The organism is Prosthecobacter sp. SYSU 5D2, assembly GCF_039655865.1.
GTDB lineage: Bacteria > Verrucomicrobiota > Verrucomicrobiia > Verrucomicrobiales > Verrucomicrobiaceae > Prosthecobacter.
This window is the reverse complement of sequence record NZ_JBBYXL010000013.1, coordinates 56157-170535: the sequence shown is the minus strand read 5'-3', so window position 1 is coordinate 170535 and position 114379 is coordinate 56157. Positions and strand designations below refer to the sequence as shown.

Annotated in this window: 100 protein-coding genes and 1 pseudogene (1 of these 101 running past the window's edge); 48 read left to right on the top strand and 53 right to left on the bottom strand. The window is 59.6% G+C overall.

All coding sequences use genetic code 11. The features are described 5' to 3' along the window. The first annotated feature begins 258 nt into the window (after positions 1–258). The 6 genes from WJU23_RS20835 to WJU23_RS20810 all read left to right on the top strand — a co-directional run bounded on the left by WJU23_RS20835 (position 259) and on the right by WJU23_RS20810 (position 5973). Positions 259–726: a hypothetical protein gene (locus tag WJU23_RS20835; RefSeq protein WP_346334554.1), complete on the top strand. Its 468-nt coding sequence runs from the start codon at positions 259–261 to the stop codon at positions 724–726. Positions 727–748: 22 nt separating this feature from the next. Then, complete coding sequence (locus WJU23_RS20830) at positions 749–1267, top strand: exonuclease domain-containing protein (protein WP_346334553.1); 519 nt, start codon at positions 749–751, stop codon at positions 1265–1267. Positions 1268–1284: 17 nt separating this feature from the next. Continuing rightward, positions 1285–1947, top strand: a complete 663-nt coding sequence (locus tag WJU23_RS20825) for a class I SAM-dependent methyltransferase (RefSeq protein ID WP_346334552.1) — start codon at positions 1285–1287, stop codon at positions 1945–1947. Positions 1948–2237: 290 nt separating this feature from the next. Continuing rightward, positions 2238–2777 (top strand): hypothetical protein, encoded by a 540-nt coding sequence (locus tag WJU23_RS20820; RefSeq protein WP_346334551.1) that lies wholly within the window; start codon positions 2238–2240, stop codon positions 2775–2777. A 149-nt stretch (positions 2778–2926) separates the two neighbouring features. Beyond that, positions 2927–3793, top strand: coding sequence for a LamG domain-containing protein (locus WJU23_RS20815; protein ID WP_346334550.1), 867 nt, complete (start codon positions 2927–2929; stop codon positions 3791–3793). A 164-nt stretch (positions 3794–3957) separates the two neighbouring features. Beyond that, a complete protein-coding gene (locus WJU23_RS20810; protein WP_346334549.1) occupies positions 3958–5973 on the top strand; it encodes a VCBS repeat-containing protein in 2016 nt (671 codons plus the stop codon). Positions 5974–6253: 280 nt separating this feature from the next. Here the strand turns inward: WJU23_RS20810 and WJU23_RS20805 are convergent, their stop codons facing one another. The 4 genes from WJU23_RS20805 to WJU23_RS20790 form a co-directional block, all read right to left on the bottom strand. Next, positions 6254–7744 (bottom strand): sulfatase, encoded by a 1491-nt coding sequence (locus WJU23_RS20805; protein WP_346334548.1) that lies wholly within the window; start codon positions 7742–7744, stop codon positions 6254–6256. Positions 7745–7830: 86 nt separating this feature from the next. Further along, complete coding sequence (locus WJU23_RS20800; protein WP_346334547.1) at positions 7831–9840, bottom strand: helicase C-terminal domain-containing protein; 2010 nt, start codon at positions 9838–9840, stop codon at positions 7831–7833. A 105-nt stretch (positions 9841–9945) separates the two neighbouring features. Further along, positions 9946–10953: a M23 family metallopeptidase gene (locus tag WJU23_RS20795; protein WP_346334546.1), complete on the bottom strand. Its 1008-nt coding sequence runs from the start codon at positions 10951–10953 to the stop codon at positions 9946–9948. A gap of 82 nt (positions 10954–11035) precedes the next feature. Continuing rightward, the gene (locus WJU23_RS20790; RefSeq protein WP_346334545.1) at positions 11036–12025 is read right to left on the bottom strand and encodes a malate dehydrogenase; all 990 of its coding nucleotides are present in this window, start codon (positions 12023–12025) and stop codon (positions 11036–11038) included. A gap of 240 nt (positions 12026–12265) precedes the next feature. Here WJU23_RS20790 and WJU23_RS20785 point away from each other — a divergent pair, with 240 nt between their 5' ends. From WJU23_RS20785 to WJU23_RS20770, 4 genes are all read left to right on the top strand, one after another. Further along, positions 12266–13174, top strand: coding sequence for a hypothetical protein (locus tag WJU23_RS20785; RefSeq protein ID WP_346334544.1), 909 nt, complete (start codon positions 12266–12268; stop codon positions 13172–13174). Between the two features lie 324 nt (positions 13175–13498). After that, complete coding sequence (locus WJU23_RS20780; protein ID WP_346334543.1) at positions 13499–13801, top strand: hypothetical protein; 303 nt, start codon at positions 13499–13501, stop codon at positions 13799–13801. 357 nt (positions 13802–14158) lie between these two features. After that, positions 14159–15175 (top strand): hypothetical protein, encoded by a 1017-nt coding sequence (locus tag WJU23_RS20775; RefSeq protein WP_346334542.1) that lies wholly within the window; start codon positions 14159–14161, stop codon positions 15173–15175. Between the two features lie 94 nt (positions 15176–15269). Continuing rightward, positions 15270–15887: a HEAT repeat domain-containing protein gene (locus tag WJU23_RS20770; protein WP_346334541.1), complete on the top strand. Its 618-nt coding sequence runs from the start codon at positions 15270–15272 to the stop codon at positions 15885–15887. A gap of 68 nt (positions 15888–15955) precedes the next feature. Here WJU23_RS20770 and WJU23_RS20765 read toward each other — a convergent pair whose 3' ends face one another. Beyond that, positions 15956–16864: an AraC family transcriptional regulator gene (locus WJU23_RS20765; RefSeq protein ID WP_346334540.1), complete on the bottom strand. Its 909-nt coding sequence runs from the start codon at positions 16862–16864 to the stop codon at positions 15956–15958. Positions 16865–16878: 14 nt separating this feature from the next. Here WJU23_RS20765 and WJU23_RS20760 point away from each other — a divergent pair, with 14 nt between their 5' ends. Next, positions 16879–17574 carry an orotidine 5'-phosphate decarboxylase / HUMPS family protein gene (locus WJU23_RS20760; protein ID WP_346334539.1) on the top strand — a complete coding sequence of 232 codons (696 nt, stop codon included), beginning with the start codon at positions 16879–16881 and terminating at the stop codon, positions 17572–17574. Positions 17575–17642: 68 nt separating this feature from the next. Further along, positions 17643–18530, top strand: coding sequence for a sugar phosphate isomerase/epimerase family protein (locus WJU23_RS20755; protein ID WP_346334538.1), 888 nt, complete (start codon positions 17643–17645; stop codon positions 18528–18530). 266 nt (positions 18531–18796) lie between these two features. Here WJU23_RS20755 and WJU23_RS20750 read toward each other — a convergent pair whose 3' ends face one another. The 4 genes from WJU23_RS20750 to WJU23_RS20735 form a co-directional block, all read right to left on the bottom strand. Beyond that, entirely contained in the window at positions 18797–20218 is a 1422-nt protein-coding gene (locus WJU23_RS20750; RefSeq protein ID WP_346334537.1) for an alkaline phosphatase D family protein, read from the bottom strand. A gap of 246 nt (positions 20219–20464) precedes the next feature. Next, positions 20465–22090, bottom strand: coding sequence for a hypothetical protein (locus tag WJU23_RS20745; protein WP_346334536.1), 1626 nt, complete (start codon positions 22088–22090; stop codon positions 20465–20467). After that, positions 22087–22761 (bottom strand): DapH/DapD/GlmU-related protein, encoded by a 675-nt coding sequence (locus WJU23_RS20740; RefSeq protein ID WP_346334535.1) that lies wholly within the window; start codon positions 22759–22761, stop codon positions 22087–22089. The genes WJU23_RS20745 and WJU23_RS20740 overlap by 4 nt, the downstream gene beginning before the upstream one ends. Then, positions 22745–24283: a hypothetical protein gene (locus tag WJU23_RS20735; protein ID WP_346334534.1), complete on the bottom strand. Its 1539-nt coding sequence runs from the start codon at positions 24281–24283 to the stop codon at positions 22745–22747. Before WJU23_RS20735 ends, WJU23_RS20740 begins: the two co-directional genes overlap by 17 nt. A gap of 141 nt (positions 24284–24424) precedes the next feature. On the opposite strand from WJU23_RS20735, the gene WJU23_RS20730 reads away from it, so the two are divergent. Continuing rightward, complete coding sequence (locus WJU23_RS20730; protein ID WP_346334533.1) at positions 24425–25669, top strand: MFS transporter; 1245 nt, start codon at positions 24425–24427, stop codon at positions 25667–25669. Positions 25670–25676: 7 nt separating this feature from the next. Here the strand turns inward: WJU23_RS20730 and WJU23_RS20725 are convergent, their stop codons facing one another. From WJU23_RS20725 to WJU23_RS20705, 5 genes are read right to left on the bottom strand one after another with little or no spacing between them, the layout of a single operon-like run. Next, on the bottom strand, positions 25677–26684 hold the full coding sequence (locus tag WJU23_RS20725; RefSeq protein ID WP_346334532.1) for a D-2-hydroxyacid dehydrogenase: 1008 nt from the start codon (positions 26682–26684) through the stop codon (positions 25677–25679). Between the two features lie 3 nt (positions 26685–26687). Further along, positions 26688–27908 (bottom strand): mandelate racemase/muconate lactonizing enzyme family protein, encoded by a 1221-nt coding sequence (locus tag WJU23_RS20720; RefSeq protein ID WP_346334531.1) that lies wholly within the window; start codon positions 27906–27908, stop codon positions 26688–26690. A gap of 12 nt (positions 27909–27920) precedes the next feature. Next, complete coding sequence (locus WJU23_RS20715; RefSeq protein ID WP_346334530.1) at positions 27921–28757, bottom strand: alpha/beta fold hydrolase; 837 nt, start codon at positions 28755–28757, stop codon at positions 27921–27923. Further along, a complete protein-coding gene (locus tag WJU23_RS20710; protein WP_346334529.1) occupies positions 28754–29692 on the bottom strand; it encodes a dihydrodipicolinate synthase family protein in 939 nt (312 codons plus the stop codon). The genes WJU23_RS20715 and WJU23_RS20710 overlap by 4 nt, the downstream gene beginning before the upstream one ends. Positions 29693–29719: 27 nt before the next feature. After that, positions 29720–31057 (bottom strand): MFS transporter, encoded by a 1338-nt coding sequence (locus WJU23_RS20705; RefSeq protein ID WP_346334528.1) that lies wholly within the window; start codon positions 31055–31057, stop codon positions 29720–29722. Positions 31058–31254: 197 nt separating this feature from the next. Between WJU23_RS20705 and WJU23_RS20700 the strand changes: the two genes are divergently transcribed. The 3 genes from WJU23_RS20700 to WJU23_RS20690 all read left to right on the top strand — a co-directional run bounded on the left by WJU23_RS20700 (position 31255) and on the right by WJU23_RS20690 (position 37184). Continuing rightward, positions 31255–32898 carry a right-handed parallel beta-helix repeat-containing protein gene (locus WJU23_RS20700; RefSeq protein ID WP_346334527.1) on the top strand — a complete coding sequence of 548 codons (1644 nt, stop codon included), beginning with the start codon at positions 31255–31257 and terminating at the stop codon, positions 32896–32898. A gap of 97 nt (positions 32899–32995) precedes the next feature. After that, complete coding sequence (locus WJU23_RS20695; RefSeq protein ID WP_346334526.1) at positions 32996–35797, top strand: DUF1553 domain-containing protein; 2802 nt, start codon at positions 32996–32998, stop codon at positions 35795–35797. Positions 35798–35801: 4 nt separating this feature from the next. Then, complete coding sequence (locus WJU23_RS20690) at positions 35802–37184, top strand: DUF1501 domain-containing protein (RefSeq protein WP_346334525.1); 1383 nt, start codon at positions 35802–35804, stop codon at positions 37182–37184. Positions 37185–37200: 16 nt separating this feature from the next. Here the strand turns inward: WJU23_RS20690 and WJU23_RS20685 are convergent, their stop codons facing one another. From WJU23_RS20685 to WJU23_RS20670, 4 genes are all read right to left on the bottom strand, one after another. Beyond that, entirely contained in the window at positions 37201–38487 is a 1287-nt protein-coding gene (locus tag WJU23_RS20685) for a polysaccharide pyruvyl transferase family protein (protein ID WP_346334524.1), read from the bottom strand. A 126-nt stretch (positions 38488–38613) separates the two neighbouring features. After that, complete coding sequence (gene rlmN / locus WJU23_RS20680; protein ID WP_346334523.1) at positions 38614–39750, bottom strand: 23S rRNA (adenine(2503)-C(2))-methyltransferase RlmN; 1137 nt, start codon at positions 39748–39750, stop codon at positions 38614–38616. Positions 39751–39778: 28 nt separating this feature from the next. Next, positions 39779–40384 carry a hypothetical protein gene (locus WJU23_RS20675; RefSeq protein ID WP_346334522.1) on the bottom strand — a complete coding sequence of 202 codons (606 nt, stop codon included), beginning with the start codon at positions 40382–40384 and terminating at the stop codon, positions 39779–39781. Between the two features lie 101 nt (positions 40385–40485). Continuing rightward, positions 40486–41148, bottom strand: coding sequence for a DUF4412 domain-containing protein (locus tag WJU23_RS20670; RefSeq protein ID WP_346334521.1), 663 nt, complete (start codon positions 41146–41148; stop codon positions 40486–40488). A 198-nt stretch (positions 41149–41346) separates the two neighbouring features. Between WJU23_RS20670 and WJU23_RS20665 the strand changes: the two genes are divergently transcribed. Both WJU23_RS20665 and WJU23_RS20660 read left to right on the top strand, forming a co-directional pair. Then, entirely contained in the window at positions 41347–42990 is a 1644-nt protein-coding gene (locus WJU23_RS20665; RefSeq protein WP_346334520.1) for a sulfatase-like hydrolase/transferase, read from the top strand. Positions 42991–43000: 10 nt separating this feature from the next. Further along, on the top strand, positions 43001–44569 hold the full coding sequence (locus WJU23_RS20660; RefSeq protein WP_346334519.1) for a sulfatase: 1569 nt from the start codon (positions 43001–43003) through the stop codon (positions 44567–44569). Between the two features lie 7 nt (positions 44570–44576). Here the strand turns inward: WJU23_RS20660 and WJU23_RS20655 are convergent, their stop codons facing one another. The 3 genes from WJU23_RS20655 to WJU23_RS20645 form a co-directional block, all read right to left on the bottom strand. Continuing rightward, positions 44577–45671 (bottom strand): S8 family peptidase, encoded by a 1095-nt coding sequence (locus tag WJU23_RS20655; protein ID WP_346334518.1) that lies wholly within the window; start codon positions 45669–45671, stop codon positions 44577–44579. Beyond that, positions 45602–46507: a hypothetical protein gene (locus tag WJU23_RS20650; protein WP_346334517.1), complete on the bottom strand. Its 906-nt coding sequence runs from the start codon at positions 46505–46507 to the stop codon at positions 45602–45604. Before WJU23_RS20650 ends, WJU23_RS20655 begins: the two co-directional genes overlap by 70 nt. Before the next feature lie 166 nt (positions 46508–46673). After that, complete coding sequence (locus WJU23_RS20645; RefSeq protein WP_346334516.1) at positions 46674–50078, bottom strand: PVC-type heme-binding CxxCH protein; 3405 nt, start codon at positions 50076–50078, stop codon at positions 46674–46676. Positions 50079–50241: 163 nt separating this feature from the next. Here WJU23_RS20645 and WJU23_RS20640 point away from each other — a divergent pair, with 163 nt between their 5' ends. Beyond that, positions 50242–50706, top strand: coding sequence for an EVE domain-containing protein (locus WJU23_RS20640; RefSeq protein WP_346334515.1), 465 nt, complete (start codon positions 50242–50244; stop codon positions 50704–50706). 45 nt (positions 50707–50751) lie between these two features. Here the strand turns inward: WJU23_RS20640 and WJU23_RS20635 are convergent, their stop codons facing one another. From WJU23_RS20635 to WJU23_RS20615, 5 genes are all read right to left on the bottom strand, one after another. Then, on the bottom strand, positions 50752–51339 hold the full coding sequence (locus WJU23_RS20635) for a hypothetical protein (RefSeq protein WP_346334514.1): 588 nt from the start codon (positions 51337–51339) through the stop codon (positions 50752–50754). Positions 51340–51371: 32 nt separating this feature from the next. Then, entirely contained in the window at positions 51372–52841 is a 1470-nt protein-coding gene (locus tag WJU23_RS20630; protein WP_346334513.1) for a sulfatase, read from the bottom strand. An 81-nt stretch (positions 52842–52922) separates the two neighbouring features. Next, positions 52923–53588: an SDR family oxidoreductase gene (locus WJU23_RS20625; protein ID WP_346334512.1), complete on the bottom strand. Its 666-nt coding sequence runs from the start codon at positions 53586–53588 to the stop codon at positions 52923–52925. A gap of 51 nt (positions 53589–53639) precedes the next feature. Then, the gene (locus WJU23_RS20620; RefSeq protein WP_346334511.1) at positions 53640–55073 is read right to left on the bottom strand and encodes a S41 family peptidase; all 1434 of its coding nucleotides are present in this window, start codon (positions 55071–55073) and stop codon (positions 53640–53642) included. Positions 55074–55159: 86 nt separating this feature from the next. Beyond that, positions 55160–56581, bottom strand: a complete 1422-nt coding sequence (locus WJU23_RS20615) for a protein kinase (protein ID WP_346334510.1) — start codon at positions 56579–56581, stop codon at positions 55160–55162. A gap of 153 nt (positions 56582–56734) precedes the next feature. Between WJU23_RS20615 and WJU23_RS20610 the strand changes: the two genes are divergently transcribed. The 6 genes and pseudogenes from WJU23_RS20610 (at position 56735) to WJU23_RS20585 (ending at position 62795) form a co-directional block, all read left to right on the top strand. Beyond that, complete coding sequence (locus WJU23_RS20610) at positions 56735–58000, top strand: sulfite oxidase (protein ID WP_346334509.1); 1266 nt, start codon at positions 56735–56737, stop codon at positions 57998–58000. Positions 58001–58005: 5 nt separating this feature from the next. Then, entirely contained in the window at positions 58006–58440 is a 435-nt protein-coding gene (locus WJU23_RS20605) for a hypothetical protein (RefSeq protein ID WP_346334508.1), read from the top strand. A 14-nt stretch (positions 58441–58454) separates the two neighbouring features. Continuing rightward, positions 58455–58721 carry a Precorrin-3B methylase gene (locus WJU23_RS20600; protein WP_346334507.1) on the top strand — a complete coding sequence of 89 codons (267 nt, stop codon included), beginning with the start codon at positions 58455–58457 and terminating at the stop codon, positions 58719–58721. After that, positions 58718–60655 (top strand): annotated as a pseudogene (locus tag WJU23_RS20595) (YHYH protein); the annotation flags it as partial. The gene WJU23_RS20600 and the pseudogene WJU23_RS20595, both read left to right, overlap by 4 nt. Continuing rightward, the gene (locus tag WJU23_RS20590; RefSeq protein ID WP_346334595.1) at positions 60653–61375 is read left to right on the top strand and encodes a hypothetical protein; all 723 of its coding nucleotides are present in this window, start codon (positions 60653–60655) and stop codon (positions 61373–61375) included. The pseudogene WJU23_RS20595 and the gene WJU23_RS20590, both read left to right, overlap by 3 nt. Positions 61376–61382: 7 nt before the next feature. Beyond that, positions 61383–62795, top strand: coding sequence for a sulfatase (locus WJU23_RS20585; protein WP_346334506.1), 1413 nt, complete (start codon positions 61383–61385; stop codon positions 62793–62795). A gap of 3 nt (positions 62796–62798) precedes the next feature. Here the strand turns inward: WJU23_RS20585 and WJU23_RS20580 are convergent, their stop codons facing one another. Then, positions 62799–64322 carry a sulfatase-like hydrolase/transferase gene (locus tag WJU23_RS20580; RefSeq protein WP_346334505.1) on the bottom strand — a complete coding sequence of 508 codons (1524 nt, stop codon included), beginning with the start codon at positions 64320–64322 and terminating at the stop codon, positions 62799–62801. 102 nt (positions 64323–64424) lie between these two features. Between WJU23_RS20580 and pdxA the strand changes: the two genes are divergently transcribed. Beyond that, complete coding sequence (gene pdxA, locus WJU23_RS20575) at positions 64425–65420, top strand: 4-hydroxythreonine-4-phosphate dehydrogenase PdxA (RefSeq protein WP_346334504.1); 996 nt, start codon at positions 64425–64427, stop codon at positions 65418–65420. A 10-nt stretch (positions 65421–65430) separates the two neighbouring features. Here the strand turns inward: pdxA and rlmB are convergent, their stop codons facing one another. Both rlmB and WJU23_RS20565 read right to left on the bottom strand, forming a co-directional pair. After that, positions 65431–66003, bottom strand: a complete 573-nt coding sequence (rlmB, locus tag WJU23_RS20570) for a 23S rRNA (guanosine(2251)-2'-O)-methyltransferase RlmB (protein WP_346334503.1) — start codon at positions 66001–66003, stop codon at positions 65431–65433. Between the two features lie 58 nt (positions 66004–66061). Further along, a complete protein-coding gene (locus WJU23_RS20565; RefSeq protein WP_346334502.1) occupies positions 66062–66466 on the bottom strand; it encodes a Dabb family protein in 405 nt (134 codons plus the stop codon). Between the two features lie 23 nt (positions 66467–66489). On the opposite strand from WJU23_RS20565, the gene WJU23_RS20560 reads away from it, so the two are divergent. From WJU23_RS20560 to WJU23_RS20540, 5 genes are all read left to right on the top strand, one after another. Beyond that, positions 66490–67980, top strand: coding sequence for a PQQ-binding-like beta-propeller repeat protein (locus WJU23_RS20560; RefSeq protein WP_346334501.1), 1491 nt, complete (start codon positions 66490–66492; stop codon positions 67978–67980). 200 nt (positions 67981–68180) lie between these two features. Next, positions 68181–68918, top strand: coding sequence for a hypothetical protein (locus tag WJU23_RS20555; protein ID WP_346334500.1), 738 nt, complete (start codon positions 68181–68183; stop codon positions 68916–68918). Positions 68919–68980: 62 nt separating this feature from the next. Beyond that, on the top strand, positions 68981–69577 hold the full coding sequence (gene msrB / locus WJU23_RS20550) for a peptide-methionine (R)-S-oxide reductase MsrB (RefSeq protein WP_346334499.1): 597 nt from the start codon (positions 68981–68983) through the stop codon (positions 69575–69577). A 56-nt stretch (positions 69578–69633) separates the two neighbouring features. Continuing rightward, the gene (locus WJU23_RS20545) at positions 69634–70263 is read left to right on the top strand and encodes a hypothetical protein (protein WP_346334498.1); all 630 of its coding nucleotides are present in this window, start codon (positions 69634–69636) and stop codon (positions 70261–70263) included. Positions 70264–70302: 39 nt separating this feature from the next. Then, positions 70303–72669 carry a ComEC/Rec2 family competence protein gene (locus tag WJU23_RS20540; protein WP_346334497.1) on the top strand — a complete coding sequence of 789 codons (2367 nt, stop codon included), beginning with the start codon at positions 70303–70305 and terminating at the stop codon, positions 72667–72669. 16 nt (positions 72670–72685) lie between these two features. Here WJU23_RS20540 and WJU23_RS20535 read toward each other — a convergent pair whose 3' ends face one another. After that, positions 72686–74134 (bottom strand): pectate lyase, encoded by a 1449-nt coding sequence (locus tag WJU23_RS20535; RefSeq protein ID WP_346334496.1) that lies wholly within the window; start codon positions 74132–74134, stop codon positions 72686–72688. A gap of 125 nt (positions 74135–74259) precedes the next feature. Between WJU23_RS20535 and WJU23_RS20530 the strand changes: the two genes are divergently transcribed. Together WJU23_RS20530 and WJU23_RS20525 are read left to right on the top strand one after the other, a co-directional pair. Continuing rightward, on the top strand, positions 74260–74853 hold the full coding sequence (locus WJU23_RS20530; RefSeq protein WP_346334495.1) for an AAA family ATPase: 594 nt from the start codon (positions 74260–74262) through the stop codon (positions 74851–74853). Positions 74854–74879: 26 nt separating this feature from the next. After that, entirely contained in the window at positions 74880–75878 is a 999-nt protein-coding gene (locus WJU23_RS20525) for a hypothetical protein (protein WP_346334494.1), read from the top strand. 119 nt (positions 75879–75997) lie between these two features. On the opposite strand, the gene WJU23_RS20520 is transcribed toward WJU23_RS20525, so the two are convergent. Next, the gene (locus tag WJU23_RS20520; protein WP_346334493.1) at positions 75998–77320 is read right to left on the bottom strand and encodes a Gfo/Idh/MocA family oxidoreductase; all 1323 of its coding nucleotides are present in this window, start codon (positions 77318–77320) and stop codon (positions 75998–76000) included. Positions 77321–77483: 163 nt separating this feature from the next. Between WJU23_RS20520 and WJU23_RS20515 the strand changes: the two genes are divergently transcribed. The 4 genes from WJU23_RS20515 to WJU23_RS20500 all read left to right on the top strand — a co-directional run bounded on the left by WJU23_RS20515 (position 77484) and on the right by WJU23_RS20500 (position 80844). Continuing rightward, positions 77484–77606 (top strand): hypothetical protein, encoded by a 123-nt coding sequence (locus WJU23_RS20515; protein WP_346334492.1) that lies wholly within the window; start codon positions 77484–77486, stop codon positions 77604–77606. Positions 77607–77623: 17 nt separating this feature from the next. Then, positions 77624–80008: a cytochrome-c oxidase, cbb3-type subunit I gene (gene ccoN / locus WJU23_RS20510; protein ID WP_346334491.1), complete on the top strand. Its 2385-nt coding sequence runs from the start codon at positions 77624–77626 to the stop codon at positions 80006–80008. Positions 80009–80028: 20 nt separating this feature from the next. After that, a complete protein-coding gene (locus tag WJU23_RS20505; RefSeq protein WP_346334490.1) occupies positions 80029–80184 on the top strand; it encodes a hypothetical protein in 156 nt (51 codons plus the stop codon). Positions 80185–80247: 63 nt separating this feature from the next. After that, on the top strand, positions 80248–80844 hold the full coding sequence (locus WJU23_RS20500; protein WP_346334489.1) for a cbb3-type cytochrome c oxidase N-terminal domain-containing protein: 597 nt from the start codon (positions 80248–80250) through the stop codon (positions 80842–80844). A gap of 33 nt (positions 80845–80877) precedes the next feature. Here the strand turns inward: WJU23_RS20500 and WJU23_RS20495 are convergent, their stop codons facing one another. Both WJU23_RS20495 and WJU23_RS20490 read right to left on the bottom strand, forming a co-directional pair. Then, positions 80878–81171: a type II toxin-antitoxin system RelE/ParE family toxin gene (locus WJU23_RS20495; RefSeq protein ID WP_346334488.1), complete on the bottom strand. Its 294-nt coding sequence runs from the start codon at positions 81169–81171 to the stop codon at positions 80878–80880. Beyond that, positions 81168–81401: an addiction module protein gene (locus tag WJU23_RS20490; RefSeq protein ID WP_346334487.1), complete on the bottom strand. Its 234-nt coding sequence runs from the start codon at positions 81399–81401 to the stop codon at positions 81168–81170. Before WJU23_RS20490 ends, WJU23_RS20495 begins: the two co-directional genes overlap by 4 nt. Before the next feature lie 106 nt (positions 81402–81507). Here WJU23_RS20490 and ccoG point away from each other — a divergent pair, with 106 nt between their 5' ends. Together ccoG and WJU23_RS20480 are read left to right on the top strand one after the other, a co-directional pair. After that, positions 81508–82929, top strand: a complete 1422-nt coding sequence (ccoG, locus tag WJU23_RS20485) for a cytochrome c oxidase accessory protein CcoG (protein ID WP_346334486.1) — start codon at positions 81508–81510, stop codon at positions 82927–82929. Between the two features lie 191 nt (positions 82930–83120). Then, complete coding sequence (locus WJU23_RS20480) at positions 83121–83819, top strand: sulfite exporter TauE/SafE family protein (protein WP_346334485.1); 699 nt, start codon at positions 83121–83123, stop codon at positions 83817–83819. Positions 83820–83821: 2 nt separating this feature from the next. Here the strand turns inward: WJU23_RS20480 and mfd are convergent, their stop codons facing one another. Continuing rightward, the gene (gene mfd, locus WJU23_RS20475) at positions 83822–87100 is read right to left on the bottom strand and encodes a transcription-repair coupling factor (protein WP_346334484.1); all 3279 of its coding nucleotides are present in this window, start codon (positions 87098–87100) and stop codon (positions 83822–83824) included. A 231-nt stretch (positions 87101–87331) separates the two neighbouring features. On the opposite strand from mfd, the gene WJU23_RS20470 reads away from it, so the two are divergent. Together WJU23_RS20470 and WJU23_RS20465 are read left to right on the top strand one after the other, a co-directional pair. Further along, positions 87332–87673 carry a DUF4282 domain-containing protein gene (locus WJU23_RS20470; protein WP_346334483.1) on the top strand — a complete coding sequence of 114 codons (342 nt, stop codon included), beginning with the start codon at positions 87332–87334 and terminating at the stop codon, positions 87671–87673. Positions 87674–87924: 251 nt separating this feature from the next. Beyond that, on the top strand, positions 87925–89028 hold the full coding sequence (locus WJU23_RS20465) for a DNA alkylation repair protein (RefSeq protein ID WP_346334594.1): 1104 nt from the start codon (positions 87925–87927) through the stop codon (positions 89026–89028). 105 nt (positions 89029–89133) lie between these two features. Here the strand turns inward: WJU23_RS20465 and WJU23_RS20460 are convergent, their stop codons facing one another. Next, positions 89134–89961 carry a PHB depolymerase family esterase gene (locus WJU23_RS20460; protein ID WP_346334482.1) on the bottom strand — a complete coding sequence of 276 codons (828 nt, stop codon included), beginning with the start codon at positions 89959–89961 and terminating at the stop codon, positions 89134–89136. Positions 89962–90081: 120 nt separating this feature from the next. Here WJU23_RS20460 and lysA point away from each other — a divergent pair, with 120 nt between their 5' ends. Next, the gene (lysA, locus tag WJU23_RS20455) at positions 90082–91374 is read left to right on the top strand and encodes a diaminopimelate decarboxylase (protein WP_346334481.1); all 1293 of its coding nucleotides are present in this window, start codon (positions 90082–90084) and stop codon (positions 91372–91374) included. Between the two features lie 22 nt (positions 91375–91396). Here lysA and WJU23_RS20450 read toward each other — a convergent pair whose 3' ends face one another. Next, complete coding sequence (locus WJU23_RS20450) at positions 91397–92359, bottom strand: hypothetical protein (RefSeq protein ID WP_346334480.1); 963 nt, start codon at positions 92357–92359, stop codon at positions 91397–91399. Positions 92360–92461: 102 nt separating this feature from the next. Here WJU23_RS20450 and WJU23_RS20445 point away from each other — a divergent pair, with 102 nt between their 5' ends. Next, positions 92462–94048, top strand: a complete 1587-nt coding sequence (locus tag WJU23_RS20445) for an NAD(P)/FAD-dependent oxidoreductase (RefSeq protein WP_346334479.1) — start codon at positions 92462–92464, stop codon at positions 94046–94048. A gap of 200 nt (positions 94049–94248) precedes the next feature. Here the strand turns inward: WJU23_RS20445 and WJU23_RS20440 are convergent, their stop codons facing one another. The 12 genes from WJU23_RS20440 to WJU23_RS20385 form a co-directional block, all read right to left on the bottom strand. Further along, complete coding sequence (locus WJU23_RS20440; RefSeq protein ID WP_346334478.1) at positions 94249–94893, bottom strand: hypothetical protein; 645 nt, start codon at positions 94891–94893, stop codon at positions 94249–94251. A 66-nt stretch (positions 94894–94959) separates the two neighbouring features. Next, on the bottom strand, positions 94960–95334 hold the full coding sequence (locus WJU23_RS20435) for a hypothetical protein (RefSeq protein WP_346334477.1): 375 nt from the start codon (positions 95332–95334) through the stop codon (positions 94960–94962). Next, the gene (locus WJU23_RS20430; RefSeq protein ID WP_346334476.1) at positions 95331–95624 is read right to left on the bottom strand and encodes a hypothetical protein; all 294 of its coding nucleotides are present in this window, start codon (positions 95622–95624) and stop codon (positions 95331–95333) included. Before WJU23_RS20430 ends, WJU23_RS20435 begins: the two co-directional genes overlap by 4 nt. After that, positions 95621–96217 (bottom strand): RNA polymerase sigma factor, encoded by a 597-nt coding sequence (locus WJU23_RS20425; protein WP_346334475.1) that lies wholly within the window; start codon positions 96215–96217, stop codon positions 95621–95623. Before WJU23_RS20425 ends, WJU23_RS20430 begins: the two co-directional genes overlap by 4 nt. Before the next feature lie 75 nt (positions 96218–96292). Beyond that, positions 96293–97291 (bottom strand): kelch repeat-containing protein, encoded by a 999-nt coding sequence (locus tag WJU23_RS20420; RefSeq protein ID WP_346334474.1) that lies wholly within the window; start codon positions 97289–97291, stop codon positions 96293–96295. After that, the gene (locus WJU23_RS20415; protein WP_346334473.1) at positions 97227–97808 is read right to left on the bottom strand and encodes a hypothetical protein; all 582 of its coding nucleotides are present in this window, start codon (positions 97806–97808) and stop codon (positions 97227–97229) included. The genes WJU23_RS20420 and WJU23_RS20415 overlap by 65 nt, the downstream gene beginning before the upstream one ends. Positions 97809–97845: 37 nt before the next feature. Further along, positions 97846–98952, bottom strand: coding sequence for an HD domain-containing protein (locus WJU23_RS20410; protein WP_346334472.1), 1107 nt, complete (start codon positions 98950–98952; stop codon positions 97846–97848). Between the two features lie 120 nt (positions 98953–99072). Beyond that, on the bottom strand, positions 99073–100404 hold the full coding sequence (locus tag WJU23_RS20405) for a membrane dipeptidase (RefSeq protein ID WP_346334471.1): 1332 nt from the start codon (positions 100402–100404) through the stop codon (positions 99073–99075). An 84-nt stretch (positions 100405–100488) separates the two neighbouring features. Next, entirely contained in the window at positions 100489–101826 is a 1338-nt protein-coding gene (locus tag WJU23_RS20400) for a DUF1501 domain-containing protein (RefSeq protein WP_346334470.1), read from the bottom strand. Between the two features lie 136 nt (positions 101827–101962). Then, entirely contained in the window at positions 101963–102346 is a 384-nt protein-coding gene (locus WJU23_RS20395; protein ID WP_346334469.1) for a hypothetical protein, read from the bottom strand. 6 nt (positions 102347–102352) lie between these two features. After that, positions 102353–104782 (bottom strand): PSD1 and planctomycete cytochrome C domain-containing protein, encoded by a 2430-nt coding sequence (locus tag WJU23_RS20390; RefSeq protein ID WP_346334468.1) that lies wholly within the window; start codon positions 104780–104782, stop codon positions 102353–102355. After that, entirely contained in the window at positions 104782–105474 is a 693-nt protein-coding gene (locus WJU23_RS20385) for a GntR family transcriptional regulator (RefSeq protein ID WP_346334467.1), read from the bottom strand. The genes WJU23_RS20390 and WJU23_RS20385 overlap by 1 nt, the downstream gene beginning before the upstream one ends. 195 nt (positions 105475–105669) lie before the next feature. Between WJU23_RS20385 and WJU23_RS20380 the strand changes: the two genes are divergently transcribed. After that, positions 105670–106707 carry a hypothetical protein gene (locus tag WJU23_RS20380; protein ID WP_346334466.1) on the top strand — a complete coding sequence of 346 codons (1038 nt, stop codon included), beginning with the start codon at positions 105670–105672 and terminating at the stop codon, positions 106705–106707. 14 nt (positions 106708–106721) lie between these two features. Next, complete coding sequence (locus tag WJU23_RS20375; RefSeq protein ID WP_346334465.1) at positions 106722–107000, top strand: hypothetical protein; 279 nt, start codon at positions 106722–106724, stop codon at positions 106998–107000. Here WJU23_RS20375 and WJU23_RS20370 read toward each other — a convergent pair. Beyond that, positions 106992–107789, bottom strand: coding sequence for a tRNA threonylcarbamoyladenosine dehydratase (locus tag WJU23_RS20370; RefSeq protein WP_346334464.1), 798 nt, complete (start codon positions 107787–107789; stop codon positions 106992–106994). The genes WJU23_RS20375 and WJU23_RS20370 overlap by 9 nt on opposite strands. A gap of 102 nt (positions 107790–107891) precedes the next feature. On the opposite strand from WJU23_RS20370, the gene WJU23_RS20365 reads away from it, so the two are divergent. Beyond that, on the top strand, positions 107892–108680 hold the full coding sequence (locus tag WJU23_RS20365; RefSeq protein WP_346334463.1) for an MBL fold metallo-hydrolase: 789 nt from the start codon (positions 107892–107894) through the stop codon (positions 108678–108680). Between the two features lie 14 nt (positions 108681–108694). Beyond that, positions 108695–110296 carry a TIGR03790 family protein gene (locus tag WJU23_RS20360; protein WP_346334462.1) on the top strand — a complete coding sequence of 534 codons (1602 nt, stop codon included), beginning with the start codon at positions 108695–108697 and terminating at the stop codon, positions 110294–110296. Here WJU23_RS20360 and WJU23_RS20355 read toward each other — a convergent pair. Further along, complete coding sequence (locus WJU23_RS20355; protein ID WP_346334461.1) at positions 110284–111048, bottom strand: nucleotidyltransferase domain-containing protein; 765 nt, start codon at positions 111046–111048, stop codon at positions 110284–110286. The two genes, WJU23_RS20360 and WJU23_RS20355, sit on opposite strands and share 13 nt — an antisense overlap. A 19-nt stretch (positions 111049–111067) precedes the next feature. Further along, positions 111068–111994 carry a nucleotidyltransferase domain-containing protein gene (locus tag WJU23_RS20350; RefSeq protein ID WP_346334460.1) on the bottom strand — a complete coding sequence of 309 codons (927 nt, stop codon included), beginning with the start codon at positions 111992–111994 and terminating at the stop codon, positions 111068–111070. Positions 111995–112128: 134 nt separating this feature from the next. Between WJU23_RS20350 and WJU23_RS20345 the strand changes: the two genes are divergently transcribed. Then, the gene (locus tag WJU23_RS20345) at positions 112129–112524 is read left to right on the top strand and encodes a RidA family protein (protein WP_346334593.1); all 396 of its coding nucleotides are present in this window, start codon (positions 112129–112131) and stop codon (positions 112522–112524) included. Between the two features lie 6 nt (positions 112525–112530). Here WJU23_RS20345 and WJU23_RS20340 read toward each other — a convergent pair whose 3' ends face one another. Next, positions 112531–113748, bottom strand: coding sequence for an alpha/beta hydrolase fold domain-containing protein (locus tag WJU23_RS20340; protein WP_346334459.1), 1218 nt, complete (start codon positions 113746–113748; stop codon positions 112531–112533). A gap of 39 nt (positions 113749–113787) precedes the next feature. Then, positions 113788–114379: the 3' portion of an SDR family oxidoreductase gene (locus WJU23_RS20335; protein ID WP_346334458.1), read on the bottom strand. 182 nt of this gene lie beyond the right edge of the window; the window shows 592 of its 774 coding nt (coding positions 183–774); its start codon lies beyond the right edge, outside the window; its stop codon occupies positions 113788–113790.

Genomic DNA, 114379 nt, shown 5'->3' with positions numbered 1-114379 from the left:
GGTTTTTGAAGGCTCATTCGAAGGTCCCCCGACCATTCTGGATGCGAACTTGATCGGCACTTCAGGCCGATGGACTCGTCTTCGGTTGCAGACGAATGCCGGATATAGAGAAATTAGCTTTGTTGAGGTCAGTCTGGTGATGGAGGACACCACAAGCCGTTAGCAAGTGCATCTCTGACTTCCACCTGTAACAGGGTGGAGGGTTGTATCCCATTATATCCGACTTGAAAGCTACCGTAAAGTCCTCGTAAAAGCATAATGACAGAAATCCTCCCCAGCAAACGAAGGCTTTGGTTATGCCTGTCCATCTCCGCCATACTTTTGGTCAGCGGCTACGCCTATCACATACATTATGTCTCAAAAGACGGCGTGATGGGTCGCGACCGTCTCATCAGTTATATCTTGTTTGTGGTTCCGACATCTGTTCAAATTTTGGAATATCAGCGTGAGGGTGGCCCATTCGAATCCTCGCAGGCGTGGCTGCTGCGATTTCCGTTAGGCGAGTCGCGCCCTTGGGAGTCTTCGCCGCACTTTCACGAATGCGAGCCAGGACCCAATCATGATTCGGATTATTTGGCCATCCGCGAGATGGTCCACGAGGAGTTCCCGAAAATGGAGGGGCAGTTTCAACAGCCTAGAATTTGGCGTGGGGGACTCAAGGGTAACTGTTATATCGCGTCGAGTGATGATGGGGCGGTGACATTTGTCTATTATTTCATGACCTAATATTTTACTTAATCACAAAACAATGAGCTATATCATGGTGGATATCGAATCGGACGGGCCTATTCCGGGAGACTACTCGATGGTCTGTTTCGGGGCGGTGGTCGTGGAGCCGGGGCTGGAGAGGACGTTTTACGGTCAGTTGAAACCGATCTCTGAAAAGTATGTGCCGGAGGCTCTGGCAGTGAGCGGATTCAGCCGGGAGCAGGTGCTAGGGTTTGATGAACCGCAGGAGGTGATGAGCCGTTTTGCAGACTGGCTGGCGGAGGTCTCAAAAGACCGGCTGATGTTTGTCTCTGACAACAACGGGTTCGACTGGCAGTTCATCAATTGGTACTTCCACCATTTCACCGGCAGGAACCCTTTCGGCTTTTCGTCAACGAATCTGGGCAGCCTGTACAAGGGGCTGGTGAAGGACACTTTCCAAACCTTCAAGCACCTGCGCAAGACCCGCCACACGCATCATCCTGTGGACGATGCCAAGGGCAATGCGGAAGCTCTTTTGACGATGAAGGAGGAGATGGGGCTGAAGATTAAACTTTGATTTTCACGAGAGATCTCATGACACCCCGCCAGACTGCCGAGACTTACGACAAGATTGCTTCTTTTTGGAGCGGGGAGGAGTTTAACCGGGCCAATGGGATCGCGCAGCATCGAAGGGCGTTGCATTTTGTGACAATGGGCAAGGAGGGGAGCTCGAGACAGGCGCTGGACGTTGGGTGTGGGAGCAGCGGGAGGATGGTGGAGCTGCTGCTGGCGGAGGGGTTTGAGGTGGAGGGGATGGATGTCTCGGCGGAGATGCTGCGGCTGGCGCGGGCGCGGCATCCGGGGGTGACTTTTCATTTGGCGGACATCTGCACCTGGGAGTTGCCGCAGCGGTATGATTTCATTTCGGCCTGGGACAGCCTCTGGCATGCGCCGCTGGCGGAGCATGAGGGCATTCTGCACAAGCTGTGCGGCGGCTTGAATCCGGGTGGGGTGCTGATCTTCACCAGCGGTGGGCTGGATGCATCGGAGGAGCGGTGCCATGAGCTGATGGGCGAGCCGGTCTATCATGCGACGCTGGGCCTGCCCCGGATACTGGAGCTTGTTGCCGGTGCGGGCTGTGTTTGCAGGCATCTGGAGTATGACCAGCATCCGGAGCTGCATGTGTATTTGATTGTGCAGAAATCCGGGGGAGAGGGAGATGGCCCCGCAAACCGACTGGCAGCCGCCCACGCCTAGACCGCTGGGGTGGATGGGGCTGACGGATGAGGAGATTAGGGATCACGCGCAAGGCTGGGTTGGTTAGGCTGGGAAGAGGGTCGAATGTGGCCCGCACTGTCCCAGTGCGGAAGGCTGCTGCGAAGCCCCAGATTTCCATGCTATCCAGGTCGTCGTCGAAGGTCTTTTGATTTCTCTGCGTTTGCGACCCATCGGTCCCGCACAAGGGTCTGTGCGGACCACTTCTAACGCCTCGCTTTTGGGCACTCATCAGGTTTGCCAAGCGCCGGGTAATCTGCTTCAATGCGGGAATGAAACTTCTCCTCGTCATCATCGCTTTACTTGGCATTTGGGTGCATGGGGCGGGGGCAGGGGAGTCCGCCCTGACGACGACCTTTCAGCCTCTGGACGGGCTGGGGTCCGGGCATATCGTCATAACGGCGGTTACTTGTCATGACTGGTATGCACACAGCGGACCGGCGACGGCGGTCGGGCTTATTTCGGCGGTGAATGTGCCGCCGACGAACAACCGCAAAGAGGCTACCGAAGACCTGAACCTGGCTTCGATGTGCGGCGTGCGATTTCTTGCTAGCGATCTTGGAGATCCGCAGGCTCCGTTGGAGCTGACGATGGAGGTGACCCGGTTTGCGATTCCTGCGAGGGTTGACCATCCGAAGGAGTACGTCATTCGCGCCTGCCTGGAGTGCCTGAGGCGTTGCCTGCCAGAGAAGCTGCGCCAAACCCCGGTGACGGTGCAGGCGGCGGAGGAAAACCGGGGCTGGATGGGGGAAATCGTGCGTGAGTTCAATGCCCATGACCGTAGCAGGGTGTTTTTCAATCCAAGGCAATGAAGGGGACAAGGCTACGCCTCCAAACCGTCTCTCCCACGCTCCTGTGCTGTCACGGCGGTGCATCCTAATGTGACTTCTTGCCCCCGGGATTAAAGAAACCGCGATTTCCAAATGTATTCTGGGATCACTCACCGCACAACCACCGCACCATGAGACCTGTTTTCCTTCTTTGCCTCGCTGCCGGACTTCTGCCTGTCTGTTCCTCTTCCCAGGACCTCAGTGCGCTGCGCTCGGCGCTGACATTCCACGCGCCGTTTGAAGAGGGGCTGGACGCTTCATTCTCCCGGGGAGAAAAGACGGCCTATGTCAAAAAGGGCAAGGAAACGGTGCCGGCTGCGCTGAATGAGGAGGTGAAAATCGCCCAGGGGGAGGGGAAGTTTGGCCATGCGCTGTGGTTCCCCAAAAAAGGGGTGACGCGTCCGCTGTACAAGGGGGCGGAGGTGCTGAACTACAATGCACAAAGCTGGAGCACGAGTGTCTCCGTGTGGCTGAGGCTGGACCCGGACAAGGACCTGGAGCCGGGGTACTGCGACCCGGTGCAGATCGTGGGCGATGATGGCAAAAAGGGTTTCATTTTCCTGGAGTGGTCCAAGGATGAAACGCCGCGCTTTTTCCGCTATGCCATGCGCCCGCTGGTTGAGATCTGGAACCCCACGAATGTGCTGTGGGATGAGATCCCTGCGGACAAACGGCCCATGGTGCAACTGGACCGGACCCAGGTGCCATTTTCACGCGAGGCGTGGACCCACGTGGTTTTCACGGTGGAAAACGTCAATGACAAGACCCGCGCGCCCGCAGGCCGGCTGTACATGAATGGTGAGCTGAAAGGCAGCATTGAAAACTGGGACCTGACCTTTGGCTGGGACTCGACGCAAGTGGCGCTGGTGCTGGGGGCGGCGTATGTGGGGTACCTGGATGATCTGGCTGTTTTCAACCGTGCTCTGACGGCCGCCGAGGTCAAACAACTGGGTGCCCTGAAAACCGGTGTCCGCGAGCTTTATCCTGCCCAGGAGTGAGCCTCTTTCCGTCACAACCGGTCTGGACTGGCCCTGTGCCTTGACAGTCCCAAGTCAAACATCGTCAACCACCCAGCAAGAATCCGCAGCGGCAAATGATTGTGCGGGAAATGAATCCCTGCATGCTGTCGTTGGAACCCTGCCTTTTTCCCAACCGACCGACCATGAAGCCTTCCCATCTCTGCCTCCTTGCGCTCTCTGCGCTCCTGAGCGGCCCTGCTGCCGCCAGCGATACTTTGACCCCGCTGAAGTATAACAATCCCGGTCTCGTCGTGGACCTGGGCGTCGGTCTGTGGGCCTGGCCTCTGCCCATGGACTATGATGGCGATGGTGACCTGGACCTGGTGGTGAACTGCCCGGACAAGCCCTCCAATGGCATTTACTTTTTTGAGAACGCGACGGGCGACACGGCCAAGAACAAGATGCCCGTCTTCAAGCCCGGCGTGCGCATCAGCAAAGGCGCGCAGAATGTCCAGGTCAGTTATGTGGATGGCAAGCCGGTGGTCACCAGCCCCGGCATGGTGCATCCGGATTTCCTCAAGACGGGCATTGATAACGAGGTCAAGCTGGGCCCGGACAAGAACATCCACATGAACAAAGTCCGCGCCAACATGTGGCGCATCGTGGACTTTGATGGCGACGGCAACAATGACCTCATCGTCGGTGTGGGCGACTGGACCGAATACGTCTGGGACAATGCCTATGATGAAAACGGCCGCTGGATGAACGGCCCTCTGCGCGGTTATGTGTATGTGCTGCGCAACACCGGCAGCAATGACAAGCCGAAGTATGACAAGCCCAAAAAGGTGATGGCCATGGACCGCCCTGTGGAGACGTACGGCTGGCCTTCCCCTAACTTTGCCGACTTTGACGGCGATGGTGACCTGGATCTGCTCTGTGGTGAATTTCTGGACGGTTTTACCTACTTCGAAAACGTCGGCACCCGCACCAAGCCCAAGTATGCGTTTGTGAAGCGTGTAATGGCCGATACCGGCAAGTATCTGACCATGGACCTGGAGATGATCACCCCCACGGCCATTGACTGGGACAAGGACGGCGACCTGGACCTGATCGTCGGTGATGAAGACGGCCGCGTGGCCTTCGTGGAAAACACCGGCAAATTTGACAACAAAGTGCCGGTCTTCAAAGAGCCCGTTTATTTCAAGCAGGAAGCGGCGGACATCAAATTCGGAGCGCTGGCCACTCCGGTGGGTTTTGACTGGGATGGCGATGGCGACATGGACATCATCTGCGGCAACACTGCCGGCTATGTGGCCTTCATTGAGAACCTGAGCGGCAAAGGTGTGGAAGCTCCCAAGTGGGCCGCTCCCGTGCTTCTCGAAGCCGCAGGCAAAGCGATCCGCCCCATGGCCGGTCCTAACGGCTCCATCCAGGGCCCCTGCGAAGCCAAGTGGGGCTACACCACCCAGACCGTGGCCGACTGGGACGGCGACGGTCTGCCGGATTTGATCCTCAACTCCATTCTCGGCAAGGTGGTCTGGTATAAAAACACCGGCACCCGTGCCAAGCCCAAGCTGGCCGCTGCGAAGCCCGTGCAGGTGGAGTGGAAAGGCGCGCAGCCCGTGCTCGCGTATGGCTGGCTGCGTCCAGAGGGCAAAAATCTGCTCACCCAATGGCGCACCACCCCGGTGGCAGTGGACTGGAACAAGGATGGTCTTATGGACCTCGTCATGCTGGACCAGGAAGGGTATCTGGCTTTCTTTGAGCGCAGCAAAGGCAAGGACGGAAAACTCCTCCTCCAGCATCCGAAGCGCGTCTTTTTTGCTGACAAGGATGCGAAGAAGCCTGGCATCGTGAATGAAGCCCTGGCCCACTTGAAAGTACGCAATCCCGTGGACATGACACCGGGTGTGCCCCTGCGCCTGAATTCCGGCATCGCCGGCAAAAGCGGCCGCCGCAAGATCTGCATCATGGACTGGGACGGCGATGGCAAGCTGGACATCCTGCTGAACTCTGCCAACGCCAACTTCATCCGCCAGACCTCCGATGCCGAAGGCCAGTGGTTCTTCAGCGATGAAGGCCTGCTCTCCGATGCCAACATCGAAGGCCACGACGTCAGCCCCACCACCGTGGACTTTAACAACGACGGCATGCCAGACTTCCTGGGCGGCGCCGAAGACGGCCGTCTCTATTACATGCGCAATCCGAAGGCGAAGTGAGGTGCTTTTTGTTAGGCGTTGGCGAAGTCGCGGAGCGTCCTGGAGTGCGGCGGAGAGAGGCAAGACGCAAGTCTCTTGCCTCGGCACCGCCGCTTTCCTGGGGGCCTGAGAGGTGCTTAAATGCCAAAGAAGCTTGAAGGGCCTTGGCCGAACGTGGACCTTTTGTTGCGCGACCTGTTAGGCTATCAGGCACCTTCGAAGAAGAGCGGTGATGCGCTTGATCGCTTGCACCGCACTCCACGACGCTTCGCGACTAAAGCACCTGCTGGGCTCAGCCGACTCACCTTGGACCGGGCGCATTGACTTTGGCGGCGTTGCGGTCCCAACCGGCGGGGGTGCCGCGATAGGACTGATCGCGGCCTTTGAATAGCTGGTTGCCGGTTTCGCGATCAAAGGAGTCCTTGGAGAGATCCGCAGGCACGCTGTCACCGGTCTGTTCGGTCCATTCATCCAGCAGTTTGGCCAGGCGGGCTTTGACGGTGGCGTAGTCGGCATTGTCGGCCAGGTTGGACATCTGGTCGGCATCTGCGGCGGTGCGATACAGCTCCATGCCAGGACGTGGGGCGAGGAAGACATCGGCCTGCGGAGGGGTGAGTTTGCCAGCAGCGCGGGCGGCTTTCAATTGCTCGTAGGATGGGGATCTGACGGAGTCGGCCGGGCCCTGCCAGGGCTCCTGGGGGCGGTTGTTGCGGATGAGGAGGAAGCCCTCGGAGCGCACGGAGCGACCATGGGCGGCGTAGTCATGCCAGTTGTGCTCGGAGAAGGCATGCTTGCGCACCTCCGCCTCCGGCTGGGCCAGGATGGGGGCAAAGCTGACGCCCTGCATGGTCGGGGCGATTTCCACCTGGGCCAGGTCCAGCATCGTCGGAGCTACGTCAATGGCGCTGACCAGGCTCTGGCTGGGGGTGCCCGGTTTGCCAATGCCTGCGGGCCAGTGGGCGATGAAGGGGGTCTTCATGCCGGAGTCATGCAGGCGGGTCTTGGCACGCGGGAATGCCATGCCATTGTCCGCCATCATCAGCAGGAGGGTGTTTTCCAGGGCACCTTGCTTCTCAAGCTCGGCCACCACCTGGCCGACGAAATAATCCAGCCGGGTGATCTCGTTGTAATAGGAGGCCAGGTCCTGGCGGGTCTCGCCATCATCCACCAGGAAGGGCGGCACGATGACCTTGGCCGGATCGTGCTTGGGGCCATAAAGATCTTCCTTCCAGTCCTTGTCCGCATCCCAGGCACGGTGGGCATCCAGGGAGGCGAACCAGAAGAAGAAGGGTTTGTCCTTGGGCCGTTCCTGCACGGTTTTCACCCAGGTGGCATGACCGCCTTTGTTGCCCGGGGCGTTGCCGCCGTCCACGAGGTCAAAGGGCTCCGGCTGGGGCTTTTCACCCTCGGCAGGCTTGTCTGCGGTCATGTGATGTTTGCCAACCAGGGCCGTGTAATAACCGGCGTCCTTCAGCAACCGGGGGAACCAGGGCAGGTGGGCGGCGATCGGCAGGTGAAGCTCGGACGCACGGCCGTTGTTATGCGGATAGCGCCCCGTGATGATGCTGGAGCGGCTGGGGCTGCAACTGCTGGCCGTCAGATACGCCTCATCAAAGCGCCGGCCATTGGCAGCCAGTTTGTCGAGGTTCGGCGTGCGCGCGGCGGTGTTGCCATAGCAGCCGATGTCATTCCAACTGACGTCATCGGCGATGATGAAGATCATGTTAGGCCGGTCGGCGGCGCTAACAAGAGATGTGGTGAGGAGAGTGAGTGATAAAAGAAGGCGTAGCATGGACTGAGGGTTGGACTACCCAGGAAACGCAAGCCAGAGCTGTTTTATCAGGTATTTAACTGCATTTGACCTCCCCCGACGGGACATCACCCCACGATTTCTGTCGGGCAATCCGGCAGGCTGGCCATGAAGGCGCGGCCGTAGGGTTTGGTGAGGATTCGGTTGTCCAGGATGACGACCATGCCTTTGTCGCTCTGGGTACGGATGAGGCGGCCGACGCCCTGGCGGAGCTTGAGGATGGCCTCGGGGACGCTGTATTCGCTGAAGCTGTTGAGGCCCTGTTCCTCCAGGTATTCCATGCGGGAGGCAGTGACGGGATGATCCGGCACGGCAAAGGGGAGGCGGGTGATGATGACGTTGCTGAGGGCTTCGCCGGGGACGTCCACGCCCGTCCAGAAGCTGTCGGTGCCGAAGAGGATGCTGTGGGTGTCCTTTTTGAATTCGTGCAGCATCTGGTGGCGCGGCATGCCGCGACCCTGAACGAGCAGACGCCAGCCGTGGTCCAGGCAGAAGTCTTCCATACGATCCGCAAGGGCGGTCATCTGGCTGTAGCTAGTGAACAGGACAAAGGCACGGCCTTTGGACAGGCCCAAAAAGTATTCGATCTGCTCCACCATCGCATCCTGATATTCGGGCCGGCCCGGTTCAGGCATGCGCTTGACCAGGTAGAGCTTCATTTGCTTTTTGAAATCGAACGGGCTCTCGATGGTCTCCGCCTGGGCTTTGTAGGCGCCGACGCGGTTGCGGAAGTATTTGAGCTTCACATCATCGCCCACACCAAGGGTGGCACTGGTGAAAACGCAGGCTTTGGTGCCGGTGAAGAAGATGCTTTCCAGCTTGGGGGCGACATCAATGGGGGCGCTGTGAAAGGAGACGACCTTGTTGTCGCCGCCGCTGCGCTCGGCCCAATAGACGTGGCCTTCCTCGCTCTGATCCAGAAAGGCGCTGATGGCCACACGCAGGTTGGCGAGGCGCTTGGCGATGTCCAGCAGCTCCAGTTTCTGGCCCTCACTCTTGGCGGCATCCCCGGATTTTTGGGCGATGCGGGCGACGCGCTGGAGGGGGAGGGAAAGAGTATCTTCGGTTAGGCCAGGTTCGCGGATGCGGAACTCCTTGCCATAAGGACCGGTAAATTTGCAGGCGTTCTCGGCAGTGCGGAAGAAGCTTTCCACCATGCCGATGGACTGGGATACTTCGCGAATGCCGTCCTGCTCGCCGAGGGACTGGAAGAAGCCTTTGCGGGTCTTGGGATTGTAAAGGCGGCCCAGTTCAAAGCGGATGTTGGATTCGCTGACGTGGATGCCGAAGGCCTTGGCGGCGATGTTTTCGATGGTGTGGGCCTCATCCAGAATGACAAAGTCGCGCGGGAAGATGAAGTTGGTGTCATCGGCAAGCGGACCTTCATCGGCAGAGGCCAGCAGGGTGAAAAACAGGGTGTGGTTGAGCACCAGCACATCCGCATCGGCCATGCGGCGGCGGACGTCCTGATAGACGCAGCCGCTACCGGGCGGGCAGCGGCGCGGGGTGCAGGCGTGGGGCTCGCTACAGACGAGGGACCAGACGCGGGCGCCGGGGGTGAAGTCCATCTCGCTCAGGGTGGCGGAGGGATTGTCACGAAAGAAGTCCTCGATGAGCTGCAGCTCGGCCGTCTCGCTGCTGCTGAAGAGGTCGCCACTGTGGGAGTAGGCGTTCTTCAGGCGGGTGGGGCAGAGGTAGTTGCTGCGGCCTTTGAGAAGCTCGGCATGGAAGGGCCCGACGATCTTTTTGACGATTGGGATGTCCTTGTGGATGAGCTGCTCCTGGAGGTTAATCGTGTGGGTGCAGATGATGGCCTTGCGTCCCTGCTCCAGGGCGTATTCGACGGCGGGGACGAGGTAGGCCAGGGACTTGCCGACGCCGGTGGCCGCCTCCACGACGAGGGGTTTGTTTTTCTCCAGGGCCCCGGCCACAAGCTGGGCCATGCGCTGCTGCTGGGGACGGTATTCAAACTGGGGGGACTGGGCCAGTTTTCCTTCCGTGGAAAAGGCCAGGTGCATCCGCTCTGCGAGCGAGGGGCCGCCGAGAGTACCTTCGGAGGCCTCGAGAATGCTGATCATGTGCACATCATGCCGGGACTGTGCGGCGGTGCAAGCGAGGACGTGGGGGAAGGAGGCCGGCAGAGCGCCAAACCACCCGCCATCCCGCGAGCGGGACGCAGGCGGCTACAGGCCAATGAGGAGCTTGGCGAACTGGAGGCCGCTGACGGTGATCTGGCCGCTGTTGCTGACGAGGCCGCGGGTGTTGTAATAATGGGGGATGGGGTCTTCCTTCACCCAGGAGACGACCGGCTGCGAGACGGGCTGGCTTGCGGGGCTGACGCTGATGGGCAGGCCCCAGCGGGTGCAGCGGATCTTCCACGCGCTGATGGCGGAATCCGGCACGGAGGCGATGTCGCGAAGCCAGGGGTAACGGGTGATGAAATCCATCTTGGCGGTGGCCGGGACGGTAAGCTCAAACCAGGCTTCGCTTTGGCGGATGAATTCAGAGAGGGTGATGGCCGGGTTCTTCGCATGGGCCAGGTATAGGGCCTGGAGGTCAAGGCCCAGGAGGTTCATGCCGTTGTAGATGCCGTGATGGTTAGGCGTGCGGAAGCCGGAGGCAAACCAGGTTTCAAACTCCGGGTTGAGCAGCATGTTTAGCTCCACGTGCAGGTGGGCGCGGCGCTGGTCAATGCCGCTGCCGGTGAAGCCCATGCGACCCAGGACGGAGGCATGGGTGACCTGGTCACCTACGGCGACTGTGGCAGAGGCCAGATGGGCGTAGAGAGAATAAAAAGCACCGTCCGGGAGATCATGCCGCACCACGATGTAACGGCCATAATTGCTCAGCCCGGCGGACGGGGTGACATGGACAACCGTGCCGGGAAGGATGGGGTGGATGTCATCCAGGGGATTGCCTTTGGCATCGCGCTGGGTGGGTTTGATGTCCATGCCCTCATGAAAGCGCGCATAGGCGATGCGCGGTCCCACACGGCGGGCATCGCGGACGAAGCCAAACTGGCCGCCTTCCCAGGGGGTGGATTTGACGCCTTCGAAGTCCCGGTCAACGAACTGGAAGTAACCGGCACCGTCATTGACCAGCAGGGCGCCATTGTCTGTGGGCAAGCGCAGATCCAGGCCGCAGGCCGTGGTGATGGCAGCGAGAAAGAGGAGGATAAAAAAACGTGGCATCGCCCCCAGTTAACGGAGGAAACGATGCCACGCAAACAAAGGAGGCGCGGCAGACCGGATCGCTGGTATGCATAATGCAAGATCAGATCAAACCCAGCTCGGTCACGGCGGCGCGCTCTTCCTTGAGCTCATCTTCCGTGGCCTTGATCTTGCCCTGGCTGAATTCATTCACCGGCACGCCCTGGACGATCTCCCACTTGCTGCCGTCGGTACGGATGGGGAAGGAGAACATAAGGCCTTTTTCGATGCCATAGCTGCCGTCGGAGCAGACGGCCACGCTGGTCCAGTCGCCTTCCGCAGTCGGGCGGGTGAGGCTGTAAACGGTGTCGCAGGCGGCATTCGCGGCGGAGGCGGCGGAGGATGAGCCACGGGCCTTGATGATGGCGGCACCGCGCTGCTGGACGGTGCTGATGAAATCGCCCTTCAGCCAGTCGTGGTCGCTGATGACGTCGGTGGCGGGCTGGCCGTTGATTTTGGCGTTGTAGAAGTCCGGGTATTGGGTGGCGCTGTGATTGCCCCAGATGGCCAGGTTGGAGACGGCGGTGCTGTGAACGCCGGCCTTGGCGGCGAGCTGGCTCTTGGCGCGGTTTTCATCCAGGCGGGTCATGGCAAACCAGCGGTCCGCAGGCACGCCCTTGGCATTGTTCATGGCGATCAGGCAGTTCGTGTTGCAGGGATTGCCCACGACGAGGACACGGACGTCGCTGGCGGCGTTTTTCTCGATGGCCTTGCCCTGGCCGGTGAAGATTTTGCCGTTGATGTTGAGGAGGTCTTTGCGCTCCATGCCGGCCTTGCGCGGGACGGAGCCGACGAGGATGCCCCAGTTGACGCCTTTGAAGCCTTCATCCAGGTCCGCCGTCGGGGTGATGCTGTTGAGGAGGGGGAAGGCGCAATCGTCGAGCTCCATGCAGACGCCGCTGAGGGCACCGAGGGCGGGTTCGATCTCAATGAGTCGGAGATTAACCGGCTGGTCAGGGCCAAAAAGAGCACCGGAGGCGATGCGGAAGAGGAGGGAATAACCGATCTGCCCGGCGGCACCGGTGACTGCGACTGTGATGGGGGCTTTGCTCATGGTATGGAAGAGAGATCATTCGCAGCGGATGCCTTGGGGCAAGGGGAAAAATAAACAGGTTGGCGCGCCTAACCAAAAGCCTGGCAAGATGACCTACGGTGTTAAAGTACAAACTCACAGGAAAGCATTATGCACGAGTTAAAAATACAGCTTAATTTCCATTTGACTTTGTCTGTACAATGTCACAACATCGTCACACTGTTTGGTTCCCGCCTTGCAGCTCCCCCGCACCACACCCACATGAAAAAAACGTATATCCTTGGAGCGCTTGCTCTTACCGCCCTTTCCATCGCTCCCCAGAGCTTCGGCCAAACAGTCATCCCAGGCTCCGTGTCTAAAGTGACTTTCAAATTCAACCTCTCTGCCACGGGCGACCTGCCTGCTGAATTTGCAGGAGTGGTCGGCACCCTTAAAGGCAAAGACGCAGCTGGTGAACTTGTCAATCCTAAGACGACCGTCCGCTCTAACACCTACACCGTTGTTGATGGTGATACTTCAACCACGACCCTTGAAATCGGTGAAAAATTCGTCGCCCGTCGTTTTGGCAACAAAGAATTCCTTCAGCAGCTGACGGAAGAAACCGGCGAAGGTCTGCCATTGATCACAGACATCAAAGGCTGGTCGATCGTCAAGGTTCAGTCCACCTCTGGCACTCTCCCTGAACTGAGCATCTCCGGAGACGACTATTTCCTGGTGAAAAAAGGCGTGGCCCCAATCTCCCTGGCTGGCTACATCATCACAGACAGCGCTGAAGATTACACCATCAGTGCTGCGAAGGCCAAAATCGTTACTGAAACCGTCACCGCTGGTGAGCCTCCAGTCGCCACGGTATCTTCCACAGGCACCTACTCTGAGCTCTACAAAATGTTTGGCGACGTCACGCTGAACCTTGATGGCCAGGTTTTTAACATGAGTGGTGTTCTCTCCGGCGGCCAGAAGCTGGGCAAACTCAAGGGTTCTTCCACCCCGAACGTGCTTCTTTCCACGGCAACCAAACTGACCTCCCTCGCTGGAACAGGTGTGGACAACAACTTCGGTGAGCCAGTCATCGTCGGGATCGTTGAAGGTTCCGCCACGATGAGCGCTGGTGTTGCTACAGACGTGGCTTCCTACTACCCAGTTGAGGAAGAAGAAGAAGTCGTCGAATAAGCGATGGGCTTCATTCCATGGAGTGAATTAACCGTTTGATCTATTGAATCGCCATCTGCTTCACTGCAGGTGGCGATTTTTTTATATGATGAGAAACGCTTTGATCCAGTTTTCATGAACAAATTCCCCAAGTTTTTGCTGGCCGTTGTCCTTTTGGCCGCGGTCATGTGTGCAGCCTTTTTCATGGCCGGAGGGCCTGAAAAAAAGGCCCTTCCCGCCCCGGTGGCGAAATCCACGACTTTTGTCAAACCTGCAAACGTTGCTCCAGCAGCAGCACCTCAAGTCACCCCGACGGTTGCGACTGAAGCAAACTCGCCTGCAGTAATGGCCGAAGATCCCGACCAGCCCAATGCACAAATCATCGCTACCATTGATGATGCGGCCGTCTTGTACAGTCCTGAAGGGCTGCCGAAAATTCAGCCATATCTTTTGCACAGCGATCCCGAAGTCAGAGCCGCTGCCATTGATGGCATGGTCAATCTGGGGGAGGCTGGCGGAGCCGCCCTGTTGAGAGCGGCTGCAAACCTTGCGCCATCGGCCGAAGAAGCTGCGGCCATGCGGGAAGCAGCTGCCTTTTTGGATCTGCCACCGGGGCGGCTGCCGAAGCGGGTGGCTCCTTCGAATTAAAATCAGGCTGTGAGCACAGCATACAGCCACAAATTTTCATTCAATGTAGAGATCAGGACTGGGCCGAGCACTTCGGGGAACCGTCTAAAACAAGATTGTGCGAAAAAGATTAAAGCTTCGCTCCTGTGGTTTTCAAGGCCATCGCATGCGAGATCCGACCTGGGAGGTCCGTTTTTGCTGCGTATCAATTTAGGAGGGCTGTGGATTACGGAATGCCGGATAAGTTGATTCCTGGAGGAATCCAGGATTTTTTATCGTAATGAACGATTTTTAAAATTAGATTGACATATTTTCGTTTCGTCACAACATCGTCACACTGTTCGGTTCCCGCCTTGCAGTTCCCGCACCACACTCCATATGAAAAAATCGCACACTCTTAGAGCTTTGATGCTCCTCTCCCTTCCCATTGCCTCACAAGCATTTGGCCAGGCTCCACCGCCACCTCCTGGAACGGTCTCTAAGGTCGCTTTCAGCCTGACGATCACGGACGAAGCTCCTGGTACCGTCGCCAAAGACCCTGAGACAGGCAAGCCTCTCAAAAAAGGCACCGAAGGCGCAGGTCCTGCTTTCAGTAACGAGTACGATTCTTTCAAAGGCAAAAAGAAAGTTGCCTTTGTGGACGAATACATCGCCAAGTCTGCCAAACGCAAATATTCCATCAAGGAATTCCTGACAGATCTGAAGAAGATCGGCGTCATCACTGACATCAAAGGCTGGTCTTTGGTAAAAGTGACTGAAACTGGCTACAGCGAACAGACCAAGTCTGTTGATGAAACTCCGGAGCCAACAGAAGAAGTTCCGAACCCAGAAGTGGTGATCACGGATTACCCTGCGGGTACCTACACGTACGAAGACGATGATGGCTTCTTCCTGGTGAACAAAAGCGTTACCAACCCGATTGATGTCTCTGATTACATCAATGCCTATACTTGGTATGAATATGGCGTTTATCTGACGGATGAATATGTGGAATCCACCCCCTATTCCAGCGAAGGTACAATTACAGGCACAGAATGGGCCATGACGACCTACATGTATAACTACACTTGGAGGTCAGATGCTTATTTCCGCATTACCCTCGATCAGGAAATTCCTGCGGAAGGCGAAGATCCATCCTATACAATTGAGGAAAGCATCCGCATGTATGGCGGCCTGGGAACAGGTGGTTCTAAGTCTGGCCTCCTCAAGGACAAGGAAACGGGTGTTTATCTCCCTCTCGCCGAGAAGGCAACAGGCCTCTCCGGCAGATATCGTTATGAAGATAACTCTGACGAAGACAGCGACATCTATGCCTTCGTTGAAGGTGGATTCTCCATCAGCGCGGGTGCAGTTCAGGCTGATGTCCTGAAGTTCTTCCCAGCTGAAGTTGACTAATCTCAACTGAAGTTAAGTTCATTCAAATTCGTGATGGCCATCTGCCCGTTATAGGCAGGTGGCCATCTCACTTATTAGTAAGCAAGCCCCAAAAATGTCTTCAAAAATCATCCTTTTGACCACCCTCGTCGCCACCATTGGTGTCGGCCTGTTCTTTTTCGTGATCGCAGGGCCTGATGCTGCGGTCACAGCACCCAAGGAAATTAAAGCGAAGACGCCAAAAACGGCTGCGGTGGCTGGCTACGGCCAAAGTAGCAATGGGAGCGCTTCCAACCCCGTTGAATTTTCTCCACTTTCAAATTCAGCCCCCGCTAGCTCCACGCAACCGGCTGCGGAAATGACCAGCAACGAGATCATCATGGAAACGATTGATGATGCGGCCGTCAGTTACGATGCCAAAGAACTGCCAAAAATTCAACCCTTCCTGCTGCATCCAGACCGGGAAGTTCGTAAAGCCGCCCTTGATGGCATGGTTATGTTAGGAGATGCCGCTGCGGCACCCTTGCTTCGGAGCGCCGCGAAACTGGCTCCCAGCCCGGAAGAGGCTGCTGCCATGAATGAAGCGGCTGCGTATGTCGAGCTGCCTCCAGGCTCACTTATTGGAGCGAAGTCAGCCGGTCCCAATGGTGGCAATCGTGCTGCTGGATCTGTTCGGCGCCCTCCTCCGGGTCCCTATAGACCAGGCATACGTCAGCCAAACCAGGCCCAATGAGTTTTGGTAAGCTAGTGAATGAAAGGTTCTTCCCGCTCCTCTTATGTGGGGACGGTAGCGCCTTGTTTCTAGGGCTGGCTGACCCTTTGCGCAAGCAGGTGTGATGCCCCGTTCATCGTTGAGTGTGGCATCAGCCGCTGCTGCTGGCGGTAGCAGCTCGGAGTCTGGCCAGTACGTTTACGGAAGTGCTGAGTGAAGGCGCTTTGATCGGGAAAACCGCAGGCGGTGGCGATCTCTGAGACGGATGCGGCGGTGGATTCGAGCAAGCGGGCGGCGGCGAGGACGCGGGTTTTAAGAAGAAATTCCTGAGGGGTGATGCCAAAGGCGGCCTGGAAGTGGCGCTGGAGCTGGCGGAGGGACTGGCCGCAGGCGGTGGCGACCTGCTCGATGAGCAGGGGTTTGGAGTAATCTCGCCGGATGAGCTCGACGGCCTGGGCGACGGTCTGAAAGACGGGGAGGCGGCGCTCGGATTCATCTGGGCGGCGGAGGAGGCCCATAACGCCTTGAATCTCGCCATTTTTGTCATGAATGGGGAGTTTGGTGACGAGGAACCAGTCGGGCATGCCCTGGCGGTCCCACCAGAGCTCGATGCGCTCGATGCTGGCGGCCTTGCCCTGGAGGAGCTGGTCGTCGTCATTCACATAAGCCTGGGCCATGCTGCCGGGGTTGAGGTCGAAGTCGGTCATGCCGAGGATGTCGGATTCATCCTGCATGGAATAACGCTGGCGGAGGCCCTGGCTGGTGAACATGAGGTGGCCCTGGCGATCTTTGGCGAAGAAATGGACGCCGGGGATGTGATCGAAGAGCCGGTGGAAAAGGGAGCCGGGGGCGAGTGTGCTGAGCCAGCGGGTGCGCTGTTGCTGCCAGCGGCGGATGACGGCGGGGGGCCGCTGCCGCAGCGGACGCGGTTTGAGGAGTGTCGCATTTCGCATCATCTTTGTCGTGACGATGATGGGAGGATTTGTGTAGAAATGCAACTCCGCTACTCACCATGAAACCGATTGTCCAGATCTCGCTCGACCTAACCAACATTGATGAAGCGCTGGAAACAGCGGCGCTGGCCATGAGGGCGGGGGTGGACTGGCTGGAGGCGGGAACGCCGCTGATCCTGGCAGAGGGGCTGCACGGCGTGAGGGCGCTGAGGAAGGCTTTTCCGCAGGTGCCGATCGTGGCGGATCTGAAAACGATGGACGGCGGCTACCTGGAGGCGGAGATGATGGCCAAGGCGGGTGCCACGCATGTGGTGGTGATGGCGCGGGCGCACGCGGAGACGATCAAGTGCGTGGTGAAGGCGGGCGCGGACTTTGGCTGCCAGGTGATGGGGGACAACATGGTGTGCCCGGACATGGTGGAGGGGGCGCGGTTTCTGGAGGACCTGGGCTGTGACTATGTAATCCACCACATCGGCTATGATGAACGGCGGGGTATCGCGGCGGCGGGCCACCGGATGCCGAGCCCGATGGACCAGCTGCGGGAGGTGGTGCAGGCGGTGAAGATCCCGGTGCAGGCGGTGGGCGGGCTGACGCTGGAGCAGGCCATCCAGTGCCCTCAATATGGCGCGCCGCTGGTCGTGCTGGGGGCGCCGCTGACCATTGATGCGGATGCTTTTAAAACGGCCGATGGTGACCTGGAAGCGTCACTGAGGATGATCTGTGAAGCGGTTCATGCCCAGGAGGTGAAAAGGTAGGCTGACGCCAGCCTGTACGGCCTGCTGCCACTGGAAAACATTTTTTGGCCACGCTGATTTTACCTCTTATGCCCAAGCTCGCCGCCTTTCCCAAAGCCTTCATGCAGGCGCTCTGCAAAGAAGGAACCATGACTGTGTCTGAATGGATCGCCCTGGCCTCCAAGCTCGATGTCCAGGGGCTGGAGTGGTATGCAGGATTTCTGGAGATGGCGGATGAAAACAACTGGCTGCGTTTTCGCCAAGAAGCAGAGGATACGGGCAAGGTGATTCCGATGATGTGCTGCTCACCCGACTTCACGCACCCGGAGGCGGCCTTCCGGGAAAGGGAGATCGCCAAGCAGAAGCGGTGGATTGACATGACGCAGACGCTGGGCGGCAGCTACTGCCGCGTGCTGAGCGGCCAGCGGCGGCCGGAGCTGAGCGTGGATGAAGGGGTGAAGCTGGCGGCGGATTCCATCCATGCCTGCCTGCCTTATGCGCAGGAGCGCGGCATCACGCTGATCATCGAAAACCATTATAAAGATGACTTTTGGGACTACCCGGAGTTTGCGCAGAAGATGGATGTTTTCTGCCAGCTTGTGGGTGCGATTGAGCACCCGAACTTTGGGGTGAACTATGACCCGAGCAATACGTATCTGGCCGGGGAAGACCCCATCGAGCTGCTGAAAAGGGTGTCACATCGCGTGGTGACGATGCATGCCAGCGACCGGTATCTGGCGGAGGGAACGATTGAAGATCTGCGCCGTGAAGAAGGTGGAGCGCAGGGCTATGCCAAGCGGCTCCGACATGGGGAGATCGGCAAAGGGCTGAATGATTATGATGCCATTTTCACTGAGCTGAAAAGCCAGGGATTCGATGGCTGGATCAGCATTGAAGACGGGGTGGACGGCATGGACCAGCTTGCCCGCAGTGTGGACTTTCTGAAAAGGAAGATCGCCCTGCACTGGGGGCCGTAAAACGCCGGGGCCCGAGGTGCGATGAAGAAAATATCGTCCGGCAGGGCTGGATGGTCCGTGGCCTGCGAATACTTGGTGACAGTTAAACCTAACCAATAATTCGTATGAAAACAAAAATGAACCGTCCTCGTGAATCCGGCGCACTCGGCTGGGTTTTTCTCTGGCTGATTGGCATTCCGGTACCTTTGCTCATTATCTTTTTTCTCCTCCGTGGCTGCACGTAATGTTAGGCCGCCATGGGCTGATGAAAGGGGGAGTGTGGAAACTTAGCGCAAGGGGAACTCCACCCGTACGGGGGTTTTTCCGTCCACGTTTTCACACTCCCAGTTAACCCAAAGCCTGTCGTCATCCCCGGCTTTGAGCCAGGCAAAGTTTCGGCAGCGGAGATACCGGTCAACGGCCCGGACGGGCGTGCTCATTTTAGCCACGACCGCCTGACCGCGAATACTGTGCTCGTCATCATTGCTGATGGCCTTAAGCCCTTCCCATTGAAGCACGCCGGGCTCAGGATGAAGGATGGCAGAAGAGATGATCTGGGCGATTTCCGCCGGGAAATCGGTGCGTTCCAAAAAGCCGATTGCACCGACGTGAACATCACCAGAGAGGAGGGTGATGCGCTGGTAGCCTTTTTCTTTCGCACCATACTTCAAGACTCCGAAGAGGTGCGAGATGAGGCGGTCACGCTCCCATTCATGAGTCTTGTGGCTCCAATGATCACGAAGATCATCCTCACCTCCATGCTCACCAGGCAATGAAGATACCCAGTGGGCGAAGCGGCGATAGACGACGGGCACTGGGGAAACCAGGAGAAGGGATTTGCTGTTATCCTGGCTGTTTCCGAGCCATTTGATCACTTGGTCCCATTGCCGCCTGTCCATGACCTGGTCCACGGTGCGATGAGAGCGGTTGTCCAGGACAAGGAGGTGGAAAGGGCCGAACTGAAGTCCCATGGAATAATGACGGGGCTGGTCTGAGCCTGAATCAAGAAGGGAGCGGCACGTATTTTTGCCACGTATCTGATAGACTTCAAAGGCCTGCCGGGCAGCGTCAAACGCCTCTTTGTAATAAGGAATGTTTTTGTCAGCGGTCTGATAGGAACCCCAGCCGTCAAAAATGTCATGGTCATCCCACATCATGATGCTGGGGATGCTGGCCATCATGCGTACCATGGGTGTGTGAGGATAGTCCTTGCCATCATGGGTGATCCGGACCCACGCGAGAAGGTAATGGTCAAAGTAGCTCTCCATGAACTCCTTCACGGTGGGCTGGCTTTTGGGCTTTTCCCCTGGCTTCAGCCACTTGATAAGACGGGCAAAGCTGCCTTCCTTACGCGCAAGATCATCACAATAAAGCTGATCTCCTCCCATCAGAAGCAGGCTGAAAGGCTCTTTTTTATGGCCCTCTTCCATGCGCTTCCACATGGCCAGGGGATCTCGGTCGCGGAGGGAGTTTGGATCCGTGAAGCCGTTGCAGGAGCAAAAGGCGATGCGGGGTTGCTTAACCGGGGTGGGCAGACCCGGAAGAAAGAAGGACCATTCGCTGTCTCCGCAAACATTTTTGAGCTGCTTGCCCTCGCGCTCGACTGTGTATGAAACAGTTTTTTCCTGAGGATCTTGAAATGCCGGAAGTGCAATCTCCCCTCTCCAGACACGGCTGCTATCATGCAGGGAGAAGGTAATTTCCTTCATCTTTACACGTTGTCCATCAACCACCCAAACTGGAGCTTTTCCACGTGGTAGGCGGATGATGACAGTATAAAAGGACTGCTGCTTCTCGCTGTCCCATTCATAACCAAGCACTGGGCCAATAAGGATGTCATGTTTCGGCATAATAATCAGGCGGATTCAGCCATGATTTCCTTATTAAGCTAAGTGCCAGGAGGAAACCAAGACAAATATGGAGAGAACTCACCTGAATATCACCTGCATTCATTTTTATGGTCCTTTGCCAGGCGTAAGGTAAAGCGCACTGAACCGGATGTCGGTATTGCGCGTGCCTTCGAAAATGACATGGATGCACACTCGCTCGGGCAGCCCCGTGGCTTTCGCTTTGCCTTTCCACAAAACCGGAGTTTGAAAGCCGCTCTTGGTGACGATGGCGGCGTCTTTGCCAGAGTATCCAGGGAGCGGTCGTTCCTGAGCATCGAGCAGTTCGATCTTCAAAGAAGCTTCCGCACCGAGGCCATCGGCATTGACATGGAAGCGCGGTGACGTGTCTTTTTTGACGTCAATGGCTTTGGTGATGAACTCACTGGTGACCTGGGGAATCTGATAGTCGCCGGGGCCTTCGCCCACTTTCTCCACGACAAGATCACCGAAGCGGTCGCGCGGAAGGACGGCGATGCCGACTCCGCCGCGTGGAGGTTCCTGCTCCCAATGACGGGGATCCCAGGCTCCGTAATAGACAAAGGTTTCATCACCGATGTTCTCAAACCCCTGGCCCTGCAGAAGGCCGCCCTGGTCCCACTCGCCGTCCTTGCCGTGCTCCAGAAAGAGCCATTCATAGGCGGGCTCACGGAAATGGACGCCGTCATTGCTGACGACAAAACCGAGGTCAATGGTGACGTCTTTCCATTCCTTGGCCCCATGCCACACGCCGGAAATGCCGAGCAGGATGTTGCCCCGGTTCCACACGCTGATGCCTTCGTGGGTCTGCTCGCCTTCGCGGCTGCGGCCTTTGCCTAACAAGGTGTTCTGCGCGGTCCGGGTGAACGCCAGGGTGCTGGTCTGGGACCAGTTAAAGAAATCCGGGGAGCGGTAGGCGCGTGCCACACGGCCGTGATAAGGACGCGGGGCATCCATGGAATTTTGGCCGGAGGCGTAAAACATGCCGTCCCATTTGTACAGGCCGCCTGAAGGTTCAAAATGGATGCCGGGAAGGATGAGGTCCTTCTTCAGCATCTCTGACTTTTCGGGTTTTATCTCCCGCTCGCTCTTCCAGGTGAGCCCGTCCGCGCTGACAAAGGGCATGAGGGTGCCCAACCGGGTGTTGTGGCGGAAGTAAACGTGGGAGGAAATTTTATAGCGCCGTGCAGGATCCGGATCTTCGGGATCCAGGAGGACCTTGATATTGACGAAACCAAAGGGGCCTGGCTCGGTGAGGATGAGATTGTTGTTTTTGTTGCCCGCGTATTCGACGAGGCCGAGATTGGGCTTCATCCAGTTGATACCGTCGTCGCTTTCCGCATAGGCGGCCCGCCAGCGGTTGGAGGCGACTTTGTTTTCCTTGTCATCATCAAAGGCGACATACCAAAGGCGGTATTTGTCCTTCTCGCGGATGATGGAGCCGTAAAACTGGACACCTTTGGCATCGGGCGTTCCCGGTGCGCCACGGGTGAGCACGGGATTGCGCGGATGCTTTTTAGGAGACCGCATCTCCATGCGCAGGTTTTGGGCATGGGGAATGGAGACGTTGTCAAAAGCAAAGAGGGTTGTGACCTGGGTTTCGTCAAACAGCTCTTCCGCAGGGGCCAGGGGGGCGGCGAGGGCGAAGGCAGCCAGGACGGCTCCAAAGGCCCGGCCTTTGCTTTTTGCAGGGGGGAGTTTGGGGGATGGTTTCATGAGTTGGGCAGGGTTTCGTTTTTCCAGGTATCATCCTGGCGGGCTCCGAAGAGGTCGGTTTGCGGAAGGAGAAGTTCGGGCAGGTTTTCCCGGGCCATGGTTGGTGGCAGGGGCTGGTGGCGGGCGGGGACGCCGAGGGCGAGCGTGTAAGGAGGCACGTCCTTGTTCACGACGGAGCCGGCCCCGATGAAGGAGCCGCGCCCGATGGTGACACCGGGGCAGATGGTGACGCCGCCGCCGATGGTGACGTGATCCTCAATGATGGCACCCTGAACGGGGGCGGCCCGGCGCATGGGCAGGCGGTCATTGAGGAAGGTGGTGCCAGGACCGATGAAGACCATGTTGCCAATGACGGTGGTGCTGGGCAGGTACACGTGCGCCATGATCTTCACGCCATGGCCGATGCGGAGGCGGCCTTCGAGCGTGCATTTGTGATGCACCACGCAGCGGTGGCCGATGCTGACCTCCGCGCGGATGAGCACCTGATGGCCGCACTGGAAACGGTGGCCGATGGTGGTGTCCGCATAGAGGATGGAGCCTGAGCGGATGATGGCGTAATCGCCGATGCGGGTGGGCTCGGAGTACCCTGGATAACGGTAGCCGAGCACCACGCCGGGATCTATCTGCGCGTGGGCTCCGATTTCGTGGAAGGAGTCAGTTGGATTTTCCATGATTGGCAAAGCGGCTGAGGGTTTCGATGCCCTGGATGGCGAGGACGTCGCCGGCGGGTTTGGCATAGGGGGCGCGGAAGCGGCTGTAGCGGTAGTGGGCACTCATGTATTCGCCATGGTCGGGATCGGTGTTGGGGCCGTCGGTGAGGTAGCCATAGGAGACGTTGGTATAACCACAAGGAATGGTGATGGGCAGGGGCGACCCGGCACGCATCTGGCGGCCGATGCCCTGGAAGGGTTCAAAGGGCAGGCCGACAATGCCGACATCGCCCAGGCGCAGGACGTAAATCTCCACTTCGAGATGCTTTGCCACCGTATCGGCCTGGCCTTTCTGATGCATGTCCAGCGCCCAGCGGCTCCAGGGCAGGACGCCTTCGATGAGCTTGCCCCGGTAGAGAGGGGACAGCTCGCGGGGGAAGTTTAAACCGGCACAGGCGAGGGTGTCTTCATCGCCTGCGAATGCGCGTTTGATGAAGCCTTCCATCTCTTCGATTTCCGCCTTCAGCTTTTCGACGGAGGGCAGGGGGGCGAGGGGGATCTTGACTTTTTCAACGGCGTAATCAAAACCGTCGCGGGCGGAGGGCTGTAACTTGTCCAGCGCCTGGATGTAGCTTTCGGCGAGCATGTTGCCGTATTTTTTGGACAGCTCCACGCTGCCGCGAAACATGCCCTTCGAATTGACATCGCCCGCACAGCCCTGAAGGAAGCTCATGGGAACAGGGCTGGCGGGGGAGAGATGGCTGCCGACGACCTCGCAGGCGACCTGGGGCCAGTCACCAAAGACGACGGGTTTTTCCGGGTGATAGCAGGTGCATGGGTGGCCGGTGAACTGGACGAGGGAGGTGACGGGCTGGCCCTGCTCATTCTTCAAAACGATGATGGGGGCCTGACGGTCAATGTCGCCATTGAAATCCACGCCCATGAGGTCGCGGTCCTCTTCGCGCATGAGGTAGCTGCTGCCATCGGCGCGGCGGCCCTTGCGGTTATACGTGATGCGGCCTTCGCTGCCCTCGGCCCACCAGACGGTGACGGGCTGGAGCAGATCCGGGAGGCGCTTGGCATGGCTGCGCAGTTTATCCAGCAGCTCCTGGCCGGTGGGCAGAAGCTCGGGTACAGGCAGTTTGTCCACCGGGGTGGACAAGTTGTCGTAGGCCTCCAGCTGGTTGCTGGCCATCTTCATGTCGGTGTGATTGTGGGAGACGAAGATCAGCACGTTGGACACCGGCAGATTCAAATCCTCAGCGATGACGCGGCGGAACATGGCGCTGACGTTTACAGCCTTGGGGGAATTGAAATGCGTGGTGATGAGGCACAGGCGGCTGTCGCCATGCTCCAGCAGGGTGACGGTGGAATTGAGCGGACCGGCCACGTTCATGACGACGGCGCCCGTCTTGCCCACGGTGGCACCGCCAGCCTTTGGGGTGACACCGAATTCGAGTGCGGCGGCGCGCAGCCGGGGCTTTTGCACCGGTTCTGCTGCGGTGACTGACCATGCGAAGAGGACCGGGGCAGCCAGGCTCAAGAGCCTGATGCCTGGGATGGCTGAGAATAAATGTTTCATTGTTGGTTATGCTTTAAAAATGCTGCAATGATGTTTTTATTTGCTTTATGATGCTTTCCAATTAATCCAGGAAGGCAGCCACGCAGATGCTGGCTTTTTATTATGTCTGCCTCCGCTCCTCCGATGAATGATGCTGACAATGCCCGGCCGCTTCCAGGCGCCTGGCTGGTGGTGGGGCTTCTCTGGCTGGCGGGATGCCTGAACTACCTGGACCGTGTGATGCTGAACACGATGCGGGATTCCATCAAGCAGGCGGTCTCCATGGGAGATGACGGTTTTGGCGGACTGACGACGGGTTTCCTCATTGTCTATGGTCTGCTGAGCCCGCTGGGGGGCTGGTGTGCGGACCGTTTTGGGCGCAGCCGTGTCATTCTGTTCAGCCTGGGTGGCTGGTCGGCGGTGACCTGGGCCACGGTTTATGTGCAGACTTATGAGCAACTGCTGGCCACACGGAGTTTGCTGGGCATCTGCCAGGTGTGCTACATTCCGGCGGCTCTGGCGCTCATTTCGGACTACCATCGTGGCAGTACACGCTCGCTGGCCACGGGCATTCACATGACCGGGGTGTATGCAGGCATGGCGCTGGCCGGTATGGGGGGCTGGATGGCGGACCATCACGGCTGGGCCTCGGGCTTCTGGGTGTTTGGCAGCTTTGGAGTGGCCCTGGCCATCGTGCTGAGCTTTTTCCTGCGGGATGTGCCGCATGCCAGCCAGGCCAATGCGGGCCAGCCGCCCGTTGACGTTTTTGAAACGCTGAAGACGCTGGCTGGCAGCGGTAACATGTGGATCATCACCCTGCACTGGGGCTTGCTGGGCTTTGCCGGCTGGGCGTTCATCACCTGGATGCCGAGTTATCTGCGTGAGCAGTTTGACCTGTCGCAGACCGAAGCCGGATTCACTGCGTCGGTCTATACGCAGGTGGCAGCCCTGGCGGGCGTGCTCATTGGAGGAGCCTGGGCGGACCGGTGGAGCCGCACGCAGATCCGTGGCCGCTTGTGGGTGCCGATGATTGCGCTGACACTGGCATCGCCCTTTGTCTTCCTGAGTGCGCATACAGATACCCTGGTGGTGGTCAGCGTCTGCCTGATTGCCTTCGGTTTTGCACGAGGGTGCTCGGATGCCAACATGATGCCCATTCTCTGCCAGGTGGCGGCCCCGCAGCACCGGGCCACGGGTTACGGCGTATTGAATTTCTTCGGCTGCCTCATTGGCGGCGTGGCCGCCTACCTTGGCGGCTGGCTGAAGGAGAGGGATGTGGACCTGAGCTATCTGCTCATGGGATCGGCCATCGGCGTGCTGCTGAGCGGCCTGCTGCTGGCCGTCGTCAAACCGGCACGCCGAGATTGAGGGCGGTTCAGGCCAGGTCTGCTGTGGCGATCTCATTCCAAAGCGGCCCTCCGTTGATAAAGTGGGTGACGTTGTGCTCCACGATCTCGCTCATGCGGCCCAGAAAGTGTGGGCTTTTGTCCGTGCCTGAGATGTGGGGTGTCATGATGACATTGGGCAGGTGCCAGAGAGCATGCTCCGGCGGCATGGGATAATAATAATGGGTGTCCAGCGCCGCCCCGGCGATCCATTTTTCAGTCAGGGCACGCAGCAGGGCCTGTTCCTGGACGAGGGGACCCCGGGCAGGATTGAGGAGATAGGCTTCAGGCTTCATGGCCCGCAGTTCAGGCTCACCGATGAGGCCGGTATTGGCGGCATTGAGAGGCATGGCCAGCACCAGGAAATCCAGGCCGCTGAGAAACTCCGTCTCCTGCCCTTGGGTGAACACCCGGTCCGGCAGCAGCCCTTCAGGATCGCCGGTGCCTTTGACGGCGTAGGAGTCATCACGCGGACCGATGCCCTTGCGCACCATGACGTGAATGTTCAAACCCAGCGTTTTCGCCAGCCGCGCCGTTTCCCGACCGATGCCGCCATACCCCCAGATGCCCAAAGTGCGGCCACGGATCTCGGTGCAGAAACGTTCGCCGCGATCCCACATGCCCTGGTCCTGGTTGCGAATCATGCCTCGAAGATCCCGCGCCAGATTCACCAGCATGGCGATGCTCCATTCAGCGATGGCCGTGTCGTAAACGCCCCGCGCATTGCAGGCGCGGGCGGCGCGCTGGGGCAGGTTCAGGGGCATCAACTGGGTGAAACCCACCGATGAAATCTGCACCAACTTCAGCGACTGCATCTCGGTATGATTGGTGGGCGGCAGTTTGCAGACGAGGATGTCCGCATCAGCGATGACTTCCGTGGGAAAAGGCTCAGCAAAATCGCCATCGGACCGCCTCATGATGACTTCGGTATCCGGCAGGGCTTCCAGCCTTTGCTGGACCCCGGGCAGGAGGGGGATGGTGATGACGATTTTGGGCATGGCTCAGTCCACAAGGATTTTACCGGGCACGCTGTTGAACTCGCCGCTGCCGGGCACAAAGGGGTAACGGTTCTTGATCTCATCTGTCAGCACGAGGCCAAGGCCTGGCTTCTCAGGCGGCAGCACGTCGCCGTTGTCAAAACGGAAGTCTTCACCGGCGATGTCCAGGTGCATGCCGCCGAGGGCGGGCAGCACTTCGCAAATGACCGTATTGGCGCAGGCAAAGGCGCAGTGGATGTTTTGCATTAGCGCTCCTCCGGCCCCAGCGGCGTGGGTGGCGATCTTGCGGCCCCGGCTGTCCATCATGGCGGCGACACGCATGAATTCGCTGAGCCCGCCCGTCCAGGCGGCATCTGGCTGGCCGATGTCAAAGGCATCCCGCTCGGCGAAGACCTGCCATTCATACATGGCCGTCAGGCACTCACCCCCGGCAATGGGGACGGTGGTACCTTTGCAGAGCTCGGCATAACCCCAGGGGTCCGTGTAGTGCAGGGGCTCCTCAAAGAAGAACAGATTATAGGGCTCCACGGCCTTCATCACGGCAGCGGCTGTTTCCAGGTTCCACTTGGTGGGCGCGGGATTGTTGCCCATGTGGCCGTCCAGCATCAGGCGCACATCCTTGCCCACGTGCATGCGGGCAAAGGCCAGCTTGGTGCTTTCAAACTCCGCCGCTTCTTCGGCCGTCGTGGTGGCAAACCAGCCCTTCTCGGCGGAGAAGGATCCGGTGCCCAGCTTGATGCCGTGGAAACCGAGGCTTTGATAGAAGTCCAGCTTGCCGGCCAGTTCATCGAACGGGTAATTGCTAGGGCCGCCGGAAGCGTAGCAGGGAAGCCGTTCATGGTGGCCTTTGCCGCCTAACAATTGATACACAGGAACGCCATGCATCTTGCCGCGCAGGTCCCATAGGGCGGCTTCGATGGCATTGATCACCGCCACGCCCAGGCCCACGCGGCACCAGTAGTTGCCGCTGCGGTACATGCGCTGCCATAGCTCCTCCACATCCTCCGGTGACTGGCCGATGAGGATGGGGGCAAAGAAGTCCACGATGACCGGGACGGATTCCGGGAAGAAATAACCTGCGTAGGTTTCACCCACACCCGTGACACCCGCATCGGTGTGGATCTCTACAAAGGCCGCGCTGCGCCGGGGGCGGCAGGCGAGGATGTAGGGATCCTTGCTGTAGGGACCGGTGAGAAGAACGGTTTTGACTTCGGTGATGCGCATGGGAGGGCGGGGTTATTTGGAAGCAGGCAGGTCGAATTTCTTGCGCAGCCAGGCAGCGCCCAACTCTGCATAACCGGCAGGGACGGTGTGGCCGCGAGGTTCGGCAATGACATGCAGATCCACGGCTGCGGGGCTTTTTGTCTCCAATGTGGTTTGGGTAACCGCGCGGGCAAAACGGACGACGGACTCGGTACTCACCCGGTCATCACGGTCTCCGATCACCAGCCACAGGGATCTGCCGGCCAGGATGGAAGCATTTTTTTCGAGGGAAAGCTTTTGCACCAGCGGCAGGTCTTCAGCCCCTTTGAACTCGGTGATCCTGGCCAGGTCTGCGAGAGGCGCAAAGGCCAGCACATGTTTTACCCGGGCATCTGCGATGGCAAAGTGGGTGGCGATGAATCCGCCCCGTGAGGTGCCAGAGGCGGCGATTCGTTCCGGATCGGCGATGTCTTCTTTAATAAGGTGGTCCAGTACGGCGCTGAGCCTGCCGGTGACTTCCGCAACGAAGTCCTCGCCTTTGTCGCAGCGCCTGCGCCAGCCAGTGAGGCCTTTTTCATCGGGCCGGGCATCCTGTCCATGACAGGGCAGGTCCACGGAAACGCACACCACACCCTCATTGGCGAGAAACTGGCCTGCCTGGCGGAAGTACTTGGAGGACAGGGTTTCATCCTGGTCGCCAGACAGGATGAAGAGGAGCGGTGCAGGTTCGGCCAGACGTTTCGGCCACAGGGCGAACCTCACGCCATCTGCCGTTGTGAGGGATTCACCGGAGGCAGGCAGGGGCGGAGTGTCCGCAGCCTGCGCCGAGGTGAAAAACGTCATCCCAAGGGCTAACAAAATGTATTTCATGATAAAGCAGGCCGGGGCATCCAGCGGGGATGCTTGGTTTGCAGGTCGTTCACATAGCGCTGATACACCTCTTCAGTGATGCCCGCGTAAGGGGGAAGCAGACGCAGGGGAAAGGCATCGTCGTGAAGGCGGCAGAACATCTTGTCGAAGGCTCCGTCCATGTGGGCGCTGTCCGCCACGGAGCTGCGCAGGTCTGCAGCGATGATGTCGAGTTCATCGTGCATGGCATTCAGCAATTCAAAATTTCCCTGATGGCCCGCCTGGTAGTAGGCCTGGCCTAACTCCAGATTCGTGGAGGCAAAGGAGATCAAAAATCCGCATTCGCCCATCGTGCTGGCTTTGGCAAAACCGCCCTCGGTGATGAAATGCTGAAGCTGAGGCGCGTCCTGCATCAGGCTGCTGAGGCGGGCTTCATCGGCGGTGCTGTTTTTCGTGGCGACCAGATTCGGGTATTGCTCCGAGAGAGCGCCGTATTCCTTGCCGGTGACGATACGGCCCGTGCGCATGAGGTTGTAGTGCAGAAACTCGCAGTCGGGAAAACGCCCGCAGGTTTCGCGAAAGAAGGTGGCCATTTCGGAATCCCGAAGTGTGCCCCAGCTTGGCAGGCTTAGCTGAAACCGGCGGGCACCCATGTCGCGTGCACGTTCGATGCGGCCGATGACCGTGGGCAGTGAAAGGCTGATCAGGCCGACCATGCCCTGCACATCGTCAGCGGCGGTCTCTTCGAGGAAAATGGGAGTGATTTCATCAAACTGGGCATCGGTGATGGCATACCCTTCACCGGCCGTGCCAAAGATGTAAACATCCCGGATGCCCTGGGCGATGAGGTGCCTGACGGAGCGGCGGAAGATGTCCTCGGCGAAGCTGTCATCCTCACGCCAGGGCAGGCAGCAAGTGGCAAGAACGCAGGGACGGTAACGTTTGGAGGTGCTCATTCCGGGAGGGCAGGATTGCTGGTGGAATTAACGGTCTGATCCCGGTGTGATTCTGTTCTTTTCTCCTGGTTTCAATACGTGACCAGATTGCCTGGCGGCGAGCACCAGGGCGGAGGTGACGGCGGAGGATGCGGCGAGCATAAACATGCCCGCTGCGTAGCCAGTCGTATTTTCCTTCAGCCAGCCCATGGCATAGGGGCCGGCAAAGCTGCCCAGGTTGCCAATGGAATTGATCAGGCCGATGGCGGCCGCATTAGCCGTGCCGGCCAGGAAGCTCGTGGCATACGCCCAGAAGCTGGGGGTATAACCGGTCAGCCCGATGACGCCCAGGCAAAGGCACACCAGAGCCAGCGGCAGATGATGCTGCAAAAGCGCAGCCCCTGCCAGTCCCACGCTGCCCATCATCAACAGCGCCACTGTGTGCCAGCGTCGCTCGTTCATCCGGTCGGAGGACCAGCCTGCCATCAGCTTGGCCACCACTCCCAAGGAGTAGGGGAGGGAGACTAAAAGGGAAACCGTCCAGTTGGAATATCCGGACACGGCTTTCATCATGGTGGGCAGCCAGTAGCCCAGCCCGTTGGAGGCCATCAGGCCAAAAAAATACGCGGTGGAAAACAGCAGTACCTGCGGATCTCGCAGAGCCTGGATGATGGACTGGGCGCGGTGCGCGCCTGCCTGCACTTTGATAAGGCGCTCTTTTTCCAGTTCCGCCACCAGCCAGGCTTTTTCATCCTCCGGCAGCCATTTGGCATGCTCCGGTTTTTCGGTGAGAAAAAACCAGGACGTGATGCCCAGGACTATCGCGGGCATGCCCTCCAGAATAAACAGCCAGCGCCAGCCCTCCAGGCCGAACCAGCGGATCTCCAGCAGAGCGCCGGAGACCGGGCCGCCGATGACCATGGCCAGGGAGATGGCCGACATGAAAAGCGCCACGGCTTTGGCACGGTCCTTCATCCGGAACCAGTGGCCCAGATAGACAATCATTGCGGGAAAGAAACCTGCCTCCGCTGCTCCAATCAGGAAGCGCAGCCAGTAAAACTCCTGCTCGGTATTGATGAAGCCCATGGCCATGGCCAGTGCGCCCCAACTGAGCATGATGCGGCAGACCAGCTTGCGCACGCCCCAGCGGGAGGCGATGACCGCACCTGGCACTTCCAGGAGAAAGTAGCCGACGAAAAAAATGCCCGCGCCAAAGCCATAGGTGGCTGCGGTGAAACCCAGGTCGACCGTCATTTCCAGCGCCGCGTAACTGACGTTCACCCGGTCCAGATAGGCGACAATGTAGAGCAGAATGAGGTAGGGCATCAGTCTCCACATGACCCGCCGCTGAGCCCGGACACCGACGTCTGGATTGTGGGGAGGCATAGGGCTGGAGGAGAATAAGAAGCAGGTGGTATAACGGAACGAGAGCACTGTCATTCCTGCCTAGCAATGGTTTCATTATGGGACCAGGTATGCCCGCTCTTGGCTGAAAGGTGGTGCCCGGCATTTATTATGCATTGTCGCATTTCGCTTATTCTTTGTCGTGGTGTTCGGTCTGCGGTTTCCGTTAGACTCTCACCATGAAGTCATTCTATGCCCTCCTCTTTTGTCTCGGTCTTACTGCCATGGCCTCGGCTGATGATGCCGCCAGGATCGCCGCCCTGCTGGAGGCTGCGGCCAAGGAGGGCGGCGTCGTGACCATCCCACCGGGAGATTACCACCTGGATGGAGCGACTCCGCTTCCCCTGTCCTCAAACACCATCGTCTCGGCCTATGGTGCGCGGTTTCACCTGCCGGAAAAGCTGGAGGACAAAGTCCGCCTCGTTCTCTTTGCCGGTCAGGACCTGGCGCATTTCACCTGGATGGGGGGAGAGTTCATCGGCCATGTTTTTGATCCTGCCCGAAAGGAAAATACTTGGGAGCCGAGCGTCAACACCAAGGCCATCGAGATCACCACCACGGAGGGTGGCCGCACGCATGACATTCTTTTCCGCGATGTGAGATCCAGCGGCGTCGCCGGGGCGGTCATCGGCGTGCATGGCTTCACCGAAAAAGGCCGTGACGGCAAGGTCATCACCCAGGCCGAGCGGGTGGTGCTGGAAAGCTGCACGCTCCTGCGCAGCGGCAAGTTCATGTGGGACTACGGCTACCTGTGGCAGATCGTCACCTGGCCGGATGCCTATGAACCCTGGGAGGTGGAGCGCGCGAAGACTTACTTCCGCATGGATCTGACCTATGAAAAGGCGGTTATGCAAGATGGCGATGACAAGGTGCGCTTCGACAACCGGACCAAACCCATCCCCGTGAGCCAGACGGACGAGCCAAAAGAGGCTCTCAGTTTTCTCACGCCGGAACTGCCCCAAAACATCACGCAGGGACGGCAATACTTTGTGGTGGAGTCTAACGAAGAGTACATCAAAATTTCTGAAACGCCCGGCGGGCCACCTTTGAAATTCCAGGGCTCAGGTGAAGGAACCAGCTTCGCGTACAACCTCTCCGCCTGTTATCTGAACTGGGCACCCATCGGCGCAGGGCCGGGCAAGGGCGCCTTTGACATCACGGGCAGCAAGGATGTGCGGGTGATTGGCTGCCAGGTCAGTGCACTGGGCGATACCATGCACATCCAGGGCTGTACGAACATCGTCTTTGCCAGCAACCAGATCCTCGGCTCGCGCATGGGGGCGTTCTTTCTGGCGGAGTTTTGCCAGAACGCCACCATCACGGGCAACCTCATTGACGGCACCAATGGCTCGCGAGTGATGAGCGTGGAGAAGTCTTGCACGGATGTCACCATCACCGGCAATACCTTCCGCAATGGCGGGCGCGGAAGCTGGATCAACCAGCCGAAAAACTTCATTCTTCAGGGCAATGTCTTCGTGAACAACACCACGAAAAACGAGGACAACAAGCGTCGGGGCCGCATCGCTTATCAGACCGGAAAGCCCGTGGCCTTTCCTGAACTCTACTTCACCATCTATGAAGAAGGGGCCGGCTACGGACCTGTGATTGTCCGGGATAATGTCTTCTCTCTCGGCGAATCTGCACCGGAAAATGCGGTTACTTTTGCCCCCAATGGCCGTGACCTCCAGATGACCGGCAATGTCTTCCAAAACCGTCTCGCCACCATCGTGGTGGACCCCTCCTGTCAGAATCTGAAGATCGGTGACAACCAGGGAGCCGAGGTGAAGACTGCGCCCGTGCATTTTAATCATGGCCGACGGTAGTAGAAAACGTTAGGTTTCCAGGCCCTTCCGGAAAGAAACTGCGCCTGCAGCCCGATCTTTTCTGTCAAAGATTGCCTGTTTCCAGCATTCTATATCCGTGCGCTGCCTTTCCTCCATCTCGCTTCTCCTTGCCCTGGTGGCTGCTGATTCAGCGGTCGCAGACGGGGTGGCTTTTTTTGAGGGGAAGGTGAGGCCGTTGCTGGTGAAGCACTGCTACGAATGCCATTCGCAGGAAACCGGAAAACAAAAGGGCGGCCTGCTCCTGGACCGCAAGGAGGGCTGGGAGAAAGGAGGCGATGCAGGCCCTGCCCTGGTGGTGGGGCAGCCGGCCAAGAGCCTGCTGATGCATAGCGTGCGCTATGAGGACGAGGACCTGCAGATGCCGCCGAAGTCGAAACTGTCGCCGGAAGAGATCCGCGTGCTGGAGCAGTGGATCTCGATGGGCGCGCCTGACCCACGGGTGGAGTCGCTCGCGGAGGCGCAGCCGACGAAGACCATTGATTTCGAGGCAGCGCGGCAGACCTGGGCCTATCGCCCTTTGCAAAAAGGTTCTTTGCCCGCAGTGAAGGACAAGGCGTGGCCACGCAATGACCTCGACACGTTTGTTTTGGCAGAGCTGGAAACGAAGGGGCTGAAACCTGCGCCGGATGCAGACATGCGCAGTTTGAAGCGCCGGTTAAGCTACGACCTCACCGGCTTGCCACCGGCGGAGGCGGACCTGGAACCGCGCGACTATGAGGCCTATGTGGACCGTCTTTTGCAAAGCCCCGCCTTTGGTGAAAAATGGGGGCGGCATTGGCTGGACCTGGCACGCTACGCAGATTCTAACGGCGGGGACCGGAACTACACTTTTTATCAGGCCTGGCGTTACCGGAACTACGTTATCGACAGCTTCAATCGCGACCGGTCCTACTATGACTTCATCCGCGAGCAGATTGCGGGTGATCTGATGCCATCACAAAATGATGCGCAGCGCCGCGAGCGCATGATCGCTTCCACCTTCCTCGCCTTGGGACCGAAGATGCTGACGGAACGCGACAAGGAGAAGCTGCATCTCGATACCGTGGACGAGCAGCTTGATACCATCGGCAAATCCATGCTCGGGCTTTCGATCGGCTGTGCCCGCTGCCATGATCACAAATTTGATCCCATCTCTCAGAACGACTATTACGCTCTCGCCGGCTTTCTGCGCAGCACGGAGATTGTCATGGGCACTCGCAACGGCTGTGTAAATGTGGCGAGCTGGGTGGAGCAGCCATTGCCCAAGGCAGGACCGGAGTTTGCCGAGCTGAAGCAAAAGGTGGAGCGGCTGGAACTCGCGATGCGGCTCAAGGTGGAGCGTGATTTCATGGAAACAGTCGCGGGTAAGAAGTCGCTGACAAAGCTTCCGCTCGCGGGCATCCTCTATGATGAGACGAGCGCCGAACTCGTCGGAGACTGGAAGGAATCCAAACTCTCCAAGTATCGCTTTGGAGACTTCTATATTCACGATGACAGGAAGGACAAAGGCGTGAAGAAGGCGGTCTTTCGTGGCGCCTTGCCAGAGACCGGTATCTACGAGGTCCGCATCGCCCATCCGGCCAAGGAGAACTGTGACACGCAGGTGCCGATCACGGTTGAGGCGTTTGACGGCGTTCACGAAGTCGTTTTAGACCAGACCAGGAAGCCGAGCATTGGCGGTTTGTTTGAGCCCATTGGCCGCTTTCATTTTGAGAAAGGCGGGCGCGTGAACGTCATCATCGGCACGATAGGGACGAAGGGTTATGTCATCGTGGATGCGGTGCAGTTCATCTCGGAAAAGGACATCGAGCGTGAATCCATGGCCCTGGCGATGGTCAACGGCAGCGCCACGGGCGATCCGCTGCTCACCATGAGCAGCGCCTCCCTGTCGAAGGAGCTGAAGAAGCAAATTGACGAGCTCAAGGATGCCGATCTGGCCATGGCACCGCGTGACTCCGCCGATGCGGGGGATCTGAACCTGCGTGTGCGCGGGGAGGCGAACCAGCTCGGGCCGAAAGTGCCGCGCAATTTCCTCAGCGTGCTGCATCGCGGACCTGCGCCCCAGATCGCCGAGGGGTCCAGCGGACGTCTGCAACTTGCCGAATGGATGGTGAGCGAAGAGAACGTCCTGCTGGACCGCGTGATCGTGAACCGTCTCTGGGCCAAGCTTTTCGGGCAGGGAATCGTCAGCACGGTGGATAACTTTGGCGTGCAAGGCGAGAAGCCCACACACCCGGCGCTGCTGGATCACCTGGCGGCGAAGTTCAGGGCCAGCGGCGGGTCCGTCAAAACGCTGATCCGGGAGATGGTGCTGAGCCGCACTTATCAGCTCGCCGCCGAGGGCAGATCAGAACGGGTGGAGCGGGATCCCGAAAACAAACTCTTTGCCCGGCATGCCTACCGCCGCCTCACGGCTGAAGAAATCCGCGACAGCCTGCTGCAACTCACCGGCGAGTTGAAAACCGGGCAGGCCGGTCCCACGGCGCTGACATATGGCGAGGATCTCGATGATCTGATGAAACTGGACACGATCACGGACCGCAGCGTTTACCTGCCGGTGGCCCGCAACAATCTCGCACCAGATCTGGAGATCTTCGATGCGGCGAATCCGGAGATGACTTCCGGTGATCGTCCCTTGACCACCGTGCCCACGCAGGCGCTGTATTTGCTAAACAGTTCGTTCATCCAAAAACAGGCCGCCACTCTCGCGCAACATGCCTATGCGCAGGCGGATGCCGTAATGTGGTTGCATCAGACCATCCTTGGCCGTGCGCCCAGTGACGCCGCCGCGAAACGTGCCCAGGCTTTCATTGACCAGAGCGGCACGGACCGTGAGCAGGCCCTCGCGGATCTCGCGCATGTGCTGCTCGCCTCCACAGAGTTTCTTTTCCTTGAATGATGTCATGAATCCTTCTTCGCCGCTCATCTCACGCCGTCACGTTTTGCAATCCGCTGCTTGCGGATTCGGTGCGCTCGCGCTCAATGGCATCTCGACGGCGGCAAATCTGCCGCTTGGGCTGCATCACGCACCCCGCGCCAAGCGGGTGATCTTTCTCTTCATGCAGGGCGGGCCGTCGCAGGTGGACACCTTTGATTACAAGCCGAAGCTCCAGGAGCTGGATGGCAAGAAACTGCCCTTCGCCCCTGCGAAGAACCTGGATCCCTCCTCGGCGAGCCAGGCGAAGCTGCTTGGATCGCCGTGGAAGTTCAAGCAGCATGGCGAAGCGGGCCTGTGGGGCAGTGAGCTGTTTCCTGAAGTATCGAAGCGGCTCGATGACATCTGCGTCATCAAATCCATGCAGAGCAAAGGCCAGTCCCATGGCCAGGCGGTGTGCATGATCCACACGGGCGCGGATAATTTTGTGCGTCCGTCCATCGGCTCCTGGATCAGCTACGGCCTCGGCACGGAGAATGCCGACCTGCCAGCCTTTGTCAGCATCAGCCCGCCGGCCACTCATGGCGGTCCGCGCAATTACGGCTCCGCGTTCCTGCCTGCTGCGCATCAAGGTACTACTGTGGGCCGTAGTGGAAAGCTCGGCAAAGAGGCCACCTTCCGCTTCCTGGATGCCGGGGGTGATGCCGCCGGGCAAATGCGTAAAATGGATCTGCTGCAGGAGATGAACCGTGAACACTTCGAGCATACGCGCCATGCCCCGGTGGAGGGCATGATCCAGAGCATGGAGCTGGCCTTCCGCATGCAGCGGGAGGCTCCCCGCGTCATGGACATTGAGGACGAGCCCGCCCACATCAAGGCGCTTTACGGCATCGGCGACACTGTGACGGACAATTACGGCCGCCAGTGCCTGCTCGCGCGCCGTTTTGCCGAAGCGGGGGTGCGCTATATCCAGGTCAGCACGCCGAACGTTTGGGACCAGCACTCTGAACTCGTCAAAGGCCACACGAAGAACGCGGCGGCAGTGGACCGTCCCATCGCGGGTCTGCTGGCGGATTTGAAACAACGCGGCATGCTGGAAGACACCCTGGTGGTCTGGGGCGGCGAGTTCGGCCGGACCCCGATTGTTCAGGGTGCCAACGGCCGCGATCATAACCCGCAGGGCTTCACCATGTGGCTCGCCGGTGGCGGCGTGAAAGCCGGCTTCGCGTATGGAGAGACGGACGACTTCGGCTACTACGCCGTGAAAGACAAAGTCCACATGCACGATCTGCATGCGACCATCCTGCACCTCCTCGGCATTGATCACCTGAAGCTGACCTATCGTTATGCCGGCAGAGACTTCCGCCTCACTGATGTCTATGGCGAGGTGGTTACTGGGATTTTTGCGTAAGCCTTGTTGAGGCTCCTCACACAGCGCCACCGGCGGCATTGCGCAGGATGGCCATCGTCTCGCGCTGGCGCTGCTGCACAAACTCCCGTGCCTTGGCTGCTTTGGCCTTGGCTGCTGCGGGATCTTTTGCCATGGCCAGGGCGGTGGAGGCAACGCGCGCCAGCTCTTCCGGCTTGTCCAGATCAAAGAGCCAGTCACCGAGGCCGATGTCCTGCCACATGAAGCCCTTGGTGGTCTGCTCAACAAACCGGCAGACAATGGCGGGAATGCTATTGCCGATGGCCATGATGGGGCTGTGCATCTCATTACTTACCAGCCCGGCGGAGCGCACATAGGTGCTGATGGCCTCATTCGTCAGCCAGAAGTTCTCGCGCCACACCACCTTCGCTTTCACATCCTCCGGTAGCGGATCCACCAGCAGTTCCTTGCCCGTCTCCATCTGGGTGGAGTCTTCCGGGCAGACGAGGATTTTCATGCCTGTCTCGCGCACAATGGCGATGATGGCATCGCGCAACGGCGCGTGGTCATGCTCCTTCATCTCCTCATTGCGAAGATGCTTGATCTCGTTGAACTCATAGTTAGGCTTCGCCTTCCAATAGGGCGCATTGCGCAGGTTCGGCAGGAAGCACATGAACCGGCCCTCCTCCAGCCCGTGCTTTTTCATGAAAGCCAGCGCGGAGTCGTCATCGCGCACATCGGCTGCGAAAGCTCCATCCGGTCCAAACTCGATCACGGGTGCCTTGACTCTTGCGTCCTTCACGACTTGCAGGGATTTGCCATCCCGCAGGAAGACGAAACTTGCCCCATCCAGCAGCTCCTTGCAGTATTCGTCCAGGCCGTTGTTGCGCATGATCTTCAGCCCTGGATCTCCTGCCGCTGCCATCGTGATGCCATAGACGCCATAAGGCTTGCTTGTCTCCGCCTTCCACGCGGCCACGTCACGATGCGCGGTCAGGTAAGGACCGGAGCCATGAAGCAGGAAGTCATTTTCAAAAGCCTCCTCTTTGGTGCGCACGATGCGCAGCTTGGGGAAGCGCTTCTGCAGCATTTCCTCCACGCCGTTGCGCACATCCATCGGCCACAGGGTCACTTCTGCCTCGGGAATGTGTTTTTCAATCAAGGCCAGCACACCCGGCGTGTGCCCAATGTCCCCAATGTTCACCGTCTGCCAGGATGACCGTAGCACGATGCGGGGCGGCTTGGGACTTGTGGCAAACAGGTTTGAGAACAAGGCTGACGCCGTGACAGCCGCTGAAGTCTGGCTGATGAACTGGCGGCGTCTGAGGGCAGAAGAAACGTGCATGATGGGAGTCAAAAGCCGTTCCTCCACCGCGTCAATCAGGGGATGTTTGATGGACGGTAATATGATGGCACCTGGGGGTTGGGTGGGCCAAACGCAATGGCTGAGAATTATTCCCGCAGGTGATCCTCAAGCACCGGCACCAATGGTGATGCGCTTCTCGGGAATGGGTGTCTCGATGATGCCGTCGGCGGTTTCCTGGCGGAGCCGGAGCTGGCCGCAGGCGGCGGCGATGTCGTGGCCCTTTTCTCGCCGGAGGGTGGCTTTGACACCGGCATTCAGAAGGACATCGCGGAACGCATCCTGGACTTCTTCGGTGGGGCGGACCCACTGGAGACCTTCGACGGTGTTGTAGGGGATCAGATTGACCTTGGCATCCAGGCCTTTGGCGCGTTTGGCCAGACGGTGGGCCTGGTCGAGTCCGTCGTTCACGCCCTGAATGAGGATGTATTCAAAAGTGATGTGCTGCTTGCGCCTGGAGCGCCAGTAGGACAGAGCTTCGAAAAGCTCATCCAGATTATGCTTTTTGTTAACCGGCATGATCTTGTCACGCACTTCGTCACTGGCACCGTGGAGGGAGATAGCCAGGCGGATTTGCAAGGGGAAGTCGGCCAGCTTTTTGATCTGTGGGGCGAGCCCGCTGGTGCTGACGGTCATGTGCCGGGCACCGATGCCGATGCCCCATTCGGAGTTCAGGATCTCGATGGCCTTGGTGACGTTGCTGTAGTTCGCCAGTGGCTCGCCCATGCCCATGAAGACCAGGTTATCCATGCGCTCACCGCTGTAGGCTTCCACCTGGACGATTTGCTCCACGATCTCTGCCGCTGTCAGGTTACGGGCGAAGCCGGCGAGGCCGCTGGCGCAGAATTTGCAATCGTAAGCGCAGCCCACCTGGCTGGAAACGCAGAGGGTATGCCGGTCCGATGCCTCGCCATACAGCGCCGGATTGGCGGGGATGAGCACGGTTTCCACAAAACGGCCGTCGTGCAGCTTCAGCAAAAACTTGCGGGTGGTGTCCTTGGAGCCGGTGACTGTATTGATGGTCATCGTGCGGGTGACGTAGCGCTCGGCCAGGGTCTGGCGCAGGCCTTTGGAGAGGTTTGACATCGCCTCAATGCTGACGGCCCGTTTGGCAAAGGTCCAGTCAATGACCTGCTTGGCACGGAAGGCGGGCTCGCCCATTTCGGTCATGAAGGCGGTGATCTCGGGCGGGGTCAGACCGAGCAGGGACGGGAGAACAGCAGGTTTGGGGGCGATGTCAGTCAAAGCAGAAAAGGCGGTCAAACCGGGCGGATCAGGCCAGGAAAGCATCCTGCAGCACGATCTGCCCGTCCCGCCGGGTGTAGCGGGCACGCCAGGAGGCATCTATCGCCGAAACAGCGCTCAAAACAACCTTGTTCTCTGCCATGGTCTGCTTGCGGAACTGGCGGCCAGATGCTTCCAGGCGCGGCAGCTCCGCCCAGCTCGTGATGTCGAGCCCGGCGATCACCGTCCCCGGCGGCAGCGGTGCCGGGTCCATGCACCAGGCGGGGGGGATCATCTGCAAAAGGTGGGTGTAGTGGCTGGCGCGGAGTTCGGCGGTCCAGAAATCACGCAGGGCAGGCAGGTGCAGCATGGCATGCCAGAGCGGCGAAGTCACCGAGGTCAGCGGCCCGTCACTGTGCAGGGTGCTCTGTTCGAAAGTGATCTCAAACGCCTCTGGCAACTCGTGGGAGATGGGCTCCTGCGGCATCCATTCGTTTAAAAAGGCGGTTATAGTCTCGCTGAACCGGCCTTTGCGGTGGCGGGCTTGCAGCATCGCCATGGCTGCCAGCCAGCGGGAGCATTCATAGCCGAACGGGCGCAAATCTTTCCAGGCGGGATGGTCGTCTGGAAGGCGTTGGGTGGCGGGGGCGGACATTCACTGTCATAATCTCAGGCGGGCTGTCTGCCAATAAAAAGGAGCAGGGCACGAATGCCGCTGCTCCGGGGAAATTGGAGATATTTTCCGCTGTGCCTGGATTACTGGCCAGGCATCACAGGCATTTTCATTTCCTGGTAACCTTCGGGCAGGGCAAAGGCGGAGGCATCTACGGGCTCTTGCTTGGCGGAAACCAGCTCCGAGACGCTGGACTTGCCCATGACGGTCATGTCAGCCTTGATGACCATGCCGGGGAAATCGCTGGCCTGGGGGGAAAGGGCGGCGGCGGGGTTGCCCATGGCCTTCATCATTTTATCCTGGGCGGCATTCAGCTCTTCATAGCCGGGGAAATCCTTGGCCACCCAGAATTTGCCGGAACCGATCTGGCCAGTCCAGGTGAAGATTTCACACTCATATTCGCCCACTTTTTCTTTCTGCCCGGTGGCCACAGGTTTGGCGGCGGGTTTGTCAGTATTGCCGCCCAGGGCACCGCTGGCCATGGCCATCATGGCTTTCAGGGACTCGGCGTCCATTTTCATGATGACCTTCTGCGCGTGCATCAGCATCACCATGCTGGAGGCGGCGCCATCGGCGATGATGCTCATCTGCTGGCCCACATCCATGCGGGTCATGTCGCCTTTGATCTTGATGTTCACTTCTTCGGCCTGGCCGTCAGTCGTGGTTTTTTGGACGACCACCCAGTCAGCAAAGGTGGATTGGAGGGCCAGGAAGGAAACGGCGAGGAAGAGGAAAGTCTTTTTCATGGGGTCAGAACTTACGTGGATTCGCGTGTGCGGGTCAATCTGGTTCTCCCGGAGGCTTGGAAATTGTTTAGGTGAATTCGCAGTAACCTACGCACTTCATACGGGGTAGGCTGGGCGGGCGGAAGAAGCTGCAAAAAAGAAAGACGGACTTTTGTCGTAATCGCAGCCGGTTAGCTTGCGTTCACAGAGGTCTCTGACATGCGCCTTCTTTCTTTCCTTGCGGTTCTAACTCTTATCAGTGGCGGGCTTCACGCCGCGCCGCCTAACATTGTTTTCGTTCTCAGTGATGACCACAGCTACCCTTTCCTGGGCTGCTACGGTCGCACGGACATGAAAACGCCGCACTTCGACAAGCTGGCGGCGGAGGGCATGAAGTTTCACCGCATGTTCACCGGGGCACCGCAGTGTGTGCCTTCCCGAGCTACCTTTCTCACCGGCCGCTCTGCGGTGGCCTGCCGAATCACCCGGTTTAGCTCGCCTTTGCCACGGGATGAGATCACGTATCCGGAGATCTTGAAAAAGGAGGCGGGTTACTTTGTCGGTGTGCTGGGGCGCAGTTATCATCTGGATGGCTCCGCGCGTGGACCGGGCACGACGGCGAGGGTTTTTGAGGAGAACAATCTGCAGACCTTCAAGGAGCGTTTTGATTATGTGGATGCGAGCGGCCAGGGCAACATCCCGGAGACGATGAAAGCCTTTTTTGACCAGAGGCCGGCTGACCAACCTTATTACCTATGGGTGAACTTTAGCGATCCGCATCATCCGTGGGACACGGGGGAAAACCCGCCTGACCCAGCCAGCATCAAAGTCCCCGGCAGCCTGCCGGACCTGCCGGGCGTGCGCGAGGACCTCTCCCGGCACATGGGGGAGATCGAGCATATGGATGGCGACTTCAAACGCGTGCTCGAGATCATCAAGGACCGCGCCGGGTTAGAAAACACCCTCATCGTTTTTACCGGCGACAACGGCATGGCCTTCCCCAGCGGAAAGGGGAACCTTCATGATCCGGGACTGAATGTGCCGCTCATCGTCTGGTGGCCGGGGGTGGTGAAGCCGGGCATGGAATCCCGCGTGCTCATCTCCGGAGAGGACATGGCACCGACTTTTCTGGAAGCCGCCGGCTTGCCCGTGCCTGACCGGATCAGTGGCAAAAGTTTCCTGCCGCTGCTGCGCGGCCAGGCGTTTGAACCGCGCACGCATATCTTTGCCGAGCGCGGCCCGCATGGCAGCGCCACCTTTGACGAGAATGTCCGGGCCTCAGGTGTGGATTACAGCCGGGCGGTGCGCAGCGACCGGTATAAGCTCATCTACAACGTCACTCCCAGCCACACTTATGCCCCGGTGGACAGTGCGGGCGGGCCTGGCTGGAAGGACATTGTGAAAGCGCACGAGGAAAAGCAGCTGGCCAGTGAGTTTGAAACGCTCTGGTTCACCAGCCCGCGTGCCATCTATGAACTCTACGACCTGGAAGCCGACCCGAATGAGCTGCGGAATCTGGCCGGTCAGCCGGACATGAAGGACACGGAGCAGCAGCTCAAAGAGGCCCTTCAGGAAAAGATGATTCTGGACTTCGACTACCTGCCCCTGCCACTGGCTCTGCCGCCCAAGAAGAAGGCTGGCGGCCAAAAGCAGGGTTCGAAAAATGATCCCAGCCGTGAAGCGCAGTTCATCCAAAAGGATACTGACAATGACGGCGTGCTGAGCTGGGAAGAATTCAGCAAAGGGCGCAGCCGGGCCGATGCGGAAGGCTGGTTTAAAGCCCGAGATCAGGACGGCAACGACAGCCTCAGCCGCGAAGAATTCGTCACCGGCAATGTGCCCAACCCACCCAAGAAGCCCTGATTTCCGAACCATGAAACGACTACTCCTCACCCTCTTCACCGCGTTATGTGCCATTGGCACCGTGGCGCCCGCCCAGGACACCGACCGGCCTAACGTACTATTCATTATCTTTGATGACTGGGGCTGGCGTGATGCCGGGGCCTACGGATCCACTTGGGTCAAGACGCCTAACTTTGACCGCATCGCCAAAGAGGGTGTCCTTTTCACCAATGCTTATACTTCCAATCCCAAGTGCAGCCCCTGCCGCGCCAGCATTTTGACCGGACGCAATAGCTGGCAGCTCGAGGAGGCTGTCTGCCATGGCGGCATCTTCCCGCCGCAGTATGCTGTTTTTCCGGACCTCATGCAGTCTGCCGGTTACACCATCGGCCTCACGGGCAAAGGTTGGGGGCCGGGCGATTTTAAGCTCAATGGGCGCACCCAAAACCCTGCCGGGCCCAGTTTTGATGAGCACAAGACGGAGCCTCCTGCCAAGGCCATTGGCAAGGTGGACTACAGCAAAAACTTCGAGGCCTTCCTGACCCAGCGTGACAAGGGCAAGCCCTTCAGTTTCTGGATGGGCTTTCAGGAGCCGCACCGCGCTTATGAGCTAGATTCGGGCGTCCGCCTGGGCAAGAAGCTGGAAGACGTCGTTGTCCCGCCATATTTCCCGGATACCACGGTGGTCCGTGGGGATCTGGCCGACTATGCGGTGGAAGTGGAATACGCCGACAGTCACATCGGCAAGGCGCTCGCCACGCTGGAGGCGATGGGCGAGCTGGAGAATACCCTCATCATCGTCACCTCGGACCACGGCATGCCCTTCCCCTATGTGAAAGGGCAGATCAAAGAAGACGGCTTCCACCTCCCGCTGGCCATGCGCTGGGGCAAAGGCATCCAGCCAGGCCGCGTGGTGGATGACTTCGTGAATGTCCGCGACTTCGCTCCTACTTTCCTGGAACTTGCGGGCCAGAAGCCACATGAGCAGATGACCGGCAAAAGTCTTGTCAACCTCCTGAAGTCGGCCAAATCTGGCATGATCGAAGACCGCACCTTCATGCTCGCTGGGAAGGAGCGTCATGACCTTGGCCGGCCGAATGACTTGGGCTATCCTGTGCGGGCCATCCGCACGAAGGACTACCTTTACATCCATAACTTCCATCCTGACCGCTGGCCGGCGGGCAATCCGGAAACGGACTTTGGTAACTGCGACGCCAGCCCCACCAAGGAGCTGCTCAAAGCCATCGGCGGCACCTATTACGAGATGTCCTTTGGCAAACGCCCGACAGATGAACTCTACCGCCTCAGTGACGATCCCTCCGGCATCCGCAATCTGGCCCATGACCTGGCGTTTGCGCCGGTCATGGCGGAGCTGCGTGAAAAGATGATGGCCGAACTCAAGGCTGAAGGCGACCCGCGTGCGCTGGGCAATGGGGCGATCTTTGATACGTATAAGTACCTGGGCAGCCGGCGCAAAGGTTATGACACCTACCTGAAAGAGCAGGACGCTGCGCTGACCGAAAGAGTCAAAGCCACAGCCGCCGAAGTGGACGCCAAACAGCGCGCCCGCCCGCCGAAGAAGCCTCGGGTGATCCCTTGATGGCCATTCATTCTGCAACTGAAAGTTCAATGCGCAGAAAGCGTCCCTGCGAACCATTCAGCGGGATGCCGCCTTCCATGATGTTTTCCGTGCTGAAATCTGCGATGTCTTCGCCGTGCCAGGAATCTAAATCGCCTGACCGCGCCAAGTTAAGCAGCACATCAGGCCGGTTTGCGTGGGGCATGCGCATGCGAAGATATCCGCCCTCCTGCGCCAATGAAATATCAGGAATACTGTCGGCGTTGTCCACACGGGAGCCCGCACAGTATTCCAGCAAATTGGAATGGCCGTCTGCGTCAGTATCGGCCCACGGGTTGGAACGGATGGCATGGGCAATGGCGGTGACTGCATTGAGTCTGCCTCCTGTCGTGCAAATCTGATTGTAAGCGGTGTGCGGGATGGAGGAGGATAAAATGGAGTTTTTGATCTGGTCCGCCTGCCAGGCTGGATTCAGAGACTTGATCGCGGCTGCCATGGCCGTGACGAAGGGGGTGGCCATGGAGGTGCCGGTCATGGTCGAGTGGCCATTGTTTTTTATCGTGGAGTAAACCAAGGTGCCCGGCGCAAAGATATCCACGCTTATAAGGCCGTAATTAGAACTGGAATAACGGTTGTCCGTCCGGTCATGATTTCCGACGGCGATGATATTGCCATGGGGGTAGGAGCTGGGATAATTTGGCTGGCTGTCATTGTTACTCCCCAGGTTGCCTGCACTCATGCTGAGAAGAATGCCAGCTGACTCACAAGCATTGAACTCGGTATTCAAGGTGGAACTGTACGGGTAGCTTTGAAGCGAGAGATTCATGATGGGCGTACCCTGTAACCTTGCATAGGTGGTGGCGGCAATCAGGTTGGATGTGAGGCCGCTGTTGCTCTCATTCAGGATCTTGCAGACGAGAATTTTAACACCACTGATCATGCCCGCGACGCCTACGAAGTTGTCCCGGTTGGCGGCGATGATGCCCGTCACATGGCTGCCATGATTGTGGTCATCTAAGGGGTTGTTGTCTGCATTGACGAAATCCCATCCGTTCACATCATCCACACGCCCGTTTCCATCATTGTCCAGACCATCATTTGGATCTCGCCTGGATTCGACCATTCAATCCCCTGAAGATCTTGATGGTTAAAGTCCAATCCCGAATCCAGGACGGCAATCACCGTTCCGGGGGCCGTTTGCATGATGTCCCAGAACTCTGGTGCATCCACATCGGCATCCACTACGCCTGAAGATTGACCGGTATTGTGATGGCCCCATTGAATAGTAAATAGCAGGTCATTTGGTATCGCCGCCCCAAAACCCACCCCATCCGGCTCTGAAAATGCCACACAGTCCGGCATGGTCGCCAGCAGCTCCATTCCCTGTGCCAGAACGTCCAGATCACGCCCCGGGAGTTCTACTGTGAAAAGATCCGAAGCGATCGCCTCCCGCAGCTTCATCCCGTTGGCCTCAAGTCTTGTTTCCAATGTCTGGCGTGTGACATCCGGGCGAGCGCGTACGATGACCTGATCTGCCAGGTAGATGTCCCGTTGATGGTGGATCCAGCGTTGTTGGGCGGCATTCAATTCCCAAAGCTCACGAACATGCAGCAACCGTGTCTGAATGGAGGAGCTGACAAGGCGCTCACGCTGCCAGAATCCGGGCTTCCCTGGCAGCAACCTCTCTTGAATGGTTGTGCTTTGTGCCAGTGCATTCACTGAGGGGTCGGTCGAAAGGGGATCTTCAGTGGGGAATGGCAGCTTTGGGGCAATGACAGGGGATCCGGCAGGGATAGACGGGAAACCGGTGTGCAAAAAATAACATTTGGCAGTCTGTGGCTTGCTATCGTGCAGTGCCTGATGGGCGAGGGAATGGTCTGCAAAGCTATTTCTGAAGATCGCCCAAAGGATCGCAACTGAGAAAATAAAGATTAACCAGAAGATCCTCTTTTTATGCATTTCTGCTTTTACAAATAATACACGTTCTCAGTCAAGCATTCCGAATAAGATCTAGTTAGATTAACCCAGGTTCACAACAGCTCAGTGGCGAGGGTATGCGTAAATTCATAGGTTTCTCCAGCCTTGAGCGAGACAGCAATTCGCATGGAGACCACTTCTCTTCACCTCACTGCGCCGTCGCCGCACCTTCCAGGATCTCCACACGGAAGCTCGCCACATCGCCAGCGTCGCGGCCGATGAGGATGCTGACGGGATGGGTGCCGGCGGGGAGGTCGAGGGTGAGTTCGGGGGTGATTTCTTTGAGGTGCTGGTCACCGACGACGACGTCCACGGCCTTTGTGCTGCTGAGGGCCAGCTTGACTTTGCCGGGGCTGTCGAGCTTGAGAATAAAATGGGCGATTTTTGGATACCAGGGATTCAGCCGGAGCTGGGTGACCTCATCCAGGGGGAGGTCGCCGCTGACTTTGGAGAACATCATCTGCCAGGGGTAGGTGGTCTCCTTTTCATGCAGTGAATGCAGGCCGACGTGGCGGACGTGGTCGAGCAGGTCCGGTGGCATCTCCCCCATGACGCGCCAGGTGCGGACGTAGCGGTTGGGTTTGATCTTGTAATAGCCCTCGCGGCCCAGCTCGGACATGAAGCGAACCAGGTCCACAAACTCGTCTTCGCGAAGGCTGGAGGTGAGGCCGGGGGGCATCATGCTGGCGGGGCTCATCTGGCGGCTGGCGATCTGGGCTTTGGGCACTTTCTGGAGCTGGTTGGCAGGGTCGCGGATGATGACTTCCTCCCCGCCGTCCTGCACCAGGCCGCCGCTGACGATGCTGCCATCTTTGAGACCGATGATGATCATGTGGTAGCCTTCTTTGATCTTTTTGCTGGGCTCCAGCAGGCTCTCAATGAGATAATCCACAGGGGCACTGCCGCCGATGCTGACGAGGTTTGGCCCCAAAACGCCGCCTGCATCGCCGATGGCGTGGCAGGTCTGGCAGAGCAGTTGCTGGCGGCGGTAAACCTTTTCCCCACGGGCGGCATCGCCCTGTTCCTTCACTTTTGTCACCAGTGCAGCCATCTGTTCAGGCGTGAGGGCCTGGTCCATCTGCTTGACGCCGCCGGCGGTGCGGAGGGCTTCTTCAAGCGGGCCTTTGATGCCGCGAGTGGAGACCATGCGGATGCCTTCCACAGCGACAAAATCGGGGATGGTTTTGCCTGCCAGCTCCTTGGCGAGGATGCCGGGGAGCTGCTTGTTTTTCAGGAAAGCGGTGAGGATGGGCTCGGCTTCCTGGGCGGTCTTGGCGGAGGCGAGAAATTCAACGGCGCGCTTGGCAGCGATCTGTGGCCCGACATCGGTGAGGCCTTGCACGGCGATGCTGCGGAGTTCGGGTTTTTCCTGGAAGAGCTTGTCAAAGAAGTCGCGTGACTTCGTGCCGCCCAGCCGGGCCAGGCCCTGCACGGCACCGTCGCGCACGGGCGGAGGTGTGTCCGCTTTCATGAGAATATCTTGCAGGGTCTCCCGGGTGGATTCCACCTTCCAGGCTCCGGCGAGGATGGTCGCGCGATGGACGATTTCCACACGGGGGCTGGCCAGCCAGTTTTGGACGATGGCCTCGGCCCCTTCCGGCACCACGGCGCGGGTGGTGGCGGCTTTGACGAGGGCATCCATGAGACCGACGACCTTGGCCTCGAGGGCGGGATCATTGACGAGGTCGGCGATCTGCTTCGCCTGCGCGGCATCGGCGGCGTCACCGGCCATGGCCATGACGGCGGCGGCATCCTCATCGGCCAGCTTGCCGGCTTTGAGGGAAGCCAGCAGCGGCTTCAGGGCATCGCTGCGGCCGGTGGCTTTCATGGCATACACCAGGTGCTTGGGATTGCCGTTCAATTTGAGGTCACCCTTCAGCGCCAGGGGCATCCAGATGGCGGCCTGCTCACGGGCGGTGAGTTCCAGGAGGAAGTCCAGGCTGTCGTCCATGGGCTGATCCAGCGCTTTCAGGGCGAGTTCAAAGGCCTGCGGCTGGCGCATGTCATGAAGTACGGCCATGGCCCACAGACGCACCTGGGCGTTTTCATCGGCGATGCCTTTTTTCAGAAATTCCATGGCATCTGGCAGTTCTTTCCAGCGATGGGTGAGAATGCGCAGGGCGGCTGAACGCACGCGATAGTCCGGGCTGGCATACAGCTCGCGCCAGAGCTTGGGGGAAAAGCGGTTCAGGCCCTCGCGTGCCCAGGCGGTCTCCAGCAGGGTGCGCCAGTAATCCGGGGAGGCTTTGTCCAGGGCGTCCGGCCAGGTTTTCAGCACCGGGATGACCTCGGTCACTCCACGGGTGCGCAGTTCCTGCTTGGCAAAATGGCGGGTCCATTTGCGCTCGCTCTTCAGCATTTCCAGAAGCTCCGGCACGGGTGCGCCGACGATCTTCGGCATCTTGCTCAGAGGGCGGCCTTTCGCTGTGATGCGCCAGATTCGGCCATGCACGAGGTCACGGCGGGGATCGCGGAAGTCCACCTCGCCATGCTGGATGATGGGGTTGTACCAGTCGGCGATGTAAAGCGCACCGTCAGGCCCCACACGAACATCAATGGGACGGAAGGCGCGGTGGTTGGAGGCGAGCACATCGGGCTCCTGTTTGGCGATGTAGCTGCTGCCGCTGGGGGTGACTTTGAAGCGGTTCACACGGTTGCCACGGAAGTCATTGGTGACCCAGGTGCCCTGCCAGTCTTCGGGCCAATGGGGATCATCAATGACGTCCAGGCCGCACTGCTTGGGCTGGCCGGGGCTCAGGCCGCTGAGGGTACGTTTGGCACCAGGGGAGGTTTTGAAAACGCTGCCGTGGAAGATGTAATTCAGGCCTTCACCGCCTGCGCCGTCGGTGGCGAAGGACTGGCCCCATTGATCGAATTCGTAACCCCAGGGATTGATGAGACCTTTGCTGATGATCTCCAGCCGGCGAGTCTCCGGGCGGAATTCCCAAATGCCGCCGCCCATCAGACGGCGCACGCCGTGCGGGGTCTCGATATGGCTGTGGATGTAGATGGACTGCAAAAAGGACAGCAGCCCCTCCGGAGTGTGGCGCATGGTGTGCAGCAGGTGGTGCGTGTCCTCCGTGCCGAAACCGCTCAGCAGGACGGTGCGCTCATCGGCCTTTAGGTCACCGTCGGTATCCTTCAGGAAAAGCACCTCAGTGGAGTTGGCCACATAGGCCCCGCCATCGCCGGGAATCACTGCCGTGGGGATGTGCAGATTTTCGGCGAAGACGGTGGATTTGTCCGCCTTGCCGTCGCCATCGGTATCTTCCAGCACGACGACCTGGTCCTTGGTGCCATCGCCAGGTTTAATCTGCGGATAGGTCGTGCTGCTCACCACCCAAAGGCGGCCCTGGGCATCCCAGTTCATCTGCACCGGTTTGGCGATCATTGGCTCCTGCGCCCACAGCGTGACCTCCAGACCTTCCGGTACCACGAAGCCCGCCTTCTGCACCTCGGGATTCGGATCCGGCACGTCAGAGGCGGACTGAGGCTGGGAAGCCCAGACGGCTCCGCTGCATAGCAAAAGGGATAGGGTGAAACGGCAGGACATGACGATGGGGGCACAAGTAAACGCGGAGCCGGGACGGGGGTCAAGGTTTCTCCGAGGATTCAGGGGGTGATTTAAACGGTGGAAAACACCGCTCCATGCAGCCCTTTTTCAGCAAAGAGCCTTCCCCTTTCCCCTTCAGCGGTGTATTTCACCCATCACCCCTATGCGTTACTGGCTGCTCAAATCCGAACCCGATGTCTTCTCCTTCGACGACCTGAAAAAGCGCCCGAAGAAAACCGAACCCTGGAACGGCGTGCGCAATTACCAGGTGCGCAACATGATGCGGGACGAAATGGCCCTGGGCGACCTGGGTTTCTTCTACCACTCAAGCTGCCCCGTGCCTGGCATCGCGGGCATTGTTAAAATCGTCAAAGAAGCCTATCCCGACCACACCCAGTTTGATCCTTCCTCCGAATACTTCGACCAAGGCAGCAAGCCCGAAGACCCCCGTTGGCTGATGGTGGATGTGAAGTGGGAAGCGGCCTTCAAGACTTTCGTCACCCTCGACATGCTGCGGGCGGAGCCGGAACTGGCGGACCTGATCACCCTGCGCCGTGGCAACCGTCTCTCCATCACCGCCGTGGAAGAAAAGCACTGGAAGAAGATCTGTGAGATGGGCGGGCTGTAAAAAGTAGGGCGGGCACTCCTGCCCGCCTGGTTTGGTCACGGCAGATCACTTCTCCACCACGACATCCTTCACACTCACCGTGCCGAAGCTGAAACCGATGCTCAGGTTTGTTTTGGGCCGGGCGAGGCTGGCGTGCTCATAGGTCTCTTCGAAGTCCGCGATCTTCACCGTGGCTTTAGGGCCTTTCAAGGTCACCACCACCGGCACCCACTCGCCGGGTTTCAAAGCGGGGCCTGGCTTGCCCAGGCGGGCGGCTTTATGGTCCTTGGAATCAGGAGGGAAGGCCACCACGGAGGTGCCCCTTTCGCTGCTCACAAAACGGAAGATGTGGCCGTCGGAACCATTGGAGGTGAAGACGACGCTCTTTACTGCGGCATCTGCTTTGAAACTATAGCGGATGGTCGCGTCTTCATAACCCAGGTCATAAAAGATGATCGGGCCATGGTCCTTGTGCTTTTTGTACAGCTCATCGTCCTGGGTGCAGGTGGCGGTGTTGTCGGCGAATTTCCACTCGCCACGGGAGGCGCGGCGGGTCTCCAATTTGGGATTGGAAAAATCATCTTTGAGCAAGGGAGCATCCGCCGCGCACAGGCTGGAGGCGGCAAGGAAAGCAAGGAGGACGCGTTTAATCATATTCGGTTAGGCCAATGCAGGTGGAGTTAAGTTTAGGGAAGCTTTTTGACGATGCCGTCAAAGCCGGCGCGCACGGTGCCATCGGCATGGATGAGCGGCACGGCCTTGGCCACACGGCCCAGCGGGCGCACGCCCGGAGCCTCGGCACCGTCCAAGCCCAGATCGTCCTTCATGGACTCGGCGAGGGCGCGGAGGCGCATCACTTCTTTGGGGTATTTGGCCGCTACGTTCTGCTCTTCGGCGATATCCTGGCCCAGGTGATAAAGCTCACCGCTGGCCAGATGCAGCTTCCAAGGGCCGCCACGCACGGCCTGTAGCTGATAACCCCGGTAATAATAAAATACGTCATGTCCTGTGGCCTCCTTCTGCCCCTTCAGCACGGGGGACAGGTCCTTGCCGTCCAGTTTGCGCTCCGGTAGTTTGCCACCTGCCATCGTGGTAAAGGTGGGCAGCCAGTCCATGTGGCTGGTGATTTCCGCCGTCGTGCTCCCGGCCGGGATCGTTCCGGGGCCCCACACTACGGTGCATACGCGGATACCGCCTTCGAAGGTCTGGCCTTTGGAACCACGCAGGGGTTTGTTGCTGGAGCCATGGTTCAGCGCCCCGCCGTTGTCGCTGGTAAAGGCCACCACTGTGTTTTTGTCCAGCTGCAACTCACGTAACAGATCCAGGATCTGGCCCACACAGGAGTCCACCTCCTGCGTCCAGTCGCCAATCAGACCATTGGGGGATTTGCCCATGTATTTTTTGCCAGGATACAGCGGAAAGTGCACGGCGGTGTGGGGCATGTAGAGGAAGAAAGGACCGTCTTTGTTCTCACGGATGAAATCGCAGGCCTTGCCGGTATAACGGCTGGTGATGGTGTGCTGCTCCTCCGCTTTCACGCGTTCGATGACATTGCCATTTTCCACCAGCGGCAGCGGTGTCTGGGAGAGACCTTTGAGGCCCGTTTCATCATCCGGCGGCGGGGCCTTCTTCTTCGCATTGGCGTTTGGCTGGCGGATGGGCTGGCCGGGATTGCTTTTGGAGCCGTCTGCGGCAGGTCCCATGTCATTGGAATAGGGGATGCCATAGTAGCTGTCGAAACCCTGGGCCGTGGGCAAAAACTCCGGCTGGTCGCCGACGTGCCATTTGCCCACGCAGGCCGTCTTATAACCGGCCTCTTTTAGCACCTCGGCGATAGTCGTTTCATCCGGGTTCAGCCCAACCGCCCCGGCGGGGAACAGCACATGCGGAATGGACAGCACCCGTTTCGGGTAGCAGCCAGTCAGGAGGGAGGCTCGGGAAGGACTGCACACCGGGGCGGCATAGTGGCTGGTCAGCTTCATGCCTTCGGCGGCCATGCGGTCCAGGTGCGGCGTCGCATTGCTGGAGCCAAAAGGGCCGATGTCCGCATAGCCCAGGTCATCAATGTTAATGAGGATCAGGTTTGGCTTTTCAGCCGCAAAAGAAACCCCCGCAGCCAGGAGCAGGATAGAAGAAAGAAGACGTCGCAAAATCATGGAACACCCATCAACGAAGCAAATCCGTCCGGCTTGCAGCAAGTTCCATCGCAGATGTGAAGCAGCACATTGAAGCGGAGTTCATGTCCACTTGCGAATCCGGCTATCGAGCTGAAACACCTGTCCGCTGACATGCTCCATCGTGTGCAGAAACGTGATGAAACGCGCTGCGTCCTCAACGGTATTCAACCGCCCCAACGCATGGGCTGCCTCAATCTTCGGTCTATGTTTCGTCAACAACGGGCGGCTCATTTTTGTCTCGAGAAATCCCGGCAGTACGCAGTTGGCCCGGATGTTTCGGGGTCCGTATTCGGCTGCCAGGCTCTGCGTGAGTGCGATCAGGCCTGCCTTCGCCGCGGCATAGTTTCCCTGGCCGGCTGGGCCTGAAAGCGCGCTAAATGAACCGATGTTCACAATGTGCCCCTGTCGCTGCTTCACCATGATTTTAAGCGCTGCCTGGGCCGCCAGAAAGGCACCTTTGAGATGAACCTCCAGCACGTCCTGGAAATCGTTTTCCGTCATCTTCGTCAGCATGGCGTCCCGCAGAAAACCGGCATTGTGAACCAGCAGATCCAGCCGTGGCAGGGCAGCCATGACGGCCTGCACTTGAGTCTTGTCCGTGACATCCATCTCTTCCCGGCCTGGTGCATGCACCTGCCAGCCTTGGTTTTCCAATTCCCGGCGGATGGCCTGTGCCAGATCCCCCGCCCCGCCCGTGATGAGCGCCAGTGGAGCTTGGGAGGGCATGTGCACGGGCAAAGATTAACCAGATGTTTGGAATATCGGCGATTCCCCTTATCAGCGCGCGTTATCCTTGGCAGGCAGGGCGCGCGGAACATCTGGCGGAGGCACGGGAGTGGCCTTGGCCTGAAACGACTCAAAGACCAGCACCCCCTTCAGCGCATCCACCGCACGCTCAAGCTGCTTGTCACCCAGATTGGCGATCTCAATGGCCGCCGCTTCACCCGTGCCGTGGCTGTTGCGCCACTTGGCCACTTTCATTTCTTCATCGGTGGTCAGGACGGAGACAATGTTCGGTTCCACGCCGTGCTCATGGATGGTGCGATGGCTTGGCGTGTAATACTTGGCCGTGGTCAGGCGCATGGCGGCACCGTTCTTCATGGGCAGGATGCTCTGGACGGACCCCTTGCCGAAGCTCGTCGTGCCCACCACAATGGCGCGTTTCAGGTCCTGGAGCGCCCCGGCGGTGATCTCGGCCGCACTGGCGCTGCCGTGGTTGATGAGCACCGCCACAGGATACCGGCGCGGCTTTTTGCCTTCACGTGCTGGGGTGCGGTAGGGAGGGGGATTTTGGGAGGCGATGCGGCCTTCCGTGGTCACCACCACCGTGCCCTCAGGCAGAAATTCACCGCAAACGGCCACGGCGCTGTCCAGCAGGCCGCCGGGGTTGTTTCGCAGATCCAGCACAAAGGCCTGCATGCCTGCCTTCTCCAGTTCATTCAGGGAGTCGCTCAGATCTCTTGCCGTGGAATGTGTGTACTGGGAGATACGGGCATAACCGATTTTATAATCTCCGGCCAGCTTGGGGACCAGCAGCATGGAATCGTGCACCGAAGTTTCCGAGAGGGTTTCACGCATCAGGCTGAATTCCAAAAACTGCCGGGTGCCTGGACGGCGGACCGTCAGTTTCATCGTCTCTCCGGCCTTGCCCTGCAGCAGTTGGATGGCCTCGGCCACGCCGACGCTGTCCGTCAGCACGTCGCCGATGCGCACCATCTGGTCTCCGGCCAGCACCCCGGCCCGGGCGGCAGGGCCGTCGTCGCGCACGGTGATGATGGTCAGCGTCCCCTCCCGCAGGGAGACCGTGATGCCGACTCCCTCAGACGTGTCGCTTTGCTCCCGCTGCATGTCCTCAAAAAGACTGCTGCCCATGTATTCGCAGTGCGGGTCCAGCCTGCGCAGCATGCCTTCCAGCGCCCCTTCCACCAGTTCCTCGTAGGTCACTTTGGATTCGTCCACATAACTCTGGCGGATCGTTTCCATCGCCCGGGTCAGCAGCTCCATCTGGCGGTAGGCGTCCTGTGGTGGCGGCGTGACGGCGGGTGCGGCGGCCTTTTTTTCTGGCGTCGTCGTGGGGGCCTCGTCGCCTGGTTTTGCAGCAGCGGGTTCGCCTTCCAGCTTCTTGGGGGCCTCACTGGGCGCGGCAGGGCAGGCAGCCGGGAGGCAGAAGCCTGCGGCCAAAACGATGGTGAGGGCTGAAACAAGGCGCATGGGAAAACTGTGCACCATCCGCAGACAAGTGACAGAGGAAAATGGAGCGCTGGCTTTCGCCCGGTCCTCTTCCTTGCCAGCGGGCTTCAAGGCGCTGACGATGTTTTTCCTTCTTTTACTTCCCGGTAGCGCTGCCGCAGTATTTTGAGGCTGGCAGGAAGGTTGGGCTCGTCCATGGCCGGAATGTCACCTCCGCTTTGCAGCAGCTGCAGTTCGTTTTGGAGGTAGGGCAGATCGTCCAGCCGCACCTTTTCAAGAGCCTGGTTAGCCGCCGTCTGGACTGCCGCCACGTACTGGGCCCGCAGATCGGCCATGGGATCCAGCACAGGCTCTGGCTTGGGCGGCGGCAATGTGATAGGCTTGGAGACGGGCGCGGGTGCAGACAGGACTTCAGCCTGGGGAAGCGCACCCAGTATAGCAGCCGGGATCGGTTTTTCCTCAGACCCAGCCTCTTCATACTGGGCCATGGGCAGGGAGGTATCCTCTTCAAAAACGATACGGTCCTTGAACATGATGAGCAGGATGAGGCTGCCGACGCTGATCAGAGTAATCAGCATGTGCAATCCCGTGCTGAAAGCTTTCCAGACAAAGGCGTCCATCCGCTGCATCAAAGTCGGCTGGTAATGACGCACTACGGGCTTGAGTTGACCGGGCACCACCTTTGGAGGCGGAGGAACTGCGGCAGGCGGCGGCTGGGATGGCAGGCTGGAGGCCCCCGCGCCCACCGCAATCCGGGTGCGCGTGGAGGGTTCCGATTTTTCCTGGGTTCCGCGTAGCGCCTCTTTCAGAGCCTCTGCTACATCCTCCGGCCGGGTAAACGGGCGTGCAGCGTCCGGCTCCACGCAGCGGCGCAGAACCGTGGCAAATGCCGGTGGCAGATCCCGCGAAAGCCGTCCGTCTGCATCCGGTGCACATTTGGCGAACATCCAGTGCAGTGTATATCCGAGCGCCCGGATGTCGCCGGTGAAGCTGCCCCGGAACGGCTTCAGCCAGGAAAGCTCCCCCGTCTCCATCTGCACCATGCCGATCCCCGTCAGCTTGGCCTGCCCTTCAGGGGTGACCAGGATGGTCTGGGTGCTCAATGCACCGTGCGGCATGGGGAGGTCATGGACGATTTGCAGTGCTTCACAAATCTGCAGCGCCAGGGGAAAAGCAGTCTTCGGTTTAAGCTGCCGCTGCTCAATCAGAGTCTCCAGAGAAACCCCGTTCACGTGTTCTCCCACCAGGTAAAATGGCCCGGAAGGCAGCCGCCCGAAATCATAAACCGCCGTGATGGTCGGCTGGACCAGCCGTGCCCGCCGCCGCAACCGCTCCAGGAGCGCATGAGCCACCGTTTCCTCGGGTTCGGGAATCACTTCAATCAGAACCTCGCGGTCCAGGCCCGTCTGCCGTCCCAGATACCAGGCAGCATCCTCCCCGGCCTGGATCTGCTCCAGCACCTCAAATTGAGGCAGCCAGGCAGCAAGCTCCGTCACAGAGGGAAATTCAAGGTTGGGAAGCTCAGACATGGACTCAGTTCAACAGAACAAAGCTTTCAGATAACCGCCCCACAGACTTTTTACAAGCAGGGCCTGATCTCCATCTTTATCTGGTGGCTCATCCCAGTTCACGGACCGCATCTTCCTCTTGAAGAACAACGGCCGGAACACGTTATATCCCCGATGATGAATTCTGATGCACAACCCAGCCAGCCAGATCCCGTGAGCCGCCGCAGCTTTCTCAGCAGGCTGAGCCTCGCCTCCATGAGCGCCGCCCTGGGTGCCGAGATCGTTTTTGGCGACAAAATGCCCGCTGGCCTCATCCCCACCGCCCTCGCCCAGGGCAGCGAGCCTTTCACCATCCCCGGCAAAGAGGGCCTCTCGCTTTTTACAGACCGTCCCCTCGTCGCCGAAACACCGGCCCACCTGCTGGATGATGAGATCACGCCCGCCAAACACCTTTTTATCCGCAATAACGGCCTCCCGCCCGCTGCCGAAACACTCGACCCCGAAAAATGGACCCTGGAAATCGCGGGAGAGAGCTGTGAAAAGCCCGTCACTTTTACCCTCAAGGAACTGAAGGAAAAGTTCGAGCATCACACCCTGCAAATGGTCCTGGAATGCGCCGGCAATGGCCGCAGCGAATTCAATCCCCCTGCCACCGGCACCCAGTGGACCACCGGCGGCGTCGGCTGCCCTACCTGGACGGGCGTGCGTTTGAAGGATGTGTTAAAGCACGTCGGCATCAAACCGGATGCCGTTTACATCGGCTATTACGGGGCCGATTTCCACCTGTCCGGCAATCCCGAAAAGTCCGCCATCTCACGCGGTGCCCCCATCGCCAAGGCCATGGAAGACGAGACCCTGATCGCCTTTGCCATGAATGGCGAGGACATCCCTTATCAAAACGGCCATCCGCTGCGCCTCATGTTCGGCGGCTGGGCAGGCTCCACCTGTGGCAAGTGGCTTAAGCGCATCCTCGTCCGCGACCGCGAGCACGATGGCGAAAAAATGACCGGCCATTCCTACCGCATGCCGCGTTATCCCGTCGCTCCTGGCACCAAGCCGCCCGCCGAGGACATGGAGGTCATCGCCGCCATGCCGGTGAAGTCCCTCATCACCTTCCCCATATCCGGCATCACTCATCCCGTTGGTGAAGCCCTCACCGTGCGGGGCCACGCCTGGACCGGGGAAGGCGACATCCGCGAGATGCATGTCTCTGTGGATTTCGGCATCACCTGGCAGAAAGCCGACCTCCGCCCCGCCGCCAACCGCTATGCCTGGCAGCACTGGACCACCGCTCTGAAGCTCCCCAAAAAAGGCTACTATGAAATCTGGGCCCGCGCCCAGGACAGCCAGGGCCGCAGCCAGCCCATGGTGCTGCCCGGCTGGAATCCCCAGGGCTACTTGAACAACACCTGCCACCGCATCGCCATCCAAGCCGTCTGAGAGCCATGACCGACGTCCGCCGCCTCCTTCTCCTTTTCACGGCCCTCCTCAGCCTCCCCCTCACGGCTGCGGAAGACGTCCCCCTGGACCCCGCTACCGGCATGAAAATCGCCCCCGACTGGGAGCTCGTTCGCAATCACTGCATCATCTGCCACTCCCCCCAGACCTTCCTCCGCCAGCGCGCCACAAAGGCCAACTGGACCTCCGTCCTGGAATGGATGCAGACCAAAGGTGGGCTGTGGAAACTTGAGCCCGAGACCGAAAAAAAGATCATCACCTATCTCGCCTCCAACTACGGCCCCGGCCCTGCCGATAACTACCGCCGCGCCCCCATCCCCGCCACCCTCATGCCCCCCAACCCCTACGCCTCCGAAGCCCGCACCGAAGCCGAGGCCAAAAAGCAGCAAGGCCTCCTGCCGCCACCAGCTTCGGCCAAGTAGCAGAGATACAAACCATGCCTGCCAAGAAAAAGCCTTCCGACAAGCCGCTCGCGGGGGCAGCTTTGATCAAGGAAGTGTGCCGCCGCATCCGGGCCGCCCGCAGCTATTGGGATGCCCATAACAACCGCGCCTGCCGTGGCGAGCGGGAAAAGGCCATGACGCTGTATGAAACGCTAACCGAAGCGGAGCGCGAGAAGGTGCCGCAGGTTTTGCGCGTGTGGTTGCGCTATCGCAGTGAAAAATACTTCGGCGATGACCGCACGCCACCCGGTGGGAAATGAAGGGACAGCGGGCAGCTTTACCATCTCTTAACAAATCTCCGCCTCTTTCCTCATCATCCCTTTACAGAACCGGTGTTTATGGTGGCATGACCTGCCGTTACCTTTTCATCTGGCTCATCAGTTTTGCCGCCATCCAGCCGGCCACGGCCCATACTTGGAAGCAAGGCGAGACTCCCGTTTTTGATGAAGCCCTGCGCGCCCACCTCCTCGCCGAGTGGGAGCAAAAGCAAGCTCACAGGCATTCCGGCGAAATCAAACCGACGCAGGTAGCCTCCGCAGCCTCTACCCTCAATCTCGCTGCGACTGCCCTGGCCAATGTGAAAGGAGCACCGGCGCAATCGCTGCCGTTTCAGGCCTTCCCCAAGCTGGAGATCAAGTGGGACCGGGACTTCCTCTTCATCGGCTCCAATGGCCTGCCGGATCATCCCATGATGACCGGCATCACTGCCTGGCAGCAGCAGGTTCCGCTGCCGCATGCCTACTTCGGTGACAATGCCTGGCGCATCCCGTTGCATCCTGTCCCGGCCAAAGAACCCGCTTTGATCAAAGGCCGCTTCCTCCGTGGGGCCATCGCCCTGGCCGTGAATGGCATCCCCATCTTCAATCCCCAAAACAACCGGGGCGAAGTGTCCCAGGAAATCGGCGAACTCGACCAATGGGGCGGCCATTGCGGGCGTGCGGATGACTATCATTACCATGCCGCACCGCTGCATTTGCAAAACGTAGTGGGCAAGGGCATGGCCATCGCCTATGCCCTGGATGGTTACCCGATCTATGGACTCACTGAGCCTGATGGTTCTCCCATTGGCAAGCTGGACGTATGCCACGGCCACGAAACCCCAGGCACCGGTTATCATTACCATGCCTCATTGAAGTATCCTTACGTCCTGGGCGGTTTTCACGGTGAGGTTGTTGAAGCAGGCGGTCAGGTGGATCCCCAGCCCCGTGCCCAGGGTGTGCGGCCAGATACCCCACCGCTGCGCGGAGCGGTGATCACGGGCTTTGAAAGCACCGGCCCCAACAGCTACCAACTGACTTATACCCTGAATGGCAGCCGTCGCTCCATCACCTATTCCATCAATGGCGACGGCACCTACCCCTTCGAATACAACAATGGGAGCGATGACATCACCCGCGAAGTTTATACTGCCCGCCAGGGGGGCGGCGGCAAAGGTGATGCAAAGGGAAAGGGTGACGCAAAGGGCAAGGGGAAGGGCAAAGGCATGCGAGACAATTCACCCCCCGCGCCACCCTCACGCGAAACCACAGCACCCTCCCCTTCCTCCTCATCCAGCACCCCCAGGGATGCCAATGGTGACGGCATCATCACCGCTCATGAATTTGCCGAAGCCACCAAGCGTGACTTTGCTGCACGCAAAAACGGCAGCTCCCTGGCCAGCGCCATGGAAAAAGCACGCACCGACTTCACTGCCCTGGATAAAAACAACGACGGTCGCCTGGATGCCTTGGAGCAGAGCAGGGAGCCCGAAACGAAAAGCACCGGTGCTTTCATCCTCACCAGCCCGGTCGTTGAGGACGGCGGTCCTCTGCCCATGGACTATACCGGGGATGGCAGCGGCTCCACCCTGCCTCTGAGCTGGAGCGGAGCCCCCGCAGGCACTCAGAGTTTCGCTTTGATCATGGATCACGAAGCGCCTGGCAATGAAATGAAAGGCTACTGGACCCTCTGGGACATCCCGGCGGATGTCACCATCCTGCCCAAGAATGTCCAGGGGATTGGCAAAACCGGCGTTGGTTTCCGGGGAGCCCCCGGTTATGAACCTCCGCATTCCAAAGGCCCAGGTGCCAAGACCTACGTGCTTCATGTTTATGCCCTCTCTGCCCCGTCGGCATTCGCTGAACCAGCTTCCCAGGTCAATCGCGAGGTCCTGCTGGCAGCCATCCAGGGCAAGATTCTCGGTCACGCCAAACTGAGTGTCGTTTACTCGCGTGCAGACAGTGCCGTTGATACGCCCTCGAATGCTTCCCCTCCGCCGCGCCAAAGACCTGAAGGCAAAGGAGGAAAGCCCAAAGGACGCGGTGATCAAAGCGGCCTCATCAAGCCCGGCATCGGCGATACGATGAAACTCAATGTCTATGCCGACAACTGGTTCATGCTCTACGTCAATGGAAGGCTGGTCGCCGTGGATCCCATCCAGTTCACTCCGCACAATGTCGTCAGCGTGGACTTCCTTCCGGAGTATCCCATGACCCTCGCCGTTCTCGCCAAAGACAATGCCGACCCCAAGACCGGCATGGAATACGGCACCAACATCGGTGATGGAGGGTTCATCCTCAAATTCGCCGATGGAACCGTGACGGATGCCAGCTGGAAAGCCCGCAGCTTTTTCCACGGCCCGCTCAACAGCAACACCGCCAACCCCGAGGTCAAACATGAACCCCTCCCCACCAACTGGTGGGCCGTTGACTTCGACGACGCCTCCTGGCCTAACGCCAAGGAGTACAGCGAGGAACAGGTGGACCCGAAGCAGCCCTATTTCGAAAGCGACTTTGCCGGTGCCAGGTTCATCTGGACCGACAGTCTGGCCCTGGACAATACCGTCATCTTCCGCACCAAGATCAACAAGCCCGATTGGAAGAAGCGCTGGAATACCCAACCCGATCTCGATGTCAGCGGAGCACCCCAGCGTTAACACCCTTATGAAACTTCTTCCCTTTCTCGCCGCCATCCTTCTGGTTATCACATCAACAGCGTGGGCGGCCCAGCCTAACATACTGTTCCTTCTCTCCGATGACCAGGACTGGACCGGGCTGTCCACGCCGATGCATCCGGATGTTCCGAGTTCAAAGAGCGACTTTTACAAGACGCCAAACCTGGAAAAATTCGCCAGCCAGGGTATGCGCTTCAGTGCCGCCTATGCGCCCGCCCCTGTCTGTTCCCCCACCCGCATCAGTCTGCAAACCGGCCTGAACCCGGCCCAACTGCGCTGGACCAAAGCCGCCCCGCCGGAACCAGGACATCGCTTAATCGAAGCCGAATCCCGCAAAAACATCCGCCCGGAGGAAGTCACCATCGCCGAAGTCCTGAAGGCCGCAGGCTATGCCACCGCCCATTATGGCAAATGGCATCTCGGTGGCGGCGGTCCCGAAAATCATGGTTATGATGAAAGTGATGGCGATACCGGTAATGAACATGCGAACCCTTTTGTGGACCCCAATCCTGTGGACATCTTCGGCATGGGAGAGCGTGCTGCCGCCTTCATGGCGAGCCAGAAAAAGGCCGGCAAACCCTTTTTCATCCAGATGTCCTACCATGCCCTGCACCGTCCCGAAAACGCCCTGAAAGCCACCCGCGAATTCTACGAAAACCAGCCCCCCGGCCGCATGCATCGTGATCCCGGTCGCGCCGCCATCACCACCGACCTCGATACCGGTGTTGGCCGCCTTTTGGAGACCGTTGATCGTCTCGACCTCGCCGGAAACACCTACGTCATTTACATGTCAGACAACGGTGCAGGCGGCGGCGGCCCCCGGCCCCTATCCTCAGGCAAAGGTGGCGTGTGGGAAGGCGGCATCCGCGTGCCCCTCATCATTCGCGGCCCCGGCATCAAGCCCAACTCCTGGTGCTATCAGCGCGTCGTCGGTTACGATTTTTTCCCTACCTTCTGCCGCTGGGCAGGCGTCAGCAAGGCCTTGCCAGCAGGCATCGAGGGCGGCGACATCTCTCATCTGCTCACGGGTGCAAAGACTCCCGTTAAACGCGCCCATGAGGAGCTTGTCTTCCACTTCCCTCACTATCAGGGGGATACGCCGCACTCCGCCATCCTCTCCGGCCACCACAAGCTGATCCACTTCTACGAAACAGGCGACAACCTCCTCTTCGATCTCGATAGCGACCTCGCCGAACGCAACAACCTCGCCGCCTCCAAGCCAGAACTTGCCACCGCACTCGCCCAGCGTTTGCATACTCATCTGGCTGAACTCGGAGCCGCCATGCCTGTTCCTAACAAAGAGTACGATCCAGCCAAAGCGCCTGCCATGGACCGCAAAGGTGGCAAAGGCGGTCCGGACAAAAAGAAGGGCAAGGGCAAACGCCCCATGAACAAGCCCTGACCGTCAGGGCTCGCCGGTCTTGCCCTTCCTCTTCTTCTTTGTCTCGATGCCTTTCTTGGCCGCGTCCTTATCTCTCAGCCGGTCCACCATGGGCACGTATCCTTCTGCGTGATTGGTCTGCGTGTTGCGCAGATGGGTCAGCATGCGTGCCCGCATCTGGCTAAGCGCTTTGAAATGCTCCGGGTCAGCCGCCAGATTTTTCATTTCGTAAGGGTCCTCTTTCAGGTCAAAGAGGAACTCCTGATCCTTCTCCATCCACCATTTATACCGCTCGTCGCTGGCCATGATATTGAGCGGGGACTTCGTACCAATCTCGCTGATGGCCACATGGCGCACCGTCTTTTTCTCACCGCTGGCCACCGGCATCAAAGACACCGCCTGGCGATAGGGCGAAAGTTTGCCGCCGATGGCATCCACGATGGTCGGATACACATCAAACATCTGCGCCAGCGCCTTCGTCCGCCCTGCCTTGACCTTCCCCGGCCAACGGATCATGAGAGGCACCCTGGCAGATTCCTCAAAGAACCGCCCTTTGGTGAGCTGCCCCTGGGCCCCCATCATCTCACCATGGTCGGCGGTAAAAAGCACCAGCGTATTGTCCCAGGTGCCACGCTTTTGAAAGGCCGCCGCCAGCCTGCCCACATGCTCATCCGCCAGGGTGATCTTGCCCAGGTAGTTGGCCACCATCTTGCGCGTCTCTGCATGGTCAATCATGCGCATCTCGCGCCGGTAGGTCTCCGGCACATTCGGAGGCAGGGTCAGTTCTTCGGGGTCATACATCGTCGCATACTCACCGGGCGCATCCAGCGGCGGGTGTGGGGAGTGCAGGCTCACCACCACACAGAGCGGCTTCTCCGCTGGTTGATCGTGGATAAACTCCACCGCCTTCTGCGTCACAAAGGTATCGTGATAATGCTCGGGCGGTGCCGGGTTGGCTTTGGGCAAATATTGAAACCGCACATACCGCTCGTGCATGTCCTCCGCCACAGTTTTCAGCAGCCCCAGTTCTTTCAAATACTTGCCATAGGGCCCCTTGTCCGCAGCCGAGGAAGGCGGCCCGGAGACATCCATCACGTGGTCCAGCCCCAGCGCTTTGTGGTAGTCCTCATCACTGGCAAACTCACGCCTCATGCTGCCTCCGCCCGTCCAGTGGGTTTTCCCGATCTGCGCCGTCGTATAACCGGCCTCCTTGATATCGCGAAACATCGTCCCGTCTTTGGGGGCAGGGTGGTATTCCAGTGAATTTCCCCAAAGTGCATGGCCACCGTTATGCGGATACTGCCCAGTAAGCAAGGACACCCGCGCCGGCATGCAGACAGGGGAGGTGGTGTAGCACCGGTCAAAAATCATCCCTTCCGCCGCGATGCGGTCCAGGTTCGGCGTGCGCACCTGCGGATTCTCCCAGCTCAGATAACGCGGACTCCATTGGTCCGTCAGGATCACCAGCACATCCGGTTTCGCCGCCGGCGATTCTTGAACCGCACTCAGATAAACACATAGCAGCAGGGCAGGGGCAGACCATTTCATAATCGTTTAAGGGCCTTCTAAAACGCACCCAGCCCGCTCATATTGCCCCCATTTCCGCCCATTGACGCCACCCCGCTCTCTCAGCATAGGTTCATCCGCTCCATGCCCAAGCCACTCATCGCCGTCACCATGGGAGACCCTGCCGGGGTCGGCCCGGAAATCTGCCTGCAGCTTCTTGCCAATGAACGGGTGCGCTCCGTCGCCACACCCGTCATTTTTGGCGATGCCCGCCTGCTCGCGCGCTGCGCCCGCCAGACCGGCCTGCCCGCTCCCCGGCGCATCCTGTCCGAGATCGAATGGGCGGATAAATGCACCTCTCTGGACGAGCCTGCCGTGCTGGACCTCTTCGGCTTTGACGCCACAGATTTCACGCCCGGTACGGTCAGCGCGCACACCGGCTCCGCCGCCTGTTTATACATTAACAAAAGCATCACTGCTGCCCTCGCCGGACAGGTCGCCGCCGTCGCCACTGCGCCCATCAATAAAGAAGCCCTGCGTGCCGCAGGCATCCTTTATCCCGGTCACACCGAAATGTTTGCCGAGAAGATGGACGCCGCCCGCTCCTGCATGGCCTTCTTCTCCGAGGTCATGATTTGCAGCCTCGTCACGGTGCACATCGGTTACCAGGATGTCGTTCCAGCCCTCAATTCCGCCCGCGTTCTTGAGGTCATCGAACTCACCGCAGAGGCCGTTCAGCGCCACCTGGGCCGCAAGCCCAAACTGGCCGTCTGTGGTCTCAACCCCCACGCGGGTGAGCATGGCCTCTTCGGCCGACGGGAAGAAGAAACGCTCATCCAGCCTGCCATTGAAGCCGCACGGGCCAAAGGCCATACCATCGAAGGACCCCTGCCACCAGACACCGCCTTCATCCCCGCCAAGCGCAAGACCGTGGATGCCTACATCTGCATGTATCACGACCAGGCCTTGATCCCGCTCAAAGCTCTCGCTTTTGACAGCGCGGTGAACACCACCCTCGGCCTGCCCATGCCCCGTACCAGTGTGGACCATGGCACCGCCTGCGACATCGCCTGGCAGGGCAAGGCCAACGGCCAGAGCCTGGTCGAGGCCGTCCTCCTCGCCGCCAAACTCGCCCAGTAAGCGGCAGTGCCTATGTTTTCACCTGTCGCTGCCGCACGACCTCAAAAAGGGAAACGCCGGTGGCGACGGAAACGTTGAGGCAGGGCACCCGGCCAATCATGGGAATGCGCACCAGGAAGTCGCAATGCTCCCCGGTCAGCCGCCGCATGCCGTCGCCCTCAGCACCCATGACGATGGCCGTGGGGCCTTTCAGGTCCATGTCATACAGGGACTTGGTTGTTTCATCCGCCGTGCCCACGATCCAGATGCCCAGCTTTTTCAGTTTATCCATCGCCCGGGCCAGATTGGTCACGCGCACCAGGGGCACGTTTTCAGCGCCGCCGCAGGAAACGCGGATCACCGTATCAGAGATGGGCGCAGATTTGTCCTTGGGCATCACCACGCAGTCGCAGCCCGCCGCGTCCGCCGTGCGCAGGCAGGCGCCCAGGTTGTGCGGGTCTTGGATGCAGTCCAGGATCAGCACCAGCGCATTTTCCTTTCCCTCCAGGATCGCTCCCAGGTCATCCTCATCATACACGGGCACATGGCCCGTGGTAGGGGAGGAGTGGCGGTTCTGTCGGGCGACGGGGGCTGGCTTGGGCATGCGGAGAGATGAAATGCGCAGGCCCTGGCTGCAAGGGTTTTGACGGATAAATAAAGGCCTATTCGGTCACCACGTCATAGACCAGCAGCTTCTTTGCCGCCGGTTTCAGGACGTCATTCACTGCCTGCACATGCACCGGATGCTTCTCATAGATGGCCAGGTCCGCCGCATTGGCAAAGCGCATCACCAGGCCTACATCGAAGCTGTCATCCACCACGGGCCTTTCGCTGGCCAGCGGTGTGCCCACGCTCAGATGTTCCACTTGCGGAATTTCCCGCTGAAATTTCTTCCCCGCCGCGATCACCGCCGCACGGTCCTTGGCATCCCCAGGATTCTTCAGCCAGATCAGCACCACATGCTCCACCTTGCCCTTGGCCGTGGTCTTGTGGCCCAGAGGGCAACTGGTGCAGGAGGCAAGGAAAGCGAGGGCGGTGAACGAAAAGATGGAGATGGCTTTTTGCATAGCGGTCTTTAGTTTGCGTGACCATGAAGTACGCGTCGAGACTGATTTTATGCCTGAGTCTGTTTTCTGCAGCGCTCCCCGCCCAGGAAGCCCAGCCCTTTGACCGGCTCACCTTTCACGCCGCACCCGCGCCCCTGTCCGCCACGGCCAAAACCAGTGATTGGCCGCGTGTGCTCGGACCTGGCGACGATTGCTCTTCACCGGAGACGCCTTTGCTCAAAAAGTGGCCGGAAACCGGTCCAAAGGCGGTCTGGGAAGTGGCCATCGGCGAGGCCTATACGTCACCCGCCATCAGCGGCGATTATTGCGTCATCTTCCACACGCTAGAGGGCCAGGAGACCGTGGAATGCCTGCATCGTGAAACGGGCAAACGTTTCTGGAGCCAGGCCTACCCGGTCGAGTATCAGGACCGCTACGGCTTCGGCAACGGGCCGCGCGGCAGCCCGGTCATTGGCGATGGTGTGGTGGTGACCCTGGGCGTGACTTCCATGCTCCATGCCTTTGATTTAAAGACCGGCCAGCAGCTCTGGGCACACGACCTGCGCAAGCAATACAACGTGCCCCAGGACTTCTTCGGCGCGGGCTCCTCCCCGCTGATCCTGGATGGCCGGGTCATCGTCAATGTGGGTGGAAAAGCGGAGCCGTTTGATGGCTTCGAAGACCGCCGGGACCGCGCGGCCAAACTGGCCGCCAAAGGCGTGAGTGTCGCCGCTTTTGATCTCAAAACCGGCGCTGTGAAATGGATGGCTGAAGATGAGTGGGGGGCCAGCTATGCCTCCCCCATTCCTGCCCGGCTTCATGGGCAGACCAAAGTGCTCATCTATGCTGGAGGCGAGAGCAATCCTGCCATCGGGGGCCTGCTCTGCATTGATCCTGCCACTGGCACCGTGCATGACCGCTTTCCCTGGAGAGATGATGAGTATATCCAGGCCACCGGCAGCAGTCCGGTCGTCATTCCGGAAAAAAACCGCGCCTTCATTACCACCTGCTATCCGAAGAACCGGCCCATCGGCGGCCTCATGGTGGAGTACGATGCGGAGTTCAAAGCCCGTGAAGTCTGGCATTCCCCCAAGATCGGCGTCCACTGGATGACACCCGTTTATGCAGACGGTCATCTTTACGCCATTGATGGCGAACGGGAGAACAATTCCCGCCTCGTCTGTGTGAATGCCGGGACCGGGGCCGAGGTCTGGGCGAAAAACATCGAGTGGCAGGATGCCGTCCTGGCCGCCATTCAGGGCCGCAGCAATCCGGTGAATCTCAGCATCTTCCGCGCAAGTCTGCTGCGTGCCGACGGCGCTTTCCTATGCCTGGGAGAGGTGGGCAGCCTGCACTGGTTGAAACTGACCCCTGAGGGCTGCGAGGAAATCTCCCGCAGCCAGCTCTTTTATGCCGCCAATACCTGGAGCCTGCCAGCTCTCAGCCACGGACTGCTTTATGTCTGCCAGCAGGATGAGTCCTTGGACCACAAGACCGGACCCCGCATCCTGTGTTATGACCTGCGTGGGCAATGATTCTCCCGCCTTGGATTGCTCCGTTTACATATTAAATTCAAAAGGAGGGTATTGCCTGTGGTAGAATTTCTTTCCAGGGGTAAGATTGCCCAAATATCTGATAATCAACATTTTATAAGCCGATTTATTTCCATGGGTCATTGTTCATAAGAGCACTTGCTTGTGAATCCCCCTCAAACGACGTACTATGCAGATGTAACATGTCTGCTGCCCCCCCGGAAAGTCATCTGCCAGCTACTCAATGGACGCTCATTGCGCGTCTGCGCCATGGCACTGCCCAGGATGCGCAGCGTGCTCTGGATGAGCTGATCAAGCAGTATCGTTACCCGCTATACTGCTACCTTCGCCGTCGCAGCTACAGCCACTACGATGCCGATGACATCCTCCAGGATTTTCTCATGAAACTCCTGCGAAACGAGAGTTTTGCAACTGCAGATGCCACCAAAGGGCGGTTGCGCTGCATGCTTCAGGTCAGCCTGGAACGTTTTGTCATCAATTGGGAGCGGCAAAACCAGCACCGGAGGAAAGAATTCAGCCTGGATGAAGAAACCGGAAGCGGAGAGTCCGAAGCCGAAAAGCGCTACCAGCATGAAAAGTTTCATTCTCATGAAACTCCGGAGCAGATTTTTGGCCGCAAGTGGACCCTCACCCTTTTAGGAGCGGCCCTCAACCGCGTGGCGGAAAATTATAAAGCCCGGGGCAAAGAGAAGCTTTTCAACGTCTTGCGTCCCGTGCTTATGGACGGCGGCAGCCTGCGTGGCGAAAACGGCCCCCGCCTGGCAGAGGAGGCCGGCATGAACTATGGAGCACTCCGCACTGCTCTCATGCGTATGCTGGTGGATTATCAGGAAGCCTTGCATCAGGAGATTCTTCACACAGTGGAGGATCCTGCCACGGCCGCAGAAGAGCTGGCCCAGCTCCGGCAGAGCGTCTCATGACCGCAAACTTTGCGGGAATAAGCAATCAGAGAGCTTTGTCGAACGTTGTAGATAACATGAACATGAAGACATTTCTTTTCATCGCCCTTTCCAGCCTGTCGCTCGCCGCCTGCGCTGAGGACAAGATCACACCAACCACCCCCATGCCCAAACCCGAAGTCACCCTCAGCGAAGCTGAATGGAAAAAGCGCCTCACGTCCGAGCAATACGCCGTCACCCGCCAGGCCGGCACCGAGCGTCCTTTTGGAGCCATCTATGAGGAGTTCGAAAAACAAGGGGAGGGTACTTATTACTGCGTCTGCTGCGGCGTGGAGCTCTTTACCTCCAAAGAAAAGTTCCACTCCGGCTGCGGCTGGCCCTCCTTTTACGATGCGTCCACGGCCAAAAACGTCCTGGAGCGTACCGACAACTCCCATGGCATGAAGCGGGTGGAAACGCTCTGCAAGCGCTGCGGCGCCCATCTTGGACATGTGTTTGAAGGAGAATCCGTCTCTGCAAACACACCCACCAAGCGTCGCTTCTGCATCAATGGTGTGGCCTTGCACTATGTCCCCAAAGGAGGGGAAGCCCCCAAACTGCTGGAACTGACCGATGCAGCCGTGGACAAGAAAAAGGAGGAGGTGGCCAAGGAGGCCGGCGTCGAAGTTCAAAAGCCGTAACCCCGATTCCGGCTTACGGCTTGCCATGGGCGGCCTTCCCCGTTTAAAATGCGGGCATGAACCACAAGTTCATCTTCCGCCTATGCGTCATCGCCCTGGTTCTCTGGCTTGTCAAAATGGGCTGGGACCGGGTGGAAGGCGATGACGGTATGATGCTGGTCTATTTCTTCGCGGTGGGGCTGGCTGTTGGACTGCTCATCGTGAAGTATGTGCTGCCTGCCTTTGGTGATGCCGTAGGCACTCTGGTGTACTCGTCCGGCGAGAAAGTCCAGCCTGCGGAAAGCCATAAAGCCGCCGCCAAGATGGCCCAGGGAGACTATGAAGGGGCTATCGCCGAGCATGAAAAAGCCCTGGCAGCAGATCCCGCCCAGACTTATCCCATCGCCGAAATCGCCAAGATCTGCGCAGAGAGGCTACACGATCCACGGCGTGCCTTGCAGGTCCTCCAAAAGCATCTTGACGCACGCGAGTGGTCAGAGGAAGACTCCGCCTTCTTGCACTTTCGCATGGTAGAGGTGCATTGGCATCAGTTGGGTGATTTCACCTCGGCCAGACAGGTATTGGAAAAGATCATCACCCTCTTTCCCAATACCCATCACAGCGCCAATGCCCATCATAAGCTGAAGGAAGTGGAGCAGGCGGAATACCGGCATCTTCAGGAACAACGTGCACGGTCAGGAGACTGAAAAGAATCTCAACCTGATTACCCGCTTCCATTCTCCACGATGGCCGCCCCTCCCAGCTCCCGTCACTGGCACAGAAAGCATCCTTTGCTGGTGGTGGCCGTACCTGCATCCGCAGGTATCATCCTGGCGGACCATTTCTCCTGGCAGCCAGGATGGTTGCTGGTGGCGGTCACGTTGTTCGCCTGGCTGGTTTTTATGTTCCACCCCCGTCTCTGGCTCAGCCTGCCGGCCGTTTTTATTACCTTCGGGCTGCTCCATTCATTCCGGCTGGCGGATACCTATGATCATCCGCTGCGGACAGCTCTTCTGGCGGCACCGGACCACGCCATGGAAGTCACCGTGCGTGGTCATCTCTATCCCTGGACGCGGGGTGCCGAAGTGGATGAAGCTGCTGCCTTGTGCAAAACCACCGCTGTGCGCATAGGAAGCGAAGGCCCATTCCGCCCCGTGACCGCGCAAATCAAAGTCCGCCTTCCCGAAGGCTGGGCACTCGCATCTCCCGGTTTGCATGAAATCAAAGGCCGCCTGTTTCTCCCCAGGGCACCGATGAATCCGGGCCAGTTTGACTCCGCCAGTCATGGGCTGCGCATGGGCTGGATCGCCCATCTGCGTGCGCAGGAAGTCACCATGCTTCAGGCCGCCTCGTTTGCCCCCCGCTTCCATCTGCTCCAGGCAGCGGAAAACTCCCGGCAGTGGATCATCCGCCAGCTCTCGCGCGGGCTGGAAAGGGAAGGGGATCACGCCGCAGTCATCCTGGCCATGGCCCTCGGCGCATCGGATGCCGCAGGGGAGGATATTGAAGACGCCTTTCGGGACAGCGGTACCCTGCATGTCTTTGCCGTCAGCGGTCTGCATGTAGCCATGCTGGCCGGCATTGCGACCCTGTTCCTGCGCGGTTTGGGCATTCAGCGCATCACCCTGTTCATCATTCTGCTGGTCTTTGCTTATGCCTATATCACAGGCTGGCGTCCCTCTGCCGCCAGGGCCGCATTTATGACATCTGTGATCCTGGCGGGGCCTCTTTTTCATCGCAGTTCCCAACTTCCGAACACCCTCGGTGCCGCTGCACTTGTCCTTCTTTTGTTTGATACGCATCAACTTTTCATCGTCGGCTTTCAACTCTCCTTCGGTGTCCTCCTTGCCATCATGCTGATGACCTCAGGCCTCCTGGAAACCCTGCGCCCCTGGTGTACTTTGGATCCCTTTTTGCCTTCCGCACTGGCCTCGCCCCTTCAACGCCTCGGCGTGAAACTCCGTCTGCATATCGCCTCTCTTGCCAGTGTCTCTGCGGCAGCCTGGGCAGGCAGCCTGCCTCTGATGATCTGGCATTTTGACACCATCACGCCGATTGCCCTGATTTCCAACATGGTGCTCGTTCCCGCTTCGGGCATATGCCTTTTTCTCTCTTGCCTCAGTCTCGGGCTGTCCACAGCCCATTGCGTGTCCGCAGCACTTTTGGTTAATCATGCCAATGCCTTTCTGGCCAAGGTGATGGTCGGCATCGCCACCTGGTTTGCCGGTCTCCCGGCCTCCAATCACAGCCTGGACCTGCGCTTTGAACAACAACCGCCACCAGTGGAAATGCAGGTCCTTCATCTCCCCTTTGGCGGCGGTGCAGGCTACCTGCGCAATGGTGACCGCCGCTGGCTGTTGGATACTGGCAATGAGGATGCCTGGCGCTACACCCTCCGTCCTTTCCTCCGCCATCACGGCGTCAACAGCCTCGACGGCATCATCCTCAGCCATGCCGACATTGCCCATGCCGGTGCTGCCCCGTTGATTCTCAAGGCGCAAAACGTACCCCTTCTCCACACCAGCCGCCTGGAGCCCTGGCCCACCGACCCTCCCTCCGCCAGCCTGCGATCCCTCAGCCGCATCATCGAACCTGACAGTTCCCTCTGGCAGCGGCACCTCCTGAATGAAATCATCCCGCTGGCCTCACCAGACGGTCTTCAAGTCACCGCCCAGGTCCTCCATCCCGGCCCGGAGGATCTTCATGAAAAGGCCAATGATCGTGGCCTCGTCCTGCTCATCCAGGCAGGCGAATTCCGCATCCTCTGGCTCAGCGATGCCGGCTTCATCACTGAAAAGCGACTGCTGGAGCGCCAGGCCCCGGTGGAGTGTGACATCCTCATCCGTCACCAGCACAATGCCGACTTCTCCGGCCTCACTGAGCTTTTGCTCGCCGCCGAACCGCAGGCCGTCATCAGCAGCAATGATGCCTGGCGCGTCGAGGAAGCCCTGCCACCCCGCCTCCGCGACCACTGCCAGCGCTACCAAATTCCCCTCTTCGACCTCGAATCCAGCGGCAGCGTCGGCATCCACATCCACCCTCATCAAGCCCTGCTCAAAGCCCACCTTAGTGGCCAGACCCTCACCCTCCAGCCAAGGCTGGAGAGCCCTTGAGTCTGCTGAAGCAAAATTACTTCGCCCTCAGCTTCGCAAACGCGTCTCCGCCCTTGCTGGCTCCTTCTACATAGTAGGCCATCGCATTCATATGCTTCACAAACTCGCCTGCATCAATCTCATCGCCCTTCATCCAGATTCCATCGGCCGTCTGTGATTTCAGCGCCTGCTGTGCCTTGCTTCCCGCACCTTTGGCACGGCTGGCCCAGCCTTTGTCATCCGTTGGGCCGCCGCGTTTGGCCAGCAACTCCTCACGCGATCTGTCCATCTGATTGCGTAGAGCCTCCAGGTCCTTGTTCACCCAGTCCAGCTTGAATCCGTAGTGGGTCGGCAGGTTGCTGTCGTCATACACCAGCTCATAAGTATCCTTCACAAAGTACAGCGGCTTGTTGGTCTTCAGCTCGTAGAAGCGCGCATACTGGCCATCCGGCAGTTCGGACTTCGCATACCAGGCAAAGGCAGCCGCCAGCGGCTTCATGTACTTCTCCTCGCCCGTCACCACATACAGTTCTTGCAGGGTTTTCATCGTGCTCAGGCTCTCGCCTCCGCTCACACATGGCGGCTCAAACTTGCGTGCCCACACTGGCTCCATCTGGTGGTTGTACTGCTGTGCCCAGGCCGTTTGTGGCTCCGGCATTTGGGCCAGAATGAAGAAGTCCCCCGCCTTTTTCGCAGCGGACATGTACTTTTCCTCCTTCGTCAGTTCATGCGCCCGTAACAGCAGTTGCACGATCTTCATCATGTTGCCGTCATTCAGCGTGTAGTAGCCCTTATAGTCCTCCTTCGGAAAGGTGCGCGGCCAGTCTTTCGGATACGCCGCTTTCATCACCGGCAGGCTAGCATCCACCGGACCGGAGTACTGTTGCGGCCAGGCACCGTTCGGGTATTGTGCGCCTAACAAACTGTCCATTCCTGCCTTCAGGGCCGTGTGCAGCTCCGCATCATCCTTGCATTCCGGCAGGTGGGCCAGCTCCAGCAGAAGCAGCAGCGCCGACTGCGTTTTGTTATCATCCAGCGTGCTGGAGTTGCGTCGTTTGCCCGTTTCCTTGTCTCCTGCCAGGACATCCTTGCGCAGGTGGTAGCGCTTCGCCTGCTCATCCGCAAAATCAAAATCGCTGTCCCATCCTCCGCTGGCCAGCTGGCACTCGATGAGCGCCTTGCCCGCCGCTTTGGCCGCCTCCAGGAACTGCTTCTCCCCCGTCGCCTCATACGCTTTCACCAGCGCATGCCCCACGCTGGTCGTCCCATGCGGCTGGATGGAAATGACCGTCTTGGATTCCTTATGCTCCGTCACGCCCGCGCTCAGGTCCTTCTTCCAGGCGGAGGCATAACCGCCATGTACAGCCAGCTTCTCCGTATAAAACGCCGCCGCCTTTTTCATCCCCGCCGTCACCTCAGCCGGATCAGGCAAAGAATCCGCCGCCAGGGCAGACAGTGGCAGGAGCAAACAAAGAAGCGTTTTCATGGTGGGGCGATTGGGAGTGAAGGGCTGTGCGGATACATAGCGTACCGTTCTTCACGAATGTTGCTTTCCGGAGTGAAAAACCTGTTACTTCCAGTAGCTGTCTTTCATTCTCCATCCTCCCTTCCATGCCCTCCTCTCCTTTCCGCATCGCCCTCACCGGCGGCCCCGGTGGTGGCAAGACCACTTCCGCCGACCTCTTTCGCCGTGAAATTGGCGATTCCGTCGTCATCGTGCCCGAGGCCGCTACCATCCTCTTTCAGGGCGGATTCCCGCGCTCCCTCCAGCCTTCCGCATTGCGCCACACCCAGAGCGCCATCTATCATGTACAGCGTCATCTGGAGGACGAATACGCCACCCTTTATCCAGGCCGCGTCCTCATGTGTGACCGTGGCACCATTGACGGAGCCGCCTACTGGCCCGGCCCGGAGGAGGAGTACTTCGCCGCCCTCCAGACCACCCGCGCGGCCGAGCTCGCCCGTTACGATGCCGTCATCTTCTTTGAGACCGCCGCCGTCGGCGGATCCTCCATCGAAGGCGGCAACCCCATCCGCAATGAAACCCTCGCGCAGGCCATCGCGCTGGATGCTAAACTCCGCGCCCTCTGGTCCCACCATCCTGCCTTCAGCCTCGTCCCCCACCACGCCTCCTTCTTCCAAAAGATCAGCTTCGGCCTGCAGACCCTGCAATCCATCGTGCAGCAGCTCAAGCCGTCCCATTAAACCACTCATCCATTTCAATCATCCTCATGACCACCCGCCCACTCCTCCTAGCCCTCTCGCTGCTCTTCCCCCTCACCGCCGCGGCGGCGGAAACAGGAACCGGTGCCCCCTTTGAATTCCTCGTCATGGGCTGCATGCCCTACCACATGCCGCAGGATGAGGCCCGCTTTCAAAACGTCATCGCCACCGCCAACCAGGCCCGGCCCGCCTTCAGCGTCCATTGTGGCGATACCAAATACGGCCAGGTCCCCTGCGATGACCCCGCCTACGACCAGATCAAAAAACGCTTCGACCAGTTCCAGCATCCCTTCATCTACACCCCCGGCGACAACGAATGGACCGACTGCCACACTGCCAATGCCGGCCAGTTTGATCCGGTTGACCGCCTCGCCCTCGTCCGCCGCCTGTTCTTCCCGGATTCACAGAGCCTCGGCACCCCCTCGCTCACATTGACCTCCCAGCCCGGGCTTCAGCCCCAGTTCGCCACCTATGTGGAAAACAACCGCTGGTCGCATAACGGCATCCTCTTCACCACCCTCCACGTCGTCGGAAGCAACAACAATGCCCGCGAGAACCACCCTGCCGCCATGGAGGAATTCATCGCCCGCGATGCCGCCTCCATCGCCTGGATGCAGGCCGCGTTTGAAGAGGCCGCGAAACCGCAGCACCGCGCCCTAGTCCTTTTCATGCAGGCTAATCCCCTCTCCGAGACCCAGCGCTCCGAGCCACGCAGCCCCGGCTTCGCCAACCTCGTCCCCGCCCTCCGCGCCGCCGTCCAGGCTTTCCCCAAACCTGTCTATCTCTTCCACAGCGACAGCCATTACTTCCGCATAGACAAGCCCCTCACCTCCGCCACCGGCCGCACCCTGGAAAACTTCACCCGCATCGAAACCTTCGGTGGCCACAACCTCCACCTCATTCGCGTCCAGGTAACCCCCCAGTCCCCAAATCCCCTCATCGCTTCCCCCTTGATGATAGAAGCCAATCTCGTTAATCCCGACCTGTCGTTGCCGGGGAAGAAGTAATGCGAGCTAACTAAAAAGTTCGTCAATCACAAAAAAAACGATGCTGCGAATCTCCATTCGCAGCATCGCCTCGATAAAATTAGTGTACCCGCCCCAGCATGCGAGGTGGGGTAAAGCTGTTAGCCCAGCCCCTCGATCTTCCACCCTTCGCGATACTCCCGCTTCACCAGCTTGTTCGCGCCTTCGTGGTTGCTGATCTGGCAGGCCTCGCGGTCCCATTCCAGCCACTGGCCGGGGAAGCGGTCGGTGATCGTCCCTACAAGCACGCTCTCCGTTAGCGGGCCGCCGTGGCTGAAATCCGCGCAGCTCTTTTTACCGGCGAGGATGGCATCCACCCAGTCATGGTAATGGTCCTGGCCCTTCAGGCCTTTGGGGTACTTCTCCGCTGGGAAAGTTTCTTCCGGCAGCACGAACGGGCGCTGGCCGTACGGCTTGAAGATGCTGCCTTCCGTGCCCACCCAGAAGGTGCCGGCATGGGGCCACTTGGTCAGCGCTTTAGGCATCTTCACCTTGGTCATGTCCGGTTCCATGCCGCCATCGTTCCACGTGATGCGGACAATGTCGTCCGCCGTGTATTCGCTGCCGGGGAAGTCCAGTTCCACGATGCGCTTTTCACCCCACAGCGGGCCGCTGCTGCCGCCGTGTGTCTGGCGGGCGCGGATGGGGGCGGTCAGCTTCAGCGCATCAAAGGTGGCATCAAAGTGATGGCAGCCCATGTCGCCCATCTCACCGCAGCCAAAGTCAAACCAGGCGCGCCAGTTTTGCGGATGATAGGTGTCATTTAAATACGGCACCGGATTCCGCACCCCGCACCACAGGTCCCAGTCCAACCCTTCCGGGATGGGATCGCCCTGGGGGCGCAACTCCGTGTTTTTCGGCCACCAGCTCAGCGGTTTGTTCTCCCACATGATGACCTCCTTCACTTTGCCGATGGCCCCGCTCTGGATGAGCTGCACCGTCATGCGGGCCTCGATGCTGGAGCGCCCCTGGTTGCCCAGCTGTGTCACCACGCCCGCCTTCTTTGCCTCTTCCGTGATCACCCGGCACTCATGCAGCGTCGGGGCCATGGGCTTCTGCAAATAAACGTGCTTCTTCGCCCGCAGAGCCGTCACTGCCGGCCCTGCATGGCTGTGATCCGGCGTGCCGATGGTCACCGCATCGTATTTGTCCCCCAGTTTGGCCATCACCTCACGCCAGTCCTTGTGCTTGCTGGCATCGGGGAAAAGTTTCGCCGCCTGCGCCAGATGCGCCGCGTCCACATCGCAGATGCTGACAATTTTTACCTTCTCATGCGTGGCCACGCTCTGCATCGTCCTGCCGCCCATCCGGGCCACGCCAAAACTGGCGACTTGCAGCATGGAATTTGGGGAGGCGCTGCGCAAAATGGCGGGAAAGCCCAGCGTGGCGGCGGCGGAGGTCTGGAAAAAACGGCGGCGGTTCATGGCAAACGGTAGAAACGCAGCCCGCAGCCCGGCCTTTCACCCCGGAATCCGGGGTTCGTCACTTCACAAGATCGGTGCAGCTTCAAACAAGGTGCGGAGAGCAGCCCGCGCGTCCCTCGGCTTCCTTGGCATCAGTATGGAAGTCTTCGCTGTCACCATTTTCATGAGCCTCGCTTTTGCGGTGCTTTTTGCCGTCCTTTTTTTCGCCGAGCGCTCCCAGCGCCAGCGTCGCTCCATCGAGCAAATGTCCCTCCTGCCGCTGGATGGTGACTCCCCGGACCGCTGATTCACCGCCCCTCTTCCATGACCCACTCCACCACCAAGCAGCTCATCACGTTTGATGACAAGGTCGTCCGCCAGTTCATGTGGGCGTCCATCATCTGGGGCATCGTCGGCATGCTCGTCGGCGTCATCATCGCCTCCCAGCTCAATTTCCATCAGCTCAATGTCACGCAGTGGCTGTCTTTTGGCCGCCTGCGCCCGCTGCATACCAATGCCGTCATCTTCGCCTTTGTGGGAAACATGATGTTCGCCGGCATCTACTACTCCACTCAGCGCCTGTGCAAGGCCCGCATGGCCTCAGACCTCCTGTCCAAGATCCACTTCTGGGGCTGGCAGGGCATCATCGTCGCCGCCGCCATCAGCCTGCCGCTGGGTTACACACGCGGCCAGGAATACGCCGAGCTCATCTGGCCCATCAACATCGCCGTCGCCCTCATCTGGGTCGTATTTGCGGTGAACTTCTTCTGGACACTGGCCCGCCGTAACGAGCCCTCGCTCTATGTCGCCCTCTGGTTCTACATCGCCACTATCATCACCGTGGCGATGCTTTATATCGTCAACCATATCTCCATCCCCACGAGCTGGACGCACAGCTATACCATCTTCTCCGGTGTGCAGAACGCGCTGGTACAGTGGTGGTATGGGCATAACGCCGTCGCCTTCTTCCTCACCACGCCCATTCTCGGCATCATGTACTACTTCCTGCCGAAGTCTGTGGAGCGGCCCGTGTATTCCTACCGCCTGTCCATCGTCCACTTCTGGTCCCTGGTCTTCATTTACATCTGGGCCGGTCCGCACCACCTGTTGAATACTGCCCTGCCCAAATGGCTGCAAATGCTCGGCATGTTCTTCAGCCTCATGCTCTGGGCGCCCAGCTGGGGAGGCATGCTCAATGGCCTGCTCACTCTCCGCGGTGCCTGGGACAAGCTGCGCACCGACCCCGTCGTTAAATTCTTCATCGCCGCCGTCACCTTTTACGGCATGGCCACCTTTGAAGGTCCTCTCCTTTCCATCCGTGCTGTCAATGCCCTTTCGCATTACTCAGACTGGACCATCGGCCACGTCCACGCCGGTGCTCTTGGCTGGAACGGACTCATGGCCGCCGGTATGTTTTACTGGCTCACTCCACGCCTTTACGGAACAAAGCTGCATTCCATCCCGATGGCCAATTTTCACTTCTGGATCTCCATCGTCGGCATTCTCCTGTACGTCGCCGCCATGTGGGTGTCCGGCATCATGCAGGGCCTCATGCTGAATTCCACCAATGCCGCAGGCACCGCCCTCACTTATCCAAATTTCATCGAGACCCTCACCGCCATCCGTCCCATGATGGCCTTCCGCATCATCGGCGGTGTCATGTATCTCGTCGGCATGATCCTCATGCTCTGGAACCTCTGGATGACCGCCCGCAGTGGCAGCCCCGTCAATGAAACCCGCGAGGTCGCCGTCATCGAGCGCGCCAGTGTGGACAACATGCGGCCGCGCGAAGCCTTCCTGGCTGATCCCGTCACCTACTTCCTAGGCGGCCTATTCCTCCTCATGGGCTGGATCTTCCTGCCTAAAGGGGCCGACATCACAGCTCTGGTTTGCGCCCTCCTCTTCGGAGCCATTGCAGTGAAAAAGTTCATCGCCTCAAACACCACTTGGGCGCAGTGGTATGATCGTTTGTTAGAAAACTGGCTGCCCTTCACCATCCTCACCTTCCTCGCCGTCGCCCTCGGCGGCCTCATCCAGATCATCCCCACCGTCATGGTGAACCGGGCCAAAAACATGGAGGACCGCATCCAGCAGGTCTATACCCCCCTGGAGCTCACTGGCCGCGACATCTATGTCTCCGAAGGCTGCTACAACTGCCACAGCCAGATGATCCGCACCATGCTGCCGGACGTCCTCCGGTATGGCGACTACAGCCGCCTCGGCGAAAGTATCTATGACCATCCCTTCCAGTGGGGCTCCAAGCGTACCGGTCCCGACCTTGCCCGCGAAGGCGACCGCTATCCGCATAGCTGGCACTACAACCACATGATGGACCCCCGCAGCACCTCCGTCGGCTCCAACATGCCTTCTTACCCGCACCTCTTCACGGATAAGTTTGATCAGAAGACCCTGCCCAAAAAGATCGCCGCCATGGTTCGGCTCGGCGTGCCTTATCCCGCCATGACCGATCTCGAGATCAAGGAAAACGCCATCAAGCAAGGCATCGAAATCGTCAACAAACTCAAGGAGGACAAAATCACCGCCTCCCCGGATACCCAGATCATCGCCCTCATCGCCTACCTGCAAAAACTGGGCAAGCACGACACCCTTGAGGCAGAAAACAAACTTGGGACCTACCCCACCACCCCCGGTCTGATCCCCGGCCCCGTCAACCCTGACAAAAACCGCCCCCTCAGCGGCAGCCAATAACCACCCCCTATCCGCCCATCATGTACAAATACGTCATCTACGAAAACTGGCTGGATTGGGTCCCCTACGTCGCTTTCGGCGTCACCTCCCTCGTCTTCTTCACCTTCTCCATCCACGCCCTCATCATGCGCAAAGACCGCGCCGATCATCTCTCCCATCTGCCCCTCGATAACTGACTTCAGGCCATCGTTCTCGCCCACGGGATCCTTCGTCATTCTGCATTCGTCATCCGCCTCCCTATGCCTCCCGATTCCCCCAACTCCGGCCCCACCCTCCGACCGCACGTTTACGACGGCATCCAGGAGTATGACCAAAAGCTGCCTAACTGGTGGTTGTTCAGCTGGTACATCACCATGGTGTTTTTTGTCATCGCCTGGGTCGCGTACTACCAGTTTGGCATCGGCATGTCCGATGAAAAAAATATCGAGGCCGCCATGGCCAAAATCGCCGATTTCCAAAAGCGCGAGCTGGAGCTGATTGATGACGACAAGCTCTGGGAAATGTCCCGCGACGAGAAGATTGTTGCCGCAGGAGCCGCCACCTACAGCACCACCTGCATCGCCTGCCACGCGGCGGATCTCAGTGGCCTCCTCGCCGGAGCCAAGCTGCCCGGCCTCCCCCTCAACGACCAGGAATGGAAGCATGGCGGCCACCCCACCCAGATCCTCACCATCGTCCGCCAGGGCGCCCCCGACCTCACCAAAGGCATGCCCCCCTGGGAGCCCCAGCTCGGCCTCCAGCGCGTCGTCGAAGTCGTCGCCTACATCCTCAGCAAGCACAAGCAAGACGACCCTATCACCCTCGCCGCCGACTCCCCACTGAAAGCCGCCAAGTAACCAAACTGCCAGCGGTTGCCCTTATCCGCGCAACTACAGCCTCCCTCTCCAATAATCCGTCTGTCTGCGATGATGGGCCACGGCATAGATGACGATGCTCTCACGCGCAGTATCATAATGATAAAACAGGTAATAAGGAAACCTGCGCATTCGAAAGATTCGAATCCCTTCCCCAACTGGCTGGAACCGTTCTGGATGATTTGAAATCTCAGCAAGCGCGTTCTCAATGGCTTGGACAAACTGACGCCCAAGACCAAACCGGTCCTCCGAATATTGCGCCGCCTCACGATACTCCTCCAGCGCTTCGGACTCAAAGCTGACTGTCATGCGCGCAGATTGAGTGAAGCGAGCACACTTGCATGGGCTTCAGTGGCAGGAGTCAATTCGGAGACCCCCGTTCTGACATTCTCCATTCGCCGCGCAACGACCTCAAGCTGCTGCTTCAGCAACTCATCCGAAGGAGCACTTCGCTCAAGGATCGCTTCCACCAGCTCAGTTCGCGAATCACTGGGCAGCAGCAGGACTTCTTCAAAAAGGTGTGCAACAGCGGCATTCATGCCGTGAGTATAACTTCTGAGACCAGCCAGCCAAGCAAAATCCGCCCCTCCATCCGCAACCCCTGCAAAGCAAAAGGGCCACCATCACCGAGGGTAAGGGCACCCCATGAAATCCCCCACCCTGGAATCGTTGTCGTCCATTGAGGCAGATGGATCACATCGCATGATCCACCCGGCGGATGTGCATGGCCGGTTCACTGCCTGGCGGCGCGCGTCTGCCCTGCTGCTCCTGGGCATCTACATTACCCTGCCGTGGATTCCAATTAACGGCTACCCTGCCGTCTTTCTGGACGTGCAGGAGCGGCGCTTTCATTTTATGGGCCTCACCCTCGCCACCCAGGATCTGTGGGTGGGTTTCTTCCTCATCACAGGACTGGCCTTTTCGCTCTTTTACGTGACCGCTCTTTTTGGGCGCATCTGGTGTGGCTGGACCTGCCCATACACCGTCTTCCTGGAGCATGTTTATCGCCGCATCGAGCGCTGGATTGATGGCGATGCCACCGCCCGCCGTCGTCTGGATGCAGCCCCCTGGTCCGCTGGCAAAGCCATGCGTCGCGGATTCAAGCACGCCGTCTTCATCCTCGTCTCCGCCCTCATCGCCCACATCTTTCTGAGCTATTTCGTCTCGCTGAAAAAGCTGTATGAAATGATGCAGGGCCCGCCCAGCCAGCACCTCATGGTCTTTGGTGTCATGCTCTTCCTCACGGGCGGCCTTTACTTTGCCTTCAGTTGGTTCCGTGAGCAATTCTGCGTCATCCTCTGCCCTTACGGCCGCCTGCAATCCGCCCTCACGGATGACCACAGCGTCGTCATTGGGTACGACAAACAACGCGGCGAACCTCGCGGCAAGGTCGGCAGCACCAGCGGTGCCTGTGTGGACTGCCGCCGCTGCGTGCAGGTCTGCCCCACCGGCATTGACATCCGCAACGGTCTGCAGCTCGACTGTATCGGCTGCGCCGCCTGTGTAGATGCCTGCGATGACATCATGCTCAAGCTCAAGCGCCCCACCGGCCTGGTGCGTTATGATTCCCATGTCGGCCTGCATGGAGGAAAGACCCGCTTCATCCGTCCGCGCATCATCCTTTACACTGGCCTCTTATTGTTAGGCGTCGGTGCTTTTGCCTTCTCCGCTCTGCAGCTCTCCCCCGTCCGAGCCAGCGTCGTGCGTATGGTCGGGGCTCCCTTCTATGTGTCAGATGGCACCTTGCGAAACCAGTTCCTCATCCGCGTCATCAACAAGCGTAACAGCCCCTCCACCTATCGCCTTCAGCTCACTGGTGACTTCCCCCCTCAGCTCAGCATCAGCGGCCTCACCGAAACCCTCAGCTTAGCCCCGCTGGGCGAAGAACAAAAAACCCTGGTTCTTTCCCTCCCCGAAGCCGCCTTCACCCAGCCTTTCAAGCTCCAGGTCAATGTCACTGACACCACCCGCGGCGATACCGTCACCACCCGCGTCATGGAATTCCTCGGCCCCGATACCCGCCTTAAATCCAATGAACCTCTCGATCCGAAAGATTTTGTTCAATAAGCCCTGGCTCCTGCCCGTGCTCGCCTTCCTCACCTTCGTCGCCGGGTGGATCGCCTTCATCGTCTTCGCTATCCAAAACCGTCCCCAGGAGGTCGAACGCATCCTCATGCTCGTCCCCTAAACCTCATCGCATTTCTCATCAGGATCCGAAAACTGAAAACTGAAAACCGCATACTGATAACTGCCTCCCCATGCCCCCCATAGACACCAGCGCCGCCGCCTTCCTCGCCGGATTGGTCACCAGCGTTCACTGCGTCGGCATGTGCGGTCCGTTGTCCTGCTCCTGGGCCGTCTCTTCCAAATCCGGCACTACTGGTTTCATGCGTAACACCGCCCTTTATCACGGCGGACGCCTCATCTCCTATGGCCTCATCGGAGCCATCGCCGGTGCCGCAGGGTTCATCCCGCTGAGCTGGTTCCAGCATGGAGCAGGCATCGTCCTGCCCTGGCTCATGGTCATCGCCTTTGCCCTCGTTGGCATGGGGTTGGACAGATACCTGCCTAAACCCAAAGTCCTCAGCCACAGTCTGCGCAAGATCCAGACCGCCGCCTTCCGCATGAAAAGCGCCTGGCGCGCCAGTTTGTTAGGCCTCGCCACACCGCTGCTCCCCTGCGGCCCTCTTTACGTCATGTTCGCCCTCGCCATGGCCAACGGCAGCTCCCTCAAAGGGGCCGAATTCGCCATCGCCTTCGGCCTCGGCACCCTGCCGCTCCTCTGGCTGGCGCAAACTCAGCTTCATTGGTTAGGCGGCCGCCTGCAGCCCGTCACCCTGCGCCGCGTCCAGCGCGGCCTCGCCCTCAGCGCCGCCCTCATCATGGCCTGGCGCCTCCGCGATACCCTCAACTTCACCAGCGACGCCATCCCAAGCTGCTGCCACGCGATGATGTAAAATCACAAACTCCGCAGCATCACCAGCGCCTCCGCCAGTTGCCGGTGTCCTGTCCGCTCCATCAGCCTCGGAAATTTCCCATCCGGCATCACCATCTTGCCATTGCGTGTCAGCATCAGCTTGCGGTCCTTGATTTCCACATCGCTGATCCCCGCATGCGCAGCAGCCAGACGGATTGCCGCACATGTCAGCAGATTTGTTACCGCATGAGGCAGCTTGTCGCCAAACTGGTCGCGCCACTGGTTCTCCAGTTCATCCAGCTCCTTCCGCGTCATCACCTCACCAAGCTGGCGGTAGGCCGTGATCCGCGTCCGAGTATCTTCAATGAACGTGCCCGGTAAAAACGCCGGTGTCGCCCCCTCCACCGCCTGCACCATCAGCGCTTCTGTCTGTACCAGAAAATCCGCCCGCAGCGCCACCTCGATCGGCCTCGCCACGCGCCGCCCCTGCATCTTGTTCACTGCCTGCTTCAGCATCTGGCAGTACATGTCAAATCCCACCGCTGCGATGTGCCCGCTCTGCTCCGTGCCCAGCAGGTTCCCAGCTCCACGAATCTCCAGATCCCGCAGCGCGATCTTGAACCCGCTGCCCAGACCCGCGTACTGCTTGATTGCATTAACTCGCTTGCGCGCATCCCCCGCCGTCACCGCATCGCGTGGCAGCAGCAGATACGCATGCGCCTGCTGCCCGCCGCGTCCCACACGTCCACGCAGCTGATACAGGTCCGCCAGGCCAAACCGGTCTGCCCGGTCAATGATGATCGTGTTTGCGTTCGGGATGTCCACCCCACTCTCGATGATCGTCGTGCACACCAGCACATCCGCGCGTCCGTCCACAAAGGTGTGCATCACATCCTCCAGCAGTTCCTCGTCCATCTGCCCATGACCGATGATCACCTTTGCTCGTGGGCACAGCTCGCGGATGCGCTGCGCCACCTTCTCGATCGTCATCACCCGGTTGTGCAAAAAGAAAATCTGCCCGCCCCGGTCCAGCTCCATGTCCACCGCCTGTTTGATGACCCGCTCATCATACGGACAGATCATCGTCTGGACAGCCTGTTTGTTAGGCGGTGGCGTCTCGATGGTGCTCATGTCCCGCATCCCCATCAGCGCCAGATACAGCGTCCTCGGGATCGGCGTGGCGCTCAGCGTCAGCACATCCACAAAGCGGAACATCTCCTTGAACCGCTCCTTGTGCTTCACGCCGAAGCGCTGCTCTTCATCAATCACCACCAGCCCCAGGTCTTTGAACCGCACATCCTTGGAGATCACCCTGTGCGTCCCCACCACGATGTCCACATTCCCCTCACGTACCCCCTGGATGATCTTCTTCTCATGCTTCTTCGGCGTCAGCCGGCACAGCATCTCCACCGTCACGGGAAACTCGCTCATCCGCTCACGAATGTTCACCCAGTGCTGCCGCGCCAGCACCGTTGTCGGCACCAGGATCGCCACCTGCTTGCCTCCCATCACCGCCTTGAATGCCGCCCGGATCGCCACCTCCGTTTTGCCAAACCCCACATCCGCACACAGCAGCCGGTCCATCGCCTTGGGCGATTCCATGTCCGCTTTGATGTCCTCCACACAGCGCAACTGGTCCGGCGTCTCGCGATAAAGAAATGAGTTCTCAAACTCCACCTGCCACTTCGTATCCGGTTCAAAGGCATAGCCCGTCACGCTCTGGCGCTCCGCGCTGATGGTCAGCATCTTCGCCGCAAATTCCTCCACACTTTTCTCCGCGCTCTTCCGCGTCTTTTGCCATGCCGCGCCACCCAGCTTGCTCAGGGCAGGGGCTTTCCCGCCGACGCCCACATACCGCGTCACCATGTGCGCTTGAGCCACCGGCACAAAAAACTTCGCCTGGTCCGCATAGTGCAGCACCAGCACCTCCTCACGCCTTCCTCCGGGCGCAATGCGCGTGCTCACTCCCCCATACTTCGCTACCCCGTGGTCAGCATGCACCACCAGGTCTCCATCGCGCAGCTCACGCAAAACATCCCGCGCCTTCCGCAGCGTCTCCGGGTCATCCAGCTTGGATCCCCGCACCCGCCGCGTGTGCTGGTGCCGGCCAAAGATCTCCGCCCCCGTCAGCACCGCCAGCTTCGCCGCAGGCACCGTGAATCCACGATACAGCAGGCCTAACATACTTTCCGGCGGCTCCATCTCCAGCGTCCCGGACAGCTCCGCAAACCGCTCCCGCTCCGCCTCATTGTGGAAAAACACCACCGTCCGCCACCCCATCCCCTGCCATTCCTTCACTTGCATTTGAAACTGCTTCCGCCGCGCCTCATGCAGCACAAAGTCCGACGCATCAAAGACCCCCAGCGGATTCTCATGAATCGCCGTCCCATAGTCCTCCACCAGCTCCCCCGGCGCTGCATTTTCCACAATGCGTACCTGGCACGGCCGTGACTCATCACCGCCCACCACCAGCACCACATCCTCCGGCAGCAGATAGTCCGCCACCTTCCCCTCATCCGCCGCCGCCTCGCTGATCTGCAAGATGATTCCCGCCCGCTCCATGCGGCGGATGGACGCCTGGTGATGAATGTCAAAGGCCCGGATGGATTCGATTTCGTCATCGAAAAACTCCAGCCTCAGCGGCTCCTCCGCCTGCCAGGAAAAAAAGTCCACAATGCCCCCGCGCCGCGCAAACTGCCCGCGCTCCATCACCACCGGCACCCGCTCATATCCCGCCCCGTCCAGCTCCTCCAGGAAAGCCTCCACATCCACCTTCGCCCCCACCTCCAGGGTCCGCCGCTGGTTCTCGATCTCCCTCGCCGCAGGCACCGTCTCCTCCAGGCTCTCCGCACACAGCACCAGCGCCAGCGGACAGTCCGGCCCATGCTCCCGCCACCGGCTCAGCACAGACACCCGCTCCGCCACGCTCTCCGGGTCCGGCAGCGCCTCCACATCCAGCGCACTGTGCCGGGGAAAATACAGCGCCGGGCAGCCCCACACCATCAGTTCCGAGTGCAGCGCATCCTGCGTCTTCACATTCGGGCACAGCACCCACAGCCGCCGTCCGGGCATTGCCGTAGCTACATGGCCCATCACCATCGCCACCGCAAAGCCCCACGCCTCTCGGGTCACATGGTCCAGCACCACCTCACTCTTCCCGCCCAGCCCCTTCAGCTTCTTGGCGAACACTCCCGTCTGTAGCACCTCCTCCACCAGCCCATGCACCTCCCCCCTTTCCCCCTTGGCAGCAAGAGGGACAGGTTTGCGTTTTTTCGGCACCGCCTTGCGCGCCACTTTTTTTACCGGACCGGGATCAGACACAAAAAATCAGAGAGATAACAAACGCCCCTCCCCACCAACAAGCCGCACAAACCCCACCCGTCAAAGCCCATAAACACTCCTCCGCCCTTCGCCTCCCCTCAGTTAGAAACAAAAGAAAAAATCTTTCTGCCCCAAAATCTTTTTACCCTCTTAATCCACTCCGAACACTGAAAACTGCAAACCGAACACTGTCTCCGAACAAATCCCCACCCCATCCCCGTTACCTCTCCCATGAGCGTGCCCCCACCAGAAAAACTCCCTCCGGGCCACATCCCCACGGCGACCTCCATCTGGACGGAGGGCCGCGCCATCATGGACCTCGTCCTGGACTTCTCCTTCCAGCGCTTCGTCACCCCGCGTCTCATCCGCATCCTTTACGCGCTCAGCCTCGTCGCCGCCACCCTCGCCGCCCTCGGCTGGATGGCCAGCGGCTTCAGCGTCGGCCTCTTTTACGGCCTGTTCACCTTGCTCACCGGCCCCATCGCCTTCGTCATCTACGTTCTCACCGCCCGCGTCCTCATGGAGCTCATCCTCGCTATCTTCCAGATCGCCGAAAACATCCGCAAAGACTGAGCCCATGGAGCGCCGACGATCCGTCGGCATAAAAACAAGAGAGACACCTGCTCTCAGGGTTCACCGTTTTCTGTCATTCGTCATTTTCCTCCCTCTCTCCTGACACACCGTTGTCAGTCCCCTTTGGCAGAGTGCGGGCAGCCATGCTCTCCTACCTCATCTTCAGCCCCCGCACCCACCACCTTCCCACGCCAGTCTCCGCTCCCATCCTTCCCACCCCGGCACCCTCCTTGCCCCCCGCTCCAAGCCCCATGCCAGACCCCGATCCCGCCCCCTCCCTCAAAGACTGGTTCGATGCCCCCCGCCTCCGTCACATCGCCCATGAGGTCGCCGCTCTCCACCCCGCTTTCGACTCCAAGCACTTCCTCCGGCTCGCCCTCGCGGACCTCGATTCACTCTCCCTTATGCAGCGCCTCCGCCGCACCACGGAGAGCCTCCACGCCACCCTACCCGCCAGTTACCCCGCCGCGCTTAAAATCCTCCGCGCCCTCGCCCCCCGCATCAATCACAACTTCGTCGGCCTCGTCCTCCCGGATTACGTCGCTCAATACGGCCTCCAGCACTTTGACCTCTCCCTCGCCGCGCTCAAGTTTTTCACCCCCTTCAGCTCCGCCGAGTTCGCCATCCGTCCCTTCCTCCGCCAGGACCTTCCCCGCACCCTCTCCGTCATGGAGACCTGGTCCCGCGATGAAAACGACCACGTTCGCCGCCTCGCCAGTGAGGGATGCCGCCCCCGCCTCCCCTGGTCCTTCCGGCTCGATGCCCTCATCGCCGATCCCTCCCCTGTCCTTCCCATTTTGGAGAACCTCCGCGCCGACCCGAGCCTCTACGTCCGCAAATCCGTCGCCAACCACCTCAACGACATCACCAAAGACCACCCCGCCTGGGTGCTCGATCTCCTCCAGGGATGGCCCCTCGCCGCCAGCCCCCACACCACCTGGATCGCCCGGCATGCCCTCCGCACCCTCATCAAAAAGGGCGATTCCACCGCCCTCACCCTCATCGGCGCCAGCGGCAAAGCCGAGGTCAAAATCCCCCGCTTCACCATCACGCCTGACAACATTCAGTTAGGTCAAAAAATCACCCTCACCCTTCACCTCCAGTCTGCCTCCTCCGCCTCCCAGCGCCTCGTCGTGGACTACGCCCTCCACTACGTCAAAAAAAGCGGCAGCACCTCCGCCAAAGTCTTCAAATGGAAAGAGCTCACCCTCGCCTCTGGCGAGACTGTCACCCTCACCCGCCAGCAGACCCTCAAAGACTTTACCACCCGCCTCCACCACCCCGGCCATCACGCCGTGGATCTCCTCATCAACGGCCAAAACATGGCCCAAAGCGCCTTCCACCTCGCCAAGTAACTTCGAGCACCGACGATAACATGGAGCTCCGACGACCCGTCGGCATGCAGGAGCCTCAATCTCAGGAACCTTTAAAAACCACTAATATCTTTCCTCCCTCCCCCTTCACTTCCCGGTGTCCAAAAACCGGATCACCTTCTCCAGCCATTTGGCATCGGGGGCACCGTGGCCCTGGCCGGGGATTTGGAAAAGCTTGGCTCCTTGAAACTGGTTGGCCTTAAAACCCTGCTCATACACGGCCAGGGTATTGTCCAGGTTCGAGTCCTTGTCGCCGGTGATGAGGGCAAAGCGGTTGTGCTGCTGGGCGATCACGGCGATCTCCGGGTGGGGGAAATAACGCATGTCGTAGATCTCCCCGTCCTTCCCCTCGGTGGCGCGGAAAAAATTCACCCCCATGAAGCAGGCTGCGCCGGTGAACATGTCGGCATAGGCCACCCCGATCATTGAGGCCACCCGTGCGCCGCCGGAGTGGCCGCTGACATACACCCGGTCCGGGTTCACTTTATACATCTGGCGCAGGTGGTGGTTGGCCTCCACGGCCAGGCGTATGCGGTCCGGCGTCTCCCGGCTGTTGCCGGAATTCACCGCGCCGATGAAGATCAGCTTCTCATCCGCCAGCACCTTTTCCCATTCCGGGTTCAGGTTGGGTTTGTTGCCCGGGCTGATCCAGATGAAAAGCCCGTGCGGATCGCTGTCTTTGTAGCCTTTGGGCACCAGAATCTCGAAGGTCTCCCGGCTCAGATCATACGGCCTGGGCACATCCGGATACGACAGGCGCATCTTGTACTGCTCATCACTGTTCTGCGGGATGGAGCCCTGGAAGGTGATGGTGCTGCGCACCCCCGGTTTGATATCCGCAGCGGTGGCAGGGGCCGCAGCCAGGGAACAGGGCAGGGTGGCTAGAAAGGGGAGAAGCAGAAAAAGACAGCGCATGACCTCATCACAACGGATGAAGCGGCAGAATCCAAGGAAGAAGTTTCAGCAGATACTCCGCACGCGGCATGCGGGAGCGGTTGCGCATGTCACATTTCCGCCTATCTACCCGGCCCGCATATGCACAGCTTCCGTTATACTCAGGGCGAGTTGTTCGCCGAAAATGTCTCCCTTCAATCCCTGGCTGAAAAGCACGGCACGCCCCTGTACGTGTATTCCAAGGCCACGGTCACCGACCACTTCACCCGCCTGGATGCGGCCCTGGCCCCCCTGGACCACCTCATCTGCTATGCGGTGAAGGCCAATTCCAACCTCTCCATCCTCAGCACCATCGCCAAACTGGGCGGCGGTTTTGACATCGTCTCTGCAGGCGAGCTTTACCGCGTCATCAAGGCCGGTGGCGATCCCCGCAAGTGCACCTTCGCCGGTGTGGGCAAGACCCGCGACGAGATCGTCTATGCCTTGGAGCAGGGCATCTATTGCATCAATGCCGAGTCCGAGGCGGAGCTGCGCTACATCAACCAGGTGGCCGGAGAGATCGGTAAAAAGGCCCCGGTGGCCGTGCGCGTAAACCCGAATGTGGATGCGAAAACGCACGCCAAAATCACCACGGGCAAGAGCGAGAACAAATTTGGCATCGAGTTTGAAAACATCCTCGAGGTCTATGGCCGCGTGGCCGCCGAGATGCCCAATCTCCAGATCAAGGGTCTGCAGATGCACATCGGCTCGCAGCTGACCAGCGTGGATCCGTTTGTGGAGGCGGTGAAGAAAGTCGTGCCCCTGGTCCAGGAAGTGAAGGACAAGCACGGCATCCAGTTTTTCAGCATCGGCGGCGGCATCGGCATCAATTACAAGCAGAGCCTGGAATCTGGTGATGCCTCCTGGTGGCAGCAAAACAGCGAGGTCCATCCGCTCACCGTCCAGGCTTATGCCGAGGCGGTGGTGCCCCACCTGGCCCCTCTGGGCCTGCGCATCCTGTGCGAGCCGGGCCGTTACATGGTCGGCAATGCCGGCGTGATGCTCACCAAGGTGCTTTATGAGAAGCGCGGGGCTGCCAAGACCTTCAAGATCGTGGATGCCGGCATGAACGACCTTATCCGCCCCACTCTGTATGAAGGCTGGCACCTCATCACTCCGGTGAAACAGCCCATCACGGATGAAGTGGAAAAAGTGGACGTCGTCGGCCCCATCTGCGAGACCGGGGACTTCCTGGCGCAGAACCGCGACATCCCTCTGGTGAACGAGGGCGATTACCTCGCCGTTCTCAGCGCGGGAGCTTATGGCTTCACCATGGCCTCCAATTACAACACCCGGCCCATGCCTGCGGAGATCCTTGTGGATGGCGACAAGGCGACGGTGGTGCGCGAGCGCCAGACGCTGGATGATGTGCTGAAGGGCGAGCACATTGCCTGATTCCGCGTTTAGTTTGTTCCCCTTAGCGCTCCTCAGGCTCGTCCTGAGGAGCGCTTTTTTTCACCAAGGATTCAAAGACGAACCACTGGTCCCAGTGCTCGTGGACAAAGCGGTGCATGATGGGCAGCCAGATCTTGCCCAGGTCATCGGCACGCATCTTCGTTTTGCCATCGTAAAAGCACGGGCCGCAGACGATGCGGTACTTCAGCGTGCCCAGACGCTGGAGGATGATGGGATAGCAGGGCACGCGGGAGATTTCCGCCAGGACCAGGGGGCCGCGCGGGATTTTGAAGGTCACGCCTTCATCCTCCATTTCGATGGGGGAGACACCTGTTACCACGCGGTCCCCTTGCACGGCCACGGCCTCGCCGGCCATCAGGATGCGGCACAGCTCCAGGCCCAGGTGGCTGTCCACTTCATTGTAATGCACACGAAGGTGCGGATTTTCCTTTTCCACCCGCTTCAGCTCGGCGGCGCGCAGCTCCTGCAATTCATCGGTTTGCTCCGGCACGCGGACCATGTGGAGGGTGCGGCCAAACTTTTGGGCGAACAGAGTGGCTCCAATGTCGTAATTGCCACTGTGAATGGTGAAAACAAGGACTCCCCCCGGATGCGCGCGCATTTTTTCGAAATGCGCCAGGTCCGGAATGTCCCAGGTCACTTCCCGCTTGAAGTGCATGTGCCACAGGCGGTCCAGATAGGTCAGGGCAAACTGGAGGAAGATCTGGTAGCCTGCAAACCAGCGCCGCACTGGGCCAAAGTCCGGGCGCAGGCCGCGCAGATTTTCCAGCACGGCCCGGCGCTGGGGCCCGGCCAGGCAGTAGATGACCGCCACCACCAAGCTGTTCAGGAGCAGGCAAAGCCAGACCGGCAGGAAACGCAGGATTTTCAACAGCACATTCGTCCAAAATGCTCCATGCAGCCCCGTATTCCGCCGACGTGGCGCTTGCGGTTGGGGCTCTTTGGCGGTTTCTTCGGGCGGCATGGGAAATGGCAGTGGCGTGCCCCCATCGCCCACTTGGCTCCGGCCTGACACTTCTTCTCTGATGGCACCCTTTGCCCCGACCTGCAACCCAGTCATAACATCATGAACGATCCCCACCTGCCCTCGATGCCCAAGGCCGACTACGATGTGATCATCATGGGCGGCGCCTTCAGCGGGGCCTCAGCTGCCCTGCTCTTAAAAAGGGACCATCCGGAGCTGAGGGTGCTGGTGGTGGAGCGCCAGGTGGAATTTAATCGTAAAGTGGGCGAGAGCACCTCGGAGGTGGCCGGCTGTTTCCTAACTCGGGTGCTTCACCTCGGCAGCTACCTGAGCGCCCATCATTATCAAAAGCACGGCCTGCGCATGTGGTTCTGCAACAGTCCGGAGGACAGCGTGGAGGACTGCACGGAGCTGGGCCCCAAGTTCCAGAGCCGTCTGCCCACCTTTCAGCTGGACCGTGCACTGCTGGACGAGCATGTGCTGAAGCTGGCCCGCGAGGCTGGAGCCGACCTCCTGCGCCCGGCCACATTGCGCGAAGTCACCCTGGCGGACGGGGAGGAGAACCACCGCGTCACCGTCGCCATCAGCAAGGAGGAAACGAAGACCTTCACGGCCCGCTGGGTCATTGATGCTTCCGGCAAGGCGGCCCTACTGTCTAAAAAGCTGGGCCTGCACCGTCTCCTGGGGGATGAACACGCCACCTCCTCCCTGTGGTGCCGCTATCGAAACGTCAACAACCTGGACAGCCATGAGAGCCGCACCCGGTATCCGAAGCTGATGATGCGCACCAAGGGTATGCGCGCCACGGCCACCAACCACCTCATGGGCCGCGGCTGGTGGGTCTGGCTTATCCCACTTTCGAACGGCGACTACAGCGCCGGCATCGTCTGGGACCGGAGTGTCTTCACCCTGCCTGAAGGCCCCTCACTGACGGCCAGGCTGCACGCCCACATCCTTCAGCACCCCATTGGCCGCCTGATGTTTGAAAATGCGGAACCCATTGAGGACGACACCTTTTATTACAAGGGCCTGCCCTATTATACGGAGCAGATGGCAGGCAACCGCTGGGCCATGGTCGGCGATGCCGCCGGGTTTATAGACCCTCTTTACAGCCAGGGCCTGGATTACTGCGGGCATACCGTCTTTGCTGTCACCCGGATGATCGGCAAGCAGACCATGGGCGAGGACATCACGGAGACGCTGAACTACCTCAAAGGCGCGTATAAGCGCAGCTACCAGCTCTGGTTTGAATCCCTGTATAAGGGCAAATACGAATACATGGGGGATGCTGAACTGACCCGGATCGCCTTCATCATGGACCTGGGCACTTACTTCGTGGGCCCTGTGCGGCTGGTGTATGATAATCCGGAGTATGAATTCGGCCGGCTGCCGTATGATGGCCCTGCGGGCACCTTTTTTGCCAAATTCATGGCCTTGTATAACCGCCGCCTCAATGCCATGGCCAAGAAACGCCAGGCCAAAGGCACCTATGGAGCCTGGAATACCGGCATGGACCTCACGCTAGGCCAGAGCTACACCCCGGACTTCTCCGCCATGCGGTTCCTGCGTTGGGGCATCCGCTTGTGGCTCACGGCGGAACTGCGAACTCTCTTCGGCCGGGCACCGAAAGAGATGCCGGCCAAAGATGAGATGCCCATGGAAAAGGCGTCTATGCCCACACCCGCTTAGCGGGAGAAACGTGGGCCGGATGTGTTTGGCGCGGGGGATGCCGTTTGTGCCTTGTCGGGCTGCCGACAAGCTATCCGGCTTGTTGTGGGATGGTAACGCAAGGGACTCCGAACGTTCAGAAAACAGCCGGATAGTTTTGCAAAGAGCCTTAGTGACCAGTCGGAGCTGGTTTGTGCAAAACACATCCGCCCTACACCTGCTTAGCGCGAACTTTTCAGCAGTTCCGACAAGGGAACGATATCCTCTTCGGGGATTTCGGGATCGAACTCACCGCGCAGCTTACGTTTTTCTTCTTCGAGTTTTACCTTCTCATTCCTTGAGGAGTTGCGTTTGGATTCCTTCTTCTCCTTGCGGGTGGAAGGGGTCATCTCCAGGAAGGTGGAGGAGGATTTCAGTTCATTGATGCTGGGATACTTCTCCTCCAGGCTGCTCACGAGTTCCGCGGGTATGCCGCGCCAGACTGTGAACAGGCCATTGGAGACGGGCTGGTCAATCCGGACATGGTCCACTACGGTACCGTTGACCATGGTCATGAGGATTTCGCCGGGTCGCAAGCGGGTCACAATATCCAGGGACTGCGTGCCCTTGAAGTCCAGCTTCAGCGCTACGCCATAGGTGCCGTCATCGGCCGGGAATGGATGCACCGCAGAGATGCTCTGGTTGCTGAATTCCGGGATGATTTTGAAGATCATCTCCCGGCCGGCGACCGGGCGGCGGAAGATGGTCTTGGGAGAGTCCATGTCCGTGCCCTGGGAATGCACCGTGATGAGCACCTTGTCCTTTCTCCCGGATTCACAGGCTGGAAGGAGGGCGGCCAGGAGGATGGCGATGAACAGGCGATGCATAGGCCTGTAGGAAACCAGATTGCCTCCAAGTTTGCAACCCAGGAGAAAAGGTATCCGCAGGTGATTTTACTTGGAGATAGATTCAGGCGGCTTGGGGCGGATCTTTTCGAAGGTCTCCTTTTGCTCCGGCTGCAAGTCCGCCTCAATGTCATCGAGTGCCCGATCCAGCACCTCCCAGACCCGGCGAATACCTTCCTGGCGCAGGTCCGACAGTTCCGTGACGGCCTGCTCGGTGTGGTATTCAAAGCGTTTCCGCTGGGCTTCGTTGGGGTTCAACTCATCAAGCTTTTTCATGGCTGCCTGCTTCCAGAAGGTAGGGTCCTCCTTCTTCTTCTGGATGCCTTTGGCCACCAGAATGCCCAGGGTGAAACCGACGCCAGTGCTCAGGAGGATGAGCAGAGTGATCACGCAGCCTGCCTTGGAACGGAGGGATACGGTCATGGCCAGGTGAGGTCGGAAAGGAAGGTGAGCTCCAAAGCGGGCGGCTCCAGGCGGGTGTCGAACCAGTCGGAGAAAGTCAGACTGGCGCTCAGCAGGAAGAGACCGCCAGTGGCCAGCACGGCACGGAGGCCCAAGACGGTGAGCACTTCCTCCCAGGCCTCGTGTGAGGGCTGCCGGGCCAGGGCGAGCACGCGGGTGGCAAAGCCGTGGGGCAGGTCAGCGGCGGGGTCTAGCGGGGCCTGGCGGGCGTTTTGGGACAGCGTCTGCCAGCGGTTATTAAAGTCGGTCATGGGTTGGGAAATTCACTTTTGAGGGTTTGGCGGGCCAGGGCGCGCAGTTTGTGCCGGGCACGCATGGCGCGCATTTTCACCATGGGCCTTGTCCAGCCGGTGAGCTGGGAGATCTCCTGGGTGGAGCGTTCTTCCAGGTCCAGCAGCGTCAGAACGAGGCGGTCGGGCGGGGAGAGCAGGGCCAGGAGCCGGGTGACGAGGGCGTGGGCATCGCTGCCGGATTGGGCGGGAACTTCGGCCTGGCGGTTGAGCAGGTAGTCCAGCCACTCCGTCTCGCCTTCGGAGAAATCGGCGAAGCGCCACTCGGGCCGGGTTTTCTCCGCACGCAGGGCGTCCAGGCAGGTGCGCACAGTGAGTCGGCTGAGCCAGTGCTCGAAGGGGATGCCGCTGCGCTCCCGGTAGGAGTCCAGCTTTTGGAAGAGCTTCACAAAAACCTCCTGCATGAGGTCTTCCTCGCTCTCCCGCCGGGGCAGGTGATTGCGCACGAGCCGCCGCACCAGGGGATGCAGATGGGTGATCAGAGCGTGTGCCGCAGCGGCATCGCCGTCGCGCACGCGCTGGAGACAGTCCTGCACATCGAAAGCATCGGGCATCACGATGGCGGCAGTTTATGGGATGAACCGGACACACTGCGAGAACAACGTGAACCCGGCCACCCCGGTAACGGATTATTTATTCAGCAGGTCCTTTATCGGAATGCGGAAGCAGGCATCCGTACGGGACTTCTGTTTGTCCTCTCCGCCCAGGCAATAGACGTATCCGTCGCAAACGACCAGACCGGCCATGGCCTTGTACGGCAGGGGTTTGGCGGGGCGGTATTCGTCTTTTTGGATATTGTATAAAAAGGCTTCATCGGTGAATCCTTCGGCATCGCTTTTATACCCGCCGGCTAGGTAGATGTGGTCATAAAACCAAACGGCTGACATGCCACGGACCGCAAAAGGGAGGGGTTTCAAAGCATGCCACTGATTGTCCTTCATTGAAAAGGCATGAGCCTCGTTTATGTTTACTACAGCCTCACTTTGGGGATCCCACTTTCCTCCACCGAATACATGGAGCCGTCCCAGGGCGATTGTTGAAGCTGCACAACCAAAGGGTCCGGCAGGATAGTTTGGCAGGCGGGTCACTTCGTGGGTATCCAGATTGATTTTCCAGGTGCTGTTTGAGAAATGCGATGGTTTGCCGGGATCATCGCTGCCGCCGCTGAAAACCATGTGGTTTTTTACAATGCCGCCTGCCGACAAGCTCATGGTGTGAGGCATGTTCGATATAGCTACGTGCTTAATTCCCTTGCCATCCAGAGCTGTCATCAACTCTCTTTGCACAGTGCCGCTGAATCCGCCTGTGAAAAATAAACATGGTGGCTTCTCTGTGGGCAGCTGCCGTGTTCCTGCAACTCCATACGCCACCGGTTGTGGCAGAGTGTACAGTGGTTCCCACTCCATGGCTGCTACATTTAGTCTCCAGACTGTGGAGAGCCAGATTTTGGTTTCACCCCTCCATAATGTGCCCCCAGCTACATAAACCTGGTCGCTGACGGCACCGCAGATAAACCCGCCATTCGGCTCAGGGAGCGGCGGAAGTTTTTCCCAGCCGGTGGCTTTAGCTGACAGGGGAAGCAGGAGGGTCAGGAGGCAGCTTGTGATCAGGATCGGTCGCGCGGTCATAGACATCCATACGGGTCTCAGGGGTTTTCCAATCAGGGCGCAGGCGGACATCGGCTTTTCCGGAGAGTTCGCCCACGGCGCTGGCGGGGCGCAGGTCGGCGGTGCGGCGCATTTCCCACCAGCACTGGCCGCAGTGGTTGTGGGCGTGGTTGATGACGAATCCGGCCTCCTTCATGAGCGGGCCTATCCAGCCGATGCAGTGGTCGCAGTAGTCGGGGTATTGCTCCAGGCTGTTCTGGATGAGGAAGCCTTTGGAAGGGCAGGCGTGCATGTCGATGCGGAAGACGTCTTCCTTGGCCGTGGTGGTCCAGTCGCCGCCTTCCTCGGCCAGGGTGTGGCCCCAATATTCCTTCATGCCTTCGAAGCCCTTGCCGACAATGAGGGCGGTGGCGTGGCGCTGGGAGTCTTCATAAATGGCCTCATGCCAGTAGTCGCGGACGAGGTCGTGCCCGCCCTGCTGCTGCAGCCATGCAAAGGTCCATTCGTAGTGACCGCAGAAGTCGTAGATGCCGATCATGAGGAGGGAGACGTTGCCTGAAGGCGGGATGTTGCGGTCAGGAGATCAAGTCCTTCGGTGTTTCCATCATTTCCTCATTCACCACCGCAGGCTCAGGAAGTCCGGTGACGTTGGGGAGGGGGAGGAGGACATTGACGGGCCAGGGGCGGAAGCGCTCGACGATGCCGGGGGCCAGTTCCTTGCCGTTTTCATAGCCCCGGCGCAGCATTTCCATTTTGGCATCAATATTATCCACGTGGTGCAGGATGATGGCCTCGGGGGTTTTGGGCAGCACGGGGGAGCCAAATTCATACTGGCCGTGGTGGGAGGCGATGAGGTGCAGCAGGTGCATGCGCACGAGGTCGCTGGCGGGCTCCAGCAGGGTCCAGGCGGAGGCCTCCGGGCGGTCCATGACATCGCGCCAGAGTTTGTTGACGAGTTCGATGCCTAACGAAATATGTCCCAACATTTCTCCATGAAGCTGGTAGGGCTGGCTGAAGCCGGTTTCTGGATAGGTGTTTTCCCAGAGCTTGCCGCAGTCATGGAAAAGCACGCCAGTGATGAGGAGGTCCTGGTTCAGGGTGCGGTAAACGCCGGCGATGACGATGGCGGTGCGCATCATCTGCGCCACGTGCTCCACCAGGCCACCGCGACGGGCGTGGTGGTTTTCGCGGGCGGCAGCGGTGCGGCGGAAGCGCTCGCTGTGTTTTTCCAGGAAGAGGCTGCAAAGGGATTTCAGACGAGGATCGCGCACGGATTCGACGAAGGCGACGATGTCAGCATAGTCCGCGCGCTGGCGCTCCGCCAGGTCGGCATCGCCGCTGAGGAGCTGCTGCTTTTCGTCTTCATCCAGGAAGCGTATCTGGGGCTGTCGGGGCTCGATGCCATACTTGCCGGTATCCACCCAATGGGCGGCCAGCTCGATGAAGCTGCCACGCTGCAACTGACGGGCGTCTTGGAAAAGCGGGTTGTTGTCAAAGACGCGCCAGACCATGGAGTCTCCCGCATCGGCCAGTTTCACTTCGAGGAAGGGGGCACCGCCGGCGGTCTGTTTTTCGATGCGGTTGTCCACCTGCACATGCGCGCGGTAAGGCTGCGGCGAGGGGCCGGCGATCTGGCGCAGTTGCGTGAGGGTCAGGAGATCAAGATCGGAGGCATCGTCCATGCGGCAGTGAAACGCGATGGGGGGTGGGGATGCAAGGGGGAAGATGGGGAGAAGACGTCGCGGGTGAATAGCGTCACTCGGATCGCCGTAGTCGCGGGACAGGGAGTGATGAGTACAGTTCTAGACGGCGTTCGCCTTTAGCACGCGGAGCATGTTGCCGCCGAGGACCTGGCGGATGGTGTCGTCGCTGTGGCCGCGCTGGATCAGGCCGAGGGTGAAGAGGGGCCAGTTGGTCCAGGCGATGCTGCGCTCGGCCTCGATGGTGGTTTTGAAGTCGTCCTGGGGCCAGAGGTGCTCCCAGCGGTCGCCGCTGCCGCCATAGGGCATGGAGCCATCGGGACGACGGAGGATTTTGGCGTTTTCCTCTTTTTCAAAACGGGACCGGTAGGCGACATCGCAGCCGATGGCGGCGTATTGGGGGCCGAAGGTTTTGATGAGGTAATCCAGGTGGTCCATGAGGGAGGTGATGTCGCCTTTGCCGCCAAGAAAACGGGAGATGCAGCACATGCCGACGAGGCCGTCGGTATCGCAGATGGCGCGGATGGCGCTGTCGGGCTTGCCCCGGAAATGGGAGTAAACGCCGCCACAGGTGGTGTGGCTGGCGACCATGGGTTTGGCGGAGGCCTTGGCGGCTTCTTCGGCGGTTTTCCAGCCGCTGTGGGCGACGTCCACGATGACGCCGGTCTTGTTCATCTCGGCCACGGCGGCTTTGCCAAAGTCACTGAGGCCGCCGTCATGCGGCTCGCCTGCGCCATCGCCGAGGGGATTGCGGCGGTTGTAGGTGACGTGCATCATGCGCACGCCGAGGTCATGAAAGATGCGAACGAGACGCAGCTCGTCGCGGACGCTTTCCCACTCCATGCGCAGAGGGACGCCATTAGTGGTCATGCAGATGCCGACGTGACCGGCTTTTTTGAGGGCGATGATTTCTTCGGCGGTGGTGACTTTCGAAAAGGCGGGCTTGAGGGCATCGGTGGCCTTGGTGACGTAGGCCAGGCGTTTGATGAGGCGCATGGGGTCGTTGCCTTCCTCGCCGGAGTTTTGGAAAATGCAGGTGACGCCGGAGGCCTTGAAGGCCTGGAAAAACTCTTCGCGATCACGCTCGTTGTAGATGCTGGTGGTCTTCGACATGGACTCCCGGAGATCGGTGAGTTCGGATGAAGAAGCGCCTTCGCGGATGGCCTGGTTGAACTTTTCGGAATCGAGGGCATTGCCCGGCATGAAGCCGTAGGATTCAAAAATGACGGAGCCAAAGTGCAGTTCCCAGGCGTGCTCGAGCTGGGCCTGGGTGGGCTTGAGCAGACCCAGGGCGATCTCGCGCGGAGTATCAATGGTGGGGTTGCCGGTTCTCCAGATTTCCTTGGCGGACTGGGCGCGGGAGCCGATGTGAAAGCTGCTGGCGAGGGCGGCGAGCGGAAGCTGGGAAAGGAGTGAGCGGCGGGAGAGAGGCATCCGATGATTTACGGACGCGGGAAGGGGATGTTATCGGGGGATGTGGGGGAACAAAGGACGGCGCGGAATGATGGGGACCGTGCTTCAGCTCAGGATGTTTTGAATGAGGTGGCCATGGACGTCGGTGAGGCGGAAGTCGCGGCCGGCGTGGCGGAAGGTGAGCTTTTCGTGGTCCATGCCGAGCTGGTGGAGGATGGTGGCGTGGAGGTCGTGGACTTCGACAGGAGCTTCGATTGGATATTTGCCGATGTCGTCGGTGGCACCATGGACGTGGCCGCCTTTGAAGCCGCCGCCGGCGAGCCAGATGGAGAAGCAGTCGCGATGATGGCCACGGCCGTTTTTGCCTTCGCGGGTGGGGGTGCGGCCAAACTCGGTGGCCCAGAGGACGATGGTCTCCTCCAGCATGCCGCGCTGCTTGAGGTCGGTGATGAGGGCGGCGATGGGCTGGTCCACGTTGTAGGCGAGGTCGGCGTGGTCTTTCATCTCGCCGTGGGAGTCCCAGTTGGGGCGGGAGCCGGTGTCAATGAGCTCGATGAAACGGACGCCGCGCTCGGCGAGGCGGCGGGCGACGAGGCACTGCCAGCCGAATTCGGAGGCGGGACCTTTGGTCTTGCGGTCCAGGCCGTAGAGGCGGCGGATGTGGGCGGGCTCCTGGGTGAGATCAAAGGCTTCCGGGGCGGCCTGCTGCATCTGGAAGGCGGTCTCGAAGGACTTGATGCGGGCGGCCAGGGCGGTGTCGTGCTGGCGGGTTTTGAAGTGACGGCGGTTGAGTGTCTCGACGAGGCCTAACTCCAGGTTCTGCAAATCCTGGGTGCCCTGCGGCGCGCGCAGGTTGGCGATGGGATCATCGCCAGGGAAGACGCGGGTGCCCTGGTGGATGGCGGGCAGGAAGTCGCTGGCATAGACCTGGGTGCCGCCATAGGGCAGGTGCGGGGCGATGACGATGAAGCCGGGGAGGTTTTGATTGAAGCTGCCGAGGCCGTAGCTGACCCAGGAGCCCATGCTGGGCCGCGCGAAGGTGGGGGAGCCGGTGTGAAAACCGAGGGTAGCCTCAGAATGGTCGAAGTGGGAGGCCTTCATGCTGCGGATGACGCAGATGTCCTCCATCACATTGCGAATGTGCGGGAAGATGTCGGAGACGAAAGTGCCGCATTTTTGGTTAGGCTGGGCGCCGAAGATGTTCCCCATCAATTTGTCGGAGCCGGTGCCGTCGCGGCCTTTGACGATGGGTTTGGGGTCAAAGGAATCAATGTGGGAGACGCCGCCGGTGGCGTAGATCATGATGACGCGCTTGGCCTTCGCCTTCGTGTGGGAGCGGCGCGGGGAGAGAGGATCGTCCGCCGCGAGCAGCTCGGACAGCATGCCGGGCATCAGCAGGGAGCTGCTGAAGAGGGAGCGGAGGATGGTGCGGCGGGAGTGCATGGCGGGGTGGAGGTATTGGGTGAGGCGGACGGCCCCTCACCCCTGGCCCTTTCGCTTCGCGGCTTCGCAACCCCAGTTCCTGGGGCGAGGGGGAGGTCGTGGGTGATCGGGGCTGTTTTACCAATGGGAGTGCATGTTATCTCTTGATTCGAGGTGGGACGGAATTGACAAAGGCGCTGAAAAGGATGGCCATTAGGCTTAGTGTCCAAACCAGCCAGAATAATGGTGTTCGCTCAATAGAGTGCAGTACTACTGGTGAAAGTAACCAAAGGGGTAGCAAAAGAAAACACTGCACGGAGACCACATAACGCATCCAAGTGAAGCCGATTAAATAAAGCAAGGCAGGCACTGCAAAGATCAATTCCATTCCCAAAGCTGCCAAGGCATCCAATGGCTGAGACTTATTTAGGTTTGAAGGAATAAGCAAGGCTGCGTGAGCCAGGGCTATCACCAACATGGTCATGGCAGCAAAGCCGGAGAAACCTGATTTCCAGTTTGGCTTTAGTGATGCTTTCATCATGACAGTTTAATCGAGATAGAGGAACTCGTTCAGGCGGAAGAGGCTGCGGGTGAGGCTGGACCAGGCTTCATGGTCGGTATCGCTGGCGGCGGTTTGGCGGACTTTTTGGAGGTGGGAGAGGAGGAGGGTGGTTTCTTCGGGGGTCGGTTCGCGGGAGAGGAGGGTGAGGAAGAGATGATGGAGGCGGGTGTGGTCGTCCTTTTGGTTAGCCAGGAGGTTTTGGGCAGTGAGGCGGGCCTGCTCGTGGACGAAGGAGTCGTTGACGAAGTAGAGGGCCTGGAGGGCGGTGACGGAGCTGTCGCGGGTGGTGGTGCAGACGTTGGCATCGGCGCCATCAAAGGTCTGGAAGTAGGGCTTGGCGGTGAGGCGCTTGGTCATGAGATAGACGCTGCGTTTGTTGCTGGGGTAATCGTCCTTGAAGGGGTGATGCTGGGTATATTTCCAGTCTTTGGCGGGCGGGATGGGGTAGGGATGCGTCTGCGGGGCGGGATCCAGCGCGCCGCTGATGAGGAGGAGGGTATCGCGGATGGCTTCGGCATCCAGGCGCTGGCGGCTGAACTTCCAGTGGAGGGTGTTGGACGGATCGGCGGCGAGGTTTTCCTGCCGGTCCTGGCTGGACAGACGGTAGGTGCGGGAGGTCATGATGAGGCGGTGCAGGTGCTTGATGGACCAGCCGCTGCGGATGAAGTCGCGGGCGAGCCAGTCGAGCAGTTCAGGGTGGCTGGGGGGCTCGCCACGCAGGCCGAAATCGCTGGTGGTGGGGACGAGGCCCCTGCCGAAATGGCGTTGCCAGATGCGGTTGACGATGACGCGGGAGGTGAGGGGATTTTCCGGATGGGTAAGCCACTGGGCGAGCTGGAGACGGCCGCTGGTCTGTGCGGCCTCCGGGGGCAATGGCTGGCCGCCGAGGATGTCCAGAAACTTGCGGGGAACTTCAGCACCGGGGCGGTCGGGCTCGCCTTTGATCTGGATGCGGGCATTGACGGGCTGCCGGTCCTGGACGGCATAGGCGGTGGGGATGACGGGGAGGGTCTTCAGATGCTTGGCGAGGTTTTCGCCGGCCTTGCGGGCCTTGAGCATCATGCGGTCCAGGTCGCCCTTCATGCGGCGCTGTTCATCCAGGGTGGCGTCGCGCTCGCGGCGGGCATTTTCCACGGCCTTGTCCTCACAGGCGGCGAGCAGCTTTTCCATTTCGGCGGTGAGCCGGGCGGTTTCTTTTTGGAAGGGCTGGAGCTTTTGGGCGGCTTCTTTTTCGGGGACGAGGGGGATGAAGTCGTTCTGCGTCTGGAAGAGCTCCAGGCCGGGCATGGGGTAGCGGGTGCTGGCAAAGATGCCGTACAGGCCGTAGTAGTCGCGGGTGGAGACAGGGTCGAACTTGTGGTCGTGGCAGCGTGCGCAACTCAATGTTAGGCCCATGACAGTGCGGCCAAGATTATCCAGCGTGTCCTCAATGGTGAGGTGCTGCGGGTAACGCTCCACGAGGGAGCCGAATCGGCGGGCCATGGCCAGGTAGCCGGTGGCGATGGTGAGGCGGTTTTTTTCCTGCTGGCTGCTGGTGGGAAGGAGATCTCCGGCGAGTTGCTCGGTGAGGAAGCGGTCATACGGCACGTCGTCGTTGAAGGACTGGATGATGTAGTTCCGGTAGAGGTAGGCCTGGGGAATGGGGTAGTCGGAGTTGTCGCCGGCGGTGTCGGCGTAGCGCACCCAGTCCATCCAGTGGCGGCCCCAGCGCTCACCGTAGCGGGGGCTTTGGAGGAGGCGGGTGATGAGGGATTCAAATGACGAATGACGAATGTCGAATGACGAATTTTCAGAGGTCTCCCCGATAAAGGAGCGGACTTCTTCGGGGCAGGGGGGGAGGCCGGTGAGGTCGTAGGTGGCGCGGCGGATGAGGGCGGCGGGGGTGGCATCGGGAGCGGGGGTGAGGCCTTCGGCTTCGAGGCGGGCGAGGATGAAACGATCTATGGGATTCAGCGGCCAGTTTTCATCCTTGACGTTAGGCGGTGTGGGGTCGCTGAGGGGCTGGAAAGACCAGTGGGTGGAGGCGGGTTTGGTTTCTGATGAGGCGATGCTGGGCGAATCCGATTCTGGCCAGGGCGCACCAGCGGCGATCCATTGGCGGAAGAGGGCGATCTTTTCAGGCGCCAGGCGGACGCCCTTTGGCGGCATCTGGTCGTCCTTGCTGGACGAGGTGAGGCGCTGGAGCATCTGGCTGTGCTCTGGCTGGCCAGGGGTGATGGCGGGCGTGCCGGAATCGCCGCCGGCGAGGGGGACGTGCTTTTGGTCAAAGCGCATGCCGCCGCTCTGCTTGTCCGGGCCGTGGCAGTCCAGGCAGTGCTGCTGGAAGATGGGGAGTATGTCTTGGGTGAAATCCGGGGTGGCCGCTGCGAGGCTGAGCGGGGTGGCCAGAAGCAGCACTGGAAGGAAATGGCGCATCAGCGGGAGAAGCGTTCGGGATTGAGAATGCGGCGTTTGCCGGCCTCCAGATGCTCGGTCATGAGGCGGGCGGCGAGGTCCGGTTCGCCGTCGAGTATGGCTTGGATGATGCGGACGTGCTCGGCGGTGCTTTCGGCCGGGCGGGTGCGGTCAGTTTCGGTGACGCGGAGGATGACCTGGTGAATTTTATCGCGCAGGCGCTCCATGGTAGAGGCGATTTCGCGGTTGTTCAGGTAGGAGCAGAGGAGGTAGTGCATCTGCTCATCCAAGTGCATGAGCCGCACCATATCCCAGGTGGCGAGGGCCTCGTGCTGGTGCTGGAGATTGGCCTGCAATTCGGCCTGCTGGGCGGGATTCAGCTTTCCAGCGAGGCGGCGGACGACCCAGGATTCCACGGCTTCACGGAGCTCGTAGTGGTCCACGATGTCATCCACGCTGAGGCCCCGTACGACGATGCCCTGCTGGGCGGAGATGGTGACAAAACCCTCCGACTCCAAGCGCTCCAGGGCGACGTGGACGGGGGTCTTGCTCATGCCGAGCTGGGCGGCGAGCTGGCGCTCCGAGAGGAAAGTGCCGGGGGGGAATTCACCAGAGACGATGAGGCGGCGCAGCTCCGAATAAGCGCGGGATTGCAAGCGGACCGGGGCGAGGGAATCGGTCGGCGAAGCGGTGGATAACAGGGGACGGGACATATGATATCGCACTGGTATGCCAGTGAATCGTCGTGAAAGGCCAGACTCTTTCGATAAGGAGCTTGGATTTTGTTTTCCCTATTTTTATCGCCAATAGGAGGCGATTCAGGCTAAAGAAGGGTGGGCTTCGCCCGTTGCAGAGGCACGCCCTGACGGTTTTTGACATCCGGCAGCGATGCTTCTTCCCCATTTATCATGATTCGTAAGCCCCTTTCATTTCTTGTTATCCCTCTGGCGCTGAGCCTGGCCTCCTGCGGACCCAAGGCCGCCACGAAAACCGCTGAAGAGGCTCCCGCCAAGACGGAGGTGAATCAGCCTGAGAAAACCCAGGCGGTGGCAAATGCCGAAGAAACCTCTGAAAAGAAGGAGGTACCCGCCGAGGAAAAGCCGGTGATGGCGGAGACCACGTTCCCTGAGGCGGTGGACATTGCCGGCTTCGGCAGTGATGAGCCGCTGGAGCGCAAAGACATGCCGAGCCGGGGAATCATCGTGATGGGTCCGGACAGCTGGGATCACAGCAACGGGGCGCATTGGGAGACCTATACGGGTACCAAATTTAAGGCGAAGCGCTGGGGCCGTTATCAGGTTCGGCTGACCTACACGCTGAACCGGGCGGCGCTGGGCATGCAGTTTCGCATGGGGGAGCTGGTGGTGAAGAAGTCTCTTTCGTCCTCCCCCAAGCCCCGTAAAACGTATCTGGGGGACTTGTACATTCCGCAGCCGGGGGATGTGCCTTTTTCACTGCTGACGCCGCCGACTGAAGACGCGAGCTTCACGATCCACGAAATCGCCCTCATCCCCACCTGTGAGGGGGAAATGCCGAAACAGGCGGAGGATGGTAGCATTCTCCTGGAGGCGAAAAATGCGATCACTTGGTCTGAGAACATGCGTTATGAGCCGAAGCCGGAAAAGAACTGCCTGGGCTTCTGGACCTCCGAAGAGGATCTGGCGGAATGGGAATTTGAAGTGGCCCAGCCCGGCCGCTACAAGGTGACGGTGAGCCACGGCTGCGGCGGGGGTAACCACGGCAGCGAGGTGGAGGTGAAGCATGCCGACCAGACGCTGAAATTCACCACGCAGGACACGGGCGGATTTCAAAACTGGCAGGACGTCCCGCTGGGCGAGATCGAGATCAAGGCCCCGGGCAAGCAGCGCTTGCAGATCAATCCGGTGAACAAGGTGAAATCGGCCGTGCTGGATGTGCAGAAGGTGGTGCTGACGCCTGTAGGATGAAGAAATGATCAAGGATGAATTCGCCCCTGATATTCTATCAAGTGCTGCTGGTCCTGGCTGGCATCCCTGCGGGGTGGGTAATTGGGTGGTTTTACCGGCGTGATCTGCGCAAAGTGGAAAGAGGGAAGTCGAGGAAGACCAGCCTTTTCGCTACCATTGGTGCGCCTTATTTGATTTTCCTGCCGGTGCTATTCATGCTCGGTGATCTCGCTTATGCATTCGCGGGATTTATGGGGCTTTCTTTGCTTACTGCTGGTTATTCAGCGCGCCCGATGGGACAACAATCACCGTGACGGACTGAGCAGCACCCGCAGCACCTCCGCAGCCAGAGCGAAGCCGAAGGTGCCGGTGACGAAGGTGGCGGCACCGAAGCCCGCAGCGCAATCGAGGCGGAGGCCGGTTTCAGTACCCGTCTCGCGCTGAGTGGAGCAGGTTCCATCGGGCTGTGGATAGACGGCTTTTTCCGTGGAATAGACGCAGGGCACGTCCCAGTGCATGGGTTTGCCTTCGGGGCTTTTGGGGAAGCCGTGAGCCTCGCGCAGGCGGCGGCGCACCTGCTGCAGGAGGGGATCGGCGCCGGCCTGGCCGAGATCGGCGACTTTGATCTGGGTCGGGTCGCGCCGTCCACCGGCGCTGCCGGAAACGACAACGGGAATGCCCAGCGCCCGCGCCTTGGCGATAATGAGGGCTTTGATATTCGTGCTGTCCACGGCATCCACCAAGCAGTCAAAACCGGGGGCGAGGAGGCGGTCGGCACTGCTTTCCAGGAAGAATTCCGGCACGGCCTGGACGTGGCATTCGGGGTGGATCTCGGCCACGCGGCGGGCCAGCACATCCACCTTGGGATAGCCGATGGTGTGGGCCAGGGCGGGGAGCTGGCGGTTGGTGTTGGTGATGCAGACATCGTCCATGTCCATGAGCGTCAGGGAGCCGATGCCACTGCGGGCCAGCGCCTCCACCACCCAGGAGCCGACCCCGCCGACACCGATGACAGCCACCCGCGCACCATGGAAGCGCGGCAGGGCCTGCGCGCCATACAGCCGGGCGATGCCGCCAAATCGCTGAAGATAACTTTCTGTCATGCCTCCTTTCATAGTCGTAAAAAGCCTCAGGCAAGGCAAAAAATCACTCGCTGTATTCTTTGCGTTCCATGGGCCAATTTACCGCTATACGTTAACCCTGACATGCCAGATCTAACGCTTACATTCCTCGGCACCGGCACCTCCGTCGGCATCCCGATGATCGGCTGCGACTGCGAGACCTGCCGCAGCCTGGATCCGCGCGACAACCGCCTGCGCTCCAGCCTGTGGCTGCGCACACCGGAGCAGAGCTGGGTGGTGGACACGGGGCCGGACTTTCGCACCCAGGTGCTGCGTGCGGGCATCCGCCGGGTGGATGCGGCGCTGTTCACCCATCCGCACATGGACCACCTGACGGGTTTCGACGACCTGCGCCGGTTCACCATCGAGCCAGACCAGTTCATGCCCATTTATGGGATGCCCTCGTGCCTGGCCATGCTGGAGCGCATGTTCACCTTTGCCTTTAACGGGGAGAACCGTTACCGGGGTTATTTGAAACCGTTTCCGAAGCCCATCCACGGCCCGTTTCATCTGGGGGAAACACTGGTCACACCGCTGCCGGTCCAGCATGGCAAGGTGGAGACCATTGGCTACCTGTTTAGCAGGCGTGACATCAAGCTGTGCGCGTACATCCCCGATGCGAAGGTCATTCCGCCGGAAACATTGGAGGCGCTGGAAGGGGTGGACACGCTCATCCTTGATGCGCTGCGCCATACGGAGCATCCTACTCACATGAACTTTGTCGAAGCTCTGGCGGTGCAGGAGCGGCTGAAACCGCGCCGCACGTATCTGACCCATCTGCAATGCGAGATCATGCACTCACGGGCGGAGCCGTTGCTGCCGGCGGGGGTGAAAATTGCTTATGATGGGCTGGAGTTGAACTGGGATGTGTGAATGACGAATTCAGAATGACGAATGACCGATTACCATTGGCCTTGGGCGGCATGATGAGAGGCGTGACGCTTCTGGTGGCGGCTGTTCTTATCGGGTTTTTACCCTGGCTCTGCGCGCAGGACCCGGAGCCCGCGCTGGATTTAAACGGGGAGACGGTGGTGGTGTATAACCGGGACTTTGCGCAGTCGCGGGAGCTGGCGGAATACTATGCGGAGAAGCGCGGCATTCCAAAGGAGCGGCTTATCGGGCTCGACTGCCCGATCAAGGATTCGATGACGCGGCAGGAGTATAACGAACTTTTGCGCAAGCCGCTGTTTGAGGAGTTTGTGCGCCGGGGCTGGTGGCGGCTGGGACAGCAGGAGCTAAAAGATCCCGTGACGGGCAAGTCCATGCCGGCCATGACCGTGGCGGAATCGGCTGTGCGGGTGGTGGTGCTGATGCACGGCATCCCCTTCCAAATTCAGCGGGATGCCCAAAACCCCAAAAACACCCAGGAGGATGAGGCCAGTGTGGACAGTGAGCTTAGTTTGTTAGGCCTGCCGCGACAGCCCATCGCGGGTGCGCTGCGCAATCCGTATTACGGCCAGGACATGCGCTTCCAGATGTTTCAGGGCACCCCGGGGCTCCTCCTGGTGGGTCGGCTTGACGGTCCGGATGCAGATACGGTGAAACGGATGATTGACGATTCGCTGGAGGCGGAGGCGAACGGCTTGCGGGGACGGGCGGTCATTGACCTGGCGCAAAAAGACGGGGCTTATCAGGAGGGGGAGGACTGGCTGGCCCGCAGTGCCATTCTGTTCCGGGAAAAAGGTATTCCGGTGTATGTGGACAAGGCGGAGAAGGTGATTCAGGACCACTGGCCGCTGCCGGATACCGCCTTTTATTTCGGCTGGTACACTACGAACGCGAGCGGGGCCATCTCCAGCCCGTCATTTAAATTTCAGCCGGGTGCCATCGCCTGCCATCTGCATTCTTTTAGCGGTGCCGCCTTGCGGTCGCCGGACCGGCACTGGGTGGGACCGTTGCTGCGCCAGGGAGCGGCGGCGGCGCTGGGGAATGTTTTTGAGCCCTACTTGAGCCTGACGGTCCATTTTGACATCTTGAACAAGCGCCTGCTGGAAGGCTATACTCTGGCCGAGGCCGCCTGGAATGCCACGCCGGTGCTGTCCTGGATGAATGTGATCTGTGGGGACCCTTTATACCGGCCCTATGCCAAAGGCCCCGGCTCCAGCATGGGCGACGGCCGCGACCGCGACTACGCCCTCTACCAAGGCACCGCCATCCGCCTTTCCGGTGAGGACAGCCGCCCGCTGAAAGAGGCCCTCACCGGTCTCGCAGAGACCCGCATCAAACCACACCTGCTGGAGCTGACCGCCCTCCTCTCCGCCAGCGAGGGCCGGAACGCCGAGGCCATTGACCTTCTGGAACATGCCCTGAGCCTCTACGTCATCGCTGCGGATAAAGCCCGCGCCCATCTGTATCAGGCGCGGCTCTATCTGGATGAAAACCGCCCCACCGATGCCAAGGCGACCCTGCAAAAAATGCTCGCCGATCCCGATCAGAAAGACCTGCCCGCCGCCCAGGCCGCCCGGCTGATCCACAGTCAGATCCCGTGAGCGAGGCGGATGCGGATGAGGAGGTCGTTGATGGCGGCGCGGGCGGATTCTTCGGGTGTTTCGCGCAGGGTGCTGGCTTCGTGGGCCGACTGGAGCTCGGCACGGAGACGTTCGAATTCGCTTTGATGGAAGGCCAGGCTGGCATCGTCCAGCGTGCCCTGCTCGGGTCCGGTCAGCTTGAGGGCAATGAGGTCATTGAGATAAGGCAGGCGGAAGGTTTCATTCAGCACGACCAGGTTCGCTTCCACCTCGCCCGTGCGCATCATCCAGATGCCGGTCAGCAGCACGCGATAGACATAGAGCAGCGGCTTCACACGATGCGGGGACTCCTTCAAAAACAGCTCCCACTGCGTGTGCACAAAACCCAGGTAATGATGCGAATGATGTCTTGTGATGCAGCCTTTGGCGATCTCCTTCAGCTCAGCATGTTCCGGTGTGGTATGGACGATGAGCGGGGAATAAAGCTGCTCCAGCACGTAACCGTTTTTCTTCAGCAGCAGGCTGAAAAACTTCTTCACATCGTGACTGACGATGTCCATCTCCAGTCCCTCGATAATGCGGGAGTCTTCTATTGTTTCGTGTCTGGCATCCAGGCCCAGAACTTCCTTCAAGGGCAGCACATGTGCGCCCCGCAGATCCACATCCGAATCCGGGGAAGGGAAGCCATACAGATGCGCGCCGCTGATGGTCGCAAACAGCAGCGGATACGGCTGCGCGGAAGTGATGCGCTGGAGGCGGGGGTCATCGGTCATGGTGAGGGTGGAGAATACGTTATGTTTTAGGTGCGGCGGCTGTTCTGGCGGTGATGAGAACGCGGTTGGCGGCTTCGTAGTCGGGTCTTTCGGGGAGTTTGGTTTCGGCAAGCGCTTGTTCGAAATCGCGGTGCAGGCGCTGGCGCCAGGCATCCACCTGGTCCCAGGTGAGTTCGCCACGCTTTACGGCGAGGAGTTCTTCGCGGTGGGTGCCGACGTGCACGGGGACGCGGCCTTCGCGCAGGGTGGCGGCGCCGGTCATGAGGAGGCGGAGGAGGTGCATGGCATGCTTCCAGCGCACCTGGCCCTGGTTGCGGAGGTCCTGCCCGATCTTTTTGAACTGGCTGAGGGCGTACCCATTGAAGGTCTGGAAGATCATCTGGGAGAGAAACTTGTCACGCATGGCCAGGAGTTCCTGGGCGATGGGCGTGGCCTTTTCAACCAGGGGTGAATAGAGGCATTCCAGGATGTTTGGGTTGGCTTTGAGGGCCATGGTGATGAACTTTTGCAGCTCCCAATAACAGGCCTGCTGTTCATTGTCTTCAAACTGTTCGGGGGCACCGTAGAGCGACCAGTGAAGCTCCGCAGGGGCGAGGTAAATGCCACGCAGATCGGTGTCCGAAGCCTCTGTCTCCAGACCGTAAGCTCGTGAACCCACGATGCACCGGTAGATGACATGGTCTTCCAATGAGAAGTCCTGAAGCGAAGGAGACTCTCCGTCCAGCCGGTCTTTGAAATGCTTGAGCACCTCCATCTCATCAGGCAGCAGGGCGGCCTCAAAACCGTCCGGGAAACGGATGAGGTAACGCTGCTCCTCCCCGCAAGGCGTGCGCGTGACGATGCCCACGGCTCCGCAGGGATGAATGAGGGCGTTGTTGCTGCCATGCACACTCACCCGGGTGACAATCTGGGTGCCGGCATGGATGTTGTGGGGCTGGTGGGACATGAGGAACGCGGTGACGTGAAGAGACATTGTTGTCCCACCCGTGAGGTGTGACGTCAAGGTGATGAAAGGAGAGCACAGGCAATTTCAGTTTGAAAAACCAGGCCAGCATGGCAGGTCCTGATCTCCATAACATGATGACCCATCCTCTCATTTCCTATCCGCAAAATCCGGACACGCCGACCTCGCATCTGCCGTTCAGCCCGAGTGTGGTGGTGGGGGATTTGATTTTTGTTTCGGGGCAGGCGTCAGTGGATGAGACGGGGAAGATCGTGGGGGACAGCTTTGAGGGGGAATTCCGCCGGTCGGTGGAAAATCTGCGCAAGGTGCTGGAGGCGGCGGGCAGTGATCTGGCCCATGTGGTGCAGACGCGCAACTATGTGCGCGATGCGGAGGATGTGACGACGTTTAACCAACTGTATCGTGAATATTTTAGCGCGCCTTTTCCGGCCCGCACGACCATCACCAACTGCCTGCCGCCTTCACTGCGGTATGAGATCGAGGCGGTAGCGGTGAAGGCAAAAAACGCGTGAGGTGTGTTATTGGGAAGAGGCAGATTGCTGGATTTGCTGGAGCCATTCGCGCTCGGCTTGTAGCCGGACGATGTCGGTTTTGAGGCGGTTGGTAGTCTCAATCAACTTCTCAGCGTTGAGTGAAGGCTGAAGTTCTCGCTTCAGTTTTTCGACGGCCATGTGCATCTCCTTCAGCTTGTCTTCGAGATGTTTCCGCCTCTTACTATCAGAGGCGATTGATGATTCGGCGAGTTCACTTTTGACCTGGGCTATCTCGCGGAGAATAATGGGCAGTTCGTCCGCGCATCCAAACTTTTGGAGGTTGTGGTGGATTGTTTGCAACTCATTTTCCGCGCTCTGAATAGCCGCATCCAGTTTTGCAATGGTGGGAAGCCAGCCATTGCTGTCCATCCATTCGGCGCAGCGGGCGGGCCAGGCATTGATGGGGTGACCGTTGTCACGCATTCCGAAGCCGTGGCCGCCTTTTGAGAATAGATGAAGTTCGACGGGGAGGTTGTGCTTCTTGTATTCGAGGTAGAGCAGTGTGGCGGCAATGGGGTTGTTTCCATCATCGCTCGCACAGGCCATGAACAGGGGCGGGGCATCGGGAGGAACGGTGAAGCCAGCTTTCAGTTTCATGGGATCGGCGGGGTCCAGAAGTCCACCGCCATAGATCATGATGCCAAAGTTGGGGCGCGGTTTCTGGGCGTTGAGATCGTGATTTTGAGGATAGTTTTCCAGATCCCGGTGGCAGGCCAGATGGGCCAGGAGATTGCCGCCTGCACTGAAGCCAAGGAGGCCGATGCGGTCAGGGTTCAGCTTCCATTCCGCAGCGTGCTGGCGGATGATCTCCAGTGCTCTTTGTGCATCCTGTACCGGCTTTTCATGAAGTGAGGGTTCGTCACGGGTGGGGGTGCGATAGGTAAGAAGGATGCCGGTGACGCCGAGGGTGTTCAGCCATTCGCAGACCTGGGTGCCTTCGTGGACAGCGGAGAGAAAGGCATAGGCTCCGCCGGGGGCGACGATGACGCTGGTGCCGTTCGGCTTCTCCGGGCGATATACCGTGAGGGTGGGCGAGGTGACATTTGTGACGGTGTTCTTGCCGGACCGCTTGCGAATGAATTCTGCCGTGGCTTCCGAGGGTGCGGTCATCACGCCAGGGGCACCGTCTGGCCACAAGGGCAGGGTGAGCGGCTCAGCTGCGGAGAGACTGAGGCTGGAGACGGCGAACAGAATCCATTTCATGCCCCGATCATGAAGGATCCGGGATCAAAGGTCCATCCTCTACTTCGCCGTGTAACCGCCATCCACGGGGAGGTTGACGCCGGTGATGTAGCGGGAGGCGGCGCTGAGGAGGAAGACGACGGAGCCGCCCAGGTCGTCGTTATCGGCCATGCGGTTGAGCATGGTGTGCTCGCTGTAGCGCTGGACGAAGAGCTCGGGCTGGTTGTTGAAGAAACCGCCGGGGGCGAGGCAGTTGACACGCACATTGTTAGGTCCGTAGAGGGCGGCGTAAAAGCGGGTGAGGTTGACCATGCCGCCTTTGTGGAAGAAATAATCGGGCGGCATGTCGCCCATATTCGTGCCTGCATACAGTTCATAACTGGGGCCGATGCTGCCCTGGATGCTGCCGATATTCACAATGCTGCCGCGTCCGGCGGCGGCCATGGAGCTGCCGAAGTGGCGGTGCATGAGCATGACGCCGGTGGCATTGACCCGCATGGAGTCCTCCCACTGCTCCACGCTGCCATTGGCCCCTTTCATGGGGCGCAGGACGGAGTTGTTGACCAGGCCATGAAGTGGGCCGAATTTTTCTTCAATGCGTGACTTCAATGCCAGGATGGAGGCTTCATCTCCCTGATCAAAAGCTTCGGCG

Bases quoted from the DNA above. Each gene is read 5' to 3' on its own strand.
- WJU23_RS20685 (WP_346334524.1), bottom strand. From the start codon at position 38,487: ATGCACGTTTCTTCTGCCCTCAGACGCCGCCAGTTCATCAGCCAGACT.
- ccoN (WP_346334491.1), top strand. From the start codon at position 77,624: ATGACCCACTCCACCACCAAGCAGCTCATCACGTTTGATGACAAGGTC.
- WJU23_RS20760 (WP_346334539.1), top strand. From the start codon at position 16,879: ATGAAACCGATTGTCCAGATCTCGCTCGACCTAACCAACATTGATGAA.
- WJU23_RS20635 (WP_346334514.1), bottom strand. From the start codon at position 51,339: ATGATTAAACGCGTCCTCCTTGCTTTCCTTGCCGCCTCCAGCCTGTGC.
- WJU23_RS20805 (WP_346334548.1), bottom strand. From the start codon at position 7,744: ATGCTACGCCTTCTTTTATCACTCACTCTCCTCACCACATCTCTTGTT.
- WJU23_RS20555 (WP_346334500.1), top strand. From the start codon at position 68,181: ATGTCTGCTGCCCCCCCGGAAAGTCATCTGCCAGCTACTCAATGGACG.
- WJU23_RS20820 (WP_346334551.1), top strand. From the start codon at position 2,238: ATGAAACTTCTCCTCGTCATCATCGCTTTACTTGGCATTTGGGTGCAT.
- WJU23_RS20615 (WP_346334510.1), bottom strand. From the start codon at position 56,581: ATGTCTGAGCTTCCCAACCTTGAATTTCCCTCTGTGACGGAGCTTGCT.
- WJU23_RS20515 (WP_346334492.1), top strand. From the start codon at position 77,484: ATGAGCCTCGCTTTTGCGGTGCTTTTTGCCGTCCTTTTTTTCGCCGAG.
- WJU23_RS20470 (WP_346334483.1), top strand. From the start codon at position 87,332: ATGAGCGTGCCCCCACCAGAAAAACTCCCTCCGGGCCACATCCCCACG.
- WJU23_RS20355 (WP_346334461.1), bottom strand. From the start codon at position 111,048: ATGACCGATGACCCCCGCCTCCAGCGCATCACTTCCGCGCAGCCGTAT.
- WJU23_RS20835 (WP_346334554.1), top strand. From the start codon at position 259: ATGACAGAAATCCTCCCCAGCAAACGAAGGCTTTGGTTATGCCTGTCC.
- WJU23_RS20690 (WP_346334525.1), top strand. From the start codon at position 35,802: ATGAATCCTTCTTCGCCGCTCATCTCACGCCGTCACGTTTTGCAATCC.
- WJU23_RS20460 (WP_346334482.1), bottom strand. From the start codon at position 89,961: ATGCGCTGTCTTTTTCTGCTTCTCCCCTTTCTAGCCACCCTGCCCTGT.
- WJU23_RS20520 (WP_346334493.1), bottom strand. From the start codon at position 77,320: ATGAACCGCCGCCGTTTTTTCCAGACCTCCGCCGCCGCCACGCTGGGC.
- WJU23_RS20790 (WP_346334545.1), bottom strand. From the start codon at position 12,025: ATGAGCAAAGCCCCCATCACAGTCGCAGTCACCGGTGCCGCCGGGCAG.
- WJU23_RS20545 (WP_346334498.1), top strand. From the start codon at position 69,634: ATGAACCACAAGTTCATCTTCCGCCTATGCGTCATCGCCCTGGTTCTC.
- WJU23_RS20560 (WP_346334501.1), top strand. From the start codon at position 66,490: ATGAAGTACGCGTCGAGACTGATTTTATGCCTGAGTCTGTTTTCTGCA.
- WJU23_RS20540 (WP_346334497.1), top strand. From the start codon at position 70,303: ATGGCCGCCCCTCCCAGCTCCCGTCACTGGCACAGAAAGCATCCTTTG.
- WJU23_RS20625 (WP_346334512.1), bottom strand. From the start codon at position 53,588: ATGCCCTCCCAAGCTCCACTGGCGCTCATCACGGGCGGGGCGGGGGAT.
- WJU23_RS20365 (WP_346334463.1), top strand. From the start codon at position 107,892: ATGCCAGATCTAACGCTTACATTCCTCGGCACCGGCACCTCCGTCGGC.
- WJU23_RS20660 (WP_346334519.1), top strand. From the start codon at position 43,001: ATGAAACGACTACTCCTCACCCTCTTCACCGCGTTATGTGCCATTGGC.
- WJU23_RS20435 (WP_346334477.1), bottom strand. From the start codon at position 95,334: ATGACCGTATCCCTCCGTTCCAAGGCAGGCTGCGTGATCACTCTGCTC.
- WJU23_RS20750 (WP_346334537.1), bottom strand. From the start codon at position 20,218: ATGAAGGAAATTACCTTCTCCCTGCATGATAGCAGCCGTGTCTGGAGA.
- WJU23_RS20780 (WP_346334543.1), top strand. From the start codon at position 13,499: ATGGCCGAAGATCCCGACCAGCCCAATGCACAAATCATCGCTACCATT.
- WJU23_RS20345 (WP_346334593.1), top strand. From the start codon at position 112,129: ATGACCCATCCTCTCATTTCCTATCCGCAAAATCCGGACACGCCGACC.
- WJU23_RS20795 (WP_346334546.1), bottom strand. From the start codon at position 10,953: ATGCCACGTTTTTTTATCCTCCTCTTTCTCGCTGCCATCACCACGGCC.
- WJU23_RS20630 (WP_346334513.1), bottom strand. From the start codon at position 52,841: ATGATTTTGCGACGTCTTCTTTCTTCTATCCTGCTCCTGGCTGCGGGG.
- WJU23_RS20585 (WP_346334506.1), top strand. From the start codon at position 61,383: ATGAAACTTCTTCCCTTTCTCGCCGCCATCCTTCTGGTTATCACATCA.
- WJU23_RS20495 (WP_346334488.1), bottom strand. From the start codon at position 81,171: ATGACAGTCAGCTTTGAGTCCGAAGCGCTGGAGGAGTATCGTGAGGCG.
- WJU23_RS20710 (WP_346334529.1), bottom strand. From the start codon at position 29,692: ATGAGCACCTCCAAACGTTACCGTCCCTGCGTTCTTGCCACTTGCTGC.
- WJU23_RS20715 (WP_346334530.1), bottom strand. From the start codon at position 28,757: ATGAAATACATTTTGTTAGCCCTTGGGATGACGTTTTTCACCTCGGCG.
- WJU23_RS20430 (WP_346334476.1), bottom strand. From the start codon at position 95,624: ATGACCGACTTTAATAACCGCTGGCAGACGCTGTCCCAAAACGCCCGC.
- WJU23_RS20810 (WP_346334549.1), top strand. From the start codon at position 3,958: ATGAAGCCTTCCCATCTCTGCCTCCTTGCGCTCTCTGCGCTCCTGAGC.
- WJU23_RS20740 (WP_346334535.1), bottom strand. From the start codon at position 22,761: ATGGAAAATCCAACTGACTCCTTCCACGAAATCGGAGCCCACGCGCAG.
- WJU23_RS20620 (WP_346334511.1), bottom strand. From the start codon at position 55,073: ATGCGCCTTGTTTCAGCCCTCACCATCGTTTTGGCCGCAGGCTTCTGC.
- WJU23_RS20395 (WP_346334469.1), bottom strand. From the start codon at position 102,346: ATGATGAAAGCATCACTAAAGCCAAACTGGAAATCAGGTTTCTCCGGC.
- WJU23_RS20755 (WP_346334538.1), top strand. From the start codon at position 17,643: ATGCCCAAGCTCGCCGCCTTTCCCAAAGCCTTCATGCAGGCGCTCTGC.
- WJU23_RS20375 (WP_346334465.1), top strand. From the start codon at position 106,722: ATGAATTCGCCCCTGATATTCTATCAAGTGCTGCTGGTCCTGGCTGGC.
- WJU23_RS20725 (WP_346334532.1), bottom strand. From the start codon at position 26,684: ATGCCCAAAATCGTCATCACCATCCCCCTCCTGCCCGGGGTCCAGCAA.
- WJU23_RS20565 (WP_346334502.1), bottom strand. From the start codon at position 66,466: ATGCAAAAAGCCATCTCCATCTTTTCGTTCACCGCCCTCGCTTTCCTT.
- WJU23_RS20370 (WP_346334464.1), bottom strand. From the start codon at position 107,789: ATGACAGAAAGTTATCTTCAGCGATTTGGCGGCATCGCCCGGCTGTAT.
- WJU23_RS20775 (WP_346334542.1), top strand. From the start codon at position 14,159: ATGAAAAAATCGCACACTCTTAGAGCTTTGATGCTCCTCTCCCTTCCC.
- WJU23_RS20770 (WP_346334541.1), top strand. From the start codon at position 15,270: ATGTCTTCAAAAATCATCCTTTTGACCACCCTCGTCGCCACCATTGGT.
- WJU23_RS20390 (WP_346334468.1), bottom strand. From the start codon at position 104,782: ATGCGCCATTTCCTTCCAGTGCTGCTTCTGGCCACCCCGCTCAGCCTC.
- lysA (WP_346334481.1), top strand. From the start codon at position 90,082: ATGCACAGCTTCCGTTATACTCAGGGCGAGTTGTTCGCCGAAAATGTC.
- WJU23_RS20535 (WP_346334496.1), bottom strand. From the start codon at position 74,134: ATGAAAACGCTTCTTTGTTTGCTCCTGCCACTGTCTGCCCTGGCGGCG.
- WJU23_RS20800 (WP_346334547.1), bottom strand. From the start codon at position 9,840: ATGATCAGCATTCTCGAGGCCTCCGAAGGTACTCTCGGCGGCCCCTCG.
- WJU23_RS20745 (WP_346334536.1), bottom strand. From the start codon at position 22,090: ATGAAACCATCCCCCAAACTCCCCCCTGCAAAAAGCAAAGGCCGGGCC.
- WJU23_RS20490 (WP_346334487.1), bottom strand. From the start codon at position 81,401: ATGAATGCCGCTGTTGCACACCTTTTTGAAGAAGTCCTGCTGCTGCCC.
- WJU23_RS20380 (WP_346334466.1), top strand. From the start codon at position 105,670: ATGATTCGTAAGCCCCTTTCATTTCTTGTTATCCCTCTGGCGCTGAGC.
- WJU23_RS20350 (WP_346334460.1), bottom strand. From the start codon at position 111,994: ATGTCCCACCAGCCCCACAACATCCATGCCGGCACCCAGATTGTCACC.
- rlmB (WP_346334503.1), bottom strand. From the start codon at position 66,003: ATGCCCAAGCCAGCCCCCGTCGCCCGACAGAACCGCCACTCCTCCCCT.
- WJU23_RS20785 (WP_346334544.1), top strand. From the start codon at position 12,266: ATGAAAAAAACGTATATCCTTGGAGCGCTTGCTCTTACCGCCCTTTCC.
- WJU23_RS20360 (WP_346334462.1), top strand. From the start codon at position 108,695: ATGACGAATGACCGATTACCATTGGCCTTGGGCGGCATGATGAGAGGC.
- WJU23_RS20640 (WP_346334515.1), top strand. From the start codon at position 50,242: ATGCGTTACTGGCTGCTCAAATCCGAACCCGATGTCTTCTCCTTCGAC.
- WJU23_RS20385 (WP_346334467.1), bottom strand. From the start codon at position 105,474: ATGTCCCGTCCCCTGTTATCCACCGCTTCGCCGACCGATTCCCTCGCC.
- WJU23_RS20720 (WP_346334531.1), bottom strand. From the start codon at position 27,908: ATGCGCATCACCGAAGTCAAAACCGTTCTTCTCACCGGTCCCTACAGC.
- WJU23_RS20600 (WP_346334507.1), top strand. From the start codon at position 58,455: ATGCCTGCCAAGAAAAAGCCTTCCGACAAGCCGCTCGCGGGGGCAGCT.
- WJU23_RS20505 (WP_346334490.1), top strand. From the start codon at position 80,029: ATGTACAAATACGTCATCTACGAAAACTGGCTGGATTGGGTCCCCTAC.
- WJU23_RS20440 (WP_346334478.1), bottom strand. From the start codon at position 94,893: ATGCATCGCCTGTTCATCGCCATCCTCCTGGCCGCCCTCCTTCCAGCC.
- WJU23_RS20670 (WP_346334521.1), bottom strand. From the start codon at position 41,148: ATGAAAAAGACTTTCCTCTTCCTCGCCGTTTCCTTCCTGGCCCTCCAA.
- WJU23_RS20465 (WP_346334594.1), top strand. From the start codon at position 87,925: ATGCCAGACCCCGATCCCGCCCCCTCCCTCAAAGACTGGTTCGATGCC.
- WJU23_RS20425 (WP_346334475.1), bottom strand. From the start codon at position 96,217: ATGCCCGATGCTTTCGATGTGCAGGACTGTCTCCAGCGCGTGCGCGAC.
- msrB (WP_346334499.1), top strand. From the start codon at position 68,981: ATGAAGACATTTCTTTTCATCGCCCTTTCCAGCCTGTCGCTCGCCGCC.
- WJU23_RS20675 (WP_346334522.1), bottom strand. From the start codon at position 40,384: ATGTCCGCCCCCGCCACCCAACGCCTTCCAGACGACCATCCCGCCTGG.
- pdxA (WP_346334504.1), top strand. From the start codon at position 64,425: ATGCCCAAGCCACTCATCGCCGTCACCATGGGAGACCCTGCCGGGGTC.
- WJU23_RS20580 (WP_346334505.1), bottom strand. From the start codon at position 64,322: ATGAAATGGTCTGCCCCTGCCCTGCTGCTATGTGTTTATCTGAGTGCG.
- WJU23_RS20705 (WP_346334528.1), bottom strand. From the start codon at position 31,057: ATGCCTCCCCACAATCCAGACGTCGGTGTCCGGGCTCAGCGGCGGGTC.
- WJU23_RS20645 (WP_346334516.1), bottom strand. From the start codon at position 50,078: ATGTCCTGCCGTTTCACCCTATCCCTTTTGCTATGCAGCGGAGCCGTC.
- WJU23_RS20340 (WP_346334459.1), bottom strand. From the start codon at position 113,748: ATGAAATGGATTCTGTTCGCCGTCTCCAGCCTCAGTCTCTCCGCAGCT.
- WJU23_RS20610 (WP_346334509.1), top strand. From the start codon at position 56,735: ATGATGAATTCTGATGCACAACCCAGCCAGCCAGATCCCGTGAGCCGC.
- WJU23_RS20420 (WP_346334474.1), bottom strand. From the start codon at position 97,291: ATGACCGCGCGACCGATCCTGATCACAAGCTGCCTCCTGACCCTCCTG.
- WJU23_RS20650 (WP_346334517.1), bottom strand. From the start codon at position 46,507: ATGCATAAAAAGAGGATCTTCTGGTTAATCTTTATTTTCTCAGTTGCG.
- WJU23_RS20825 (WP_346334552.1), top strand. From the start codon at position 1,285: ATGACACCCCGCCAGACTGCCGAGACTTACGACAAGATTGCTTCTTTT.
- WJU23_RS20815 (WP_346334550.1), top strand. From the start codon at position 2,927: ATGAGACCTGTTTTCCTTCTTTGCCTCGCTGCCGGACTTCTGCCTGTC.
- WJU23_RS20410 (WP_346334472.1), bottom strand. From the start codon at position 98,952: ATGGACGATGCCTCCGATCTTGATCTCCTGACCCTCACGCAACTGCGC.
- ccoG (WP_346334486.1), top strand. From the start codon at position 81,508: ATGAAATCCCCCACCCTGGAATCGTTGTCGTCCATTGAGGCAGATGGA.
- WJU23_RS20530 (WP_346334495.1), top strand. From the start codon at position 74,260: ATGCCCTCCTCTCCTTTCCGCATCGCCCTCACCGGCGGCCCCGGTGGT.
- WJU23_RS20500 (WP_346334489.1), top strand. From the start codon at position 80,248: ATGCCTCCCGATTCCCCCAACTCCGGCCCCACCCTCCGACCGCACGTT.
- WJU23_RS20605 (WP_346334508.1), top strand. From the start codon at position 58,006: ATGACCGACGTCCGCCGCCTCCTTCTCCTTTTCACGGCCCTCCTCAGC.
- WJU23_RS20480 (WP_346334485.1), top strand. From the start codon at position 83,121: ATGCCCCCCATAGACACCAGCGCCGCCGCCTTCCTCGCCGGATTGGTC.
- WJU23_RS20665 (WP_346334520.1), top strand. From the start codon at position 41,347: ATGCGCCTTCTTTCTTTCCTTGCGGTTCTAACTCTTATCAGTGGCGGG.
- WJU23_RS20400 (WP_346334470.1), bottom strand. From the start codon at position 101,826: ATGCACTCCCGCCGCACCATCCTCCGCTCCCTCTTCAGCAGCTCCCTG.
- WJU23_RS20730 (WP_346334533.1), top strand. From the start codon at position 24,425: ATGTCTGCCTCCGCTCCTCCGATGAATGATGCTGACAATGCCCGGCCG.
- WJU23_RS20405 (WP_346334471.1), bottom strand. From the start codon at position 100,404: ATGCCTCTCTCCCGCCGCTCACTCCTTTCCCAGCTTCCGCTCGCCGCC.
- WJU23_RS20445 (WP_346334479.1), top strand. From the start codon at position 92,462: ATGAACGATCCCCACCTGCCCTCGATGCCCAAGGCCGACTACGATGTG.
- WJU23_RS20415 (WP_346334473.1), bottom strand. From the start codon at position 97,808: ATGATCGGCATCTACGACTTCTGCGGTCACTACGAATGGACCTTTGCA.
- WJU23_RS20700 (WP_346334527.1), top strand. From the start codon at position 31,255: ATGAAGTCATTCTATGCCCTCCTCTTTTGTCTCGGTCTTACTGCCATG.
- WJU23_RS20830 (WP_346334553.1), top strand. From the start codon at position 749: ATGAGCTATATCATGGTGGATATCGAATCGGACGGGCCTATTCCGGGA.
- WJU23_RS20655 (WP_346334518.1), bottom strand. From the start codon at position 45,671: ATGGTCGAATCCAGGCGAGATCCAAATGATGGTCTGGACAATGATGGA.
- WJU23_RS20450 (WP_346334480.1), bottom strand. From the start codon at position 92,359: ATGCCGCCCGAAGAAACCGCCAAAGAGCCCCAACCGCAAGCGCCACGT.
- WJU23_RS20525 (WP_346334494.1), top strand. From the start codon at position 74,880: ATGACCACCCGCCCACTCCTCCTAGCCCTCTCGCTGCTCTTCCCCCTC.